This window comes from Blautia luti, assembly GCF_013304735.1.
Classification (GTDB): Bacteria; Bacillota; Clostridia; order Lachnospirales; family Lachnospiraceae; genus Blautia_A.
On sequence record NZ_JAAITI010000001.1, the window covers coordinates 1 to 115,343 of the forward strand.

General features: G+C 43.9%; 100 protein-coding genes and 2 pseudogenes (1 of these 102 running past the window's edge). 77 read left to right on the forward strand and 25 right to left on the reverse strand.

What is annotated here, in order from left to right; genetic code table 11:
* Positions 1–522: hypothetical protein (locus G5B06_RS00005; RefSeq protein ID WP_173771079.1), on the forward strand; the 522-nt coding region annotated here is incomplete at its 5' end.
* Positions 523–627: 105 nt separating this feature from the next.
* On the opposite strand, the pseudogene G5B06_RS19540 reads toward G5B06_RS00005, so the two are convergent.
* The 3 genes and pseudogenes from G5B06_RS19540 to G5B06_RS00015 form a co-directional block, all read right to left on the reverse strand.
* Positions 628–744: pseudogene (locus tag G5B06_RS19540) on the reverse strand (lactate utilization protein); the annotation flags it as partial.
* A gap of 25 nt (positions 745–769) precedes the next feature.
* Entirely contained in the window at positions 770–2,827 is a 2,058-nt protein-coding gene (locus G5B06_RS00010; protein WP_173762684.1) for a hypothetical protein, read from the reverse strand.
* Positions 2,828–2,853: 26 nt separating this feature from the next.
* Entirely contained in the window at positions 2,854–3,231 is a 378-nt protein-coding gene (locus tag G5B06_RS00015) for a response regulator (protein WP_294411316.1), read from the reverse strand.
* A gap of 225 nt (positions 3,232–3,456) precedes the next feature.
* Here G5B06_RS00015 and G5B06_RS00020 point away from each other — a divergent pair, with 225 nt between their 5' ends.
* Positions 3,457–4,164, forward strand: a complete 708-nt coding sequence (locus tag G5B06_RS00020; protein WP_148445086.1) for a LytR/AlgR family response regulator transcription factor — start codon at positions 3,457–3,459, stop codon at positions 4,162–4,164.
* An 11-nt stretch (positions 4,165–4,175) separates the two neighbouring features.
* On the forward strand, positions 4,176–5,495 hold the full coding sequence (locus tag G5B06_RS00025; protein WP_148445085.1) for a sensor histidine kinase: 1,320 nt from the start codon (positions 4,176–4,178) through the stop codon (positions 5,493–5,495).
* Positions 5,496–5,553: 58 nt separating this feature from the next.
* Here the strand turns inward: G5B06_RS00025 and G5B06_RS19545 are convergent, their stop codons facing one another.
* The 5 genes from G5B06_RS19545 to G5B06_RS00050 all read right to left on the reverse strand — a co-directional run bounded on the left by G5B06_RS19545 (position 5,554) and on the right by G5B06_RS00050 (position 9,202).
* A complete protein-coding gene (locus tag G5B06_RS19545) occupies positions 5,554–5,772 on the reverse strand; it encodes an ATP-binding protein (protein WP_243111665.1) in 219 nt (72 codons plus the stop codon).
* A gap of 129 nt (positions 5,773–5,901) precedes the next feature.
* Positions 5,902–6,411 carry a nucleoside-triphosphatase gene (locus tag G5B06_RS00035; RefSeq protein WP_227190589.1) on the reverse strand — a complete coding sequence of 170 codons (510 nt, stop codon included), beginning with the start codon at positions 6,409–6,411 and terminating at the stop codon, positions 5,902–5,904.
* Between the two features lie 34 nt (positions 6,412–6,445).
* On the reverse strand, positions 6,446–7,345 hold the full coding sequence (locus G5B06_RS00040) for a class I SAM-dependent methyltransferase (RefSeq protein ID WP_173762686.1): 900 nt from the start codon (positions 7,343–7,345) through the stop codon (positions 6,446–6,448).
* A 24-nt stretch (positions 7,346–7,369) separates the two neighbouring features.
* Positions 7,370–8,155 carry an ABC transporter ATP-binding protein gene (locus G5B06_RS00045; RefSeq protein WP_118699498.1) on the reverse strand — a complete coding sequence of 262 codons (786 nt, stop codon included), beginning with the start codon at positions 8,153–8,155 and terminating at the stop codon, positions 7,370–7,372.
* A gap of 3 nt (positions 8,156–8,158) precedes the next feature.
* Positions 8,159–9,202 carry a FecCD family ABC transporter permease gene (locus tag G5B06_RS00050; RefSeq protein ID WP_148445083.1) on the reverse strand — a complete coding sequence of 348 codons (1,044 nt, stop codon included), beginning with the start codon at positions 9,200–9,202 and terminating at the stop codon, positions 8,159–8,161.
* A gap of 171 nt (positions 9,203–9,373) precedes the next feature.
* Between G5B06_RS00050 and G5B06_RS00055 the strand changes: the two genes are divergently transcribed.
* Positions 9,374–10,501 carry an ABC transporter substrate-binding protein gene (locus G5B06_RS00055; RefSeq protein WP_148445082.1) on the forward strand — a complete coding sequence of 376 codons (1,128 nt, stop codon included), beginning with the start codon at positions 9,374–9,376 and terminating at the stop codon, positions 10,499–10,501.
* A gap of 90 nt (positions 10,502–10,591) precedes the next feature.
* Here the strand turns inward: G5B06_RS00055 and G5B06_RS00060 are convergent, their stop codons facing one another.
* Genes G5B06_RS00060 through G5B06_RS00075 form a run of 4 tightly spaced genes read right to left on the reverse strand, consistent with a single transcriptional unit; the run spans position 10,592 to position 14,497 of the window.
* Positions 10,592–11,452 (reverse strand): TylF/MycF/NovP-related O-methyltransferase, encoded by an 861-nt coding sequence (locus tag G5B06_RS00060; protein ID WP_118699501.1) that lies wholly within the window; start codon positions 11,450–11,452, stop codon positions 10,592–10,594.
* Complete coding sequence (locus G5B06_RS00065; protein ID WP_118699502.1) at positions 11,449–12,474, reverse strand: XdhC family protein; 1,026 nt, start codon at positions 12,472–12,474, stop codon at positions 11,449–11,451. Before G5B06_RS00065 ends, G5B06_RS00060 begins: the two co-directional genes overlap by 4 nt.
* A gap of 27 nt (positions 12,475–12,501) precedes the next feature.
* Positions 12,502–13,575 (reverse strand): histidine phosphatase family protein, encoded by a 1,074-nt coding sequence (locus G5B06_RS00070; protein WP_148445079.1) that lies wholly within the window; start codon positions 13,573–13,575, stop codon positions 12,502–12,504.
* Positions 13,568–14,497 (reverse strand): NTP transferase domain-containing protein, encoded by a 930-nt coding sequence (locus G5B06_RS00075; protein WP_173762688.1) that lies wholly within the window; start codon positions 14,495–14,497, stop codon positions 13,568–13,570. The genes G5B06_RS00070 and G5B06_RS00075 overlap by 8 nt, the downstream gene beginning before the upstream one ends.
* Before the next feature lie 166 nt (positions 14,498–14,663).
* On the opposite strand from G5B06_RS00075, the gene G5B06_RS00080 reads away from it, so the two are divergent.
* The 8 genes from G5B06_RS00080 (at position 14,664) to G5B06_RS00115 (ending at position 23,848) form a co-directional block, all read left to right on the forward strand.
* Positions 14,664–14,924 carry a hypothetical protein gene (locus G5B06_RS00080; protein WP_173762689.1) on the forward strand — a complete coding sequence of 87 codons (261 nt, stop codon included), beginning with the start codon at positions 14,664–14,666 and terminating at the stop codon, positions 14,922–14,924.
* 37 nt (positions 14,925–14,961) lie between these two features.
* Positions 14,962–17,724, forward strand: coding sequence for a molybdopterin-dependent aldehyde oxidoreductase (locus G5B06_RS00085; RefSeq protein WP_118699506.1), 2,763 nt, complete (start codon positions 14,962–14,964; stop codon positions 17,722–17,724).
* 115 nt (positions 17,725–17,839) lie between these two features.
* On the forward strand, positions 17,840–20,131 hold the full coding sequence (locus tag G5B06_RS00090; RefSeq protein ID WP_148445078.1) for a pyridine nucleotide-disulfide oxidoreductase/dicluster-binding protein: 2,292 nt from the start codon (positions 17,840–17,842) through the stop codon (positions 20,129–20,131).
* Positions 20,131–20,352 carry a DVU_1557 family redox protein gene (locus tag G5B06_RS00095; RefSeq protein WP_148445077.1) on the forward strand — a complete coding sequence of 74 codons (222 nt, stop codon included), beginning with the start codon at positions 20,131–20,133 and terminating at the stop codon, positions 20,350–20,352. Before G5B06_RS00090 ends, G5B06_RS00095 begins: the two co-directional genes overlap by 1 nt.
* Positions 20,353–20,886 carry a class I SAM-dependent methyltransferase gene (locus G5B06_RS00100; protein WP_118699509.1) on the forward strand — a complete coding sequence of 178 codons (534 nt, stop codon included), beginning with the start codon at positions 20,353–20,355 and terminating at the stop codon, positions 20,884–20,886.
* 3 nt (positions 20,887–20,889) lie between these two features.
* Complete coding sequence (locus tag G5B06_RS00105) at positions 20,890–21,321, forward strand: DVU_1555 family C-GCAxxG-C-C protein (protein ID WP_173762690.1); 432 nt, start codon at positions 20,890–20,892, stop codon at positions 21,319–21,321.
* Positions 21,318–22,643: a radical SAM (seleno)protein TrsS gene (gene trsS / locus G5B06_RS00110; RefSeq protein ID WP_118699511.1), complete on the forward strand. Its 1,326-nt coding sequence runs from the start codon at positions 21,318–21,320 to the stop codon at positions 22,641–22,643. The genes G5B06_RS00105 and trsS overlap by 4 nt, the downstream gene beginning before the upstream one ends.
* Entirely contained in the window at positions 22,640–23,848 is a 1,209-nt protein-coding gene (locus tag G5B06_RS00115) for a DVU_1553 family AMP-dependent CoA ligase (RefSeq protein WP_294411302.1), read from the forward strand. Before trsS ends, G5B06_RS00115 begins: the two co-directional genes overlap by 4 nt.
* A 105-nt stretch (positions 23,849–23,953) precedes the next feature.
* Here G5B06_RS00115 and G5B06_RS00120 read toward each other — a convergent pair.
* Positions 23,954–24,292 (reverse strand): annotated as a pseudogene (locus tag G5B06_RS00120) (glucose PTS transporter subunit EIIB); the annotation flags it as partial.
* A gap of 39 nt (positions 24,293–24,331) precedes the next feature.
* Between G5B06_RS00120 and G5B06_RS00125 the strand changes: the two are divergent.
* Entirely contained in the window at positions 24,332–24,754 is a 423-nt protein-coding gene (locus G5B06_RS00125) for an RNA-guided endonuclease InsQ/TnpB family protein (protein WP_117592155.1), read from the forward strand.
* A gap of 112 nt (positions 24,755–24,866) precedes the next feature.
* Here G5B06_RS00125 and G5B06_RS00130 read toward each other — a convergent pair whose 3' ends face one another.
* A complete protein-coding gene (locus tag G5B06_RS00130; RefSeq protein WP_173771080.1) occupies positions 24,867–26,033 on the reverse strand; it encodes a hypothetical protein in 1,167 nt (388 codons plus the stop codon).
* Positions 26,034–26,364: 331 nt separating this feature from the next.
* Here G5B06_RS00130 and G5B06_RS00135 point away from each other — a divergent pair, with 331 nt between their 5' ends.
* The 9 genes from G5B06_RS00135 to G5B06_RS00175 all read left to right on the forward strand — a co-directional run bounded on the left by G5B06_RS00135 (position 26,365) and on the right by G5B06_RS00175 (position 33,559).
* On the forward strand, positions 26,365–27,666 hold the full coding sequence (locus G5B06_RS00135) for a PBECR4 domain-containing protein (RefSeq protein ID WP_148445075.1): 1,302 nt from the start codon (positions 26,365–26,367) through the stop codon (positions 27,664–27,666).
* 310 nt (positions 27,667–27,976) lie between these two features.
* Positions 27,977–28,330: a TatD family hydrolase gene (locus G5B06_RS00140; RefSeq protein WP_173762693.1), complete on the forward strand. Its 354-nt coding sequence runs from the start codon at positions 27,977–27,979 to the stop codon at positions 28,328–28,330.
* Between the two features lie 26 nt (positions 28,331–28,356).
* Positions 28,357–28,911 (forward strand): Type 1 glutamine amidotransferase-like domain-containing protein, encoded by a 555-nt coding sequence (locus G5B06_RS00145; RefSeq protein ID WP_173771082.1) that lies wholly within the window; start codon positions 28,357–28,359, stop codon positions 28,909–28,911.
* A gap of 286 nt (positions 28,912–29,197) precedes the next feature.
* Positions 29,198–29,428 (forward strand): purine biosynthesis protein PurH, encoded by a 231-nt coding sequence (locus G5B06_RS00150; RefSeq protein ID WP_118062052.1) that lies wholly within the window; start codon positions 29,198–29,200, stop codon positions 29,426–29,428.
* A gap of 21 nt (positions 29,429–29,449) precedes the next feature.
* Positions 29,450–30,052 (forward strand): class I SAM-dependent methyltransferase, encoded by a 603-nt coding sequence (locus tag G5B06_RS00155; RefSeq protein ID WP_118062076.1) that lies wholly within the window; start codon positions 29,450–29,452, stop codon positions 30,050–30,052.
* Positions 30,053–30,059: 7 nt separating this feature from the next.
* A complete protein-coding gene (locus tag G5B06_RS00160; RefSeq protein ID WP_173771084.1) occupies positions 30,060–30,869 on the forward strand; it encodes a Cof-type HAD-IIB family hydrolase in 810 nt (269 codons plus the stop codon).
* 340 nt (positions 30,870–31,209) lie between these two features.
* Positions 31,210–32,217 (forward strand): calcium/sodium antiporter, encoded by a 1,008-nt coding sequence (locus G5B06_RS00165; RefSeq protein WP_173771086.1) that lies wholly within the window; start codon positions 31,210–31,212, stop codon positions 32,215–32,217.
* Between the two features lie 204 nt (positions 32,218–32,421).
* Positions 32,422–32,634, forward strand: coding sequence for a hypothetical protein (locus tag G5B06_RS00170; protein WP_148445070.1), 213 nt, complete (start codon positions 32,422–32,424; stop codon positions 32,632–32,634).
* A 181-nt stretch (positions 32,635–32,815) separates the two neighbouring features.
* Positions 32,816–33,559 carry a copper homeostasis protein CutC gene (locus G5B06_RS00175; protein ID WP_173771088.1) on the forward strand — a complete coding sequence of 248 codons (744 nt, stop codon included), beginning with the start codon at positions 32,816–32,818 and terminating at the stop codon, positions 33,557–33,559.
* Positions 33,560–33,571: 12 nt separating this feature from the next.
* On the opposite strand, the gene G5B06_RS00180 is transcribed toward G5B06_RS00175, so the two are convergent.
* Entirely contained in the window at positions 33,572–34,627 is a 1,056-nt protein-coding gene (locus G5B06_RS00180) for an AraC family transcriptional regulator (protein WP_173771090.1), read from the reverse strand.
* A gap of 216 nt (positions 34,628–34,843) precedes the next feature.
* On the opposite strand from G5B06_RS00180, the gene G5B06_RS00185 reads away from it, so the two are divergent.
* A complete protein-coding gene (locus G5B06_RS00185) occupies positions 34,844–36,409 on the forward strand; it encodes a cellobiose phosphorylase (protein ID WP_173771092.1) in 1,566 nt (521 codons plus the stop codon).
* An 86-nt stretch (positions 36,410–36,495) separates the two neighbouring features.
* Here the strand turns inward: G5B06_RS00185 and G5B06_RS00190 are convergent, their stop codons facing one another.
* Together G5B06_RS00190 and G5B06_RS00195 are read right to left on the reverse strand one after the other, a co-directional pair.
* Positions 36,496–36,942, reverse strand: a complete 447-nt coding sequence (locus tag G5B06_RS00190) for a phosphate-starvation-inducible PsiE family protein (RefSeq protein WP_173771094.1) — start codon at positions 36,940–36,942, stop codon at positions 36,496–36,498.
* A 6-nt stretch (positions 36,943–36,948) separates the two neighbouring features.
* The gene (locus G5B06_RS00195; RefSeq protein WP_173771096.1) at positions 36,949–38,028 is read right to left on the reverse strand and encodes an acyltransferase family protein; all 1,080 of its coding nucleotides are present in this window, start codon (positions 38,026–38,028) and stop codon (positions 36,949–36,951) included.
* Between the two features lie 176 nt (positions 38,029–38,204).
* Here G5B06_RS00195 and crcB point away from each other — a divergent pair, with 176 nt between their 5' ends.
* The gene (gene crcB / locus G5B06_RS00200) at positions 38,205–38,570 is read left to right on the forward strand and encodes a fluoride efflux transporter CrcB (protein WP_148445064.1); all 366 of its coding nucleotides are present in this window, start codon (positions 38,205–38,207) and stop codon (positions 38,568–38,570) included.
* A 47-nt stretch (positions 38,571–38,617) separates the two neighbouring features.
* Complete coding sequence (locus G5B06_RS00205; protein ID WP_173771097.1) at positions 38,618–39,181, forward strand: prolyl-tRNA synthetase associated domain-containing protein; 564 nt, start codon at positions 38,618–38,620, stop codon at positions 39,179–39,181.
* A 6-nt stretch (positions 39,182–39,187) separates the two neighbouring features.
* Here G5B06_RS00205 and G5B06_RS00210 read toward each other — a convergent pair whose 3' ends face one another.
* Complete coding sequence (locus G5B06_RS00210) at positions 39,188–40,129, reverse strand: glycosyltransferase family 2 protein (protein ID WP_173771098.1); 942 nt, start codon at positions 40,127–40,129, stop codon at positions 39,188–39,190.
* Positions 40,130–40,346: 217 nt separating this feature from the next.
* Here G5B06_RS00210 and G5B06_RS00215 point away from each other — a divergent pair, with 217 nt between their 5' ends.
* The 5 genes from G5B06_RS00215 to xylB all read left to right on the forward strand — a co-directional run bounded on the left by G5B06_RS00215 (position 40,347) and on the right by xylB (position 46,021).
* Positions 40,347–41,327, forward strand: coding sequence for a bile acid:sodium symporter family protein (locus G5B06_RS00215; protein WP_173771099.1), 981 nt, complete (start codon positions 40,347–40,349; stop codon positions 41,325–41,327).
* Positions 41,311–42,177, forward strand: a complete 867-nt coding sequence (locus G5B06_RS00220; RefSeq protein WP_173771100.1) for an AraC family transcriptional regulator — start codon at positions 41,311–41,313, stop codon at positions 42,175–42,177. Before G5B06_RS00215 ends, G5B06_RS00220 begins: the two co-directional genes overlap by 17 nt.
* Before the next feature lie 133 nt (positions 42,178–42,310).
* A complete protein-coding gene (locus G5B06_RS00225; protein WP_173771101.1) occupies positions 42,311–42,928 on the forward strand; it encodes a DUF4867 family protein in 618 nt (205 codons plus the stop codon).
* A gap of 34 nt (positions 42,929–42,962) precedes the next feature.
* Positions 42,963–44,447, forward strand: a complete 1,485-nt coding sequence (locus tag G5B06_RS00230; protein ID WP_173762703.1) for an L-fucose/L-arabinose isomerase family protein — start codon at positions 42,963–42,965, stop codon at positions 44,445–44,447.
* Between the two features lie 116 nt (positions 44,448–44,563).
* On the forward strand, positions 44,564–46,021 hold the full coding sequence (gene xylB / locus G5B06_RS00235) for a xylulokinase (protein WP_173762704.1): 1,458 nt from the start codon (positions 44,564–44,566) through the stop codon (positions 46,019–46,021).
* A 49-nt stretch (positions 46,022–46,070) separates the two neighbouring features.
* Here the strand turns inward: xylB and G5B06_RS00240 are convergent, their stop codons facing one another.
* Complete coding sequence (locus tag G5B06_RS00240) at positions 46,071–46,961, reverse strand: helix-turn-helix domain-containing protein (protein WP_173762705.1); 891 nt, start codon at positions 46,959–46,961, stop codon at positions 46,071–46,073.
* A 164-nt stretch (positions 46,962–47,125) separates the two neighbouring features.
* Here G5B06_RS00240 and G5B06_RS00245 point away from each other — a divergent pair, with 164 nt between their 5' ends.
* The 14 genes from G5B06_RS00245 to glpK all read left to right on the forward strand — a co-directional run bounded on the left by G5B06_RS00245 (position 47,126) and on the right by glpK (position 64,141).
* Positions 47,126–49,087 (forward strand): amylo-alpha-1,6-glucosidase, encoded by a 1,962-nt coding sequence (locus G5B06_RS00245; RefSeq protein WP_173762706.1) that lies wholly within the window; start codon positions 47,126–47,128, stop codon positions 49,085–49,087.
* 116 nt (positions 49,088–49,203) lie between these two features.
* Positions 49,204–50,448 carry a galactokinase gene (locus G5B06_RS00250; protein WP_173762707.1) on the forward strand — a complete coding sequence of 415 codons (1,245 nt, stop codon included), beginning with the start codon at positions 49,204–49,206 and terminating at the stop codon, positions 50,446–50,448.
* Positions 50,449–50,731: 283 nt separating this feature from the next.
* Positions 50,732–51,196 carry a DUF1700 domain-containing protein gene (locus G5B06_RS00255; protein ID WP_148445054.1) on the forward strand — a complete coding sequence of 155 codons (465 nt, stop codon included), beginning with the start codon at positions 50,732–50,734 and terminating at the stop codon, positions 51,194–51,196.
* A gap of 670 nt (positions 51,197–51,866) precedes the next feature.
* Complete coding sequence (locus G5B06_RS00260) at positions 51,867–52,733, forward strand: carbohydrate ABC transporter permease (protein ID WP_243278886.1); 867 nt, start codon at positions 51,867–51,869, stop codon at positions 52,731–52,733.
* The gene (locus tag G5B06_RS00265) at positions 52,733–53,551 is read left to right on the forward strand and encodes a carbohydrate ABC transporter permease (RefSeq protein WP_243278885.1); all 819 of its coding nucleotides are present in this window, start codon (positions 52,733–52,735) and stop codon (positions 53,549–53,551) included. Before G5B06_RS00260 ends, G5B06_RS00265 begins: the two co-directional genes overlap by 1 nt.
* A gap of 89 nt (positions 53,552–53,640) precedes the next feature.
* Positions 53,641–54,963: an ABC transporter substrate-binding protein gene (locus G5B06_RS00270; RefSeq protein WP_148445053.1), complete on the forward strand. Its 1,323-nt coding sequence runs from the start codon at positions 53,641–53,643 to the stop codon at positions 54,961–54,963.
* Positions 54,964–55,083: 120 nt separating this feature from the next.
* The gene (locus tag G5B06_RS00275; protein ID WP_148445052.1) at positions 55,084–55,965 is read left to right on the forward strand and encodes an MgtC/SapB family protein; all 882 of its coding nucleotides are present in this window, start codon (positions 55,084–55,086) and stop codon (positions 55,963–55,965) included.
* A 457-nt stretch (positions 55,966–56,422) separates the two neighbouring features.
* Positions 56,423–57,880 carry an NAD(P)/FAD-dependent oxidoreductase gene (locus tag G5B06_RS00280; protein ID WP_173762708.1) on the forward strand — a complete coding sequence of 486 codons (1,458 nt, stop codon included), beginning with the start codon at positions 56,423–56,425 and terminating at the stop codon, positions 57,878–57,880.
* Positions 57,881–57,887: 7 nt separating this feature from the next.
* On the forward strand, positions 57,888–59,174 hold the full coding sequence (locus G5B06_RS00285) for an NAD(P)/FAD-dependent oxidoreductase (RefSeq protein ID WP_173762712.1): 1,287 nt from the start codon (positions 57,888–57,890) through the stop codon (positions 59,172–59,174).
* A gap of 5 nt (positions 59,175–59,179) precedes the next feature.
* Positions 59,180–59,551, forward strand: coding sequence for a DUF1667 domain-containing protein (locus G5B06_RS00290; RefSeq protein WP_148445050.1), 372 nt, complete (start codon positions 59,180–59,182; stop codon positions 59,549–59,551).
* 298 nt (positions 59,552–59,849) lie between these two features.
* Positions 59,850–60,581: a glycerophosphodiester phosphodiesterase gene (locus G5B06_RS00295; protein ID WP_148445049.1), complete on the forward strand. Its 732-nt coding sequence runs from the start codon at positions 59,850–59,852 to the stop codon at positions 60,579–60,581.
* Between the two features lie 142 nt (positions 60,582–60,723).
* The gene (locus tag G5B06_RS00300; RefSeq protein ID WP_021976754.1) at positions 60,724–61,842 is read left to right on the forward strand and encodes an Ldh family oxidoreductase; all 1,119 of its coding nucleotides are present in this window, start codon (positions 60,724–60,726) and stop codon (positions 61,840–61,842) included.
* A 172-nt stretch (positions 61,843–62,014) separates the two neighbouring features.
* A complete protein-coding gene (locus G5B06_RS00305) occupies positions 62,015–62,590 on the forward strand; it encodes a glycerol-3-phosphate responsive antiterminator (RefSeq protein WP_148445048.1) in 576 nt (191 codons plus the stop codon).
* 51 nt (positions 62,591–62,641) lie between these two features.
* Positions 62,642–64,141 (forward strand): glycerol kinase GlpK, encoded by a 1,500-nt coding sequence (gene glpK, locus G5B06_RS00310; RefSeq protein WP_148445047.1) that lies wholly within the window; start codon positions 62,642–62,644, stop codon positions 64,139–64,141.
* 129 nt (positions 64,142–64,270) lie between these two features.
* Here the strand turns inward: glpK and G5B06_RS00315 are convergent, their stop codons facing one another.
* A complete protein-coding gene (locus tag G5B06_RS00315; RefSeq protein WP_148445046.1) occupies positions 64,271–64,681 on the reverse strand; it encodes a DUF6465 family protein in 411 nt (136 codons plus the stop codon).
* 201 nt (positions 64,682–64,882) lie between these two features.
* Between G5B06_RS00315 and holA the strand changes: the two genes are divergently transcribed.
* Positions 64,883–65,878, forward strand: coding sequence for a DNA polymerase III subunit delta (gene holA, locus G5B06_RS00320; protein ID WP_148445045.1), 996 nt, complete (start codon positions 64,883–64,885; stop codon positions 65,876–65,878).
* 38 nt (positions 65,879–65,916) lie between these two features.
* Here holA and G5B06_RS00325 read toward each other — a convergent pair whose 3' ends face one another.
* The gene (locus G5B06_RS00325; protein WP_148445044.1) at positions 65,917–66,483 is read right to left on the reverse strand and encodes a M48 family metallopeptidase; all 567 of its coding nucleotides are present in this window, start codon (positions 66,481–66,483) and stop codon (positions 65,917–65,919) included.
* A 114-nt stretch (positions 66,484–66,597) separates the two neighbouring features.
* Complete coding sequence (rpsT, locus tag G5B06_RS00330) at positions 66,598–66,861, reverse strand: 30S ribosomal protein S20 (RefSeq protein ID WP_022426951.1); 264 nt, start codon at positions 66,859–66,861, stop codon at positions 66,598–66,600.
* 299 nt (positions 66,862–67,160) lie between these two features.
* Between rpsT and gpr the strand changes: the two genes are divergently transcribed.
* The 16 genes from gpr to G5B06_RS00410 all read left to right on the forward strand — a co-directional run bounded on the left by gpr (position 67,161) and on the right by G5B06_RS00410 (position 88,653).
* Positions 67,161–68,090: a GPR endopeptidase gene (gene gpr, locus G5B06_RS00335; RefSeq protein WP_148445043.1), complete on the forward strand. Its 930-nt coding sequence runs from the start codon at positions 67,161–67,163 to the stop codon at positions 68,088–68,090.
* 23 nt (positions 68,091–68,113) lie between these two features.
* Complete coding sequence (locus G5B06_RS00340) at positions 68,114–69,409, forward strand: stage II sporulation protein P (protein WP_303009270.1); 1,296 nt, start codon at positions 68,114–68,116, stop codon at positions 69,407–69,409.
* Positions 69,410–69,491: 82 nt separating this feature from the next.
* On the forward strand, positions 69,492–71,300 hold the full coding sequence (lepA, locus tag G5B06_RS00345; protein ID WP_173761770.1) for a translation elongation factor 4: 1,809 nt from the start codon (positions 69,492–69,494) through the stop codon (positions 71,298–71,300).
* Between the two features lie 11 nt (positions 71,301–71,311).
* Complete coding sequence (locus G5B06_RS00350; RefSeq protein WP_148445041.1) at positions 71,312–71,668, forward strand: hypothetical protein; 357 nt, start codon at positions 71,312–71,314, stop codon at positions 71,666–71,668.
* Entirely contained in the window at positions 71,658–72,794 is a 1,137-nt protein-coding gene (gene hemW, locus G5B06_RS00355) for a radical SAM family heme chaperone HemW (protein WP_148445040.1), read from the forward strand. The genes G5B06_RS00350 and hemW overlap by 11 nt, the downstream gene beginning before the upstream one ends.
* Positions 72,795–72,951: 157 nt before the next feature.
* Positions 72,952–75,801, forward strand: coding sequence for an excinuclease ABC subunit UvrA (gene uvrA / locus G5B06_RS00360; protein WP_173771102.1), 2,850 nt, complete (start codon positions 72,952–72,954; stop codon positions 75,799–75,801).
* Between the two features lie 174 nt (positions 75,802–75,975).
* Positions 75,976–76,959, forward strand: a complete 984-nt coding sequence (locus tag G5B06_RS00365) for a rod shape-determining protein (protein WP_148445038.1) — start codon at positions 75,976–75,978, stop codon at positions 76,957–76,959.
* A gap of 50 nt (positions 76,960–77,009) precedes the next feature.
* A complete protein-coding gene (locus G5B06_RS00370) occupies positions 77,010–79,250 on the forward strand; it encodes an ATP-dependent RecD-like DNA helicase (RefSeq protein WP_173771103.1) in 2,241 nt (746 codons plus the stop codon).
* A gap of 33 nt (positions 79,251–79,283) precedes the next feature.
* Complete coding sequence (locus G5B06_RS00375; protein ID WP_244092610.1) at positions 79,284–79,991, forward strand: ComF family protein; 708 nt, start codon at positions 79,284–79,286, stop codon at positions 79,989–79,991.
* A 90-nt stretch (positions 79,992–80,081) separates the two neighbouring features.
* On the forward strand, positions 80,082–80,516 hold the full coding sequence (locus tag G5B06_RS00380; RefSeq protein ID WP_173771104.1) for a hypothetical protein: 435 nt from the start codon (positions 80,082–80,084) through the stop codon (positions 80,514–80,516).
* The gene (locus G5B06_RS00385) at positions 80,513–81,619 is read left to right on the forward strand and encodes a hypothetical protein (RefSeq protein ID WP_173771106.1); all 1,107 of its coding nucleotides are present in this window, start codon (positions 80,513–80,515) and stop codon (positions 81,617–81,619) included. The genes G5B06_RS00380 and G5B06_RS00385 overlap by 4 nt, the downstream gene beginning before the upstream one ends.
* A 36-nt stretch (positions 81,620–81,655) precedes the next feature.
* Positions 81,656–82,540 carry a diadenylate cyclase CdaA gene (cdaA, locus tag G5B06_RS00390; protein ID WP_148445034.1) on the forward strand — a complete coding sequence of 295 codons (885 nt, stop codon included), beginning with the start codon at positions 81,656–81,658 and terminating at the stop codon, positions 82,538–82,540.
* Positions 82,521–83,825 carry a YbbR-like domain-containing protein gene (locus tag G5B06_RS00395; RefSeq protein WP_173771108.1) on the forward strand — a complete coding sequence of 435 codons (1,305 nt, stop codon included), beginning with the start codon at positions 82,521–82,523 and terminating at the stop codon, positions 83,823–83,825. Before cdaA ends, G5B06_RS00395 begins: the two co-directional genes overlap by 20 nt.
* A gap of 35 nt (positions 83,826–83,860) precedes the next feature.
* Positions 83,861–84,124, forward strand: a complete 264-nt coding sequence (locus G5B06_RS00400) for an HPr family phosphocarrier protein (protein WP_148445032.1) — start codon at positions 83,861–83,863, stop codon at positions 84,122–84,124.
* Between the two features lie 50 nt (positions 84,125–84,174).
* On the forward strand, positions 84,175–86,952 hold the full coding sequence (locus tag G5B06_RS19295; protein WP_173771110.1) for a L,D-transpeptidase family protein: 2,778 nt from the start codon (positions 84,175–84,177) through the stop codon (positions 86,950–86,952).
* Positions 86,953–87,123: 171 nt separating this feature from the next.
* Positions 87,124–88,653 (forward strand): GH25 family lysozyme, encoded by a 1,530-nt coding sequence (locus G5B06_RS00410; RefSeq protein ID WP_173771113.1) that lies wholly within the window; start codon positions 87,124–87,126, stop codon positions 88,651–88,653.
* A 65-nt stretch (positions 88,654–88,718) separates the two neighbouring features.
* On the opposite strand, the gene G5B06_RS00415 is transcribed toward G5B06_RS00410, so the two are convergent.
* The gene (locus G5B06_RS00415) at positions 88,719–89,057 is read right to left on the reverse strand and encodes an EamA family transporter (protein ID WP_173771115.1); all 339 of its coding nucleotides are present in this window, start codon (positions 89,055–89,057) and stop codon (positions 88,719–88,721) included.
* Positions 89,050–89,400: an EamA-like transporter family protein gene (locus G5B06_RS00420; protein WP_148445028.1), complete on the reverse strand. Its 351-nt coding sequence runs from the start codon at positions 89,398–89,400 to the stop codon at positions 89,050–89,052. Before G5B06_RS00420 ends, G5B06_RS00415 begins: the two co-directional genes overlap by 8 nt.
* Before the next feature lie 171 nt (positions 89,401–89,571).
* Here G5B06_RS00420 and G5B06_RS00425 point away from each other — a divergent pair, with 171 nt between their 5' ends.
* From G5B06_RS00425 to G5B06_RS00475, 11 genes are all read left to right on the forward strand, one after another.
* Positions 89,572–90,504 (forward strand): glycosyltransferase family 2 protein, encoded by a 933-nt coding sequence (locus G5B06_RS00425; protein ID WP_148445027.1) that lies wholly within the window; start codon positions 89,572–89,574, stop codon positions 90,502–90,504.
* The gene (locus G5B06_RS00430; RefSeq protein WP_173771117.1) at positions 90,504–91,475 is read left to right on the forward strand and encodes a hypothetical protein; all 972 of its coding nucleotides are present in this window, start codon (positions 90,504–90,506) and stop codon (positions 91,473–91,475) included. Before G5B06_RS00425 ends, G5B06_RS00430 begins: the two co-directional genes overlap by 1 nt.
* Positions 91,472–92,764, forward strand: a complete 1,293-nt coding sequence (locus tag G5B06_RS00435; protein WP_173771119.1) for an ATP-grasp domain-containing protein — start codon at positions 91,472–91,474, stop codon at positions 92,762–92,764. Before G5B06_RS00430 ends, G5B06_RS00435 begins: the two co-directional genes overlap by 4 nt.
* A gap of 78 nt (positions 92,765–92,842) precedes the next feature.
* A complete protein-coding gene (gene rffA, locus G5B06_RS00440) occupies positions 92,843–93,973 on the forward strand; it encodes a dTDP-4-amino-4,6-dideoxygalactose transaminase (protein WP_148445025.1) in 1,131 nt (376 codons plus the stop codon).
* A gap of 18 nt (positions 93,974–93,991) precedes the next feature.
* A complete protein-coding gene (locus tag G5B06_RS00445; RefSeq protein ID WP_148445024.1) occupies positions 93,992–95,302 on the forward strand; it encodes a D-alanyl-D-alanine carboxypeptidase family protein in 1,311 nt (436 codons plus the stop codon).
* Between the two features lie 16 nt (positions 95,303–95,318).
* Positions 95,319–95,876 carry a dTDP-4-dehydrorhamnose 3,5-epimerase gene (gene rfbC, locus G5B06_RS00450; protein WP_148445023.1) on the forward strand — a complete coding sequence of 186 codons (558 nt, stop codon included), beginning with the start codon at positions 95,319–95,321 and terminating at the stop codon, positions 95,874–95,876.
* An 11-nt stretch (positions 95,877–95,887) separates the two neighbouring features.
* Positions 95,888–96,694: an ABC transporter permease gene (locus G5B06_RS00455; RefSeq protein WP_021976723.1), complete on the forward strand. Its 807-nt coding sequence runs from the start codon at positions 95,888–95,890 to the stop codon at positions 96,692–96,694.
* 105 nt (positions 96,695–96,799) lie between these two features.
* Complete coding sequence (locus G5B06_RS00460; protein WP_021976722.1) at positions 96,800–98,128, forward strand: ABC transporter ATP-binding protein; 1,329 nt, start codon at positions 96,800–96,802, stop codon at positions 98,126–98,128.
* Between the two features lie 14 nt (positions 98,129–98,142).
* Complete coding sequence (locus G5B06_RS00465; protein WP_173761781.1) at positions 98,143–103,782, forward strand: glycosyltransferase; 5,640 nt, start codon at positions 98,143–98,145, stop codon at positions 103,780–103,782.
* The gene (locus tag G5B06_RS00470; RefSeq protein WP_148445019.1) at positions 103,758–106,205 is read left to right on the forward strand and encodes a glycosyltransferase family 2 protein; all 2,448 of its coding nucleotides are present in this window, start codon (positions 103,758–103,760) and stop codon (positions 106,203–106,205) included. Before G5B06_RS00465 ends, G5B06_RS00470 begins: the two co-directional genes overlap by 25 nt.
* An 18-nt stretch (positions 106,206–106,223) precedes the next feature.
* On the forward strand, positions 106,224–107,657 hold the full coding sequence (locus G5B06_RS00475; protein WP_243278889.1) for an ArnT family glycosyltransferase: 1,434 nt from the start codon (positions 106,224–106,226) through the stop codon (positions 107,655–107,657).
* A 150-nt stretch (positions 107,658–107,807) separates the two neighbouring features.
* Here the strand turns inward: G5B06_RS00475 and G5B06_RS00480 are convergent, their stop codons facing one another.
* Positions 107,808–109,058 carry a D-alanyl-D-alanine carboxypeptidase family protein gene (locus G5B06_RS00480; RefSeq protein WP_173761782.1) on the reverse strand — a complete coding sequence of 417 codons (1,251 nt, stop codon included), beginning with the start codon at positions 109,056–109,058 and terminating at the stop codon, positions 107,808–107,810.
* 146 nt (positions 109,059–109,204) lie between these two features.
* Between G5B06_RS00480 and G5B06_RS00485 the strand changes: the two genes are divergently transcribed.
* The 5 genes from G5B06_RS00485 to G5B06_RS00505 form a co-directional block, all read left to right on the forward strand.
* Positions 109,205–111,064 carry a glycosyltransferase family 2 protein gene (locus tag G5B06_RS00485; protein WP_173761783.1) on the forward strand — a complete coding sequence of 620 codons (1,860 nt, stop codon included), beginning with the start codon at positions 109,205–109,207 and terminating at the stop codon, positions 111,062–111,064.
* A 4-nt stretch (positions 111,065–111,068) separates the two neighbouring features.
* Positions 111,069–112,025, forward strand: coding sequence for a glycosyltransferase family 2 protein (locus G5B06_RS00490; protein WP_148445016.1), 957 nt, complete (start codon positions 111,069–111,071; stop codon positions 112,023–112,025).
* A gap of 108 nt (positions 112,026–112,133) precedes the next feature.
* Positions 112,134–113,537: an undecaprenyl-phosphate glucose phosphotransferase gene (locus G5B06_RS00495; protein WP_173761784.1), complete on the forward strand. Its 1,404-nt coding sequence runs from the start codon at positions 112,134–112,136 to the stop codon at positions 113,535–113,537.
* Positions 113,538–113,555: 18 nt separating this feature from the next.
* The gene (locus G5B06_RS00500) at positions 113,556–114,932 is read left to right on the forward strand and encodes an LCP family protein (protein WP_173761785.1); all 1,377 of its coding nucleotides are present in this window, start codon (positions 113,556–113,558) and stop codon (positions 114,930–114,932) included.
* A gap of 68 nt (positions 114,933–115,000) precedes the next feature.
* Positions 115,001–115,343 carry the 5' portion of a glycosyltransferase family 2 protein gene (locus tag G5B06_RS00505; RefSeq protein WP_148445013.1) on the forward strand. Its footprint extends 587 nt past the window's final position, so 343 of the gene's 930 nt are visible here — the first part of the coding sequence; the start codon lies at positions 115,001–115,003; the stop codon falls past the right edge of the window.

Below are 115,343 nucleotides of genomic sequence, written 5' to 3' on the forward strand. Positions count from 1 at the left end.
TATGATCTGAGTAATAAAACAGTAGAAATCACATTAAAGAATCTTACGGAGGAAGAAGATTATGATAAGACAGTCATTACAGATGGAACATGGGACTTTAAATGGACCTTGGGTGCAGTAAAGCCTCAGACAACTCTGGAAGTGAACCGGAAATGTGATTTTGGAGGTTATGAAATCACAGTGAAAAAAATGGAAGTAACGCCCCTTTTATGGTCATTATATCTTGATTATGATGAAGCTATGAAGGTGTATGAAGATGAAAAAAACAAATTTGAGTACGCAGGTACGGACTATGGCATGGATCTTTATGCCAGAACTAGTATTGACCAGGTGCGTTATAAAGATGGAACGGTTTTAACACTTGATAGGACCATGGGAGGCATCGCTGGCGGTGGAGAAAAACAGGATAAGGAAAATGGTGTCCTGATCATCAGAAACAGCTTTCCGCAACTGGTTGATGTAGATAACCTGCAGGCGGTACATTTTGGGAACATTGACCAGTGGCTTGAAGTGCGGGAATAGGAATGTGCTGATAACCACTGAAATTTAAGGAGTCAACAACATATGATAAGAAGCCGGAAAATCAGTTTTTCATTACTGATTTTCCGGCTTCTTGTAGTTGTCAAATCAATATCCAAGTGTGTCGTTAACGAGGATCACGTGGATTCTGTCAGTGTGTCTGGAGAATCTGGTAATCAGGAACTGGCAGCAGATAGTATCCATGGATTTGCAGTCAAAGCATTTGGGATACTCCCGATACAAGTTTTGTTTATGCGTTTCCAAGTACAGCTGAGATTTTAATTTCTTTTTCCTCTTCGCAAAGATCAAACGCTTCATTATCCTGTACGGTAAAGTGAACTTCGTATAATATATTGTCAGATAAAGTATCTGGTGTTTCACCAGCTTCTGTCTGAATATGCCACAATTCTGCAGGGACCTCTTTTAAAGAACCATCTGTTTCATAGGAATAAAGTTTAAGACTTCCAGTTTCTCCGGATATACCCTTCATACGCAGAGCAACCGTAGTATTTGGATGAACATTTTCAACTGTGACAGTATTCAGCCATCCTGTTACAGTTCCCTGTCCGCCATCAGCCTCAAACTTATCCTGACTTAAAACGTTTCGGTTAGCCTTGTCCAGATTGACTTTACGATAAGGCATTTCCGGAAGATATACAAATCGATCCTGTAATCTCAGAAGTTCAAGATATCCGGTTGGACAATAGAGGGCATTTCCACTGTTTCCTGCATACATGCCAATCGCCATGTTATTATATCCAGGTTTATTTGATACATTCATCGTGAACACAGTTTTACCGGTCTCAAAATCAAGCATAATATACTGCCACATGCTGGTTTCCATATCCTGAACATAACCGTAAATGTATCCGGTCGCGGTAGAAAGCTTCAGCATAGAAGTGTCAGAGAGATCACTTCTGCACCAGATGCTCTTCATTTCATAACCATCATCTGTTTTTATTGTATCTACGCGTTCCACACCAGGAGCAATCATGCTGTTTCCCTGTCTTAACCAGTTTACATCATAAATATTTTCATAGCTCTGTATGGATGAGTCGCTGTCTTCTTTCCCAAGGTTGGCACTTCCAGCACCAAACCAGTTGCACACGATCGTACTTACTGTTCCGGATCCGTTATCGTATACGATTGCTGAGTTTTCAACAGATACCTGTACATCCTCAGGAAGTTCATCGATGACTGGCATGGTTGCCATTGTTTCACCGGTTTTCATGTCCAGTGCAAGCAGATTTACCGGGTTCTGGTTGTCTGTAAACATAACAAGATCCTTTGTCAAAGATGGGGAACATCCACTTCCCCATGCAAGACAGCCACCGGTTGTAGAATCTCCTTCTTTGCTCTCTTTGGCACCGACACTTTCATAAGCAGTCTGCCATACTTTATTTATTCCATTATCTGCCTGGAACAGATAACAGTTTGTATTTGTAAGGATTACAGCGCCATCTTTTGAAGCAGAAATTCCGTTTTCTGCACCTTCACCAGGAGTTAATTCGTATACAAATACGGCATCTGACAGGTTTATTTCTTCACCGTTCAGAATAGAATCAATGGCCGCCCGGGAAATATAACCAACTGCCCCTTGCTGTTTTCGATCAGGATAAATACGGAATCCACCTGTTGCAAACCACAGATTTCCATCATAATCAAATACGACAGAAAGAAGATTCTGATCCAGTGTTTTTCCAAGTTTTTCTTCGGCAGCTGCTTTTATATCAATATCAAGTACCTTTTCAAATTCAGGAAGGACATTACCTTCGTCATCAGTTGCCTTCAGCATAAGAACATGATTGTTGCTGGTAGGACATACCAGACGGTTGCTCTCATCGACAAAGGAATAGGAACTCTGGATCATATAACCACCACCATCATGCTGTTTTGGAGAAAAGCAGCCCAGTGTCTGAGTTTCATCAGCATTGATGTCGCGAATGGCGAGTCCGCCAAGGAACGGAACTACGGCATGTCCGTAAGTGTCAAAAAAGATTGCAGGAGAAGCATTTGGATTTGTCTTCTCATAAGAAACATTGATTTCTGAATAGATATCAACAGGAAGCACTTCATCTGTAGAGTCAGTATTGTAGCAGTCATGGTGAATATTGGAATCACTTTTTGCCATATAAGGATTTTCATCCACTATTTTGGCTGTCAGAGATTTTATTGGTAATTCTGTTGATTCAGAGGTTTCGGCTGCTTCTGTTGGTATTTCATCGGCATATACGGCAGTCAGGCTGCCTCCAGATGTCATAGTGATCATTAATGCTGTCATTGCAAGGAATAAAGTTCTTTTCTTCATTCATTTTCCTCCTGAAATTATATTGTTTAAATGATTGTTTTTTTCAATCTGAACCAGGCTCTGAGACCTTCCTGGATTTCATCGTCCCTCACTGGTTCCAGAAAAAAGTATTCTACACGAAGCCTGAAAGCATGAAGTGAAAAATCTAAATTGCTGCACCAGATAATTCCACAGCCAGGAAATAAGGAGCGCAGATGTTCTGCCGCATTGAGTCCATCTATTCCAGGTAGTACAAGAAGTACAATATCTGGTACATGTGTTTGTATCTCTTTAAAAAAAACTTCCTGATTCTGATAAGTTTCAAGTAATGGAAAAAGCTTTTGATTTATGCAGTAATCATTAATTACTTTTGCGTAATGTTCCCCTTCATGTTTTAAATCAGTTAATACTGCAATACGATACACAAATCTCCTCCTTTCACCTATATTTAAAAGCATATTTAGTGGAATCAAGTAAGTTATTGTGAGGGATATTCGTTTGTTTTATTATATGAAAAGTAAGAAGAATTTCAAGAATTCTGTCACGAAACAGCAGAAAATGGCACGAATTGCAAAAACACTTTCATGGATTGGATAAAAAAATTATGCTATACTCTTTATATGTTTCAGAAACATGAAGGGGGAGCGACTATGAGAATTGCGATTGTCGATGATATAAAAGAAGAGCGTGCGGTATTGTATGGATGGCTTAGTAACCAGCTTTCAAAAAGGAATATTCCTGGTGATTTCGTTGAGTTTGAATCAGGAGAAGAATTTCTGGCGGCAGCAAAAGAACGCCCTTTTACCGTAGTGTTTTTGGATATTTATATGAATGGCGCAAATGGAATTGAAATTGCAAGAGAACTTAGAATGTCAGATTCAGATTGTTTCCTGATTTTCACTACCACATCCACAGATCATGCATTGGAAGGATTCAGAGTCAGGGCACTGCATTATCTTGTAAAACCATATAACGAAAAAGAAATTTCAACACTGCTTGATGAAATACTCTCCAGAATTCCAGATTCTGGAAAGTACATTGATGTAAAAGTGAATGGAAGTAACATACAGATCCCTTTTAAAAATATTATTTACGCAGAACATTTTTCACACATGATCCATATACACACTACGGGTGGAAAGGAGATGCTCACCCGTCAGTCTTTTGAGGCATTTACGGCTTCGCTGAAAATGGATTCTCGCTTTTATTCATGCAATAGAGGGATTGTTATCAATTTGGAGCATGCGGTTGATTTTGATGGAAGTATGTTTCTTATGGATGATGATAATAATATTCCTGTCAGTCGTAAGCTGCTTAAAAATGCAAGGCAGACTTTTATGGAATTTTTGTTTCAGTGAGGAAAATAAAAATGAGTGAAATAATGCGTCCGATATTGGAAATTGCTGTAATTATTCCGGGTATGCTTCTTGCATATCTGCCGGTAAAGGCCTGCCTGAGGCAGGCTCCTTTTAAACTTGGATTATGGATGTTTCCGCTGCTTTTGGGAATCAGCCTGTCAGGAGGTATTGTCTGTTATTATTTTCAGATTATGACTACTTTGTTTTTGATTCCTGTATTGCTGTTTCTCATGCTGCTTTATCATAAAACTCTTCAGATCTCCATTTGGAAATCCAGTAGTATTTTTCTGGCAGTCTGTGCTGTTTTTGCGTGCGTAAAAAGTCTGTCCAGGGCAGTAAATGCTATTATGATCTTTGAACCTGATATCGCAGAAAAACAATTATGGTTATGTGTGAAAGCAGGGATTTTTTATAATCTCATCTGTCTGAGCTTTGTATTGATTGCATGGTATCCTGCCACGCATATGGTACGGATTCTGATAGCAGATGAAAATTTCGCTCAGACGTGGTATATATTCTGGATCCTGCCGTTGATTTTTATCGGATTAAATCAATTCATGGTCCCAAAATATCAGAGTACTTTATATACAGGGCAGATTTTACAGATTTACATAGTAGTCAGTATTGTTCTTTTAATAATTCTGACTCTCTTTTATGCGATATTTCTTATGATGGCATTAAGTCTGAATAAAAATGCAAGGCTTCAGCAGGAAAATCATTTCCTTTCTCTGCAGCGCTCCAGATATGACAATCTTTGTGCGGCTATTGAAGAGACAAGACAGGTACGTCACGATATCCGGCATCATTATCTTCAGCTGGCTGCATTGGCAGAAAAAGGTGATATGGAAAAAATTAAAGAATATCTTTCCAGTGCCGACAGAAAAATGCCAAGTTTTGATTTCCATTTCTGCGATAATCAGGCCGTAGACAGTATACTTGGATATTATTCGGATCATGCAAAACAAGAAGGTATTCCTTTTCTGGCACAGATTGATATTCCAGAGAATTTTGCCGGGGATGAGATGGATATATGTCTGGTGCTCTCAAACCTTCTGGAAAACGCAATAGAGGCAAGTCTGAAGACAGAAGATTCCAGAAGAAAGATTGTTATAAAGATGTATTTGCATCATACACATATTCTTCTGATTCAGGCTGAAAATAATTTCGATGCAAAGATACTGGAAAAGAATGGTGTTTTTCAGTCTACAAAACATTCGGGAAATGGAATAGGAATTCAATCCATACGCCATATCACAGAAAGAAATGGTGGTGCCAGCAGCTTTACATATAAGGATGGTGAATTTATGGCAAAAATCATGATCCGAATATAAAAGAAAGATTATCGATTGGATTGAGTTTGTGAGTAATGCAAAAAACACAGGAATATATTCATTCTGTTTCACGCATATTTATACCGTTCATCTCTAGACGACACATATGGTGCTTATTGGTGATACATGTAAGGCACGCATCAGCGTAGGTGTTATCGGCAAACATATCGAACCATGTACTGGCTGGAAATTGCGAGATACCTACAGTTGATTTCCTGCCATCCCTGGTATCAAGGACTTCAAAGAGATCCCGGTATTTATCAAGATCGAGTTCCATAAGACCGAAATCATCAATCACAAGCAGCTCCAGTTTGGTCAGAACACTTTCGCATGATGCTCTGCTTATTCTGCTGGATGAACCGACCAGTAATCTGGACAGCCTGAATGAAACAGTGATCCTGAAGGCTCAAAAATCCGACAGAATATGCTCACACAAAGAGGAATTATTTCGGTTGCTTTCGGAAAGTGTAATTATCTCGACATTTGGATGATTTACTATTTCAGGCCAGCAGGCTTCTGCAGGTTCCTGTAAGACGCCAAGAACAGGAATCTGTCCATCAAGAAGATGTAAGATTTCCTCACGGAATAAAGCAGCTTTTGCCTCATGTGGACCAAGCTCATCCATAATGAGCAGGGAACAGTCAGAACACATGGAAAGAATCCTGCAACCAAGACAATTGAAAGTATCTGCAGTATGCTCATTGGCTTTTCCGCACACAAACAGAAGATTCTGTTCATTTGGATCTCTGGATTCTGTCAGATGATACATATGGACAGAATACTGATCTCCCAGATATTCTTTTGTCCGTACGGTCAGAAATCCGTCTGCAGTTCCCTGGTAATTCTTTAATATTTTTTGAAGCAACGTAGATTTACCAATCTGTTTTTTTCCGGTTAAAAATATATGTCGAGCCATATCAGAATTCCTTTTTATTTTGTAGTAATACCGATTATTTTGCCATGCTATCATTTATGACAGTTCTGTAATCAGGTCGAACTGTTTTGTTTCGAACATCCCAGAGAATTCTTCCATAAGCGGAATGTGTGACTTCTTTGATTTGTCCGTCTTCATTTAAATGGGTGTGAATCCAGTCGGTGATCTTATGTACATTTTCCAGTGTGTGTTCCTCAGATGGAAGCATGTGTTCCATAAGAAAGTCAATGTATTGTTCGTCCGGAGTTACCCAGGTTTCGCGGTGAGATTTTTCATAGCTTGTTTCAGGATCATAGCCAAGTAAAAATAATATATTAAAAAGAGAGAAAAACCATCGACCATTCCACTGAGGCGTTAGTTGTCGGCCAAATACATCCTGCATGATCTGTTCCCGGAGTAAGTTCCGTCTTTCAAGATGTGTGGTGTTACAGCACCATGCCCGGCTCATTTCAATGGACTTCATCAGTCCGTTCATACCATGGAGTGCGGGGGTCATTGAACTGAATACAAGATCAAAGGCATGTTTATAACCTGCTTTTTCGATATCTAATTTTTGAAAGTCACATACATAAAGACAGGCATTACTTAATCCTTCTTTTTGAATATGTTCCATTCCGTGTGAGATCATTTTGTCGGAGATATCAAGTCCGACTACTTTATGTACGTGCCTGGCAAAGGCAGCAACAAAACGGCCGGGTCCGCATCCGATATCTGCCACATCATAATTTTTGTCAAGAAGTCCCTTTTGTTCGAGATAATTTATTGCACTGACAACACGTTCATTTCCTTTTTGATTCTTTTTGCGTGCATTTTCCCAAAATTCTGCACGTCTGTTCCACATTTCTACCGACTGCTCATTCATATCTGCAGACTGAGATTCCTGCAGAGAAATAAAGTAATCCAATACAGAATTCATTTAAGCTCCTCCCTGAAAACTGCTTCATGAATTATTTACAGGTAAACAGATGGTCCGTTCACATCCGTAACGGTCATGTGCTGTTATAACATCCATTTCAATATCATATACGGATTGTAGTGTTTCAGATGTAATGACCTCCTTGGGAGTGCCGAATCCAACGACTTTTCCTGTTTTCATGAGGAGAACCTTAGTACCGACAGAAAAAGGGTGCTCAGGGCTGTGTGTCGACATGATAATGCAGTATCCCTGACGGGCAAGTCCTGAAATTACATTCATGAGAAGCTGATGATTTGCATAATCCAGATTTGCTGCCGGCTCATCCATGATAAAGATTTTTGCAGACTGACAGATGGCCCGGGCAATTAAAACCAATTGTCGCTGTCCGCCACTTAAAGATGTATATTTCTTGTTGGCAAGATGCAGTGCATTTACTTTTTCCAATGCAGAGAAAGCAGCCTCACGGTCAGGTTCTTTTGGGGTTTCAAAAGCCGAAAAATGGGAAGCACGTCCCATAATTACGACATCAAGAACGGTATAGGCAAATACGGGGGAATGGTATTGAGGAATATAGGCGATCATATTTGCCAGTGCCTTCGTTGTAAAGTCATGAATGTTTTTTCCGTCAATGGCTATTTTTCCATCAGTAACAGGAAGGGTTCCCAGCATCATGCGGAAGAGAGTTGTTTTTCCGCAGCCATTAGGGCCAAGCAGGCAAAGTACATCACCATAGTCGGCATTGCAGCTGATACCTTTTAAAACATCTCCATTTCCGTAACCGCCAAAAACATTTTCTATTGTCAGAAGCATAAACTATGCACGCTCCCTTCGTTTGATAATAAGATAGATAAAAAATGGAGCACCCATGATGCTTGTAACAACACCAAGTGGAAGTTCCATGGATAAAATGGAGCGGGCAATGTCATCAACCAGTATCAGATATCCGCCGCCAAGCATAGCGCTTGCAGGTATCAGTCGGTTATAATCCACGCCTACCAGTGCGCGTGCCAGATGTGGAATCATTAATCCCACCCATCCGATCAGGCCGCCAAGGCAAACAGCTGCAGCACTGAGTAGGGTTGAAGCAATGATAAAAATCAGACGATATTTACGAATATTTATTCCAAGACTTCTGGCTTCTTCTTCATCTAAAGTGAGCAGATTGATCTGCCAGCGAAAAATAAAGATCATACTTAGTCCAATGATCATTGGAATGACACTCCATACAAAAGAATTCATAGTAGTCTTGGTCAGACTGCCCATGAGCCAGAAGGTGATCTGTTGAAGAACGTCATTGGGATCTGCAATGTATTTGATCATGGTTACGCCCGCATTGCAGAGTGACATGATCATAGTTCCTGTCAGTACAAGACTGAGTGTGTGAGAGTGTGCAGACTTTCGGCTGATGAGGTAGGATGCGGCAACTGCAATCACACCGCCTGCAAAAGCAGAAAGCTGAATCACCCAGTTTGAAGCTCCGTTTAAAATAGCAAAAGCAGCACCAAGACTGGCACCGGATGAAACACCAAGGATGTCCGGAGATACCAGCGGATTGCGAAACATTCCCTGATAAGTGGAACCTGCTACTGAAAGGGAAACTCCAATAAATAAAGCGGAGAGGATACGCGGCAGACGGATATTCCAGAATATGGTAGCTGCCTGCGGCAAAATATCTCCCTTATAACCAAATTTTGATAAAAATGCTTTCAGTACCTGAGAAGGCGTAAGCGGATAATATCCGACTCCAAAGGAAAGTATTATAATTATAAATAAAATTACCAGCATAACTGTCAGTAACAGACGATGATGTTTTCGCTGGGTGGTATTTATTTCTTTAGCGTTATCTGTCAAATTCATGATCACTCACCTTGTGTAACTTGACTAACTGAGTTTATGGCGCTATACTCAGAAAAAAGCGAATTGCTTTTGAAAACTATTCGCATATATATTATAATGCGAAAAAGTTGTATAGTCAATTTAATAAACGTCAAATCTGACTGAATATGGAGAAAAGAAGGGAGAGAATTTATGAACAAAAAGCACAGACATCTTTTGGCGTTGCTGTTATGCTTCGTGATGACAGTCAGCCTTTTTGCAGGTTATTCGGAAACAAAAGCGGCTTCGGAAGAGACAACACAGAGTGAGGAGCAGACTGAAACACAGGAAACCGGGGAAACACGTGAGATCACAGATATGGCTGGAAGAAAGGTTACTGTCCCGGCAGCAGAAGATATAGAATCTGTTTTTTCGACAGGCCCGGTTGCTGCAATTTTTATGTATATGGTTGCACCTGATAAACTTCTGGGATGGAATTATGAATTAAATGACGTTGAGAAGTCAATTATTCTGGAAAAATATCATGATCTTCCGAATTTTGGAATGGGAGATGCGATCAATTATGAAGCTGTAATTGCTGCTAATCCTACAATTGCACTTAATTGTGGCAAAATCAATGATGCAATGGTTTCTGACTGTGATACGTTATCGAAAAGTCTGGGAATCCCGGTTATTGCAGTGGATAACGAACTCAATAATTCGGCAGAGGCGTTTCGATTTATGGGTGAACTTCTTGGCGTAGAGGATCATGCAGAAGAGCTTGCTGAGTATTCAGAGAAGATATTTACAGATATTGCTTCACTTGCGGATATCCCGGAAGACGAGAAGGTCAGTGTATATTTTGGCAATGGAGAGGATTCTCTGGAAACTGCACCTAGAGGATCTCAGCATGCACAGATCCTTGATGCGGTCAATGTAACCAATGTTGCAGATCTGGAACTTGGAGACGGATCTCGCGTTCAGATTTCAGCTGAACAGCTTCTTGCGTGGAATCCAGATGTGATCGTTGTAAATGGTGAACCAAAAGCAGACAAAAGCGGAAACTCTGCAGCAGAAGATATTCTGAGCAATCCAGACTACGCTTCGTTAAAAGCGGTACAGGATAACAAAGTTTATGGAACTCCAAATGCACCGTTCAGCTGGGTGGATCGTCCGGCCGGACCCAATCGTCTGATTGGTATGCGTTGGCTCTCCGCAGTGGTTTATCCAGAATACATCAAATGTGATGTTAATGAAGAAATACGTGAGTTTTTTAATCTTTTCTATCATGTTGATCTATCTGATGAACAGTTGGAAAATGTTCTTAAAGGAACTTTATAAATGTCAGGCAGAGACGTGGAATAAGACTATACAATGAGATAAAAATCTCCGGTTCAGAGTGAACCGGAGATTTTGGCATATTAAGAAAAGTCATATCTTACGAAGTATTGCACTTCCATGCAGATCACATACAGGATCTGCGAAGAGATGGTTTTTCTGACAGAATTCATCAACAGCTTTTTTGCAGCCGGAGAACTGTGTGCTGTACACATCATGGATCAGGAGAACTCCGCCTGTAGAAAGGCGTTCATAAAACAGTGGAAGCGCAGCGGCAGTCGGAGCGTAGAGATCAGCATCCAGAGATACGAAACAGAAATCTGCATCTGTAATATCGGCAAAAGTATCCGGAAACCATCCTTTATGGATTACAGTCCGTGCAGGATCAGGCATAATGCGAAGAACAGAGTCAACATCAGTAGAAGAGAAATCACCTGTTCTGGCACGGGACAGATTACAGGAGGTCTCTATTGCCACATCTTTTTCTGAAAATCCCTCAAAAGTATCAAAAAGATGGATTTTGCGATCTGGAAAGGCAGCACTGATCAGGGAAGAAAATTCACCCTGAAAAACACCGAGTTCGGCAACATCTCCCGAAATATTTAACTGATAGATCTGCTCTGATAAGAGACGCATAACAGCAATCCGTGCATCGAACATGCGAAGGGCAGATGGATCACAAAATGGTCCGTGATAACCTAAGCTTTCCATCTGTTTTCTCATAGAGTTACGTCGTTCTTCATCTAATACACCCAGGATGATCAGATCCGGAAGAAGTGCAGCTGCATCATCTGGCGAACAGACAGGAACATGGCCAATATGCTGTCCATGCTTCCGGGAATCATTATCGGCAAAGCACAAAAGTTTACAGGAACTGCCAAGTAGTCTTGCAGTCATCTGTCCAATCTGTCCGGCACCAAAGATTACAGTTCGATATACAGGTTTTGTCATCATTTTGCGGCAGCCTTTCTGTCGGCACGAACCTCGATCATCTGTCCTGTGATGGAGATTGCTATTTCAGCCGGTGTTTCTGCTTTAATCTCAAGTCCTACAGGAGAGACAATCCGTTCCAGTTCTTGTTCAGTAACATCGTACTCTTCCACAAGCTTGCGGAAAACAGCAGCTTTTTTTGCACGGCTTCCGATAACCCCGATATAACATGCTGGTGTGGCAAGAAGCTGTGCCTGTACGATTGTGTCATAAGCATGCCCACGTGTCATCACGCAGCAGTAATCTGCATCTGTGACAGAGATACTCTGGTCCAGATGATTAAAATCACAAAGTATCGTTTCAACTGCATCCGGGAAAAGCACAGGATCAATAAATTCCGGGCGGTCGTCCAGAACGACACAGCGGAAATCAACACTTGCTAATATTGGTACAAGCTTTTGCGAAACATGTCCACCACCAAATACATAGACAGTTCCGGATGTGCCTATTTGTTCTGAAAACAAATCATAATCATCACCGCGATAACGGCATGGCTGTGCAGATAAGGACGATAATATGGATGAAGGAACAGCGGCATTTCCGATCAGGCCATAAGAAGGGCTGTAAAGACTCATGCCGGAGGTTGTCTTAAGATCACAGATCAGCCAGAAATCCTTTCGTTCCTCGTATGATTTTGCGGCAGTTTCTGTAATCTCTGAAATAACCGGATCATTATGATCAAGATACTGGAAAAAGACGGTAACATCACCACCACAGATCATACCGATATTCTCAACATCCTTACGGTTCAGTCGGAATTCATGTTCGCAGGATTCTTTTTTCTCAAGAATATCCTGAGCCATAAGTTCAGCACGATACTCGACAGCGCCGCCGCCGATAGTGCCTGCAATTCTACCGCTTTTTCCGATCAGCATGCGGGATCCGGCACCTCGTGGAGTCGATCCTGATGATGCTGTGATGGAAGCAAGCACAAGGTCATTTCCCTCCAGAAATTGCTGTTTTATTGTCTGAAATAATGTTCTCATATAAAAAACCTCCGGTAATTTTGTATGTTAAAGTGTTATGTAACAGATGGATTGTATCATATCCTGCAGCGCGCGAGCCTGCTTTAACTGGCGTTCGTGTGATTTCATCGCTTCCGGACTTTTGCATTTATGCAGATTGTCAGCAAATCTTTTTTCGATAGATACACGCTGTGTTTCCTCAATCAGTTTATCAGCCAGAAAAACAATAGCCGTTTCATCCAGTTTTGTTTCTTTTAAACCATGATGCTGTGAAATGATCTGGCTGATTTCGGGATAACCTAATTGTAAGAAAAGGTCACCGCCTGTTTTTGTGTGATGTTTCTGAAGTCTTGCAATATCATGCAGAAGCGCACCGGAGCGGATGAGCTGCTGATCAAAAAGATATCCATGAACTTTAAGTATATCACATAAACGGCAGGCCAGTTCCGTAACGGCATCGCTGTGAGCCTGTACATGCTGCGGGAGATCAACAGAATTCCTGAGCATCCGACATAATTCATCATTCAAAACAGGATGCGGCAATATGTAATGTGAATCAGATAAGGCAGCATTTCCCTCTGCATCTACTCTTAGATGATAATAAGAGCCGCATGGAAGCCGGAACTTCTGTATGTCAGATATTTCCGGATAAAGCATCCATAAATAAAAAGAGATCACATCCGTATGAGCGACAACCGCAATATTACTGTCCGAAGAATGAAGAATCCTGGAAATCGCCTGTGAAAAGCGTGTACCGGATTCCAGAGGAGTCTCTGCTCCTGGAATCGGACATTCCGGATTTTTGCCACGTGCCTCATAAATCGCCGGCCATTTTTGACGTATTTTATCAAAAGAAAGGCCGTCCCACGATCCAAGATTTCGTTCTGACAGTTCGGAAACAGTCAGATGTGGAAGGGCAGGTGCTATATGACTGGCTGTATCGACAGCCCTTGATAAAGGACTGCAGTATATTGCAGAGATCTTATCGGACAGTTCCTCGTGCAAAAGGACTGCCTGTAAGTGTCCAAGCATGGATAAAGGCAGGTCAGTCTGTCCGATACAATAAGAATGTTCATCCGGATATTGTGGCTTTCCGTGTCGTATCAGATAAAGATCACGCATTAAAAAATCCTCTGAAACAATTTTCAAATATTTTTTCTGAACAGTTTCGTGTTTCTTCTGAAAAACGCGCATATCGTTTCAGAAACTCTTCACCGTATGGTGTCAGTTCACTGTGACTTCCGTTTACACCGCCCTGGCTTCTGCTGATCAATGGTTCGTGAAGTTGCGATTCCAATGTACGGATCAGATTCCAGCTGGTGGAATAGGAAATGTGCATATGCTCACAGGCATCGCGGACAGAGCCTGTTTCATGGATCAGCGTCAGAAGCGAATAAAGCTGTTCATCAAAGAATACTTTTTCGCGAGCCAGCTGAATGTGGATTTCTGAACGGATCAGACTCTGGTTGTGTGCATGGAGAAGCTCGGCATAATCCTCTGGTGTGTCGGCATCGTGAATGATTCCGGGATCCTCCACATTCAGAAAATACATGGGTGTGCCGCAGTGCTCTACAGCACCTTCAAGACCTGAATTGCCGTCATCTTTCAGGATGGAATCAATAAGTGAGGAACGGAGCAGGATCGGGTGACCGGGTTTACCCTCACAGACCGGAGTTACAAGAGGATGGTCTGCGGAGAGCATTTGAGTGACAGTCCGGGCTGTAAACAGTGGAACGTCCACAGGGGTAAAGAGCACTGTATCAACCTTGTCTTTCAGATACTCCAGTCCGATCCGGACAGAATCAAACATATGAGTTGTTGCATAGTCTTCGTTTCGAAGAAAGATTACATTATTGGAGGCAAGATGGCGCTCCAGCACATCTGCCTTATATCCTGTTACCACAACTACTTTAGAAATCCCGGCCTGCCGGAAATTATTGATCACTCGCTGGGCAATGGAAATGGATCCAAGCTGAAGCATGGGTTTAAAGTCTCCCATTCGTGATGATTTTCCGGCAGCAACAATCAAGGCACCTGTCTGCATGATAGTCACCTCCTTAAAGGCATTGTATAAAATTGATACTATTATATCATAAAAAAAGAAAATTGTGTGAAAATAGCCAAATTTTATTTAATTGTAATTTGCAATATTGTAAAAAAGCATGATAGAATGAATATATACATAATGATGTGGACAGGAGAACTTTTTCATGGATAAGATTTTTGAAATTACCGCAAAAGAAGTTACCATACAGGTAAAAGATGAGCGTACGGGAGTTGAATACAGCCGGACACTTCCGATGGATTATTACGAAAATGCAAATGTATTAAAACTCAGCGGTGAGAATCTGGATGGAAGCAGTTCTTCCATTGTTTTCTATTCTGCCAGAGGAATGGAAAGACTCAAAGATCTGACGGGCAAGGGTGCGGATCATGATACATGCGGAACACATAAGCCGGAAGATCAGTAACATAATAGGGACATTTTTTTAACAGGAGGGATCCAAGATGATCAAAAAGACATTGAAGATCAATGGTGTTGAGAGAATCCTTATTCTTGATAAGGATGAAACACTGGCACAGGTTCTCCGTAATCATCTTCTTCTTACGGGATGTAAGATTGGCTGCGGTGAGGGCCATTGTGGAGCTTGTAACGTAATTATGAACGGAAAAGTTACAAGATCCTGTATCTATAAGATGAGTCGTGTTCCGGATAATGCAGAGATTACAACCATTGAAGGTGTGGGAACAATTTCTGATATGCATCCGATCCAGGTTGCCTGGATGGCATACGGATGTGCACAGTGTGGTTTCTGTTCTCCAGGTTTCATTATCTCAGCGAAGGTTCTTCTTGACAATAATCCAAGCCCGACTCGAGAAGAAGTAAGAGAATGGTTTAACAAACAGCGTAACCTTTGTCGCTGTACCGGTTACAAGCCGCTCATCGATGCAACTATGGCAGCAGCAAAAGTTATGCGTGGCGAGATGACAAAAGAGGATCTTGTTTTTAAACAGACCGGTGATTCTATTGTTGGTACAAATTATATTCGTCCATCAGCAGCACAGAAGGTAACAGGTACCTGGGATTTTGGTGCAGATGATGCCTTAAAGATGCCGGAGGGAACTCTTCGTCTGGCACTTACACAGGCAAAAGTTTCTCATGCGAACATCCTCAGCATTGATACAACAGAAGCAGAAGGCATGCCGGGGGTTTTCCGTGTTATCACTGCAAAAGACATTAAAGCAGCCGGCGGAACAAACAAGATTAATGGTCTTGTAATGCTTCCGAAACACAATAAGACAGATGGATTTGAACGTCCGGTACTCTGCGATGAGAAGATTTTCCAGTTTGGTGATGCGATTGCAATCGTAGCAGCTGATACAGAAGAACATGCACGTGCAGCGGCAGATGCAGTTAAAGTTGAGATTGAAGAACTTCCTGCATATATGAATGCAATGGATGCGATCGCACCGGATGCGGCAGAAATCCATCCAGGTGTTCCAAATGCATTCTTTGAGACAAACTGTATCAAGGGACCTGATTTTGACTGGGACAGCATTCCGGATTCACAGCAGGTAGAGATCGAATCCTACTGTTCACGTCAGCCACATCTCCATCTTGAACCGGACTGTGGTTATGGCTACATTGATGAAGATGGTATGATAACAGTGCATTCCAAATCTATCGGTATTCATCTCCATATGCCGATGATCGCTGATGGTATCGGCGTTCCGATGGAGAATTTAAGAATTGTTCAGAACCATGCGGGAGGAACCTTTGGTTACAAGTTCTCTCCGACAAATGAAGCCCTGATCGGTGCAGCTGTAAAAATTCTTGAGCGTCCTGTATCTCTGGTATTCAATCAGTTCCAGAACATTACTTATACAGGAAAGAGATCTCCTGCATTTATGAATATTAAACTTGCGGCAGATGAAAATGGTAAACTCCTTGCTCTCTGGGGCAACAATTATGTGGATCATGGTCCATATTCAGAATTTGGTGATCTGCTTACCATGAGACTTTCTCAGTTCACAGGCGCTGGTTATGGAATCAATTCTATCCGTAACAAATCTACAACAGTATTTACTAACCATGCATGGGGATCTGCTTTCCGTGCTTACGGTTCTCCGCAGTCCTATATGGGATCTGAGATCGCAATTGATGTTCTGGCAGCAAAGATGGGAATCGATCCGTTTGATATGCGTGAAATGAACTGTTACAAGGAATCTGAAGGAACCACGATCCCGACAGGTTATCCGCCGGAAGTATATTGTGAGGAAGCACTGTTCAAGACTGCACGTCCGTTGTATGAAGCAGCTAAGAAACGTGTTGCCGAGAAGAATGCAGCTTCTGATGGCAAGATAAAATATGGTATCGGTGTATCTCTTGGTGTTTATGGCTGCGGACTTGATGGTGTTGATACATCCAATGCTTTTGCAGAACTGAATCCGGATGGAACTGTTACAATGTATGCTGCATGGGAAGATCATGGACAGGGTGCGGATATGGGCGTTCTTGTATCATCTCATGAAACACTTCGTCAGGCCGGAATCAGACCTGAGCAGATCAAACTTGTTATGAATGATACTAAGACATGTCCGAATGCAGGTCCGGCAGGTGGTTCTCGTTCACAGGTTATGTCAGGCAATGCATGCCGTCTGGCAGCAGAAAACCTTGTTGCAGCAATGAAGAAAGAAGATGGAACGTTCCGTACTTATGACGAAATGGTAGCGGAAGGTCTTGAAACAAAATATGAAGGTAACTGGGTAACAACCTTCTGTGCAGATCATCCGATCGATCAGGATACGGCACAGGGTGATCCGTTTGCAACTTATATGTACACGATTTTCCTTCCGGAAGTTGCAGTTAATACAGAAACCGGCAAGGTTACTGTTGAGAAATTTACATGTGTTGCCGATGTAGGTACGATCATGAACAGACTTCTTGTAGAAGGCAACTTCTATGGTGGCCTTGTACAGGGTGTGGGTCTTGCTCTGACAGAAGACTTTGAAGATTTGAACCACGATACCACTCTGAAAAATTGTGGTATCCCATACCCGAAGGATGCGCCGGATGATATTGAACTTCATTTCAATGAAACCTATCGTCCAAGTGGCCCTTATGGCGCTGCCGGCTGTGGTGAGGCTCCACTGGATGCTCCGCATCCTGCAATCCTGAATGCAATCTACAACGCGACAGGTGCACGTATTACACGTGTTCCTGCCCGTCCGGAAAGAGTTCTTGCAGCATTGAAGGAACTTGAGAAATAAATCATAAATCTGATTTTATCATGTGATATAATGAGGGGAGACGGTAAACTGTCTCCCCTTTAGAGACGAAAGAATTGTATTGATCCGGTTCACAGCAACGAAAGGAGTGCAGGCTATGACATATATACAGGAAAGAGGTTCTACTCATGTGTATCATGTAAATCGAATGTCAAAGGAAGAGATGGATCATATGATCAGTCTCTGCGTCCATGATCAGCCGGCGTACTGTGTTGCGGCCTGTCCCTTCAAAGTAGATACAAAAGAGATGCTGTTTTATGCTGCAAAAGGAAATTTTAAGAAGGCTCTGGCAATCTATGAAAAGATCACTCCATTTCCGATGATTCTCTGCGACGGATGCACGGCTCCCTGTGAAGAGAAATGTAAGCTTTGTGAAATTGGCGACGGTGTATCCATACGTGAAGTAGAGCGCGCAATTGTCCGATATGGGGAATCCGGAAAACGGAGCAGTGTTTTTCGTATAAGAAAAAAGAAAAAGGCAGTAATTTTCGGGTCAGGATTATTTCCACTGTTTCTGGCAGGGGAACTGGAGCGGAAAATGTATCCTACAACTATTTACTGTCAGGAAGAAAATTATGAAGAGTATATTGCAGCAGCTGCACATCTGTCGGAATCTGATTGTCGGAATGAAGCGAAACGTCTGAAATCCATGGATCTTGTTTTTGAATTCGGATGCAGTCTTGATCCTGTATTTATCAGAGAAAAGATGGAACTGGCAGATGTGGTTTGTGCATCAGAAGAGATTGCACAAAAGCTGGCACCACAGGAAGAAGCAGATATAGAAATCATGCTGAGAGAACAGGCCAGGATCGTCAGCGGATCAACACAATCAGTGATGGATGCTGCTTTTTCTGCAAAGAGAGCCGCCCTGACGGTAGATCTTCTCGTGCAGAATCTTTCTCCGTACAGCAACAGAGGCAGTGAAGGAGCAGTTACTACCAGGCTTTATACGAATATAGAAGGCATCAAAGGGTCAGAAAGAATCCCCTGTGGTGCAGAGGGATATTCGAAAGAAGAGGCTGTTGAGGAAGCAAAGAGATGCATACAGTGTCATTGTGATGAGTGTATAAAAAGCTGTGTTTACTTAAGTGAATATAAAAAGCATCCGGGGCTTCTGGCCCGTGAAATTTATAATAATACCCAGATTATTATGGGAGATCATCCAATGAATAAAGCGATGAATTCCTGTTCACTCTGCGGACAGTGTACGGTGACATGTCCGAACGGATTTGATATGAGTCAGGTTTGCAGATCTGCAAGAGAAAACATGGTATCCACGGATAAGATGCCATTGGCGCCGCATGAGTTTGCGTTGATGGACATGTTGTTTTCAAATTCAGAAGCTTTTTTATGTAAACCTCAGCCTGGATTTGATATCTGCAGATATGTGTTTTTTCCAGGATGTCAGGCCGGAGCGATTGCGCCGGATGTAGTCATGGATGTATATGAAGACCTGTGCAGAAGAGTTGAAGGCGGGGTTGCACTGATTCTGGGGTGCTGTGGTGCAATCAGTGAATGGGCAGGTCGTTATGAAATGACAGAAAAAGTAAATGAGCAGCTGAAACAGGAGCTTGCAAAGCTTGGCGATCCTGCAATCATAGCAGGTTGTCCGAGCTGTATGAAACAGTTAAAAGAGAGTACTGGTGCAGTGGTCACAGGAGTCTGGGAAATTCTGAAGGAAATCGGACTTCCCGAGACGGCCAGGGGACTGGAAGTACCGGTTGCAATACATGATGCCTGCGGTGCCAGAGGAGATGTACATACACAGGATACGATAAGAGAGCTTCTGACCGAAATGGGATGTACAGTTGAAAATACAGAATATTCCAGAGATCTGTCTCCCTGTTGTGGGTATGGCGGCCTGACGGCATATGCGAATAAGGATATGGCAGCCAAAATGGCAGCAAAATGTCTGGAACGTTCAGATGCACCATATGTGACATATTGCATGGCATGCAGAGATCGATTTGTCAGAGAAGGAAGAGAGTCCAGACATATTCTGGAACTACTGTATGGAGATCATGCCTGCAGTATGCCGGATATCAGCGAGAAACGATACAACAGGCTTATGCTGAAAGAAAAACTTCTGAAAAATATCTGGAATGAGGAACTGATGATGGAAAAAAAAGATTATACCGTGACCTATACAGAAGATGCGATCCGAATGATGGATGAACGTATGATCCTTAAGAGTGACGTTGAGAGAGTGCTGGCAGATTACCGAGAAAGTCAGGAAGCAGTCCTTGATGAAGAAACAAAAGAACTGGTAGCAAGAAGTCGACTTGGAAATGTAACATTCTGGGTGCGTTTTATAGAAACAGAAGAAGGGTATCTGGTACGCAGAGCATACAGTCATCGAATGAATATTATGAAAAGGGTGGGACAATAATGGCAGTTGAGAGAAACTATTATACGATTGATCCGGAAGGAAAGCTGACCTGCAACAAATGCAAGGTTCCACTGGTAAAAGGAAAAGCAAAATTCATGTATCTGGAAAACGGTTTTCCGGTTGAGATGCCGGTCTGTCCAAAGTGTGGTTTTGTCTATGTTCCGGAGGAACTGGCTCTTGGAAAAGTTCTGGCAGTGGAACGTGCACTGGAGGACAAATAAATGAACAGACATCCGGGTGGTGAGGCACAGACACTCCATCTTCTGGAATATGTCAAATTCAGGAAAGGAATGGAAGCCCTTGATCTTGGAGCGGGTGAAGGTGAGACCGTGCGAATCCTGAAATCCCTGGGAATAAATGCACATGGAGTGGATCTTTCACCACGGAGCAGGGATGTACAGAAAGGAGATTTTCTGAACCTTGACTACACAGCAGAGAGTATGGATCTTTGCATCAGCCAGTGTGCATTTTTTGTCAGCGGAGATCAGCAAAAAGCTGTTTCAGAATGTTGGCGTGTATTGAAAAAAGGCGGATTACTCGTGTTGTCAGATCTGGATCAGGGAAATCTTGTAGAGGTTGTTAAATGTACAGGATTCTGCATTCTTCACCAGGAAGACCAGACGGCTCTCTGGAGGGAATATTATCTGGAAGCAATCTGGAATGATTCATTCTGCTGCGAGGAGTATAAGCTTCTGCAGAAGCAGTATAAAGGAAAAAAGCTAAGTTATACGGCAGTGATTGGCAGAAAGGAGTAGCATATGGACCTTTATGAAAGAATAGCGGAACTTGGGAGCATGGGATATCATTGTTCGCAGATGATGATGATCATGACGCTGGAAACCATAGGTGAAGAAAATCCACAGCTTGTAAAAGCTCTGGGTGGTCTTGGCGGAGGAATCGGTTATTGTGGAGATATATGCGGATGTCTGACAGGAGGTGCCTGTGCGATAGGATATTTCCTTGGCAACCTGGCACCGGAGGAGAAAGAAGATGTTCAGATGAAACCGGCTGTGCAGGAACTGTATCAGTGGTTCCGTGAAAAGACGGAAGAAGAATTCGGAGTGTTTTATTGTAAAGATATCACACATCTGGACTGGGGAGTGATCATGGAGAGATGTCCTGCACTCATCGCAGAGACATACATGAAAGTTATGGAAATACTGACAGAACGGGGGATAATTGAAGTTTGATTACAATTGGTAAAACGAAAAGCGTCTGTCCGGTATGTATGAAGGTACTTCCGGCTAAAAAATGTATAGGTGAAGAGGGGATTTATCTGACAAAGGAATGTGATCTTCATGGGAAATTCCGGACACTGATCTGGGAGGGAAGTGTAGCAGATTACCTCTCCTGGGGAAGAGAAAATCTGTCTGCTGAGACTCCTGTAAATCCAAAGAGTAAAGAAAAGGCCTGTCCGAATAATTGCGGGCTCTGCGAGGAACATGAACGAAAAGGCTGCTGTATGGTTCTGGAAGTTACAAAGCGCTGCAATCTTCATTGTCCGGTCTGTTTTGCTTCGGCAGGTGAAAGTCAGGAGAAAGGAGATCCTTCTATCTGTGAAATAGAAAAACAGTTTGATTTTCTGATGGAGCATGGAGGTCCGTTTAATATACAGCTTTCAGGCGGTGAGCCGACGATGAGAGATGATCTTCCTGAAATCATACGTATGGGAAGAGAAAAAGGTTTTACATTTTTTCAGCTGAATACTAATGGGATCCGCCTTGCAGAGGAAGAGGAATATGCCAGAAAACTGAAAAAAGCGGGACTGAACACGGTGTTTCTTCAGTTTGACGGAGTGAGTGATGATGTTTATCGGACGCTTCGTGGACAGGATATGATGGAAGTGAAGAAGAAAGCTGTCCGGAACTGTTCCGAGGCGGAGCTTGGAATTGCTCTGGTACCGGTCATTGCCCCCGGAGTGAATGATATGCAGGCAGGGGATATCCTGAAGTTTGCTCTGGATCATATGCCATTCGTACGAGGGGTACATTTTCAGCCAATCAGTTATTTTGGCAGGTGTTCACAGGAACGCCCGCAAAATCCGATCACGATACCGAGGATGTTGAAGCTGATCGAGGAACAGACAGAGGGACTCATGAAAGCAGAGGATTTTGCCGGAGGCGGAGCTGAGAATCCATACTGTTCTTTTCATGCGAGTTATCTGAGAAAAGGTGAGAGAAAATTAAAGCTTCTTGAAAAGAAATCCGGAAAAGGATGTTGTTGTACAACCAGTGATGATTCCAGACAGTATGTTGAGAACCAGTGGAGCTACAGTACAAAAACTTATGATGAGGGTGAGATGACGCAGACAGACGCACTGGATGAGTTTCTGAATCGGGTTCATAATGAGACCTTTGCAGTATCAGGAATGCTTTTTCAGGATGCCTGGAATCTGGAACTTGACCGTCTGAAACGCTGCTATATCTGTGAAGTGGATTCGGAATATGGTATGGTACCGTTTTGTGCCTACAACCTGACTAATTCGAAAGGAACATATTTATACAGAAAGTGAAACGAACCAATATTGATGAAATGATCTGTAAGCAGGAAGGTATTGTAGAAGTTACGAGAGAAGCACTAAATAAAATACAGCTTGCTAAACTGAATGCTGTTCTGAAAAGAGAAAAAGAACGAGAGGGATTTTACAGGAATCTGCCGGAAAAACTGGAAAATCTGGATGCTTTGAAAACATTTCCGTTTACGACAGAGTCGGAGCTGGCGAAAAACAGTGGAAGGATGCTTCTGTGTTCACAGGGAGAAGTCCAGAGAGTAATCTCAGAACAGACGAGTGGAACAACCGGTGCCGGTAAACGTGTATTTTACACAGAAAGAGACTGTGAACATACGATAGAGCTTTTTATGGCGGGACTTGGTGAGTTTATTTATCCTGGAAGTACGACTATGGTTGCCATGCCGTTTTCCGGTCCCTTCGGTCTTGGAGAACTGATCGCGGAGGCCATCAGGCGTATAGGCGCAAAACCTCTCCTGACCGGAACTGGCAGAACTTACGGCGAACTAAAAACAATTCTGGAAAAAGAGCAGCCGGATACTTATGTCGGTATGCCGGTGGCACTGCTTTCCATGCTCAGAATGTGTGGAAAAGGCAGTATAAAAAGAGCTCTGGTATCTGGCGATGCCTGTCCGGAAACAGTGATGAATGCGATAGAAAAAATTCTGGAAACACAGCTCTGGCCGCATTATGGTTCCAGAGAGATGGGGCTTGGCGGAGCCATTTGCTGTGCTGCTCATGATGGCATGCATATGCGGGAAAATCATTGTATTATGGAAATCATAGATGAAAAGGGAAACGTACTTCCTGATGGAGAATGGGGAGAACTGGTGATCACAACCATTGGAATGGAGGCACAGCCTCTGATCCGGTACCGGACCGGAGACTGTACACGTATTATTCCGGGAAGATGTATCTGTGGAAGTGAAGTAAAGCGCCTGGATTTTGTGAAGCGGATCAGTCAGCCCGGAACGATCAGAGAGATGGATGATGTGTTGTTTCAGATTCCGGAACTGGTAGATTACAGTGTCAGGATCACAGAAGACAAAAAAGAAATTACAGCACTTCTCACATCAGACAAAGGAATGGAATCACTCAGGAATGTTCTGACAGACGGAGATACCATATCTCTGAATTGCAGAAAAGCAGAATGGAAAGATACAGCCTTATATTCTGCAAAACGCGTGATACTCTATTATACCGGATAATATGGACCACCACAACAGGAATTATTTGTATGCTCCATCATCTTACCTCCCAAGGAAAAAATACCGGGCTATCCATCAGGACAGTCCGGTATTTTTAAATTCTAATTATTCACAAAGTTTGGAAAATTCGTCAGCTACAAACTGAACTTTTGGTCCAATGATTACCTGTACGGAAGTTTTGCCAGGTTTGATAACACCAGCAACACCAGCAGATTTGATTACTTTATCACTGACTGCAGTAATATCTTTTACTTCAAGTCTTAATCTTGTGATGCAGTTGTCAATGCTTGTGATGTTTTCTTTTCCGCCACAGCCTTCGAGGATTTTTGCTGCGATTGCTGTGTAATCGTTGCTTCCTAATTCAACTTTTTTCTCTGCTTCAAGATCGTCGTCATCTTCTCTACCAGGAGTTTTCAGATCGAATTTCTTGATTGCAAACTGGAAGGAAAATATTTGAAACTGCCTAAGATGACGGCTGTCAGAATGAAGCTTCACCGTCCGATATCAGAAAAATGGAAACTGAAATCTGTGACAGTCAGCAGGGAGCCATCCGGAAAATACTTTGCCAGTCTTGCTGAGAGCTTCGATGCAGTATGCGTGGAAGATCTGAATCTGAAAGGGATGGCAGGAGGACTTCATCTTGGAAAAGGTGTACATGATAATGGATATGGCCTGTTTCTGTCTATGCTGGAATATAAACTGGAGGAACGAGGAAAATATCTGATCAAAGTAGACCGTTATTTTGCATCCAGTAAGATTTGCAGTGTATGCGGAAATAAAAAAGAAGAATTGTCTTTATCTGATAGGATTTATTACTGTGAATGCGGTAACAGAATGGACCGCGATGCAAATGCAGCAGTTAATATCATGAATGAGGGAAAAAGAATCTTTGCAGAATGTGCATGACAGCACAATAAGAAGTCCGTAACCGGACTAATAAAAATCGCGGGGCACGCGAGGATAGCTTGTAGATACTTGGCTCTGTAGAGCCATTGAGCAAGAAGCCCCCACTTCAAAATCAGAGATTTAAGTGGTGGGAGCATGTCACTAAGCCCTTCAGATGATTTTGTTTTAGCTTAATTTTATCCAAGTTATGCTTATATTTAATTACGACTTTTCCAGTCTCGATAGACAGAATGTCAAGAAACTTGAAAAGAAAATAGTCATTGGCATATTCATTGATATGAGAGTATACATGGTCCTTTATAGAACGTAATTGCCCAACTTCTATATCATCGTCCTTAAATATATAAATTAATCTATTATTTGATAAAGTGGCATCATATCGTCCCGATCTGTTATTGGAAAAAAACATTTTGTGTCGTTTATCAATGAATTGTCCCTGATAAGCAGATATACCTATAGATTCCCAAAAGAATTCATTATTGTCATGATAATCAATGTCAGTACGATATACTTCGATTCTTGGAGGAAGTATTTCTTTATTATGGAGTACTAGCGGAAAATAGTGGCTTAATTCTTGTAAGAATTCCCATTCTATTTTACTTATAAATTCATATATTTTGTCTGCCTTTAGATAGTTATCGTTATAATGCGTTATTGAATAATTTTTGTAAGCACCGGAGGCGTTACTTTTTTTTGTTAAAGATTGAACAGCGAATCCACGTTTGTCTTTATAATTACATGAGATTAAAGAATTAAGTTCTTTCATTTTGAGCTCTGACAAATAAATATTAAATTGTAGAGACAAATAGCCTGAATTAATATTACATATTTTCAATGTAAAATAATCTATGCTTTTTTCGAGAGGGTGATTTTGGAATTCAAAAATACCACAATCAGTAGTTTCGTACCAACATAATAATGTTGAATCCATTTGATCTATTTTTTTACATAGTTCTTCTAATCCATTTGGGACAGTCAAAAAACGGTTTGATGTTCTATTTTTTAAAAGATATTTTACACCAGATTGCAATTTGTGAATATCTTCTCTTCTAATCAAATCTGAAATAGTGACAAAATATAAATTGAACATTTTATTTTGTGGTATTGAATTATCGTGTTTATCCAGGTTATGATAATTTTTAAAAACATAATCAAAATATTGTTTTTGAAATTTCCCTTTCTTTCCGGGGAATAAAGATAATAATTTAGCTCTGCTATATGCATAAAAATAGGTATATTTTTCTATTTGTTCTTTGTGTTTTAAGCCATAGTATCTCAAAGAAAAAGTCACTCCTGATATGTACATGTTTTTTATTCATATTATAGCTTTTAAGGGGAATATTATCTATAAAAAATGATATGTTTTTTCAAAATTCTTGACATATATAAAGTGTTTTGCTAATATAATAATATAAATGTTTTGTGGTGAAACATTATTCCCAAGACGCTTGTTATATCAGGTATGCAAGAAGAGGCGTAAAGCGGGGATTTATTCAGGAAGTCTGCACCTGTACCTGAGAGTGAAAACGAAAAAGAACGTAGTCAATAAAAGAAGATATTATGGAAAGGTCTGAGGATATTACCTTAGACCTTTTCTCATATGAGGAGTTATGCCAAAAAATGAAAAATATTTGCGGTTAGCCAAAAGTAGAAAAAATAAGCCGCTTGATATTGATCTACAGAAAATTGCAAAAGAGTATGAAAAACTTCTGCATAAAAAATTCTCTTATTTATTTCAGGGAAATTTGAAAGTGGATTTCCAATTTAAGAAAGAAAATTTTTATCATTTACTTGGGTTTCATAAATTAACAGATGTGACAGTAGTGAGAATGGTGGAAACTCATCAAATGAAAAGAGAAACTTTTTTTGAATATGTACTATCTGGAAGAATCGGTTTAGATAAGACCGATAAGAATATTGTAGATAGTGATATTATAGTTAATATTTGTGATACCAAAAAGAAATCAGACTTAGGAGAGATAAAAGCAAATCGTCTTGCCGTTTTTAGTGAAAAAAATATATTAGAATTGCTGTTAAGTGATCCAGTAATAGACTTTGAAGATTCAGATAAAATTTTCTTTAAATTACATAAAGAAAAAATGCGAAACTTAAATTTATTCGTGGGCTTTGATGCACAGAAAAATCAGCATTTTATTTCTACATTCTTTCTTGAAATGATAGCTGACAAATTTAAGATAAAAAAGGATGGAACTCCACAATCAGTTATATATATATTATCCAGAAGAATAATTAATACGACGAACAATGAAACTGAAGATTTTATGATTAAATGGGAGAATGTCCGAAAAGAATTGCTTGAGTTACCATGTTATCGAGCACAACGTCGTTTAAAAACCTGGATTAATAGTCCTCATATTCAAACAATAGATGTAGAATATAATATAGATGAGCAGCAGAAAATGTTGAAGAAATATGATAAAGAAAAGAAGAAATTACAGCGCTTATATCACATATTAGAATTGATAAAAGATTTAAATGGAAAGGATACAAAAGAACATGCAATTTTAGAATTAATGGAATATGACATAGATGCAGAAGTTGAAGAAGAAATTGTTGAGTATATAGAGAAAGATGCAGGCAAAGTAAAAGAACAATTGGATAGAATTGAACATAAAGCCTCCTCATTGGAGAATAAAATGTCTAAATTTAAGCAGTTTCTTCCAGAATTACGATTGCTTGAATTCGAAGAAGTTAAATATATATATCAACAATATTTACCAGAATTTAAGATAGAGTATGAGATTGTATCTCAAATGATTAGAGACGAGAAAATATATCAGAAAACCTTGAATCCAGAAAAGTTTAAAGAATATTATAATAATTACAAAGATGGGATGGAAATAGTCTATGAAGAAATTGCAGCAAGTGTAAATCCTGAAGAATCTTTTTGATGACTACATAAGCAATAAAATAGAAAAATTAGAACCTGATACGTATTTGTTTTTTATTAGACGTGAAAAAACCTGTGACTTACCTGTGACAAGGGAAAAAACGGTAGCGGAAACCTCCTTTCTATGCGGGTTCAGGGGCAGGGGTGAAAGTTCGAATCCTCTAACGCACGCTATGTCGAAAGGCTGGAAACCTTGAAAAATCAATGGTTTCCGGCCTTTTTTGTGCTTGTTAATTTAAGTTCGAACCTGTGATTTCCTTATCTGAAGTGATTTTAGTAACCAAAAGTGTATTGCAGTTGGCAAAACAGGATTGGATTACAGTTATCCGAAGTTTGGTGCTGTATATCATTGTTTTTGCGGAGATGTTGAAACAATAAAAAGGTATTGTGATGTTGGAGTAAAATATTTTGGAATTGGTGGGAAAATATTTTATGAAAATGAGCTGAAAGAGACAGTTCGTTTTATGCCGGAAGATAGCCTTGTACTTGAGACGGATGCTCCGTATATCAGGATTCCAGATATGAAAGGACCAAATACATCGCTTTCATTATGGGATATTGCAGAGCGGATAGCGCTTGTTCGAGGAACTACAACAGAAAAAATAATTGAACTGACGACAAGGAATGCAGAGCGATTATTTGATACTGGATATGGTGATGTGTAATGTGATGAGAAGAGAGAGGATAAGTTATGGGAGACAGAGAAAACAAAAAGATTTTGCTTGTGGACATAAAGAAATGTAGAATTACTGAGAAACTAAAAGATGCATGTATATCAATGGGGTTTGAAAAAAGTAACATATTTGTGACTTCAGAGGCTGAAGCAGAAGATTTTTCGGATTTTTTCGAGTATTACTATGTTACAGCAGGAAATACATTTGAAATTTTAAAGGAGATAAGGATTAAAAAACTTTCAGGTTTAATAAAAAGAAGTATGTTAGAAAATAATGCAACTTATATCGGCAGCAGCGCCGGTGCAATGCTTGCCAGAATCGATGTTCGCCTGGCATTGGATTTTGACAGAGATACGGAGGATCTTGATGATTATAGGGCATTGTCCTTATTTAATGGGACAGTTATTCCTCATTATTCAAAAGCAGATCTCAGACGTTACATTAAAAATACAGATTCTGATGTTCTTGCAGGATATGACAAAATATATTCAGTGAATGATAATGAAGCTCTGATTGGTGAATTTGAAAAAAATAGAAATGTTGATTTTCAGAGATTTTCTATTACCAGATGATCTATTATTAAATAACTGTGGAACTTTTAAATGCAGCTCCACAGTTTATTGGCGAAAACGGCCGATTTTTTAAATACGGGTTTTGAGGTGGTTTTTTATCTTCGGAAATAGGCGAAAAATTGTATTGACACTGGTAGTGGGCCAGAGTAGAATAAAAAAACAGAAAAGAAAAATTTTTGTAAAGCTGTTTGTTTGATACAAGCAGCTTTTTTCAAAAGAAAAAGTGAACAATAACAAAAATATAGAATACCTGAAACACAGGTGAACCTATCAGGAGGAAAAAACAATGCCAGGATATCTGATCAAAGATACAACAAAAGAGGAACGTAAACAGATCGTGGAGGAATCTCTTGGAAATATTTCTGCGAACTGTGATGGATGTATGGCCAGACTTGCGGATATGTACCAGGATTATATTGACGGGAAGAAGGAAATCCGTGAGATCAATATGGAATTCAATGCCAGATATGTCCGTGGAGATATGGACAAAGAGGAGAAAAAAAGCTGCCCGATGTAGGAAATGGAGATTGACAGTACCATGGACCAAAATGAAGTAAAATATGATAAGCTGCTGAAAATCAAAACTACCGGCCGTGACGATTCCAGGTCGGATCAGTACTGTTATCCATATGAACCAACGCCATACTGTGTACTGGAACGGCTTGCGTATTGTGGGTATCTGGGGAAAAAGAATCATCTGATCGACTATGGATGTGGAAAAGGCAGGGTGGATTTTTTTCTGGCATGGCAGGTCAGGTGCCGGACTACAGGTGTAGAGTACGATGAACGCATGATAAAAGCCGCAGAAGAAAACAGGCAGCGGGCTGTTTCCGGGGCAAAAACCACTTTTATACTGGAAAATGCAGCCCTTTTTCAGGTGCCGGAATCTGCTGACAGATTTTATTTTTTTAATCCGTTTTCTGTGGAAATACTGAGAAGTGTCATCGGACGCATCCGGGAATCCTGGTATGAAAAAACAAGAGAAATGCTGCTGTTTTTCTATTATCCATCTGACGAATATATTTCCTATCTGATGACTGTGGATGAACTGGAATTCCTGGACGAGATCGACTGCCAGGATCTTTTTGACGGAAAAAATCCCAGGGAGAGGATATTGGTATTTCAGATGGGAGAGGAGTAAAAACAACATGATAAAACTGATCGCAACAGACGTAGACGGAACTCTTGTAAAAGACGGGACCATGACTATCAATCCGGAATATATGACAGTAATCCGGAAGCTGACTGAGCTGGGAATCACCTTTGTGGTGTGTTCCGGGCGGCAGTATGACAGTGAGAGGAAGCTATTTGAGCCGGTGAAGGATCTGGTGTATTTTGTGTCAGATGGCGGTACGGTGATCCGGAAGAATGATAAGATCCTGAAGGTACATACACTTCCGGATGAGGTTTGGAAACGCATGCATCATATGGTAAAAGAAAAAATGCCGGAATGTGACTGCTTTATTGCCACACCGGAGTGCTGTTATGCGGAGAATGAAAATGGAAGGATGTTCCGATGGCTCAGGGATTCCTATGGTTATGATATGAGAAAAGTGGACGATCTTTCTTCTCTTGAGGGAAAACAGGTGCTGAAATTCTCTGTCTATCACCCGGAACGGTGCGAGGAGCTTTGTGCCCTGTATTTTACACCGGCATGGAGGGATAAGGTAACGCTGGCGGCTGCCGGAAAAGAATGGATGGACAGTACACCGCCGGAGGGCGAAAAAAGTACAGCTGTCGAATTTATCCAGCAACAGTTAGGAATTTCTCCGGAGGAAACCTGTACATTCGGAGATAACCTCAACGATATTGCCATGCTTCAGAAAGCGGGAAGGAGTTATGCGGTAGCTAACGCCAGAGCGGAAGTGCAGGCAGCAGCCAGGGAAGTATGTCCGTCATACAGTGAAGATGGAGTTTTACAGATCCTGAAAGGGATTGTTTCTGAAAGCGGAAAATAATAAAGATACATAAAATATGTGCTTTCGATAAAGAAAAGTCACCGGCCAGGGGTTGACTTTTAAAAACAATTCTGTTAAATTGAAAAAAATTGAAAATTTTAATTCCATGAGGGAGTAGTTCGCACGTAAGTGTGATTTGTCAACAGACCCGGTTTTTTCTGAAAAACCTGGCAAATCTTAAAGAATGAGACTCATGTATGCTTTGTTATATTTTATTGCAGCAGGGCATACATGGGTCTTTTTTATGTAACAAAAGAATGCCGGAAAGAATTTTTTCAGCAGGGCGTGCGACAATGAATCTCCAGGTTGTGGGAAATAAAAACAGAAAGTGAGAAGAAAAATGGAAAATCTGGTAAACAGTTCACCACTGATCCTTGTGTTAATCTTTCTTGTGATCGGCTTTGCTTTCTTGATGAAGGGTGCGGATTTCTTTGTGGAAGGAAGCTCCAGTATCGCAAAAAGGCTGAAGGTGCCGCCGATCATCATCGGTCTTACTATTGTGGCAATGGGAACATCTCTTCCGGAAACCGCAGTCAGCGTTACAGCGTCACTGGTCAATAACAATGAGCTTGCGGTCAGCAATGTGGTAGGTTCCAATATTTTTAACCTGATGGTGGTTGTTGGAGTCTGTTCCATCCTGACACCGATCCTGGTACAGAAGGAAACCATCCGGAGGGATATTCCGTTTTCCATGATCTGTGCGCTCCTTCTTCTGGGGCTTGGGATCCTGGCAGCAGGAGATACGATCGGAATGAGACTTGGTCATCTGGATGGAATGATCCTGCTGGGATTTTTTGCAGGCTATATTGTGGTAATGATCCAAAGTGCCATGAAGGCCAGGGCAGCAGGAAAAAATGTGGACATGGAAGGAATGGAAGAACTGGAAGAAGAAATCGGCATCCTTTCCTGGCCGAAGAGCATCCTCTTTATTGTGGGAGGCGCACTTGCCATTGCCTTTGGCGGAGATCTTACGGTGGATGCTGCCAGCCGCATTGCCATTGATCTTGGAATGAGCCAGACACTGGTGGGACTGACCATTGTTTCTATCGGAACTTCCCTTCCGGAGCTGGTGACTTCCGTGGTTGCAGCCAGAAAGAACGAAGTGGATATGGCTGTGGGAAATGCGGTAGGCTCCAATATTTTTAATATCCTGATGGTTCTCGGAGTTGCATCTGCCATCAATCCGGTGGCACTGATCCGGGAAAATATTATTGATATTGTCATACTTATCGTGTTCTCGCTGATCGTGTGGATCTATGCGGCCACAAAGCAGAGAATCAGCCGGAAAGAGGGAATTTCCATGGTGTGTATGTACCTGATCTATGCGGGGTATATTATCTGGAGATAAAATACCGGAACGAGGATAAGAGAGAAAGACTGTACGGGAATTTTATAGAGGGTACAGAAGATAAGAATACACAAAATATAGAAAATACAGAAAAAGGAAGCTCTTTTTATCCGGAAGAGCTTCCTTTTTTGCGGGTATATTTATTTAATAGGAAGTCCATGCAAAGTGTTATATGTGGAAGATGCGGTATAAAGGAGAACTTTTATGTGGAAAGTAACAGGTTATACAAAAACAGGAGAACGAAATCGAAAGAGCGGACTTAAGTGTCAGGACTGTGCGTGCTACATGGAAAATGAGGAGGAAGGAATCCATGTGATCACAACGATCCAGGGGGAACTTTACGATCTGTGTGAGAAATACAATGTAGGACTTGAAAAGCTCCATTCCACACTTATGGGACTTGCAGTAGATGCATAATTTTCTGCCAGGGTTTGAGGTCATTATTTATAACGGGACAAGTTACAGATGGGCGATGCATCTGTGTATCATTAATATACTGAAAGAAGGGATGGGAGATCAATATGATTGACGGGTATGAATTTCTATGTCAGAATAAGTAAAAAAAGCAGAGAGTACGATTTGGAAAAGGGGTACTGAAATGAAACAAAAAATCCTGGAAGTTTGTGTGGATTCTGTGGAGTCTGCACTTGCGGCAGAAAGAGGCGGAGCAGACAGGCTGGAACTTTGTCAGAATCTGGTGATCGGAGGAACAACACCCAGCCCGAAATTATTCGAAACAATCCGGAGATACAGTAAAATTCCAATTCATGTTCTGCTGCGGCCACGTTTCGGAGATTTCTGTTATACACAATATGAATTTGAAATGCTCCGTGAGGAAGTTACCATGTACCGTAAACTGGGAGCGGAAGGTGTGGTAATCGGCATGCTTTTGCCGGAGGGAACCCTTGATATCCGGCGCATGGAAAAACTGATGGAAGCGGCAGAGGGAATGCCAGTTACTCTTCATCGGGCATTTGATGTGTGCAAAGATCCGAAAGCAGCTCTTAAGCAGGCCACGGAACTTGGAATTCAGACCATTCTTACATCCGGACAGCAAAACAGTGCGTTAAAAGGTGCGCCCTTGTTAAAAGAACTGAAAGAGCAGGCAACCGGAAGAATTCAGATCCAGGCAGGCGGAGGAATCTGTGCGGAAGTAATCGAAAAACTTTATCCGCTCTGTGGAGTAACTGCATATCATATGTCCGGAAAAACAGAACTGGACAGCAAAATGGAGTATCGGAAAGAGGGAGTCAACATGGGGTTGCCGTCTCTCAGTGAATATACCATTTACAGAACCAGTGAAGCGGCTGTGCGGGCAGCAAGAAATGTTTTGGACAGATAATTTTGGGCAAAATCATTTCCCTCTGTGTTCCTTCCGGTATTCTCCGGGTGTTATACTATAAGTTTTCTTAAACAATCGCATAAAATGTTCCGGATTTTCGTATCCGGTCAGTTCGCAGATGGAGTTGATACTGAGCGAGGTCTCCCGCAGTGCGCGGCTGGCCTGGCTTAGTTTCAGCTCTTTTATGATGGTAAGGAAAGTACGGCCGGTGCCTTCCTTAATCAAGGTGCTGAAGTGAGAGGTACTGTATCCGAAATGGGCAGCGGTATCATGAAGGGTAGCGGTACGGTAATTCTGACTGAGATAATTCAGGATTTCCGGAATACTGCTGTTGCCTGCGGTTTTGGTGAGGATGGATTCGATATCATTCTCGTGATAACGGAGCAGCTGTGCCCAGAGCATCATCAGTTCCGCATTGAGAAAGGCGGAACGATACCTGGCATGAAGCATATATTCAATGTAGAGATCCTCCAGGGTGGAAAGAATCCGTTCATCTTCACCGGCATGAAAGATCAGGAAATTTCCTTCTGTTTTCTGATACAGCACATGGGAGAAAAATTTCGCCAGGGCACTGTCTGCGGCCATTGACTGAAAGAAAGTACTCTGGAAAGTGGAAGACCGGACAATAATATTAAAGGCCAGGCTGTCATCAAAAACGCCCAGGCTGTGGCGGGTATTTGGAGGGATAATACAGATATCTCCGGTGTGCAGGGTATGATGGATTCCCTGAATCTGATTGCTGACAGTTCCGTCATAGACACAGAGAATCTCAAAAAAGTCATGTTTATGTGTAAACTCCGGTGTGTAGCGGAAATGTTTGCTGATCACGATATTTTCCGGAATATTGGCAAAAACATCGTTTTCTCCCATAGATGGAAACCAGGGCTCCTCCTGGAGTTCCGGCACATACAGACGCCGGTCCTGAATATAAGCAGGATCCAGACTCTTCAGATACTCCCGGAATGTTTCCGGATGTTCTGTTCTTTGAAGGTATGTATTTCTGTAAAAAATTTCATCTTCCGTATATTCTGAGAGATATCGATGAAAATCTTTTTTGGAGATCTGCATAAAGTTTTCCTTTCCAGTTAAAAAGTCTTTTGTTCAGTATATCATATCCAAATCCTGAGAACGAAAAAAATGTCAGTATTTTTCCGTAAAAATGACACTTGAAGAACAGGTGTCCGAAACGTTAAGATAAAAAGCAGAAAGAAACAAAGGCCCGGTAACAGGGGGCTGAAAGAAATAGAAAACAGCAGATTATCAATGTGTGAGAGGAGAAAAAACATGGCAGAAGTAAGTATCGATTTAAATATGGTACGTGTTTCCAATGAAGAGTTTCTGAAAAAAGCAGCAGACTGTGCGCCACAGTTAAAAGAAACTCTGGTACGCCCGGTTGAAATTGTGGATATCCGTGAGACTGACGGTGTATATCCGGAGGTGCTTCACAGAGATTCTGTGGATAACCTGAAAAATTATCATATGAAAAAAGGCGATAAGCTTTGCCTGGATTTTGGAGATCATCAGGTTGGATATGTGACACTGAAACTTGCCTCTGTGGGAAGTCCGCAGGATGCACCGGCATTTTTCAAACTGAAATTCGGCGAAATCGCAAAAGAGATGACTGAGAAATCCGAGGATTATGATGGATGGATCAGCCGTGGATGGATTCAGGAGGAATGGTTCCACATTGATGTACTTCCTGCAACACTGGTACTTCCAAGAAGATATGCTTTCCGTTATCTGGAGATTGAAACCATTGATACTTCCATGAAATGGCAGCTGGTAGTGGAGGACGTTGTATGCCGCAGCGTTTCCTCCGTAAGCATGTCTGATGTAAAACCGGTTGAGACTGAGGATGAGATGGTGAAGAAACTGGACCGTGTCAGTCTTCGTACCCTTCATAACTGCATGCAGGATGTTTTTGAGGACGGACCGAAGAGAGACCGCCGTCTGTGGCTTGGAGATCTGAGACTGCAGGCTCTGGCAAACTATGAAACATTCAAAAATTATGACCTTGTAAAACGCTGCCTGTATCTGTTTGCAGGTCAGACAAAAGATAACGGACAGGTAAGTGCCTGCCTGTTTACGGAGCCGGAAGTCATTGCGGATGATACGTTCCTTCTGGATTATTCCATGTTTTTCGGAGCGACTCTGTATGACTATTATCAGGCATCCAAAGATATGGAAACTCTGAAAGAACTCAGCAGATGTGCGTATCGTCAGATGGAAGTTGCAGCAGAGCAGTTTGACGAGAATCACATTCTGAAAGAGCAGGATGGCTTCTGGGGATTCATTGACTGGACAGAAGGACTGGACAAACAGTGTGGAGTTCAGGGCGTTTATATTTACTGTGCAAAACGTGTAAAGAAAATTGCCGAGGTCCTTGGAGATGAGGAAGAGGTATCCAGACTTTCCGAGGAAATCCGTCTGAAAACAGAAGCTTCCTGGAAGTATCTCTATGATGAGAAACAGGGACTTTTTGTAAGCGGAAAAGAGCGCCAGGTCAACTATGCAAATCAGGTATGGATGATCCTTGCCGAGGTTGCGGATGTGGATACATGCAGTGAAATTCTGGACAGAGTTATTGCGCTGAAGCCGGAAAAAGGCATGGTTTCTCCGTATATGAACCATCATTTTGTAGAAGCGCTTCTTTTTACAGGAAAGAAAGAACAGGCAATGGATTACATGAAATATTACTGGGGAGGAATGATCGGTCACGGTGCGGATACATTCTGGGAACTTTACAATCCGGAAAATCCGGCAGAGTCCCCATATGGTTCCAGCATTGTAAACAGTTACTGCCATGCATGGAGCTGTACACCGACTTATCTTCTGAGAAAATATTTCTGAGAACGAATCGTACCATAAATATATAGAAATAAAAAAGAAAGAAGTCCGTACCGGAACATCAGTGAAATGTCTGGTACGAACTTCTTTTATTTTTCTGAATTATCTGTGGAATGGTGTTTCGGGGACATATCATCGCTGTCTGTCATGAGATATTTCCGGACTGCAAAAAGAATGGCAATACCGAGAATACCGATCAGGGTCTGGGTAGGCTGAAGATGTTCTACTACCATCTGTCTTGCCGTGGCGAAAAGGAGAACTTCCACAACTGTCTGGGCGGAATGGCGGCAGAGCATTTTTACAAACTCAACACCGACTACAAGGGACAGTGCCTGGGCAAGAAAGTTTGTAAAAAAATCGGTGTCCATATGCATGACAGAAGTGCCGGCGGTTGTGAGAATCAGCCGGAGACAGGACAGGGCGATAACAATAAGAATTACAATGGACAAAACAACCTCAGTGTAACGAGCTACGTTATAGATCAGTTCATTAAAATGTTTGCGGATTTTATGGTTGACTGCGGATCGGTTATTCATGTGAGATTATCCTTTCTTTGGATGGTCGATAAAACGGGTTGAAAAATAGCCAAATGTACAGGCGATCACAAGCATACAGGGCAGGAACAGCCAGAAGCGCTGCTGACTTAAGGCATTGAACCATGGAGAACCAGCCTGAAGAGTCATGATAACGGGCATATGCCACAGATAGATTCCATACTGGTTTCTGGCCACAAAATACAGTGGACGGAAAAACGGAAAGTCCATTTCCGGAAGTATGGAAAACCCGACAAGCAGAACAGAAAGGAGAACCGCCAGGATGGAATGGGAGGGATATCCCACTGCACTGGCACCATAAAGCCTGTGATTGCTGTAGTAAAAAATCCATATCAGAATCAGCACGATGCTGATAATGGAAGTAGGAAGACCAAGCTTCAGACGGTGTTCCTGGATCTTTTTTCCGGCATGCTTCCAAAATGCGGCAGCAGCCATTCCCAGGACAAAATTATCCAGAGAGGAGAATACCTGCCGTTCGTATACAAAATATATGGAAGTATCAGAAATCCCTCCTGCGCGGAGATACCGGACAATTAAGATTCTGCAGAAAACGGTAAACAGAATCGCCGCAATGGAAGAGATAAGCCAGTTTTTTTTGACTGCACGGTAGAGAAGCGGGGCAATCAGGTAAAACTGGAAGATTACGCCCATAGTCCATAGGGCACCGTTAATGGAACCATGTGTAACCGGGGAGAGATTTTCTGTAAAAGTATAGTAGGCAAAGAGATGCCGGAATCCATCACTGCCAATCAGACGGGTTGACATAAAGATCAGCAGCACGGTAACACAGACGTAATACTGGGGCATAATGCGGCGGCATCTTTTTTTCATAAAAGAACCCCAGTTTGGGAGGTGCCCTCTTTCCTCGGCAGAAGCCAGGGAAAGATAGATTCCATATCCACTGAGAAGGAAAAACAGAGTTACACCAACTTCTCCGCCAAAGGAAAGAAATGTATGGATGGCAGTGTGTGCATGCCAGGGCTTCCCGGACAGCGTATAACAGTGATACAGCATAATGTAGAGAATTGCTCCGGCCCGAAGCAGATCAATATTTTTGATTCGTTTCATGGTAATTCCTTTCAAAATAAATACGTCTGCCCCGCAATCTGACAGGACAGACAGAGATAAATTCAGTATATCATGAACCGGTGGGAATGCAAAGGGAAAACACCGGGTGGAAAGCAATTACGGCAAGGTTGCGGATATTTTTTTGGACTGATATAATCAGGTGGGAGGAAAAAACAATGATAAACTGTTTATTTGTGGGAATGGGAGGCTTTATAGGTTCTGTATGCAGATATCTTCTGGGATTACTGCCAGTGGAAAACAGTCAGGGCTTTCCGGTAAAAACATTGATTATAAATGTAACAGGCGCATTTGTAATTGGGATTATCGCTGCATCTGCGGCAAAAAATACATCGCTGAATCCAGGGCTTGTACTGTTTCTTAAAGTAGGAATCTGTGGCGGGTTTACCACATTTTCTACTTTTGCATATGAGACAGGGGCGATGATGGAAAAAGGCCAGATTGGATTGGCACTTCTTTATGTGATTTTAAGTGCTGTTTTCGGTGTGCTGGCTGTTTTTGCCGGACAGATGCTTGTGAGATAAGGATAAGATAAAAGTGTGAAATGAAAGATCAGTAGGAAAGGGAAAATATGGGAGAACCAAGAATTGACAAAACTATCTATACAGGAAGACCGGAAAATCCAGCGGGCCGTCTGGAGAAGGAGATCGCAGTGTACGATTTTCTGGACAGTCTGGGAGTGGAATATAAAAGGGCGGATCATGAGGCATTGATGACAATGGAGGCATGTGAGGCTGTGGATCAGCTTCTGGGAGCTCAGATATGCAAAAATCTGTTTCTCTGTAACCGTCAGAAAACGGATTTTTATCTTCTGCTGATGCCGGGGGAGAAACCGTTTAAAACGAAATTTCTGTCCAAGCAGATTGGAACAGCCAGGCTTTCCTTTGCAGAGGGAGAACAGATGGAGGACTATCTGAATATTACGCCAGGATCCTTAAGTCTGATGGGACTGATCTTTGACAAAGATAAGAAAGTACATCTGGTGATCGACAGAGAAGTTCTGGATGAAGAATACTTCGGATGCCATCCGTGTATCAATACTTCCACTTTGTTAATGAAAACCAGTGATGTAAAAGAAAAAATTCTGCCGGCGCTGGGCCACGAATATCAGGTGGTAGAGCTGCCGACAGAGTAAATAAAATTAACGGATGGGATTAAAGTCCTTTTTATTGGACTCTGATATAATGTAATGGGGACGGTGCTTGACTTCCATATAGGTTTTTGCTATGTACTGTCCCATGATGCCAAGGCAGAAAAGCTGCAGGCCGCCGATGAAAATAATCACGCAGATAGTGGAGGCCCATCCGTCGACCGGATCATCAAAGATCAGCTTACGCAGTACGATAACGATCAGGACCAGGAAGGAAACACCAGTCATGCTGGTTCCAAACCAGGAAGCAATGGTCAGTGGAGCCTGGGAGAAATTAATGATTCCGCTGATGGCATATTTAAACAGCTTCCAGAAATTCCACTTGGTTTCACCGGCAACACGTTCGATGTTTTTGTAGGGAAGCCAGAGGGTTTTGAAACCGATCCATCCGAAGATTCCCTTGGAGAAACGGTTGTATTCGCTCATAGAGATGATAGCGTCTACCATACTGCGTTTCATCAGACGGAAATCTCTGGCTCCGTCTACGATATCCGCATCGGAAATTCTGTTAATCAGTTGGTAAAATTTCCGGGCAAAAAAGCTGCGGATGGGAGGCTCCCCATCACGGCTGACACGTCTGGTGGCAACACTGTCATATTCTCCGGATTCCAGTTTCTGAAGCATTTCCGGAAGAAGGGCCGGCGGGTCCTGAAGATCAGCATCCATGACCGCAACATAGTCACCACGGGCATTACAGAAACCGGCATACATGGCTGCTTCCTTTCCGAAATTTCTGGAAAAGGAAAGATAGATCACGTGGGGATCTTTTTCTGAAAGTTCTTTTAAAATTTCAAGGGTTCTGTCTCTGGAACCGTCATTGACAAAAATCAGCTCATAATCGCAGTTCATTTCCTGGAGGACAGAAGTAACTTCCGGATAAAAAAGTGGAAGGGATTCTTCCTCATTGAAGCATGGTATAATTAAAGAAATCATTTTTTACCTCGTTTTCTAAGTACACGGTCATAAAGAGGACCGTTCAGGCAGAGAAGAGATTCTGCCTTGTCTTTATGTTACCTAAGGATGGGTATTACCCTATCATATCATATCTGACGGAAATCGGCTATAAAACCGCTTATATTTTTCTTGCAAGGGAAATTTTTTGTGTTAAACTGATAGAAAGAATTGAAAAAAGAAGGATAAGAGGTGGAATATGCTGGGGAAATTTAACAGTTTTATTGAAAAATGGATGGCGTTTGTAACGCCTGCCTGCCTCCTTATGGGTGTACTGTTTCCGGATATCGCAAAACATGGCGTGCCTTATGTAACTTATGCGTTTGCTTTTATGACCTTTATAGGTGCGCTGAAATCCAGGTTCCGGGATGTTGCGGACGTATTTAAGAAGCCGCTTCCGCTGATTCTGATGCTGCTGGTTCTCCATGTACTGGTGCCGGTGATTGCCTGTGGTCTGGGACATCTTTTATTTCCACAGAATATGAATTATGTCACAGGGATGGTTCTGGAATTTTCTGTGCCTACCGCAGTGATCAGCCTGATGTGGGTGTCTATTTATAATGGAAACAGCCCACTGTCGCTTTCACTGGTTGTCATCGATACAATTCTGGCTCCGTTTCTGATTCCGGTGGCTCTGAAAATTCTGGTTGGTTCCAGCGTGAAGATGGATACCATGGGAATGATGAAAGAACTGGTTTTTATGATTGCACTTCCGGCAGTTCTGGCGATGTGTCTTAATGAGTTCAGTCATGGAAAAGTGATGGAGACCTGGCCAAAAAAACTCGCACCTTTTTCAAAGATATGTCTGATTTTCGTGGTGACCTCCAATTCTTCCAAGGTTTCTCCCTATATGAAACATCTTAACGGGGAGCGGCTGGAAGTAGCTGCGGTAATTTTGCTTCTGGCAGCAGGGGGATATGCCATTGGCTGGGGAATTGCCATTCTTACAAAGCAGAATAAGGAGGCTACGGTTTCCATGATTTACGGATCGGGAATGCGTAATATCAGTGCAGGAGCCGTAATTGCAGGAGCATATTTTCCGGCGGAGGTATTGTTTCCGGTTATGATCGGAACTTTGTTCCAGCAGATTCTGGCAGCTTTTTACGGCAGTATGGTCCGTCGTGTGCAGACGGCTCAGAGAAAGAGAGAAGAGGAGGAAAAATATGGAGTTTCAGCATGAACTGATCATTCCAAATGAGGGACTTCCTTTCAAACTTTTTCTCTTTGAAGGAAGAAACGGGAATTATGTCAGGGAAAAACACTGGCATACGTCTATAGAGATCTTTACGGTAATGGAAGGAAGCCTTTTCTTCTATATTGATGAGGTAGAGTATCCTTTGAAGGCAGGAGAGTTTCTGATTATCAATTCCAATGAAGTTCATTCCATTCAGGCACCTGTGCGGAATGAGACTATTGTCTTACAGATCCCTCTGAAACAGTTTACAGATTATTTTACCGCACAGCGGTTTATCCGGTTTCACAGCAGAAATGTAAGGCATAGGGAAGACGTTTATGCTCCTGTGGCGTCAGAACCATCAGAAACTGATAAAAGAATGGTTTCTCTGATTCAGGATTTGTACAGGATCTATCTGTCGAAGGAGACTGGTTATGAATTTCGTATCCGGGCTGTGTTTTATGAGATACTTTATCTTATGGTTTCCACATACCGTGAGACGGAAGTGGAGGAGAGCGAACTGAAAAACAGCCGTAGACTGGATGCTTTGTCAAAAATCACCACTTATATGAGGGAACATTACAGGGAGGATCTGAAGCTTTCCGGTCTTGCAGCCATGTTTGGATATTCGGACGCTTATCTGTCCAGAATGTTCCGGAAATACGCAAAGGTCAATTTTAAGACATATTTACAGGATATCCGCATGGCCTACGCCTACAGGGAACTTCTGAATACAGACCATACCATCAGTTCCATTGCCCTTGATAACGGGTTTGCAAGCAGCAGGGCTTTTTCCAAGGAATTTGTGAAACGATATGGCATCCTTCCGGGGAAAGTAGAACGGCAGATAAAATAAAATGTCAAAAAAGTGCTATGAATGAGACAAGAAAAACGGCGAAAAGCATACCACGATGTGGTATGCTTTTTTCAGTTCAAAACGAAGAAGTGAAGAAACTGTGGAACAGTAATTCTGTAAGGAGGTTTGAAACGTGAAAATTCAGAAAGTAACAGATCCGGCATTCCGAAAATACGGAAAAGTCCTGGAGGGATACAATTTCGGGCCGCTTCTGAAAGAAATGAAGCACACACCGGTTCCCGAAAATGTGGTATATGTTCCGTCTGTTGAGGAACTTGAAGCCCTTGATGTGGAAAAAGATCTGAAAAACAAAGCGTTCGGTGGATTGCCAATTGAGATCGGATACTGCAATGGTCATAATAAGAAACTGAATGCTGTGGAGTATCACCGCAATTCCGAGATCAATGTGGCTGTGACAGATCTGGTTCTGCTCATTGGACATCAGCAGGATATTGAAGCCGATTTTACATACGACACAGCGAATATCGAAGCATTCCTTGTACCGGCAGGAACAGGAATTGAGGTTTATGCAACAACGCTTCACTATGCACCATGCCATGTGAATGAGAGCGGATTCCAGTGTGTGGTTGTTCTTCCAAGAGGAACCAATACAGAGATTGATTTCCCGATGCCAAAAGACGGCGAGAATGGATTAATGACAGCCCAAAATAAATGGCTCATCGCTCATGAGGATGCAAAGATCGAGGGCGCATTCAATGGTCTGAAAGGTGAGAACATTACACTTGACTGAGAAACATTCAGAGATGAGAAAGGAGAATAAGATTATGAACAACATGCCAGAAGTTAAAGTCGGAATCGTTGCAGTCAGCAGAGACTGTTTCCCGGAAAGCCTTTCTGTAAACAGAAGAAAAGCGCTTGTAGAGGCTTACACAAAGAAATACGATGCAAAAGACATCTACGAGTGTCCGGTCTGTATCGTAGAGAGCGAGATCCATATGGTCCAGGCTCTTGAAGATATCAAAAAAGCAGGATGTAACGCACTTTGTGTATATCTTGGAAACTTCGGACCGGAGATTTCCGAGACTCTTCTTGCAAAACATTTCGAGGGACCGAAGATGTTCATCGCAGCAGCTGAGGAGACACAGGATAACCTCTGCCAGGGACGTGGAGATGCTTACTGTGGTATGCTGAATGCAAGCTATAACCTGCAGCTTCGCAACGTAAAAGCTTATATTCCGGAGTATCCGGTAGGTGACGCGGAGGACTGTGCGGATATGATCCATAACTTCCTTCCGATCGCAAGAGCAATCGAGGGCTTAAGCAATCTGAAGATTATCAGCTTCGGACCACGTCCGACAAACTTCCTTGCCTGCAACGCACCGATCAAACAGCTTTACAATCTTGGGGTAGAGATCGAGGAGAACTCCGAGCTGGATCTTTTTGAGGCATTCAACAAACATGAAGGCGATGAGAGAATTCCGGCAATCGTAAAAGAGATGGAAGAAGAGCTTGGCGCCGGAAATAAGAAACCGGAGATCCTTCCGAAACTTGCACAGTATGAGCTGACTTTGAAAGACTGGATCAGAGATCACAGAGGATATCGCAAATATGTAACACTGACAGGAAAATGCTGGCCTGCATTCCAGACACAGTTCGGATTTGTTCCATGTTATGTAAACAGCCGTCTGACAGCACAGGGCATTCCGGTATCCTGTGAGGTAGATATCTACGGTACATTAAGTGAGTTTATCGGACAGGTAGTAAGCGATGATATCGTTACACTGCTGGATATCAACAACTCCGTACCGAAGGATATGTACAAAGAGTCCATCGAGGGCAAATTCAACTACACACTGAAAGATACTTTCATGGGATTCCACTGTGGAAACACAGCATCCAGCAAGCTGTCCTTCTGTGAGATGAAATACCAGATGATCATGGCAAGATCCCTTCCAATCGAAGTTACAAACGGAACTCTTGAGGGAGATATCAAACCAGGAGATATCACATTCTACCGTCTGCAGAGTACCGCGGACAACAAACTTCGTGCATACATCGCACACGGTGAAGTTCTTCCGGTTGCAACACGTTCCTTCGGAGCCATTGGTGTATTCGCAATTCCGGAAATGGGACGTTTTTACCGTCACGTGCTGATCGAGGGAGGATTCCCGCATCATGGTGCAGTAGCGTTCGGACATCACGGAAAAGCTCTCTTCGAGGTATTTAAATATATCGGTGTACCGGTTGAGGAGATCGGCTACAACCAGCCAGCAGGCGTAAGATATCCGACTGAGAATCCGTGGGGATGATTCGGTAACAGGTAAATAAATATGATTTGGAAACCGCGAGCTCTCAGGCGTGCAGACGCTGCGAACTGAGAGCCGCGGTTTTCCCGTTTACAGACATTTACAGGAGGAAAATTATTATGTATTATATTGGCGTTGATCTTGGAACTTCCGCTGTAAAACTTCTTCTTATGGAAGAATCCGGAAAGATCTGCAACATCGTATCCAAAGAATATCCGCTGTTCTTCCCCCATCCGGGCTGGTCTGAGCAGAACCCGGAAGACTGGTTTACTAAAAGCATGGAAGGCATCAAAGAACTCACAGAGGGAATCGACCGCAAGGAAGTAGCTGGAATCGGTTTTGGCGGCCAGATGCACGGCCTTGTAACCCTGGACAAAGATGATAACGTGATCCGTCCAGCGATCCTCTGGAATGACGGACGTACCGGTGAGGAGACGGAATATCTCAACACAGTTATCGGAAAAGACAAACTTTCTCAGTATACTGCAAACATCGCATTTGCAGGATTCACGGCACCGAAGATCCTCTGGATGCAGAAAAATGAGCCTGAGAATTTCAAAAAAGTTGTAAAGATCATGCTCCCGAAAGATTATCTTGCTTATCGCTTAAGCGGATCTTTCTGCACGGATGTATCCGATGCTTCCGGTATGCTTCTTCTGGATGTGAAGAACCGCTGCTGGTCAAAAGAAATGCTTGAAATCTGCCATATTACAGAAGAGCAGCTTCCGAAGCTGTATGAGAGCTGGCAGGTGGTCGGAACTCTGAAACCGGAGGTGGCAAAAGAGCTTGGTTTCTCAGAGGATGTGAAAGTTGTGGCTGGTGCAGGTGACAATGCGGCAGCAGCTGTGGGAACCGGAACCGTTGGTGACGGACAGTGCAACATTTCCCTTGGAACATCCGGTACGATCTTTATTTCCAGCAAAGATTTCGGAGTAGATGAAAACAATGCACTGCATTCTTTCGACCATGCAGATGGAAGCTATCACCTGATGGGATGCATGTTAAGCGCTGCTTCCTGCAACAAATGGTGGTCAGAAGAGATCCTTCAGACAAAAGATTTCGTGGCAGAGCAGGCGCCGATCCAGAAACTTGGTGAAAATCAGGTATTCTTCCTTCCGTATCTGATGGGAGAAAGATCTCCGCACAACAATCCGGATGCAAGAGGTGTATTCTTCGGAATGTCTATGGATACCACAAGAGCAGATATGACACAGGCAGTTCTGGAGGGTGTTGCTTTTGGTCTGCGTGATTCCCTGGAGGTTGCAAGAAGCCTTGGAATCAGTATTGAGCGCACCAAGATCTGCGGCGGCGGTGCCAAGAGCCCTCTCTGGAAAAAGATCATTGCCAATGTAATGAACCTGAAAGTGGATGTACCGGAGAACGAAGAAGGCCCGTCCATGGGTGGTGCCATGCTGGCAGCCGTAGGATGCGGTGCATATCCGGATGTGGAGACCATCTGCAAAAAAATGGTTAAAGTCGTAGATACCGTAGAACCGGATCCGGAGCTGGTTGCAAAATATGAAGAGAAGTATCAGAAATTCCGTAAGCTGTATCCGACGATGAAAGAGCTGTTCTGAATTTTATGAAATAAGAGTGATATTAAAAACAGGGGCATGTGAGAAAAAATCACAGCTCCTGTTTTTTTCTGTATTGTCTGGGCGTACAGCCTTTTATTTTTGTGAAAACTTTTGTGTAATAATTAGAGTCCGAAAAACCGGATAGTAATCCTGCTTCTGTAATGGAACAGGAAGAATTTTCCAGATAATCCAGACTTCTCTCGATCCGGTATTCCTGAATGTAGCCGAACAGTGTAATATTCATGCACTTTTTGAAAAGACGGCTGCATTCGCTGGGACTTAAGTGAATCAGGTTCGCAATGTCATCCAGGAGGATTTTTTCGGAATAATGATCTGCAATATAGGACATAATCCGGCGAATTCTGCGGTAATTTTCTTCATCCTGTACAGAAGGGGCAGCTGCCTGAGCAAGCGTATTGGAGCACAAAACTTTCCAGAAATGCTGCAGGCGGGCGATGATTTCAAATTCATACATAGGAGGATGCTGGCTGTCCAGACGGATCATCTGCCGGATATCTTCCACAGCGTCCTGGTGCCAGTCACAGGAAAAATCCAGGGGTACGGCAGAGAGAGAAAAACTGCGGAGTATGGGTTCCGTGTATTTCTGGAAGAGGGCACTTCCGGAAAACCCGTAGATCAGCTTCGGGTCAAAGGTTACGGGAATGTACTGGCAGTCCTGATTCTGGTACATATAACCTGCATGAAGGGCATTGGCATTGCCAAAAAGCGCCTGGCCTTCTTTCAGGTGAAAGGTGTTCTGATTGACCTTGTAAAGCATTTCGCCTTTTTTTACATAGGTAAGTTCGATTTCGGGATGCCAGTGCCACAGAAAGGAGCCGGTTTCATAGCCGGAAAGACGTTCATAACTTACCAGAAAAGGAAAGGCGTTGTCTCCGTGCTTTTTCAGTTCTTTGCCTGCGTTGTTGGTAATAATCTGCATGAAATATCTCCTTTCTTCCTTTTGAAATTTATTTTACCAGAAAGTGATTCATAAATCCATGCAGTGTGATGATTTGTGCATGGACAGTCGATGATAAATGGGATAAGATGATCCACGGTAAGAACAAAAAACAATATATGAGAATCATAATAAAGGAGAAATATATGAATCGATCACATTGGATCTGGTATCCTGGAGATTTTGAAATTTATCATGGAATGATGCAGAACTTCAGCAGAGAAGAGAGAGGCTTTATCTGGCCGGCTTATTACCATCTGGATGACTGCAGAAAACATGTACGTTTTACAAGAGAATATAATCTGGAAAAAGAAGAGACGGTTACGGTGTATGCCAACTGCCTTGGTTATTACCGCATCAATGATGTAAAAAAACGTTTCGGGGAACCAGTTGTGTGCGGACCTGGAAAACAGAAATTTGAGATTTACGCAGGGATGCCGTCCGGTGTACCATCTGTGCGGATTGAAGGAGAAACCATCACTTCCAATCGGGGATGGCTTGCAGATGATTTTGTCAGCGATCCGGTACCGGTGGGATACAATGAGATCTACACAGCAAGGGAACAGGATCCGTCCATATGGGTATACGATGAAAAAGAATATTTTCCATCTGAGATCCGTGAGGATGAATCCGGAGTCCTGTTTGTATTTGAGACAGAGCTTACAGCTATTCTGAAGGCAGAATTTCCAAAAGGATTCCGTGAAATGACACTGTGCTATGGTGAGTCTGAGACAGAAGCCAGAGATACGGTGAACTGTTATTACAGCCAGACGCTGCATACGCCGGAAGATGAGATTATCCGCAGGGCGTTTCGCTATGTGTTCATACCGGGCGTACATAAAGATGAGATCAGCATAAAGGCAGTTCACCAGTATGTGGATATTCCGGTTCGGGCGTCCTTTTCTTCTTCCGATGAGCTGGTGAATAAGATCTGGGACGTGGCAGTATGGACTTTCCAACTCTGCAGCGGAATCTTCTTTATTGATGGTGTGAAACGTGACCGCTGGATCTGGTCCGGGGATGCATATCAGAGTTATTTTGTGAATCAGTATCTGATGTTTGATGAGGATATCAACCGCAGAACGCTCTGGGCTCTGATCGGAAACAGCCCGATCCGCCAGCATATCAATACCATTGTGGATTATTCCATGTACTGGGTGATCGGAATCCTGAACCATTACCGCATGACCGGCGATGAGGAATTTGTAAAAGCGATTTATCCGAGAATGACTGCAATGATGGAGTTTCTGGGCGGACAGCTGGATGAGAACGGATTTATCGTAGGGCGCGAAGGCGACTGGATCTTTGTAGACTGGGCAGATATGGATAAAGAAGGAGCGATCTGTGCAGAGCAGATGCTTCTTGCCATGTGTTATCAGACGATGGCCCAGGCAGATGAGCTGGTTCTGGGAGATGGTTCTGCATGGGAGAAAAAATATCAGGCTCTTGCTTCTAAGATTGAGAAATTCTACTGGAATGAGGAGAAAGGTGCCTATATCGACAGCTTTTCATCCGGCAAAAACAATGTGACACGTCATGCCAATATTTTTGCCATTCTCTTTGGATTTGCGGATGATGCGAGAAAAGAACTTCTTATGAAGAATGTGATTGAAAATGACAAAATTCCACAGATCACAACGCCATACTTCAAATTTTATGAGCTTGAGGCCATGTGTGCAATGGGCCGGTTTGAGGATGTGAAAAAAATGATGGAAAGTTACTGGGGTGGCATGCTCTCCCAGGGTGCGGTAACATTCTGGGAGGAATTTGATCCGGAGAAAAAACCGGAAGAACAGTACGAAATGTACGGAGATCCCTTTGGAAAGAGTTTCTGCCATGCGTGGGCTGCAAGCCCGATTTATCTTCTTGGAAGATATTTTGCGGGAATTCAGCTTACAGATACTGCATATAAGAGTTTTACTGTGAAACCAGAGACAGATACTTTTGAGTCTGTGGACTGTACATTCCCGGTAAAAGGCGGAATGGTTCATGTAAAATGGGATGAAAAAATTCTGTCCGTAGAAAGTTCTGTTTCCGGCGGAACGCTGATCTACTGTGGAAAAGAATATCTCCTGGAGCCAGGAAAAACTGTGACGACCACAAAATAATACTGTTTTTACGCAAAATCTTTATGGACAGAAAAAAAAGGGCTGTTATAATAAAATTAAAGGATCAAGCATCCAGAAAATGTACGGAAATTTTGCAAAAACAGGAGGAAATGAAAATGGGAACAATTAAAATTCCGGCAGCAGATGTGCTGAAAAAAATCTACGGTGAGACAGAGGAGAGCAGTGCACGTTATACCAATCTTGCAGTAAATTTTGAGAAGAAATATCATCATGACAAGGCAGAGTTCTTTACCGCTCCGGGACGTACCGAAATTATCGGTAATCATGTTGACCATAACGGCGGACAGATTATTGCTGCAAGTATCGATCTGGACACCATCGGTGCAGCTTACCCAAACGGCACCAATGTGATTCATATGATCAGTGAGGGCTACAGACAGGAAGTGGTTGTAGATCTCGACAAGCTGAGTACAGAGACCTATACCAAGGGTACCGATGCTCTTGTGGCAGGTATCATGGAATATATGAAGAAAAAAGGCTATGCAACTGGCGGTTTTGATGCCTATGTTTCTACCAAGGTTATTGCGGCAGCCGGTGTAAGTTCTTCTGCTTCTTTTGAGATGCTTGTATGTGCGATCACCAATTACTTCTTTAATGAAGGAAAACTGGAGTACGGCGAGTATGCAAGAGCAGGACAGTACGCAGAGAATGTATATTGGAAAAAAGCTTCCGGCCTGATGGACCAGATGGCATGTGCTGCCGGCGGCCCGATCCTTCTGGATTTCTCTGATAAAGAGAATATCAGCTGTGAAAAGATTGCATTTTCCTTTGAAGAGATGGGATGCAGACTTGTGATTGTAAACACTGGCAAGGGCCATGCTGATCTCAGTGAAGAATATTCTTCCATTCCTATGGAGATGCGTGAGGCTGCAAAAGCTATGGGCGTGGAGCTTCTCTGTGAGTCCAATATGGAGAACCTTCTTGCTCATGTTAAGGATATCCCAAATGACCGTGCGGTTCTTCGTGCAATGCATTTCTATGAAGAAAACAGACGTGTTGCGGATGCTGTGAAGGCTGTTGAGAATAAAGACGGTGAGGGATTCCTGCGTCTTCTTGAGGAGTCCGGTAATTCTTCTTGGGAGTGGCTGCAGAACTGTTATTCTCTGCAGAATTGCAAGGAGCAGAAGATCACGTTGAGTCTGGCGCTTACCAAGCTGTTTCTGAATAAGATCGGTGCTGGTATCTGCAGAGTTCATGGTGGTGGTTTTGCAGGCGTTATCATGTGCGTGCTTCCGATCGAGAATGCAGATGCGTATGTGGACTATATGGCTCAGTATGTTGGAAGGGAAAATGTCTATCCGATGAATATCAGGAGTACAGGGGCTGTTCATGTTGAGTGATTTTTGACGGCATAACGAACGTCATGGAGGGCGATTCGTTTCCGAATGCGGCTGTGGCGGCATCCGGAAATGAACCGCCCTTTGCGCTGTACTATGATTTTTTATTTTTTAATCAAAATTTTATGATTTGTTTCTGATTTAAATTTATGGGTTATGGTATAATGAGAAAAATTTTAAGAGAGTAATAAAAAAGAATTTGCAGAAGTTTTCAAGGTGAGGTTTCTGGAGTTGTTTTGAGTTTTGTTTTTTTCATTATATTTCATAAGAAAGGTTTGACATATTTATGAGCAGAAGAGAGTTTCTTGAGGTTTTACGGGGGCAGCTGTCCGGACAGATGACCCATGGGAGAGCTGCGGCTCATGTGCGGTATTATGAGGATTACATTCAGTCTCAGGTCCGGAACGGCCGAAGTGAATCAGATGTCCTGGCAGAACTGGGGGATCCCAGGCTGATCGCCAAGACTTTGATCGATACAGATGACAGTGCAGCTGTTTATGATGAGTCCGGTTATTCTGAAGAGAGCTACGGTGCAGATGATTATGCGGATAATGGGACGGAGAGCAGTGCCGGAAAGGCAAGAAGCTTTAAACTGGATCTGAGCACATGGTATGGAAAGGCAATCGTGATCGCCATTGCAGCGTTAATTGTGATACTTTTAACAACTGTTTTGGTGGCAGTTGCTCCATTTTTGATAATTTTTGGTATAGTTTTGTATTTAATATCCTGGTACAGGAAGAAAAAAGTATAATTGTTCTACAATGGCTGTGAAATAAAGACAATTTCTGTGTAATGAAATGACTTGCTTGTGAAAAAAGTATTTATAAGATTTGCATAAAAAATATGTGTTTAGCCTTGATTTATAGTGGATTTTACTGTATAATCTGGGTTAACAAGTTGAGATTGTGTCTGTTTTGTATAAAAACAGATGATGCCATTGAGAAGAGAGAACGGCAGAAGATATACATCGAAGGATGTGTTATTTTCTGCCGATTTTTTTATCTGTTTTTTAGAAAAGGTGATCAGAATGGATTGCCTTATTGAAGTACGATAAATTGTATAAAATAGATAAAAAAATAATTACTATCAAATAATAATTGTTCAAAATAAATAAAGAAATATTGAAAAATAGGGAAATAACTGTTGATTATATGAAAGAAATGTGTTATCATTTGGTAAAAAGTTGGTAAAGATAACAAACACGCAAATACAAAGGAGGGTAGTGAGAGGGCATTTTGACAGCAGAACGTAAATGAGAGTTTTGCTTAATGTATTGGGGTAATTGCTGGAATATATAACGGAAATGTTTTTCAGCAGAATGTGTAATGAGCAACATGATCAGCACTGTCAGGGGGACAGAGATATCGTGATGATGCAGCTGATCGGTAGTACGTAAATTTATGAAAAGCAGGTGATATACAATGAAAAGTAAAAAATCTTTTTTCAGGACAGTGGAGCCTTATCTCTATCTGGTTCCTGTAATGATCCTTTTTATACTGTTTGTATTCTGGCCGTTCGTTAAGACGATCCAGCTGAGCTTTGCCAGAACCACACCTCTTGGTCAGGTGGCACAGTATGTAGGACTTGACAACTATACGAATATTTTCACAGACGGAACGTTCCTTAACAGCTTGGTGACAACACTGAAGTTCTCTGTTATGCGAGTTATCCTTTCTATTGTGATCGGCTTTATACTGGCGATCATCAGTACAGAGAAGATCAGGGCGAAGGGATTTTTCCGTACTGTATATGCACTTCCGATGGCTATTTCCGCAGCAGCGGCATCTGTAGTGTTCATGTTTATTTTCCACAGCTCTCTGGGTATCCTGAACAAGGTTCTCGGAACTCATATCGGATGGCTGACAGATAAGAAATATGCACTGATCGCAGTTACGATCGTTAGTGTATGGATGGCGATCGGTATGAATTTCATTTACCTTACTGCAGCGATCCAGAGTGTACCGTCTGAGCTTTATGAGAGTGTTGCCCTGGATGGAGCGAATTTCTTCCAGAAGCACCGCCATGTAACGATTCCGTCAATCTCTCCGACACTGTTCTTCCTTCTCATCATCAATGTTATCAACTCCGTACAGGCATACGCAGAGTTCAAGATGATGACCCAGGGTGGACCGGCAGAGAGTACCAACGTTATCGTGTATGAGATTTACCAGGAGGCATTTATCAACAGCCGTTTCGGTGTGGCCTGTTCAGAATCCGTAATTCTGTTTGTTATTTTGATCATCCTGACTGCACTGCAGTTTAGACTGGAAAAGAAGGTGACCTACTGATGAAAGAAAAACCATATGTAAAAGTGGCGATGTATGCGCTGAATATTATTTTTGCAATTATTATTATCGTTCCTGTTGTATACTGCTTCAATGTTAGTATGATGGATCTGAAGGAAATCTACGGCGGAAAGTTCTGGCCGTCTCATCTGACCCTTGAGAACTACACAAGAGCATTCCAGCTGGCACCGTTCTTTACTTTCATTAAGAACTCACTGATCGTATCCGGTGTTATCACATTTGCTCAGGTTGTCACAGGTGCTCTTGCAGCTTATGCTTTTGCAATGATGGAATTCAAGGGCAAAAAAGTCCTGTTCTATATCATGCTGGCAACCATGATGATCCCAAGCCAGGCGATCATCATTGCAAACTACCTGACAATCGCTGACTGGGGTATCCGTAATACATACGCAGCGCTGATTCTTCCGAACGCAGCAGCAGCTTTTGCGGTATTCAACATGCGTCAGGCATTCCTGACACTGCCGAAAGAGATTCATGAGGCAGCTGAAATTGACGGATGTACAAACTTCAAGTTCTTATATACCATCGGTGTTCCGCTTATCAAACCATCACTTGGTGCTCTGATCATCTATGTATTCCTTCAGAGCTGGAACTACTATCTGTGGCCACTGCTTGTAACAGACAGTGTAAATATGAGAACTGTTCAGATCGGTCTTGGTATGCTCCAGGGTGCTGAGGCAACAGACTTCCGACCGGTTATGGCTGGTGCCATGGTCATCCTGATTCCTTCAATCCTTGTATTCATCATTGGTCAGAAACAGATGATCAGTGGTCTGACAGCTGGTGCTGTTAAGGGTTGATCCAATTACATAAGAGCAAGTAGTAAAAACGTTAATTTATCCGGCCTGTATTGGGGCAGGCCGGACCATTATAAAAGGAGGGTTTCTATATGAAAAACAAAAAATGGATGGCGATTCTTTTAGGAGGAATCATGGCTGCATCTCTGGCAGCTCCGTGCTCAGTAAGTGCAGCTGAGAAAACAACACTTACATTCTGGCATGCAATGGGCGGCACAAACGGTGAGGTGCTTCAGCAGATCGTGGATGATTTCAACGCATCCCAGGATGAGATCGAGGTTAAAGCTGAGTATCAGGGAACCTATGATGATACCATCACAAAACTGAAAGCTGCTATGCAGAGTGATTCCGGTCTTCCGGATGTCTGCCAGATGTATGACGTAGGAACAAAGTTCATGTATGATAGTGGTGCTGTCATCCCTGTAGAAGACAAATTTGAGAGCACAGGCTATGACAAGAGCTCTGTTATGGACGTTATCAGCAGCTACTATACCGTAGACGGCAAGCAGTATGCAATGCCATTTAACGTATCCACACCTATGCTGTATTACAACAAAGACGTATTTGAGGCAGCAGGACTTGATCCGGAAACTCCTCCGACAACTTATGATGAGGTTCTTGAGGATGCCAAGAAGATCGTAGAGAGCGGAGCAGCTCCGGTTGGTTATTCACAGGCTATTTACGGATGGTTCTTTGAGCAGCAGCTTGCAGGACTTGGTGTAACATACGGAAATAATGACAATGGACGTACAGAGGCAGTTACAGCTGTTGATTTTGATTCCAACGGCGGCGGCCTGAAAGTATTTGATATGTGGAAAAAGCTGTATGATTCCGGATATTTCGAAGATTACGGAACAACAACAGCAGATACCCAGACAGCGTTCTTCTCCGGACAGGTTGGTATGATCATCGAGTCTACTGCTATCCTGAAAAACGCAGTTGATTCTTCTCCGTTCGAAGTTGGTACAGGATATCTTCCGAGGATCGAGCAGAATGATGAAGGCGGCGTTATCATCGGTGGTGGATCCCTGTGGCTTACAGATACAGGCAACGAAGCTAACGAAGATGCAGCATGGAAATTCATCGAGTACATCACAACTCCGGATGTACAGGCTAAATGGTCCATGGGTACAGGATACTTTGCGATCAACGAGAAAGCTTATGAGACAGATGATATGAAGGCTTACCTTGAAGAGAACCCGAACTTCGAGACAGCTATCAACCAGCTGAAGGATTCTCCTGTAAACTGCAATACAGCAGGTGTTCTCTCCGGCGTACAGACAGAAGCCCGTCTTACATTCAACGAGATCATGCCGCAGGTATATGATGGCAAGCTCACAACTCAGGACGCTGTTGATCAGCTTGCAGCTTCTGTAAACAAAGCGATCGAGAACTATAACGAGTCTATTAAATAATCAGAATGCCCTCTGATCAGTAGATAGAGCAACAGATAGGGATACCGACGCCTGGCGGCGGTATCCCTGCTGTTTTACATGCTGTGAGGTTACGGGTAATATATCCGGGCACAGGATCATATGAAAAACTGCGTAGTGAGACGGACGGAGCGAGTCCGGCTGACTAGACAGCTTTCAAGTGCAGGGAGTGTGGCCTGCGGCGTTTATGCAGGGCAAAATGAAGTGATGCGCTGTTGGCGTTATCACCGGCAGAAAATAATGATACAACAGGAAAGGGGCAGATTTATGGGCGGAATTCTCGGAGCATGTAATGCAATATCGGATTATTTGCACACGTTAAATATGGGATCGACGCTGTTTCGGCTGATCCTTGCGATGTTTCTTGGATGTCTGATCGGTATTGACCGTGGAATGAAGAAACGGGTGGCAGGTGTAAAAACACATATGATCGTCTGTATGGGGGCAACTCTGGTTATGATGACGGGCGATTTTATCCATGTATATTCTAATGGGGCAGGAATCGGAGATACTGCACGACTTGGCGCACAGGTTGTCAGCGGAATCGGTTTTCTTGGAGTGGGAACCATCATCGTGACAGGACAGAGACATGTATCCGGTCTTACGACAGCAGCCAGTCTTTGGACTTCCGCGTGTATCGGACTTGCTGTGGGGATCGGCTTTTACAGCGGTGCGATCTTTACCACGCTGGGGCTTATTCTGGTGTTCAAATATGCGAAATATATAGAGGTTTATGTGGAAGAGCATTCCAATACCTATGACGTATATATGGAGTTTGAAAATGAAGACAAGATGAGTATGGTCATAAAGAAGCTCCGGGAAGAGGACATCCTGATCTCCAACGTAGTTATCATCAAAAAGAGATCCAAAACACAGAGTGTGGTGATCCAGGCAACAATGGAGGCTGCCAAATGGAAAGCACGCCATACTGTATTTCGTGAGGTAAGACAGCAGGAAGGAGTTATTTCTGTGGAGGAAATATGATCGGGAATACAATGAAATTTATCAGGCTTTTGGTGAAGTTAAGAGCATGTTAAAGAAAAAACGATGTATTTTACGAAAAATGCACTTGAAATATGAAGAATAGTCTGATACAATGAATACAAAGTGAAGAAGGAATCTGATTCAGCTTGCTGAATACAGAGAATGCCATTGAGAACAGAGACCGGCATGAAGACACATGGATAAGTGTGTTTTTATGCCGGCTATTTTTATGCACAAATGTTAATGTTTCAAAAGGATTACAAGGGTTACAAGGGTTACGGCATAAAAATAATGGCATATTCGCTTGAAAGATTGCTGTTCGTAAGCAGTACTCCTCGCAGAATATTTACCTGCGGACGGCAATGCTTGTGTTGCAACGGATATTCTGCTGTTTCCGGCGCAGAGAAAGCCGGGGACAGTTCAGAAGATCCGCAAACAGGAAAGGAGAAACAGATCTATGTATGATGTGATCATTATCGGAGCAGGAGTTTCCGGAGCGGCAGCGGCGAGAGAGCTTTCAAGATATCGGCTGAAAATCTGCGTTCTGGAGCGAGAAGAGGATGTATGCTGTGGAACTTCCAAGGCAAACAGCGGAATCGCTCATTCCGGTTATGATGCAGAACCGGGAAGCCTTATGGCGGAACTGAATGTGAAGGGCAGCAATATGATGGGACAGCTTTCGAAGGAACTGGATTTTCCTTTTAAACAGACTGGTTCGCTGACTGTCTGTACAACTGAGAATGGAATTGCCATGCTGCATAAGCTGCGTGAAAGAGGACTGAAAAACGGAGTAGAGGGACTGAGGATCCTTGACAGAGAAGAGGCACTTGCCATGGAGCCGAATCTGTCTGATCAGGTGCTGGCAGCACTGTATGCACCGACAGCCGGAATTGTCTGTCCCTTTGAGCTGAACATTGCAATGGCAGAGAACGCATATAACAATGGCGTGGAATTTAAATTTGACACAGAAGTAAAGAACATCCGAAAACAGGAAAATGGTTTTGTTGTGGAAACCTCAAAGGGTGATTTTGAGACAGGCTGTATCGTCAATGCTGCCGGTGTCTATGCGGATGTTTTTCATAATATGGTAAGTGAGAAAAAACTGCATATCACTCCTCGTAAGGGTGAGTATATGCTTCTTGATAAAAGTGCAGGAGCACATGTGAATCATACGATCTTTGCACTTCCAAATAAGAGCGGAAAAGGAGTTCTGATAACACAGACTGTTCACGGTAATCTTCTTGTCGGCCCTACTGCTACGGATCTGGAGGACCGGGAGGGAACAGCCACTACTGCAGAGGGTCTGGAGGCTGTAAGCGTCAAATCCGGCAGAACAGTAAAGGATATTCCTCTGCGGAAGGTGATCACAAGCTTTGCGGGACTTCGTGCTATCGAGGACGGTATGGATTTTGTGATCGAAGAGGTGGAGGATGCACCCGGATTTATTGATTGTGCAGGAATCGCATCACCGGGACTTACCAGCTCGCCGGCAATCGGCTGTATGGTCGCTGACATCGTAAAAGAAAAATTACATCCGGAAGTAAATCCGGATTTTGATCCGGTGAGAAAAGGGATCCTGGATCCGTCAGAGCTTTCTCTGGAAGAAAGAAATGAGCTGATCAAAAGATCACCGGAATATGGAAATATCATCTGCAGATGTGAGATGATCTCGGAGGGAGAGATCCTGGATGCGATCCGAAGACCTCTGGGAGCGAAATCCCTGGACGGAGTAAAGCGCCGTACAAGAGCGGGAATGGGAAGATGCCAGTCAGGTTTCTGTTCTCCAAGAACAATGGAGATCCTCAGCCGAGAGCTTGGTATTTCCATGGAGGAGATCACAAAAACAGGCGGAGCTTCCAGACTGATCGAAGGAACCAACAAGAAAATTGCAGAGGAGGGCGAGAACCATGAATGATAAGATTATGGTGAAGAGAGATATCGTGATCATAGGCGGAGGCCCTGCAGGACTGGCAGCAGCCCTGGCTGCAAAGAAAGAGGGAGCAGAGAGTATCCTGATCCTGGAACGTGACAAGGAACTGGGTGGGATCCTGAATCAGTGTATCCATAATGGATTTGGCCTTCATACATTTCAGGAGGAACTGACAGGACCGGAATATGCGGCACGCTTTATCCGGATGGTAAAAGAACAGCGGATCGAGTACCGGCTGAATACCATGGTCATGGATATCAGCCAGGATAAGGTGATCACTGCCATGAGCCGTCAGGATGGAATGTATCAGATCCGGGCGAAAGCCGTGATCCTTGCCATGGGCTGCAGAGAGAGACCGCGAGGCGCACTGAACATTCCTGGATATCGACCGGCAGGCATTTATTCAGCAGGAACAGCACAGCGCCTTGTAAACATGGAAGGCTTTATGCCGGGAAAAAAGGTAGTGATCCTGGGATCCGGTGATATCGGACTGATCATGGCCAGACGTATGACTTTGGAAGGTGCGGAGGTTAAGGCTGTGGCAGAGCTGATGCCATATTCCGGAGGCCTGAAGCGAAATATCGTGCAGTGCCTGGATGATTTCGGGATCCCGTTGAAGCTTAGCCATACAGTGGTTGACATAAAAGGAAAAGAGCGTGTGGAAGGAATCACTCTTGCAGAGGTAGATGAAAACAGACGTCCGATTCCTGGTACAGAGGAATTTTTTGAATGCGATACGCTTCTCCTTTCTGTTGGCCTGATCCCGGAGAATGAGCTTTCCGGACAGGCAGGTGTGAAGCTGAGCAATGTGACTTCCGGACCGGTGGTAAACGAAAGTCTGGAGACAAACATAGAGGGTATTTTTGCCTGCGGAAATGTTCTTCATGTTCATGATCTGGTGGATTTTGTTTCAGAGGAAGCAGGTAATGCAGGAAGAAATGCGGCTCTCTATATACACAACAATGGCGAGGAAGAAATACCGGAAGAGATAAAGATCACACTTTCGCCTAAAAACGGAGTCCGCTATACAGTGCCGTCTGAGATCCGTATCGGTCATATGGCGGAGGAGCAGCTGGTCCGCTTCCGTGTGGGAAATGTATATAAAAATTGTTACATCCGTGCATATCTGGATGGAGAACGGATCTTTTCCAGAAAAAAACAGGTGGCAGCACCCGGAGAGATGGAACAGATCAAACTGAAAAAAGAGCAGCTTCTTTCCATTCTGGAAGGAAAACAGAAACAGGATAAACATGAACTTGTGATCCAGGTGGAGGAGTGATGAAAATGGAAAAAAGGAATCTTACTTGTATCGGATGTCCTATGGGATGCGCCCTTCTGGTGGAAATGAATGGAAAAGAAATCATTTCCGTCACAGGAAATACCTGTAAAAAAGGTGCGGAATATGCAGTGAAGGAAGTGACAAATCCGACCAGGATCGTGACAACGACCGTTCGTGTGAAGAATGGAAGTATGCCGGTGGTGTCAGTAAAGACAGCACAGGATATTCCGAAAGAAAAGATTTTTGACTGTGTGGAAGCGCTGCGGGATGTATGTGTGGAAGCGCCGGTTCAGATCGGAGATGTGATCCTGGAGAATGCAGCAGGTACAGGCGTGGATATCGTGGCTACAGGAAATGTGAAGCAGATCATACAGTGATCTGCAAAGGAGATATATGGCGATCTGTATGCTTATAATATGTCAGCCCTCCGGCAGACAAAGCGAATAAAATAAACCTGAAAAGGCTTTTTTATCGCTTTGTTTGCTATGAAATAAAATATACAAAATGCACAAAAAATAATAACGAGAAAAAGAATAATTAATTAAAAATAACAAAAAAATATAAAAAATACAGACGAAAAATGTTGAAAATAAATAAAAGCTATGATATAATCTGAAATATAAATTAGCAAAAATGCTCACAACGATGTAACGCATTGAATGGAGGATGATTAGAATGAAAGTATTTGGACATCGTGGTTTCAGCGGAGAATATCCGGAGAATACAATGCTGGCGTTTCAGAAAGCCGTGGAGGCTGGATGCGAGGGAATTGAGCTTGATGTACAGCTGACCAAGGATCTGGTTCCGGTGATCATGCACGATGAGAAGGTTGACCGTACCACGGATGGAAGCGGATATATCTATGATCTTACATATGATGAGCTGTGTAAACTGGATTGCAGCTATCCGGATAAATTTGCCGGAAAATTCGGCAGACTTCAGATCCCGACTCTGAGAGAGTATTTGGAATGGATGGCTGAGGAAGAAGATCTGATCACTAACATTGAACTGAAGAACAGTGTTTATTATTATGGTGGTATGGAAGAGAAAGTGATCGACATGATCTGTGAATACGGACTGGAGGATCGGATAATTCTTTCTTCCTTTAATAATGCTTCCATCGTACTGTGCAGACAGAGCGATGAAACCATTGCAGGTGGTTTTCTGGTAGATAAATATGTGGACAATGCAGGCGTTTATGCAAGAACCTGTGATGTGCAGTATTATCATCCGAATCTGGAATACCTGAAGGAAGAACATGTACGCAGCTGTTCCCAGAACGGGATCGGGGTGAATGTCTGGACTGTAAACGAGGAAGAGGATATGAGAAGGATGAAGAAATGGGGAGTAAACTCCATCATCACCAATTATCCGGACAGAGGAAGAGCAGTGGCAGACGCGGATTGACACTGCGATGTAAAGACGCTTTCTGTGAGGTGCATACAGGAGGCAGGCTAAATTTAAAATCTCCGGCAGGAGGGGGTCCTGCTGCAGATCTATATAAGTAAAATAAAAAAAACTATAATAATGTATATGGAGGATTTTTACAATGGAGAAAGAAACAAGACCTTTTATTCCCTGGCAGCTCGCAGATGATTTTATGACAGCTGTATTTGAAAAAGTAGGAGTTCCGGAAGCAGACGCAAGACTTTGCTCTGATGTACTTCTTGAGAGTGACAGACGTGGAATTGAGAGCCATGGTTGCAACCGTTTCAAACCGATCTACATTGATCGTATCAAAGCCGGAATCTTAAACCCGGTAACCAAGATCGATATTATCAAAGAGACACCAACAACTGCAGTTATTGATGCCAACGATGGTATGGGAATGGTAGCCAGCAAGAAAGCTATGGATATGTGTATTGAGAAAGCACATAAGTATGGCATGGGTATGGTTGCAGTTCGTAATTCTTCTCACTATGGAATCGCAGGATACTGGACAGGTCTCGCAACAAAAGAGAACATGATCGGTATCAGTGGTACAAACGCAAGACCGTCCGTTGCACCTACATTTGGTGTTGAGAATATGCTCGGAACAAACCCGCTGACATTCAGCATGCCTACAGATGAGCCATTCCCGTTCATGCTGGACTGTGCAACATCTGTTATCCAGAACGGCAAGATCGAATACTACGCACGTATCGGACACGATACTCCTAAAGGTCTTGTTATTTCCAGAGAAGGTGAGGAGCTTACAGACAGCGTTGAGATCCTCAAGAAGATCCGCAGCAAACAGGCTGCACTTGCTCCTCTCGGCGGATTTGGCGAGACAAACGGAGGATATAAAGGATATGGATACTCCACAGTTGTTGAGATCCTTTCCGCAGCACTTCAGTCCGGTATCTTCTTAAGAGCACTGGAAGGAAAGAATGAGGATGGAAGCATCCGTCCATATCATCTTGGACATTTCTTCATCGCAATCGATACAGAAGCATTCATGGGTGCTGAAGCATTCAAGAAAACATGTGGCGATATCTTAAGAGACCTGAGAGGATCTGAGAAAGCTCCTGGACAGGAACGTATCTATACAGCAGGCGAGAAAGAGTACGATGTATGGATGTATCGTAAAGACAAGGGAGTTCCGGTAACAGAGGCAGTTCAGAAAGAGTTTATCGGACTTCGTGATGAATTCGGACTTACACAGTTCAAATTCCCATTTGAAAAATAATATTGCTGAGTCAGGCAAGTCGTTAAGACTTGCCTGATTTTGGTGAAAATATCGACATATCTTACAAATCTGTCTGGCCTTTGCAGTAAGAAACTGTTACAATAGAGTTAATGTCTTCGGATAATATGAGAAGATATGACTATATTGTGCGAATATTGCGGAGGAAAAGCAGATGAACAGAGAATTTCTGGATGCGATCGAGGCAAACCCGATCATAGCGGCGGTGAAAGACGAGCAGGGACTCTCCAACTGCCTGAGCAGAGAAGAACTTACGGTGATTTTTATTCTGTATGGCGATATTCGTTCTATCGGGGAAATCGTGGAACGGATTCATCAGGCAGGAAAGATTGCTATGGTACATATTGATCTTGTGACAGGCCTGAGTTCAAAAGAGGTTTCTGTCGATTATATTTGCAAAGATATTCATGCAGATGGAATTATTTCCACAAAAGCATCAATGATCAGCAGGGCAAAAAAGCTCGGGATGTATACTGTCCTGCGCTTTTTTCTCATTGATTCCATGGCGATTAAAAATATTGAAAATCTGGGAAATCAGCATGAGCAGCTGCCGGATGTGGTGGAAGTGCTGCCTGGTCTGATGCCGAAGATTCTCAAGAAAATATGTAAAACAAGCAGAGTACCAGTGATTGCAGGGGGACTGATCTCTGATAAAGAGGACGTAATGGGAGCGCTGGGGGCGGGGGCTGCGGCGGTTTCCACTACGAATCAGGAGGTATGGGAGCTTTAAAACTGCATAGATACAGCTATGTGGTTAAGTAATGTATTGGAGGATTTTTATATGGCAAAATATGTTATGGCGCTGGATTCCGGAACAACCAGCAACCGTTGTATTCTTTTCGATGAAAACGGAAGGATCCGCAGTGTGGCGCAGAAGGAGTTTATCCAGCATTTTCCGAAACCGGGATGGGTAGAGCATGATGCAGGTGAGATCTGGTCCACACAGCTTTCTGTTGCCAGAGAGGCTATGAACCAGATTGAGGCAACGGCAGAGGATATTGCAGCGATCGGTATCACCAATCAGAGAGAGACCACTATTGTCTGGGATAAGAATACGGGACAGCCGGTTTATCATGCCATCGTATGGCAGTGCAGAAGAACTTCAGAATACTGCGACAGCCTGAAAGCGAGGGGACTGGAAGAGAAAATTCGTCAGAAAACAGGTCTTGTTATTGATGCGTATTTTTCCGCAACCAAGGTAAAATGGATTCTGGATAATGTGGAAGGTGCCCGTGAAAGAGCTGAGAAAGGTGAGCTTCTGTTCGGTACGGTGGAAACCTGGCTGATCTGGAAACTGACCAAGGGTGCTGTCCATGTAACCGATTATTCCAATGCATCCAGAACCATGATGTTCAATATCAACACATTGGAGTGGGATGATGAAATTCTGGAGGAGCTTAATATTCCGAAGTGTATGCTTCCACAGGTAAAAGAGTCCAGCGAAATCTATGGGGAAACCGATCCATCCTTCTTTGGTGGAAGGATTCCGGTGGCCGGTGCAGCCGGTGACCAGCAGGCAGCATTGTTCGGACAGGCCTGCTTTGAGAAAGGGGAAACCAAGAATACATATGGAACCGGTGGTTTCCTTCTGATGAATGCAGGAGATAAACCGGTATTTTCAAACAACGGACTTGTCACCACTATCGGATGGGGCCTCAATGGAAAAGTTACCTACGTTCTGGAAGGATCCGTATTCGTTGCCGGTGCCGCAATCCAGTGGCTCCGTGATGAACTTCATCTGGTGGATTCCGCTTCAGATACGGAATATTTTGCGGGAAAAGTGCCGGATGCAAACGGATGTTATGTAGTGCCTGCATTTACGGGACTTGGAGCTCCTTACTGGGATCAGTATGCACGTGGTACAATTGTAGGACTGACCCGTGGTGTGAATAAATATCATATTATACGTGCGACTCTGGAATCTCTTGCATATCAGGTCAATGACGTGCTGGAGGTTATGAAAGCAGATGCCGGAAGTGATCTTGCAGTTCTCCGTGTAGACGGCGGAGCAAGTGCCAACAACCTTCTTCTGCAGATTCAGTCCAATATCAGTAATGTGGCTGTAGAACGTCCGGAATGTATTGAGACAACTGCTCTTGGTGCCGCATATCTTGCAGGTCTCGCTGTAGGATTCTGGGAAAGCAAGGAAGCAGTACTGGAAAGCCGCAGCGTGGAGCGTATTTTCCGTACAGAGATTGATGATGAGAAGCGCAGTGCGATGGTAAAAGGATGGAGAGCGGCAGTAGGCTGTTCCAGAGACTGGATTAAAAAAATCCAGTAAAAGATAAAAAAGAAAAGTCATGCAGCGGGACGAAAATGAAAATGTCCTGTGCATGGCTTTTTTGCGCTTCCGGAACTGCCATGGGCAGACCGGCGTAGTATTTCGGTTGCGGAACTGATCCGTCCGAACTTACAGAGTGGTCAGATCGATCTTGTAATCGTCGGAACCTTCTCCGTCAGCAGTGTAGTAAGCTGCTCTTTCTTCTGCATTTACATAGATGTGGAGCTCTTTGCCCTTAAGGCCTTTCGCCTCTGCATCTTTCTTAACAGCTGCTTCAAGGTCTGCAACTGTGATGGATGTCTCAAAAATTTCAAGTGTGATGCCGCTGATCTTATGATTTTTTACAGTGTTTTTAACTTCTTCTACTACTTCTGGTGCCTTGGCTGCTACAGTCTCTGTTGCTTTTTTTACTGCTTTTACAGTTTTCTCAGCTGCAGGTGTTTTCTCGATTTTTTCTACAGTTGATTTCACAGTAGCCTTGGCTTTTGTGGTTGCGCTCTTCAGGTTACTTGTTGCTTTACTAGTTCTTTTTTTCTCCATAATGGAACACTCCCTTCCACATATTTCGCTGGCAGAACGGCTCTGCCGGAATATGTACCCGTCTACAGTATCATGAATTTGCCGGAAAGTCAAATTTTTACCGGAGTATGTTGCATTTCCGGCGGTTGTCGTATAAACTGAGATACAGAGAAAAAGTCCCCGGGTGATTGCGGGAATACGATTCAGACAGGAGTACAGATATTGAAAAATATTCAGGAAGACATCAAATCAGGAAAATTTAAGCAGGCATATCTGCTCTACGGAGAAGAAGCGTATCTGAAACAGCAGTATAAGAGAAATCTGGTGAAAGCGTTGAATCCGGATGATGATACGATGAATTTTGCCAGATATGAGGGAAAAGGAATCGATGTGAGAGAACTTCTGAGCCTTTTTGATACGATGCCCTTTTTTGCGGAGCGCAGGGTGGTTCTTCTGGAGGATACCGGATTTTTTAAGAATAAATGTGAGGAACTGGCAGATTATATGAAAAATCTTCCGGATTATCTGTATCTGGTATTCTGTGAATCCGAGGTAGATAAACGAAGCCGTATGTATAAGGCAGTGAAAGCCTGTGGAAGTATCGGAGAATTTAAACAGCAGGATGAAAAAACGCTGATGCGGTGGGCGGCAGGAATTCTCGGGAAAAACGGGCGTAAGATTACCCAGCGGGATGTGGAGCTGCTTCTGTCCATGACGGGGACAGATATGGGAAATTTAAGGATGGAGCTGGAAAAACTGATTTCCTATACAGAAGGCAGAGAGGTTGTGACTGGAGAAGATATCCGTGCTGTCTGTACCACACAGACAACCAACAAAATTTTTGATATGGTCCGCGCCGTGACAGAGAAAAATCAGAAACGTGCACTGGATCTGTATTACGATCTTCTGACGCTGCGGGAGCCACCGATGAGAATTCTGTTTCTCCTTGCAAAGCAGTTCCGGCAGATCTGTCTTACGAAGAAATTATCAGAGGAGGGACTTTCCCAGACAGAGATTGCATCCAAACTTGGCGTGCCATCCTTTGTTGTGCGAAATCTGGAATCCTGCGCCAGGGCTTACACAGTAGAAGAACTTGAAAATGCGGTGCGAGACTTTGTGGATGCGGAAGAAGCTGTGAAGACAGGTACGTTAGGGGATGTGCTCAGCGTGGAACTTCTGATTGTGAAATACAGTTCGGCGCGGAAGAGGAGCGCATAGGAAAGAATCGTGAAATATCTGCCTAAAAGCCTGGAAATTCAGGGATTCTGCCACAGAGTCTTTCCGTTATCCCGGAGCCATTTTTCGTAAATTTTATATTCCGGCATCACAGACGCCACCACTGCGTAGAAGGCAGGAGAATGGTTCATTTCCTTCCGGTGGGCAAGTTCGTGGACAACAACATAATCGAGAACCTTTTCCGGTGCGAAAATCAGCCGCCAGTTGAAGTTTAAGTTTCCCTCACTGGTGCAGCTTCCCCAGCGTGTTTTCTGTTCCCGGATAGTGATACGGCCGTAAGTTACGCTCATTTTTTTGGCGTAGGCTGCGGTTTTTCTTTTGAATATTTTTCGGGCAGATTCCATATAATAACTGCGGCGGAAATCGGAGAGCGGGCGGTTTTCTCCAGGAGACGGAACCGGTTCGGATGCAGCGTGGGAGAGGTGCTTCAGAATCCAGCTTTCTTTTTGCGTGAGGAAATTTTCGATGGTGGTATCTGACATTGTGCGTGGAGCACGGACAGTCACCTGGCCGGAAGCGCTGACCTGGATTGCCAGTGTTTTCCGGTTACTGCGAATGAGACGATAAGGGAATGGATGAGTGCCCATAGAAAACTCCTTTCTTGTAAAAGTGAGAGCAGAATATAAAAAAAGACAGTCGCTGACGGTTCGACTGTCTTTCCTTTTACTTATAAGCTTATAACTAAAATATTCCGTGGTCTATTACGCAATGCTGTTGACAGCTTTGGAAAGACGGGAAATTTTTCTGGCGCAGTTATTTTTGTGGTAAACGCCCTTGGATGTAGCTTTGCTGATTGTGGAGATTGCGTCCTTAAGAGCAACCTCTGCAGCTGCCTTATCCTTATTCTCAACTGCTGTCTCAACTTTCTTGATGGAAGTCTTAACTGCAGAACGGATTGCTTTGTTTCTTGCAGCCTTAGTGCTGTTAACTAAGATTCTCTTCTTTGCGGATTTAATGTTAGCCAATTCGTACACCTCCGATTCCTAAAAAATATAATATAAATTACATTCACAGGAACAGACACGGGCGCTCCTATGAAACATGCTTATATATATTATTATACATGGAGTGTAATGTCAAGATGTTTTTCGGAAAAATTCCAAAAAAATATGCAAAAACTACCAGATGCTGTGGATGAAAGGGGAAATGGTACATATTTATGGGAAAATGGGGAATAATGAAAGGGAAAACATCGGAAAAGCTGTTTTCATGTGGATGACAGAGGAAAATGGCTGGCAATTTTACAGAAAAAGAGGATGAGAGTATGGCTGGAAGGAGCAGAATCAGAACTGACCTGGCGCTGGAGGCAACGGAACGCTTTCAGGAGGAAAATGTAGAAGTACATGGAGTGGAGATCAGGGAAAAATACGATGAGGAAAAAGACGTGCGGACTACCGTAGTACGGATCACAACAGAAAACGGGGCCAGGACCATGGGAAAACCGCAGGGAACCTACATTACCATTGAGGCGCCGGACCTTTCCGTTCCGGATGAAGATTATCACAGGGAAATCTCGGAAGAAGTGGCGCATCATTTAAGGGAGCTGATTGATCTTGGACGGCAGCAGTCGATCCTGGTGGTAGGACTTGGAAATCAGGAGATCACTGCGGATTCCCTTGGCCCCCGTGCGGTTTCCGGTCTTCATATGACAAGGCATGTAATCCGGGAATACGGGCTGAAGGCAAACACACATATGAAAATGCATCAGATCAGTGGGATTGCGCCTGGGGTAATGGCTCAGACCGGAATGGAAACCCTGGAAATTATTCAGGGTATTGTTTCTGAGACAAAGCCGGATGTGGTAATTGCCATTGATGCGCTGGCAGCCAGGAATACAGCAAGGTTGAACCGTACCATTCAGATTACAGATACCGGGATCAATCCGGGGTCCGGTGTGGGAAACCACAGGGAAGGGCTCAATGAAGAGAATCTTTCCGTGCGGGTGATCGGAATCGGTGTGCCTACAGTGGTAGATGCCGCAACCATTGTCCATGATTCCATGGCAAGCCTGCTGGATGCACTGGAGGAAGAAGAGCAGAAAGAGTTTCTGGAAGAAATGATTTCACCCAAACTTTATACCATGTTTGTAACACCGAAAGATGTGGATGAAACTGTGCGGTATTTAAGCTTTACGATTTCCGAGGGGCTTAATCTGGCATTTTCCGATAGTCTAATCGAAGAGGACAGGTCATAAAATACCATAAGAGGTGATCGTGGGTGACGAATATCCAGAGGGCATTCTGCGTGTTTTTGAGTCTGATCTTTCTGTGCGTTGTGGCTGCGCTTACGGGAGATTTTTTTAAGCATGGTGAGATATACAGACAGCTGCCGCTGTATTGCTTTCTGGAAAAGAAAGCTCTGCAGGAAGAGACTGGAAGGGACCGGGAAACGGAGATGCTTTTGAAGGAAAAAAATGAGGAGCATCTGGGCGAGGAAGTGGAAGCGGAGAACCGGAAAGAGCAGGAGGCACTATTGATGGCTGAGGTGGAAGAGGCAGAGAAGAAAGAAGAAAAGCAAAAAAAGGAAGTGCAGAAGTCAGAGGAGAAATCTGCTGACAGTACAGAAAATAAGAAGGATACCGGTGTGGAAAATAAAGAACCGGAAATTACGAAACCGGAAATTACCCAGATGGAGATCACTCCGGCGGGCTCTGATGCGGCAGAAAAGAAAGCTTCCGTCGAAAAAACGGTGAAAGAACAGGAAACAGTGGCAGTTCCGCATCCGCAGATTGACTTATCTCCTGCAAAACTGGCAGATTTTGATTATGTGATGAATCAGTTTTTTATTCTGGATTCCAATACGGAGACCAATGCACAGCAGATCAGCGGAACACGATTTCTGGGGGAAGATCTGTCCATAAAACAGGACAGTAAAGTACCGCAGATTTTGATTTACCATACCCATTCCCAGGAAACATTTGTGGATTCCAGGGAAGGAAAGGAGGAGGATACCATTGTGGGAGTGGGAAATTACCTTACGGACCTTCTGGAGGAAAAATATGGTTATCAGGTAATTCATGTGACGGATGCTTTTGATATGATGGGTGGAACCCTGGATCGGAGCAAAGCTTATGATTATGCGAGGATATCCATAGAAAAAGTTCTGGAAGAAAATCCCACCGTCGAAGTTGTGATTGACCTTCACAGGGACGGAGTGCCGGATGACCGCCGTCTGGTAACAGAGGTCAACGGGAAATCTACCGCCCAGTTGCTTTTTTATAATGGATTAAGCTATACCGTTAATCAGGGGGCAGTAAGCTATCTGCCCAATCCTTACATAGAAGAAAATCTGGCATTTTCCTTCCAGCTGGAATACCAGGCAGCACAATATTATCCGGATCTTTACCGGGGAATTTATCTAGCAGGTCTTCGCTATAATCTGCATCTTAAACCCCGTGCGTTGCTTCTGGAAGCCGGAGCACAGACCAATACCGTGGAGGAAGTCCGAAATGCAATGGAACCTTTTGCAGATATCTTAAACAGAGTCCTGAAAGGCAGTGACAAAGAAGACTAAAATATGATATGATAAAGAGCAGTATGGATAAATATGCGTTCCCAACGCTTTATACGAGAGAAATTTAAGGAGGACTTCCTGAATGATAGACCAGAGTAAAATTCGAAATTTTTGTATCATTGCACATATTGACCACGGTAAATCAACACTTGCTGACCGTATTATTGAGATGACGGGACTTCTCACAGAAAGAGAAATGCAGGCCCAGGTTCTGGATAACATGGAACTTGAGAGAGAGAGGGGAATTACTATTAAATCCCAGGCCGTTCGTATTGTATACAAAGCCAAGGATGGAAATGAGTATATTTTTAACCTGATTGATACCCCCGGACATGTAGACTTTAACTATGAGGTTTCTCGAAGCCTTGCGGCCTGTGACGGAGCCATTCTTGTTGTGGATGCTGCCCAGGGAATTGAGGCGCAGACGCTTGCCAATGTATACATGGCACTGGATCATGACCTGGATGTGGTTCCGGTGATCAACAAGATCGACCTTCCAAGTGCGGATCCGGAGCGTGTTATTAATGAAATTGAGGATGTAATCGGAATTGAAGCCCAGGATGCACCACAGATTTCCGCAAAAACAGGACTGAACGTAGACCAGGTTCTGGAGCAGATCGTCAATAAGGTTCCGGCTCCGGAAGGAGATGTGGACGCACCGCTGAAAGCCCTGATTTTTGACTCCGTTTATGATCCTTATAAGGGCGTTATCGTATTTTGCAGAGTGAAAGACGGCCGTGTAAAAAAAGGCACGAAAATCCATATGATGGCGACCGGATTTACCACAGAAGTTGTAGAAGTGGGATATTTTGGTGCAGGTCAGTTTATTCCGTGTGATGAGCTGACCGCGGGTATGGTTGGATATATCACAGCCAGTATCAAGAATGTCCGTGATACCCGTGTGGGTGATACGGTAACGGATGCGGACAATCCCTGTGCGGAGGCACTTCCGGGATATAAGAAAGTTAATCCTATGGTTTACTGTGGACTTTATCCGGCAGATGGAGCCAAGTATGGCGATCTCCGTGATGCACTGGAGAAACTTCAGCTCAATGATGCTTCTCTTTATTATGAACCGGAGACATCGGTTGCCCTTGGATTTGGATTCCGCTGCGGATTCCTGGGACTTCTTCATCTGGAGATCATTCAGGAGCGTCTGGAGAGAGAATATAACCTGGATCTTGTAACCACAGCACCAAGTGTTATCTATAAAGTTTACAAAACCAATGGCGAGATCATTGAGCTGACCAATCCGACCAATCTTCCGGATCCTTCTGAGATCGAGTACATGGAAGAGCCAATGGTGAAGGCTGAGATTATGGTAACCACCGAGTTCATCGGTGCGATTATGGATCTCTGTCAGGAGAGACGAGGCCAGTACGAAGGCATGGAATATATGGAAGAAACCCGTGCACTTCTGAAATACAGATTGCCCCTCAACGAGATCATCTACGATTTCTTTGATGCGCTGAAATCACGTTCCAGAGGTTATGCATCTCTGGATTATGAGCTGGACGGATATGAGAGAAGTGAGCTTGTGAAGCTGGATATCCTTGTAAATAAGGAAGAAGTGGATGCACTTTCCTTTATTGTCCATGCGGACACTGCATATGAGCGCGGCAGAAAGATGTGCGAGAAGCTGAAAGATGAAATCCCGAGACAGCTCTTTGAGATCCCGATCCAGGCAGCCATCGGAAGCAAGGTTATTGCCAGAGAGACCGTAAGAGCTATGCGTAAAGACGTTCTTGCCAAGTGTTACGGTGGTGATATTTCCCGTAAGAAGAAACTTCTGGAGAAACAGAAGGAAGGTAAGAAGCGTATGCGCCAGGTAGGTAATGTGGAGATTCCGCAGAAGGCCTTTATGAGTGTTCTGAAGCTGGATGATAAATAGGAGATGACTTTTTGAAAAAAAATATAAAACGGCTGTTTCTGGCAGCAGGACTTCTGACGATGACAGGAGTTCTGCTTACCGGATGTGGCTCAAAGAAGAAAAATGCGGAAGATGAGAGCGTGATCAAAATCAGTACAGTGCCGGAGCCTACTGTTACGGTGGCGCCCCAGGAGATAGATCCGTCTGCGGTAACTACCAATGGAAGTCTTAAGATGGTAAATGAATATCTTGCAGAGAATGGCGGGGAGGCGCTTGGCATAACTGATGTGACGCCAACACCGGCAGCTTCTGACGGAAGTGCAGACAGTACAGGTGATTCCGGTTCAGATACTTCCGATAATGGGGAAGGAGCAGCAGATGGAGAATAAGGCAAAAAAGCCCCTGGAACTCTATGTTCATATTCCTTTCTGTGTGAAAAAATGCGATTACTGTGATTTCCTTTCGGGACCTGCAGGAAAAGAGCGGCAGGCGGAATATTTTCGTGCTCTTGAAAAAGAAGTGGCGGCTGTTTCGGATTTTCCGGATCGGGAGATTACCACAGTTTTTATCGGAGGAGGAACGCCCTCCGTACCGGAACCTGCGTTTATTGCAGGTTTAATGGATCAGATCAGAAATAAGTTTTTTATGGCCCCGGATGCTGAGATTACCATCGAAGCGAATCCGGGGACTTTATATAAGGAAAAACTTCAGGAGTATCTGGAGCACGGAATTAACCGGCTGAGCCTGGGTCTGCAGTCACCACAGAACCGGGAGTTGAAGATTCTGGGACGGATTCATACCTGGGAAGAATTTCTGGAAAGTTTTTTCATGGCAGAAGAAGCAGGATTTACGAACATCAATATAGATCTCATGAGTGCGATTCCGGAGCAGACATATGAAGCCTGGGAAAAAAATCTCCGCACAGTGGCAGAACTTTCACCGGAGCATATTTCCGCATATAGCCTGATTGTGGAGGAGGGAACGCCTTTCTGGGAACGGGAGCTGAAACTTCCGGATGAGGACACCGAATATCGCATGTATGAGGATACTGCCGCAATTCTGGGGGAATACGGATTTCATCAGTATGAAATTTCCAATTATGCAAAAAAAGGCCGGGAATGCAGGCACAATAAGGGATACTGGCAGAGAACCGATTATCTGGGATTTGGACTTGGCGCATCTTCACTTCTGAATCATGTGCGTTTTTCCAACACAGATAATATGGAAGAATATCTCAGAAACAGCGCATTTCCGGAAAAAATTCGCCGGAATGTGGAAGCCCTCACCAGGGAAGATGAGATGGCAGAATTTATGTTTCTGGGGCTTCGTATGACAGAAGGGGTATCACTGCGTGGATTCAAGGAATATTTCGGGGAAAATATGGAGAATATTTACGGCGAGGTTCTGAAAAAGCACCGGAATCTTGGTCTGCTGGAACAAAAAGACGGCAGGATCTTTCTGACCAGACGGGGAATTCACGTGAGCAACGGGGTGATGGCAGATTTTCTCCTGTAGCGGATTTTGTCGATTTTTTCACCTTGACGAACGAATGTTCTGATTGTATACTGTAAAAAACAAACAGAAATTTTACAGCAGAATGAGAGACAGATATTCTGCTATAGAAGAAAATACCGGAAGATTTTTATATGGCCGGGCAGAGTAGGAGGCTTTCATGTCAGCAGAAGTGAACGATAAGAAGCGTTTTATCAGAATACGTGGAGCGAATGAGAATAATCTTAAGAATCTCAGCGTGGATATTCCCAGAGACCAGTTTGTGGTACTTACCGGGCTCAGTGGATCCGGTAAGTCATCCCTTGCGTTTGATACGATCTATGCGGAAGGACAGAGGCGTTATATGGAATCTCTTTCTTCCTATGCAAGACAGTTCCTTGGACAGATGGAGAAACCGGATGTGGAGAGCATCGAGGGACTGCCTCCTGCGATTTCCATTGATCAGAAGTCAACGAACCGGAATCCCCGTTCTACTGTGGGAACTGTAACGGAGATCTATGATTATTTCCGTCTTCTGTATGCCCGTGTGGGAATTCCACACTGCCCGAAATGTGGAAGAGAGATCCGCAAGCAGACCGTAGACCAGATGGTAGATCAGATTATGATGCTTCCGGAGCGGCAGAAGATTCAGCTTCTTGCACCGGTAGTCCGTGGTCGGAAGGGAACACATGCCAAGCTTCTGGATCAGGCCAGAAGAAGCGGATATGTAAGAGTACAGATTGATGGAAGTCTGTATGAACTTTCAGAAGAGATCAAGCTGGATAAGAACATTAAGCATAATATTGAGATTGTTGTGGACCGTCTCATTGTGAAACCAGGAATTGAGAAACGTCTTTCCGATTCCATTGAGACAGTACTGGAACTGGCAGACGGCCTTCTCGTAGTAGATACCATGGACGGGAAACTTCTGAACTTCAGCCAGAGTTTTTCCTGCCCGGACTGCGGAATCAGCATTGATGAGATCGAACCGAGGAGCTTTTCTTTCAATAATCCCTTCGGTGCCTGCCCGCAATGTCTGGGACTTGGTTATAAGATGGAATTTGATATTGACCTGATGATTCCGGATAAGAAGCTGAGCATCAATGAGGGAGCAATTGCAGTTCTCGGATGGCAGTCCTGTACAACACAGGGAAGTTTTTCCAGGGCGATTCTGGATGCCCTTGCCAGAGAATATGATTTTTCCCTGGATACACCGTTCTGTGAATACCCGAAGAAAATTCAGGATATTCTCATCAACGGTACCGGTGGCCATTCGGTGAAAGTTTATTATAAAGGCCAGCGTGGGGAAGGAGTCTATGATGTGGCATTTCCGGGACTGATCCGGAACGTGGAACAGAGATACCGGGAGACCGGTTCTGAGACCATGAAGCAGGAATATGAGAGTTTTATGCGTATCACTCCATGTAATGCCTGCAAGGGCCAGCGACTGAAAAAGGAATCTCTGGCAGTGACTGTGGCAGATAAGAATATCTATGAAGTGACCAATATGCCGGTGGAGAAACTACAGGGCTTTCTCCATGACCTGAAGCTTTCCAGCCAGCAGGAGCTGATCGGGAAGCAGATCCTGAAGGAAATCCGTGCCAGAGTAGGATTTCTGGCAGAAGTTGGGCTGGAATATCTTTCTCTTGGAAGGGCTACCGGAACCCTTTCCGGAGGCGAGGCGCAGAGAATCCGTCTTGCAACACAGATTGGTTCCGGCCTTGTGGGAGTTGCCTATATTCTGGATGAGCCAAGCATCGGACTTCATCAGAGAGATAATGACAAGCTTCTCGGAGCACTGATGAGGCTTCGGGATCTTGGTAACAGTCTGATTGTGGTGGAACATGATGAAGATACCATGCGTGCGGCGGACTGTGTGATTGACATTGGCCCGGGTGCCGGAGAACATGGCGGACAGCTGGTTGCCATGGGTACGGCCGAGGATCTGATGAAGAATGAGAATTCTGTAACCGGTGCCTATTTAAGTGGAAGACGGAAGATCCCGGTACCGGAAGTGCGGAAGGAACCAACCGGATTTCTGACAATCAAAGGAGCGTCCGAGAACAACCTGAAGCACATTGATGTGGATATTCCACTGGGAGTCATGACCTGTATCACCGGTGTTTCCGGGTCCGGTAAGAGTTCCCTGATTAATGAAATCCTCTATAAGAGACTGGCGAGAGATCTGAACCGTGCCAGGGTGATTCCCGGAAAGCATGATGATATCCTGGGAATTGATCAGCTGGATAAGGTAATTGATATTGATCAGTCTCCGATTGGAAGAACACCACGTTCCAACCCTGCAACTTACACCGGCGTTTTTGACCAGATCCGTGATCTTTTTGCGGCAACTGCAGATGCCAAGGCCAAGGGTTACAAGAAAGGACGTTTCAGCTTTAATGTCAAGGGTGGACGGTGCGAAGCCTGCAGTGGAGACGGAATCATCAAGATTGAGATGCATTTTCTGCCGGATGTGTATGTGCCTTGTGAAGTCTGCAAGGGAAAGCGTTATAACCGCGAGACACTGGAAGTGAAATATAAGGGCAAGAGTATTTATGATGTGCTGAATATGACGGTGGAAGAGGCGCTGACATTTTTTGAAAATGTTCCTTCGATCCGCAGAAAGATTGAGACGCTGTACGATGTCGGCCTTTCGTATATCCGTCTGGGACAGCCGTCCACAACTCTTTCCGGAGGTGAGGCACAGCGTATCAAGCTTGCCACGGAGCTCAGTAAGCGAAGTACAGGAAAAACAATCTATATTCTGGATGAGCCGACTACAGGGCTGCATTTTGCAGATGTGCACAAACTGATTGAGATTCTGCGCCGCCTGTCCGAAGGTGGAAATACGGTTGTGGTTATTGAACATAATCTGGATGTGATCAAGACGGCTGATTATATTATTGATATCGGCCCGGAGGGCGGTGACAGAGGCGGAACGGTAATTGCCAGAGGAACACCGGAAGAAGTGGCGGCAAGCCCGGTTTCCTACACCGGTAAATATGTGAAAAAATACCTGGAGCAGAAATAACCGGTAAAAGTCCTTTTCAATTCCGATGGTTTTGTATATAATGAAGTGCGGGAACTTTCCGGCAGATGCTGTGAGATTATGCAATATCTGCGGGAGAAAGATATAGAAGAGAGAACAGAACAAGTCAGAAGATGCGTTGGCAGAAGAACAGTGCAGACGCAGGCGGGAGGATTTATGCCGGCAAAAGATATCGGAATCGATCTGGGAACCAGAAACAGTCTGGTGTTTTCCACAGGCAGGGGAATCGTTTTGAGAGAGCCTTCTGTGGTTATTTATGATAAAGATACAGAGAAAATCAGAGCTATCGGAGAAGAGGCCAGACAGATGGCAGGACATCTGTCATCCAACATGGAAGTCATATGGCCGATCCGCAGAGGCGTGATTGTAGATTATAATGTAATGGAAAAGATGCTGAAATATTTTATTTCTCAGGCCATGGGACGGAGAGCTTTTCGGAAACCGAGGGTCAGCATCAGCGTGCCAAGCGGCATTACGGAAATTGAGCGTAAGGCTATGGAAGAAGCTGCATATCAGTCCGGAGCCAGGGAGGTTTTTCTTGTGGAAGAACCGATTGCTGCCGCAATTGGAGCAGGTGTGGATATCACCAAACCTTTTGGAAATCTGATTGTGGATATTGGTGCGGGAACTACGGATGTTGCGGTTATATCTGTAGGAGGCGTGGTAGTTTCTGCATCTGTGAAGGTTGCGGGAGATAATTTTAACCACGCAATTATGAATTATGTAAGAGAGAAGCACAGCCTTTTTATCGGAGAGGATGCTGCGGAGAACATTAAAATCAAAATCGGGACGGCCAGCGAAGAGGCAGATCTTAGGACTATGGAAGTAAAAGGCAGAAACATTATCACAGGACTTCCCAAAGTTGCCACACTGACTTCGGAAGAAATCCGTACTGCCCTGCGGGAAGCTACCGGACAGATTGTGGAGGCAGTTCATGGTGTCCTCGAAAAGACACCACCAGAACTGGCTGCAGATATTATGGACAGAGGAATTGTTCTTACAGGTGGTGGAGCTATGCTTCATGGCATGGATGCACTGATTGAACAGAAGACAGGTGTAAGCACGCTGACTGTGCAGGATGCCATGCTTGTGGTGGCTGCCGGAACAGGGAAATATGCGGAAATCATGTCGAGAATGTAAAGGTTAAGGCGCTGCAGCAGCAGTGCCTTTTGCTTATAAAGGAGAAGAAAATGAGCGAAACAGTTACAGGATATATAGATCATGTGATTTTCCGGAATGATGATAATGGATATACGGTTATGGTGCTGAAGGGGCTGGAAGAGGAAAAGGAGCTTACCTGTGTGGGAACATTTCCTGCAATTACGCAGGGAGCGTCCATTGAGGCGATGGGAAATTATATCACCCATCCGGTATATGGCAAGCAGTTTCAGATTTCCTCCTATGTAGAAAAAATGCCGGAAGATGCGCTGGCAATGGAGCGATATCTGGGGTCCGGAGCAATCAAGGGAATTGGTGCGGCACTTGCGGCAAGGATCGTGCGGCGTTTCGGGAATGACACCATGCGGATTGTGGAAGAAGAACCGGAGCGTCTGGCAGAGATTAAAGGTATCAGTGAAAAGAAAGCACTGGAGATTGCGGAACAGATGACAGAAAAGGCAGATATGCGCCGGGCCATGGTTTTTCTGCAGAAATATGGAATATCACTGAATCTGGGAGCGAAGATTTACCAGAAATACGGGCAGTCTGTATATGGAGTTCTTCAGGAAAATCCATATCGCCTTGCAGAGGATATCAGTGGGGTAGGATTTCGAATTGCAGATGAGATTGCTTCCAGAATCGGCATCCATACAGATTCAGATTACAGAATCCGAAGTGGAATGTTGTATACTCTCCTACAGGCTTCCGGGGAAGGACATATTTACCTTCCAAAAGAGGAACTTTTTTCCAGGGCATCCAGGCTTCTGGGTGTGGATGTTTCCTACATGGAAAAACATCTCATGGATATGGTTGTGGACCGGAAACTGATTCTGAAGGAAACAGAAGAAGGGACAGTGGTTTATCCTACACATTATTATTATCTGGAACTAAATTCTGCAAAAATGTTATGTGAACTGAACATTCTCTGCCCAGAGGATGAGCAGATGATGAAAAAACGGATCTCCAGAATTGAAAAAGAGACAGGGACAGAGCTGGATGAGATGCAGAGACAGGCAATGGCAGCTGCCGCCCAGCATGGATTATTTATTCTTACGGGAGGTCCTGGAACCGGAAAAACAACCACAATCAACGCAATTATCCGGTATTTTGAAGAAGAAGGGGCAGAGCTGCGTCTTGCGGCACCTACCGGCCGTGCTGCAAAAAGAATGACAGAAGCCACCGGCTATGAGGCGCAGACCATTCACCGACTTCTGGAACTGAATGGACTTCCGGAAGGAGAACAGGATGGAAGAGCGGTTCATTTTGATCGTAATTCTGAGAATCCACTGGAAGCAGATGTTATTATTATTGACGAAATGTCCATGGTGGATATTTCTCTGATGTATTCACTTCTTCTTGCGGTAACTGCAGGGACCAGGTTGATTCTGGTAGGGGATGAGAATCAGCTGCCAAGCGTTGGACCGGGAAATGTGCTGAGGGATATTATTCGCAGTGGATGTTTTCCGGTGGTTGAGCTGAAGAAGATTTTCCGGCAGGCGTCAGAGAGTGATATCGTAGTAAATGCCCACAAAATTAACCGCGGTGAACAGGTCACTATCAACAACAAAAGCCGGGATTTCTTTTTCCTGAAACGGTATGACGCAGACATTATTATCCGGGTAGTGATTGCCCTGATTCAGGAAAAACTTCCACGCTATGTGGATGCCAAACCTTACGAAATTCAGGTTCTGACCCCTATGCGGAAGGGCCTTCTGGGAGTGGAAAGACTGAATCAGATTCTTCAGAGATATCTGAATCCGCCGGATGAGAAGAAAAAAGAAAAAGAAATCGGGCAGCGCCTTTTCCGCGAAGGTGACAAGGTAATGCAGGTGAAGAACAACTATCAGCTGGAATGGGAGATTCTTGGAAGATATAAGATACCGGTTGACAAAGGCGCCGGGGTATTTAACGGAGATACCGGTATCATGACAGAAATCAATGAGTTTGCGGAAACCGCAACTGTGGAATTTGAGGATGGACGTCAGGCGCAGTATTCATTCAAGCAGCTGGAAGAGCTGGAACTTGCCTATGCGGTTACCATACATAAGTCCCAGGGTTCGGAATATCCGGCAGTGATTATTCCGATACTTTCCGGACCGAGAATGCTGATGAACAGGAACCTTCTGTATACAGCAGTAACCAGAGCGCGGAGATGTGTTACTGTGGTTGGAAGTGAGAATACCTTTGCGGAGATGATCCGTAACGAGAAACAGCAGCAGAGATACAGTTCCCTGGATAAGAGAATCCGGGAACTGGACGAATTGGAAGCTTAAGCAGGAGAGCGCCATCGGGGAGAAAGGACTTTCTTGAAAAAAACAACAGAAATTCTACTGGATATGCTTTATCCGAAAAAGTGTCCTCTGTGTCATCAGATACTGAAAGAAAAGAACAGTTTGGTCTGCCCAGACTGTTTCCAAAAAGCCATGCCAATGAAAGAGCCCCTGTGCATGAAATGCGGAAGACCGGTAAGGATGGAAGAAGAATACTGCCAGGATTGCAGAAGCGGAGTTCATCATTTTACAGAAGGAAGAAGTATTTTTCCCTATGGAGAAATCTGGCGTCAGTCACTGGTACGGTTCAAGTATTATGGATGTCGGGAATACGGAGACTTCTACGCAAAAGCCATAAGTATTTATGGAAGACAATATCTGGAACGCTGGAAACCGCAGATGGTTGTGCCTGTACCTCTGCATTCCAGAAAGAAACGGATGAGAGGGTTCAACCAGGCGGCATATCTTGCAGAGAGGGTCAGCTGTTTTACGGGAATTCCGTGGAGTGACAATCTGGTAATTAAGATCCGGAACACGAAATCCCAGAAAAAACTTAATGCGTCCCAGAGGAAGAAAAACCTCAGAAACGCATATCTGGTAACCCGGAAAATTACCGGTTTCTCTGTACTGGTGGTGGATGATGTTTATACAACAGGAAGCACAATGGATGCCATGGCAATGTGTCTTCAGGAGGCAGGAGCAAAGGATGTTTATTTCCTTACAGTATGCGCTGGAAAGGCGTGAAAGAGCCGAAAAAACACTTTTCATAGGTAGGGAACTATGCTACAATAAATTTGATTGCAGTTAAATAAGAAAGCTTATGAGGAGTTATTTATGGTAAATGAAGAAAAGGTGAAGATCATGAATCGTCTTGCCATGTATGAGCATGGAGAAGGCAGGAAATATCTTCCGGTAAGCAGGTTTTACCGGAGTGATTATATTGGTCTTGCACTGATCAAAAATTTCTTTCTGGTAACCATCGGTTATGCGCTGCTGCTTGCCGGAATTGCTGCGTATTTCAGTGAATATCTTATGGACAATGTGAATAAGATTAATCTGGTTGCAGTAGGAATTTATGTCATAGTCGGTTACCTGATCGTACTTATTGCGTATTCAGTACTGACCTACATCCAGTATTCTGTAAAATATTACCGTGCCAAGAAGAGCGTAAAGGAATATTATCAGGATCTTACCAGACTGGAAAAAATCTACGGACGGGAAGAGAAAAGAACTCCTGCCCGGAGAAATGCAGGAGGACACAGAAAATGACAGCTTTACTTGAAATGAAACAGAATATCAAGAGATTTTATGGACAATATGAAGTATATATATTGCCGGTTCTGAAGTTTGCCCTGGCGTTTGTCTATTTTCTCTGGATTAACAGCAATATGGGCTATATGAAACAGCTGGATAATATTTTTGTAATCCTGATTCTGGCACTGGTTTGTTCAATCCTTCCTACATCTGTAATGATGTTTATCGGATTTGCGATGATGATCGGACACTGTTATGCAGTAGGTGTTGAAGTTGCGGGATTTATGCTTGTGCTGATTCTTTTTATGATGATTTTGTTCCTGAGATTCAGCAAATCACAGAATCTGGTGCTGATTCTGACACCACTTTCCTTTGGGTTCAGCGTTCCGGCCCTTCTTCCGTTAAGTGCGGGTCTGCTTGGCAGCGCTGTTTCAGCACTTCCGGCAGGATGTGGAGTGGTGATTTATTATTTTATCCGTTTTGTTCATGCACAGTCTGCGGCGCTTAGTGATCAGGGAACGGAGATTGCAGAGAAACTGAAACTGCTTTCTGACGGACTTGTCCAGAACTGGGCGATGTGGATTACCGTAATAGCATTTGTTGTAGTCGTTCTGCTGGTGAATCTTCTCAGAACGAGAGCTTTTGACTATGCATGGAGAATAGCAATCATTGTAGGGGGCGTGACATATATTCTGATTATCCTTGCCGGAGATTTTTGCCTTGATGTGACCGTATCCATGATACCGATGATTTTTTCCACCGTGGCTTCGGTTCTTGTTGGATTTGTGCTGGAATTTTTTGTATTTGGCGGAGATTACAGCAGAACAGAACGGCTGGAATATGAAGATGACGAATATTATTACTACGTAAAGGCTGTTCCGAAGGCTTCCGTATCAACTTCTGAGAGGAGTATCAAGAAGATTAACGCAGAGCCTGTACGAGAAGAAAAGAAGAAAGAAGACAGGGTGGTTTTCCGGGATGAGGATTTTTCAGAACGTAAAGATCCCAGAAACGTATCAAGAATGGAAAATTTTGAAAATACAGTAAGTGAGAAACCCCAGGAAATTGATGAGATTGATTTCGAAAAACAGCTGGAAGAATCACTGAAAGACCTTTAAAAATTTTAGGAAGATCAGAAAGAAAGGAGGAGACTTATGCAGAATACACTGTCAGTTCTGGCCGGATATCTTGGGAAAATTTCACTTCCGGGGCTTGGTGTGATTGATATTATTGAGATTGGACTGATTTCTTTCTTTGTATATCAGTTTATGGCCTGGATTAAATTTACACGGGCATATACGCTTCTTAAGGGTATTCTGATAGTCCTTGGTTTTATTCTGATCGCCTACATTTTCAAAATGAATACAATCCTGTGGATTTTCCGGAACCTGGCCAATGTGCTGGTGATTGGTGTAATTGTAATTTTTCAGCCGGAGCTGCGGCGTGCCCTGGAACAGCTGGGACAGAAAAAAATTGTTTCCACAATTATTCCCTTTGATACCGGAAAAGAAGTACAGGAACGTTTTAACGATAAGACCATTAACGAGCTGGTTAAGGCATGCTTTGATATGGGTGAAGTTAAGACCGGTGCACTGATTGTTATTGAGGAAGAAATACGTCTGGATGAATATGTGCGTACAGGTATTAATATTGACGGTATTCTTACCAGTCAGCTTCTGATCAATATTTTTGAGCATAATACTCCGCTTCACGATGGTGCCGTAATTGTCCGTGGCAACCGTGTGGTTGCGGCAACCTGTTATCTGCCTCTTTCTGATAATATGGAACTGAGTAAACAGCTGGGAACAAGACACAGAGCTGGTGTGGGAATCAGTGAGGCTACAGATTCCCTTACAATCATTGTTTCAGAGGAAACCGGACAGGTTTCCGTTGCACAGGGAGGAGAACTCTCCAGGGGGCTTAACAGCAAACAGCTTCGTGAAGTTCTGGTTGCAGCTCAGAATAAGAAAGTGGTTGACAACAGCAAACTGCGAAATCTGCTGAAAGGGAGAGTGAAACATGAAGAAAAATCTGACTAAAAACATCCCTTTGAAAATTATGTCCGTCATTGTGGGCATTCTTGTATGGCTGATCGTGGTAAATGTTGATGATCCTATTGTTACAAAAGGTTTTGTGATTTCCGACGTACAGATTATCAATGAGGCTTATGTAGATCAGCTTGGTGAAATGGTTATGCAGGATGACAGCGAAAATACCGTACGTGTATATATTACGGGATCCCGTAAGACTGTAAACCGTATTACCTCAAGTGATATTAAGGCAGTTGCAGATCTGCAGCAGGCACAGTCTACAGATACCGATCCGGTGATGATTCCCATTACAGCCACCTGTTCCGGAATTCTTGCGGAAAATATCCGGGTGTCACCACAGAATCTCAGCGTACATCTCGAAAAAAAGGTGACCAAGGAGTTTGCGATCAATGTAAGCAGTGGAGACAGTAAGCCGGCACAGGGACTGGAAATTGCTTCACTTACAGCCAACCCGGAAAAAGTCAGGGTTACAGGACCGGAGTCACTTGTTGGTAAAATAGATAGTGTGAGCGTAGACGTGAGCTCCAAAGTTGATGGAATTGATCAGGATACAACGATCACCAACGCGGAGCTGACGATTACGGATAAGAATCAGGATACCCTTTCATCCAATTCCATGAGTTATCTGAAATTTGACAACAACGGAAAAGTGAATGTCACCGCAAAACTTTGGAAGGTGCGTTCCGATATTCGCATCAGTGCAGGATATACCGGAGAACCGGCAGAAGGTTATGTGGTGGACAGTGTTACGACTGTGCCGGAGACGTTCAGCGTAGCCGGAAGCGAGGATGCTCTGAATAATCTGAAACTTCAGGGAAATACCATCTATCTCGACAGCGAGAATGTGGATATTTCAGGAAAAAGTAATGATGTAGAGAAAAAAGTTAATCTGTCAGAGCTCCTTCCGGATGGACTGAAGCTGACATCTGGCTCCAGCGCAGATCTCTGGATTACCGTGAATATCCTGCCGGAAGGCAGTAAGATATACAGTTTCCCGACGGAGGATATTAAAGTAAAAGGTCTGCCGGATAATCTTCAGCTGGCGTTTGAAGTCGCGGATATAGAGCTGAAGGTTCAGGCAGAAGACGGAGATCTGTCGAAGTTTGATCTGAAATCGGTGGGTGCGGTTCTTTCCATGGACGACTGGGAAGAAGGAAGCTATGAAGTGCCGATTAAGATCAGTCTTCCGGATGGATATAAGCTTCTGGAAGATGTAACCGCAGAGATCAAGATCTCCAAAGTTTCCAATGTGGACAGTGGAAACAGTCAGTAACAGATAAGAAACACTATACAAGGGAGACATTCGTAATGTTAAGTTATCAGGTAACGGTCAGAAACCCATCAGGGCTTCATCTCCGCCCCGCAGGGCTCTTATGCGGCGAGGCAATAAAATATAAATCTTCCATAACATTTCAGCATGACGGTGGCACGGCGAATGCCAAGAGTGTGCTGAGTGTACTGGGAGCCTGTGTAAAAAGGGGAGATGAGATTACCTTGATCTGCGATGGTGAGGATGAGCAGGCGGCGCTTGATGCGCTTGTGGCTCTTATTGAGAGCGGATTGGGCGAATGATACGGTAACAATATCAATCATTAACAGCAGCATGAGCAGGAGGGATTATTGTGAAGAGAAGAGTTGTGGCAATCGTACTCAGCCTTACGTTGTGCATGGGTGGTACACTGGAAGCCGGAGCTGCAGCTTTGGGCAGCGCACAGGTGCAGGCAGCAGAGACCGGCACAGACGTGACAGCGGACAGTTTTGGTGATGAAGCAGAAACTGTACAACAGCCTCAGACAGAAGAGGAACAGACAGATACGGCAGAGGAAGATGGAACTGTAGATATATCAGGGGACACAGTAGAGACCCCGGATATTACAGAGACTCCGGATGTGACAGAAACACCGGATATCACAGAGACACCGGATATCACAGAAACACCGGAAGCAGATACAACAACTCCGGCGGATGAATTCAGTGCAGGAGAAGTGCAGGAACTGGAAGATCCGTCTGTAAAAGATACAAAAACACAGAATACCGATGACGGAGCTACAGCGGCAGTCGTTTCGGAGGGTGCAGAGCTTGTAGATGGTGTGGTTATTGCCAAGAGCAGTGACTGGGAATCTGACAGCATGGGATTCAGACTTCTCAAAAAGACAGCTTCTGATGAGGTGGTGCCGGCAACAGAATCCGGAAATCAGACAGAAGAACAGACGGACAGCAGCACGGAAGAAACTCCGGCAGCCGTTTCCGAGGATGCAGCTGACAGCAGTGATACAACAGATTCAGCAGAAACAACAGAAACAGAAAATACACAGGAGGCTGTACAGCCGGAAGTTTCAACAGAAACAGCTGAAGAGACCGAAAATGCTTCAGTTGAAAATCTGGCTCTGGATAATGGTGAAACAACAGAGGCAGCAGAATCTGATTCAACCGTTGCAACTACGGAAAAGAGTTATTTTACATCCGCAGATGGTCTTCTGAAAATCAATACCGATGGCCATGTCGGATATTATCTTTTCAATGAAAAAGGATATCTGATGACAGGACGTGTAACACGTGAGCCAGGCGTAGATGGTTATACCGGAACCAAGAAAGTGGAATGGTACCTTCTTGAGAAGGATAAAGCAACTCTGTATACAGGATGTGAAGGCCAGGAAATCACACCGTGGACTTCCAATCTTGGACAGCAGCAGAGAAAATACTGGCTGTGGACAGGAACAACTTTCCGCTATTACAGCTCAGCCGGCAATTATATGACGGTAGAAGAATGTAATATTTACGGAAAAGTCTATAAAATTGGAAGTGCCTATTATACACTTGCAAAAAATGGTGCACCACGTGTTGGTATCATTAAACTGACAACCGGTTCCACGACTTATGAATATTACTTTAAACCGGCATCCAAGAGTGGAGAGATCCCAGGAAAACTTTTCTACGGCGGATGGACCTATGTGCTGAACAGTAAGAAGGAAAAACGTTTCATTTACTGCAGTCCGAAGTCATCCACACGTGGACAGATCATGAAACATGGTGTTTATGTATCCAAGGTAATGTCCAAGAAATATCTGTATATGCTGAATTCCAGCGGCTATGTTATGAAGAGCACAATGGCAAAGGCCGCAAACAAGAATAATGCATATTATATTACAGACAGCAAAGGCCGTGTAATCAAACAGAAACTCGTCAAATATAAAAATGGATACAGATATTACTTCGGAAGTGATGGAAAGAGAGTTACCTGGAAAAACTGCTGGCACAGCTGTCCGGGAGCTTCCAACAAGATTTATTATTTTGGAAGTACTCCGGGAAGAGTTGTTGAAAAGCACGGATGGCAGAAAGTGACTGATACAAAGGGTAAATTCTTCGGCTGGTTCTACTTTGACAGCAAGGGAAATCATTATAAGAGCCAGATGCTGACAGCAAAGAGCTCCGGAAAGAGCTATTACTTTAACAGCACAGGACAGCTGGTAGGTGGTAAAACCAAAATTGGCAGCAAATATTACTTCTTTGCTACTTCAGATTCCAAGAACCATCGTGGATGGATGTACAAGAATACACTGATCCGTTATCAGAATAAGTGGTACTATGCAGACAAGAACGGTGTCCTGAAAAAGAGCGGATGGCAGAAATCCGGAAAATACTGGTATTATTTCAGTAATTATACAGCAGTAACCAATAAATCCATGAAGCGTGGTTCTGTAAACGGTTATCTGGACAGTCAGGGACGTTTTTCAACAGGATGGGTAATTTTCAGCGATTACTATGATCAGGTAAAATATATCGATCCGGATACAGGTTCCAAATATCTGACCAATACAAAACGCTGGATTGACGGTAAACTCTATTACTTCGATAAGAATGGATACCGTCGTAACGACCTTACTTCTATTTATAAAGGACCGTATTATCTGGAAGTAGATAAGACCAATGGTGTTATGACTGTTTATACAGATTCCAGTAAGAAGATTCCGGTTAAGACAATCCGTGTTTCCGTAGGTCTTGCCGCAACACCGACTTGGGATGGTACATACAGACTGAGCCGCAGTCTGAGATGGCAGCCGCTAATGGGACCGTCCTGGGGACAGTACGGAACACATGTTGACGGATGCGGACAGGGTGGTATTTTCATTCATTCTGTAGCTGGTGCAACAAAGAGTGTTTACAATCTTCCGGCAGGAGAATATCTGAAACTTGGTCAGCCGGCATCTCATGGATGCATCCGTACCTGTGTTGCAGATGCAAAATGGGTATATGAGAACTGCAATGGTTCTACAATCCATATTTACAGCAGTGGTAAATACAGCAGCAACGAATCCTTCAAGGGACCGTTAGGCCGCAGACCACTTGCCACATTCCGCGGAGATGGAAGTTTTGACCCGACCGACCCGGAAGTGCCGTGATTTTGAATATCTATTAAGTAAATAACAGAAGGCCGGTGATCAGCCAGTGAGTTGACACCGGCCTTCTTTATGCCATCAGAAAATACTTGGCAATAAGTCTTTACTTTCCATTTTATGGCGGTATAATAAATTCATCTGACAACTGATTATGATGATGGGAAAGGAACGAAGATGAAAAACTGGAAAAGATGGCTGGCAGCAGGGTGTATGGCAGCATTGTTAGGGATCGGAACAATGGGGACTACAGCGATGGCAATGGGTGGCGGTGGAGTGGACCGCAGTGATACCGTTGCTGAGGAAGAACGAATTGAGAAAGTTCCCAGTGGAAAAGCAACACAGAATTCCACAACCAGTTCCAAAGCATGGAAGAAAATCAACGGTGTTTGCTATAATGGAAGCGGGCAGAAGCTGGAAGGAGCAATTACAAGAGGCATCGATGTTTCCGAATGGCAGGACACCATTAACTGGAGTAAGGTAAAAAATGATAATGTGGACTTTGCGTTTGTAAGGATTTCCTACGGATTAAATCATCTGGATAAGACCTACGATTATAATATGAAACAGACAGAAAAAGTAGGGCTTCCAGTGGGAACTTATGTATATAGCCTTGCAACTACCACACAGCAGGCGATGAAGGAAGCACAGCTTGCGATTAAAAAAATGGACGGATATAAAGTTTCTTATCCGGTAGTGTTTGATATTGAGTATGAAAAAATGCGAAGCCTTTCTGCATCCCAGATTGCAAGTATTGCCAGAGCATTTTGCAATGAGATCAAAAAAGCAGGATATTATCCGATGATCTACTGCAACACAGACTGGTATGACAATAAGCTTGATTGGAGTAAAATGACCGGTTATGATGTCTGGCTTGCGAGATATGGCGACAAGATTCTTGCACCAGACAAGAAAAAATACAAATATACAATCTGGCAGTCAACGGATGGTGATGGTGGCGGATATCTGAAGACAACCAAGGGACTGATCAGTGGAATTCCAAGTTATTCTACGGTAGATGTTGATTTCGGATATGTGGATTACACAAAAAAAATTACTCCAAGATGGCATGCACAGAGCAGCTATAAAGCCTCTACAAAACCGGATACTTCCTCCGGAAAAACCGGATGGTACACAGAAAACGGAAAAAAATTCTATTATCTGAACGGTGTTAAGAAAACCGGCTGGGTTACCGTAAGTGAAAAAAACTATTATATCGATAAAACAAATGGAATGTACAAAAGTAAAAAAATTACGGATTCCAAAAATGTGGTGAGATATGTAGACAAATACGGTGTGATGGTAAAGAGCAGGTGGATAACCGTAAGTGGTAAGAAATACTACTTTGACAAAACCGGAAAAGCGTTAAAAGGCATGAAAAAAGTAGGCAAGAATTACTATTATTTCCAGACAAAATATGGTTATATGATGAAATATGTAAGGTATATGAACAGCAATGATGATGTCTATTATTTTGGTGGGGATGGCATCATGGTTAAGAGTGTATTTTATACATGGAGCGGAAATAATGAAAAACATACTTATTATTTCATGTCGGATGGAAAAATGTGCAGATCCTGGTTGACACTTAATGGAAAGAAATATTATTTTGATCCGGATACAGGAATTATGTATAGAGACTGTACTCTGAAGATAAAAGGCAAGAACTATACCTTCAATTCCAAAGGTGTATGCACAACGAAATAAAAAACAGCAGTAAAAAAAATGGCAGTGTAATCCGCAACTGCCATTTTTTTGTCTGTCATGGAAAATTATAAGGTATAAATCAGAATTCCTACAATAATAATCAGATTTCCGATGATTTTTCCGCGGGTGATTTTTTCCTTCAGGATGCTCCAGGAAAAAATCAGTACAAAGACATAAGTGGCCGTATCAATCACAGGCCCGAACTTCATATCGACTCTGGTATAACACCAGGTATTTAAGAGAAGGACTCCGAAAAAGATACCATAGGCCAGGATGACTCTCCAGTTCAGGTATTCCCTGAGAGGATTTTTGTAAGTGATATTGGCGCTCTGTTTCAGAAGAACCTGTGAAATTGCGGAAAAAAAGGTTCCTGCCAACATAATCAGCATAAAAGTTCTATTCATATTTCTGCACCGTCCAGACTCCGATTAGAACAATCAGGATACCGATAATGTTCTGAATCGACAGATTTTCGTGAAAAATGATCACAGCCCATACCTGGGACCACAGAAGATAGACGCTTTTGTTTGCGTAGGCTGTGGAAAGGGAAAATTTTTTGATTACCTGCTGCCATGCAATGGCGTAAATTCCACAGTTTGCGATCATAAGAAAAAGAAATACATAGAGAAGTGGGCTGGTAAGCCCTTCTTTATTATAATAAACCGATGCAAATTTGGAAAAAACGCTGGTAAGAGAAAACAGCAGGATATTCAGATGAAGCTGAATGTAATCTTTGAGTTTTGTCATGTTTCCTCCATATAAAATAAGTTTTGGAATGCGATAGCTGATAATCAATATAGCGCATTCGTCTGCTTTATGCAAGAAAATGTTTGAGCAATGTAACGGTTTACAACAGGAATTGAAAATGATAAGATTAAACGATAAGTGTCAACTGATACAAAAGAGAGGGAAAAAACTATGTGTCTATATTCAGTGGTTGTTCCTGTATACAATTCAGAACATACGCTGCAGGAACTGTACACTCGCCTGGAAAAAGTTTTCCGGGAAACAATAAAAGAAGAATTTGAACTGATTCTGGTAGATGACGGATCAAAGGACCGTTCTTTTGAGGTGATGAAAGAACTTCGTGATAAGGATTCCCGTGTGAAAATCATCCAGATGGCAAGAAATTTCGGCCAGCATCCGGCGCTTCTGTGCGGATTTGCTCATGCAAAAGGGGAATTCATTGTGACCATGGATGATGACCTTCAGCATCAGCCGGAAGAACTTCCGAAGATGATCAATGTCATGAACGAGCGGGATGATGTGGATGTGATTATTGCAAGTTATGAAGGCCGGAAACATAACCTGATTCGTAAGCTGGGAACCAAATTATCTGTCTGGGCTACTTCCAAAATGCTTGGAAAAGACCCGGATCTTCAGATCACCAGTTACCGTCTGATCCGCCGCTTTCTGGTAGAAGCCATGCTGAAGACCAATACATATCTTCCGCAGATCGGCAATCTTCTGGTTTTAAGTTCCAATCGAATTATCAATGTGCCGGTACAGCATGCAGCCCGTGCCTATGGAAAAAGCGGATATTCTTTTCGCCGTCTTGTGAAAGACCTGATCTATGATATCACAGCACATACGGCATTTCCGCTTCTTATGGTGCGGAATATCGGAATCGCAAGTTTTCTGGTAAGCCTTTGCCTGGCGATTTACTATCTGGTCCGCTATTTTATGTTCGGAATCTCTGTGGAAGGATGGACATCCCTGATGCTGGTAATGCTGGCATTCTTTGGGCTGACGCTGCTTTCCATTGGAATTATCGGAATTTATCTTATGAATATCCTCAATGAGGCGAAGAAGATGCCACATTATGTGATCCGTCAGGAGGAAACAGACTGATGAAAAAAGAAATCGGCGGTTACCTGGAGCTGGAGGAATCCACAGGCCGGGGATATTATCCGGAACTTTTTGGGGTAAACCTTGGAAGAACCGCACTTCTCTGGCTGATGGAAGCCCGAAACTGCAAAAAAATTTATCTTCCCACGTATCTTTGTGATTCTGTAACCGGAGCCTGTGAGAAAACAGAAGCGGAAATTGAATTTTATCATATGGATGAAAAATTACGTCCGCTTTTTCCAGAAAAGAAGCTTCCGGAGGGCGAATATCTCTACCTTGTAAATTACTACGGACAGCTGACTGATGACAGAATCCTGGAATATAAGGGGATTTACGGAAACATTATTGTGGATCATACCCATGCGTTTTTTCAGAGACCGCTGCCTGGCGTGGATACTTTGTATTCCTGCCGGAAATTTCTGGGTGTCAGTGACGGGGCGTATCTGTCAACAGATGCAAGACTGAATCCGGAAGCGAAACCGCTGGATCATTCCATGGGAAGGCTTGAGCACATTCTGGGCCGATATGAATATGATGCCGGTACTTTTTACCAGAAGATGCTGGACAATGCGGCAGACTATCATGAAATGGAAATCCGCCGCATGTCACGACTGACCGGAAATCTTCTCCATTCCATGGATTATCCTTATATAAAAGCAAAAAGAGAAGAAAATTATCATTTGCTGGCAGAACTTCTTCCGTCAGAAAGTATTTTTAATGAAGTGGTTCCGGAAGGGCCTTTTGCCTATCCCTATTATCATAAGGACGGACTGGCACTTCGAAAATGGCTGGCCGGCCGGAAGATTTTTGTGCCGACTTACTGGCGGAATATTATTGATCATTTTGGTGAAGATACCATGGAATATGACTGGGCCGCCAATGTCCTTCCGCTGCCCTGCGACCAGAGATACGGAGAGGAAGAAATGCGTTACATTGCAGATTCCATAAGAGAATGGGAGGAAACAAAAGCATGAAACACCGACTGCTGATACTGGGAACTCTGGGTGAGTTTGTACAGCTTGTATGTAAAGCCAGGGAAAAAGGATACTACACCATTGTCTGTGATGGATATCCGGATGGCCCGGCAAGAGAATTTGCGGACGAAGCGTATCAGATTCCGGTAACAGACACGGAAAAAATTGCAGAACTTTGCCGGGAAAAAAAGATTGACGGGATCATTACGTCTTTTTCTGACCTGCTTCTGGAATGTATGGTAAAAATTGCAGACAGGGCAGGGATTCCCTGCTATCTGAAACCGGAACAGCTTCCATGGTACCGTGATAAATCCCGGACAAGGGAACTTCTTCAGGAACTGGGACTGCCAACCCCCGGATTTCAGAAAATCCCCACAGCAGTGCTGAAAGATCCGGATAGAAAGTTAAGGCTTAAGGAGCTGCTTAAGGGGCTTCGCTACCCGGTAGTCAGCAAGCCTCTTGATAAATACGGTTCCCGTGGAATCTATATATCTGAAAATCTGGAAGAACTTATAAAAGCAGCAGAAAAAACAGCGGAATTTTCTGATATGCCGGAGATTCTTGTGGAAGAATATAATGATGGTTATGAATTTAATATGATGACCTGGGTCAGAAATGGAAAGGTGCATGTAATCAGCATTGCAGACCGCGAAAAAACATCTGTCGCAAAAGGGGAAATTCCTGTCAGTACAAGAAACGTTTATCCGTCCAGACTGATGTCAGAAGTGGAAAAACCTGCAACGGAACTTCTTCAGGCATATGTGAAAAAAACAGGCCAGAAAGAAGGCGCACTTTCCATGCAGTTTTTCTGGAAACTGGGAGAGGGGATTCAGGTCTGTGAGATTGCGGCCCGTTTTTTCGGATACGAACATGAACTTACTGATATGGTATACGGATTTAATATGGAAGAATTTCTTCTGGCTTCGCTGTATGACCAGGAAAAACTTGACCGTATACTGGCAGAACATGATATTCATAAGCCGCAATGCTGTGGCGCTGTGATCTATTTTCAGGGAAGGCTGCTGACAATCGCAGATCAGTCTGCGGCTGTCCGGCTCGGCCAGAAAAAAGAAGTACAGAAGCCGTGGATTTTTTATGAAGAAGGGGAAACCGTGATTGAGCATGGCCCCAACCCATATCTGGCTCTGTACTATGTAAAAACAGAAAACAGACAGGAAATGGACCGTCTGACACAGGAATTTTACCGGGATATGCATATTTTGGATTCTTACGGAAAAGAAGTTGCATATCAGAACCAGATTCCCGATTATACACCGGCAGAAAAATAGGCATTGAATTTGCAACATGAGTGTGAGAAAATGGAATGTACAGTTAATGTAGAAAAATAGAAAATAAAGAGGAAATACATGATTGATTTTAACAGACCTGCGTTTACAGGCAAGGAATTCGAGTATATCCAGGATGCGGTGAACCGAGGAATGCTCTGCGGTGACGGAATCTATACCAAGAAATGTTCCGCATGGATGGAAGAACGTTTTCATGTGGGTCATGTGATGCTTACGACCTCCTGTACCCATGCACTGGAAATGGCGGCGTTTCTTGCGGACATCCATCCGGGAGATGAAGTAATCATGCCGTCTTACACTTTTGTGTCAACAGCAGATGCTTTTGTACTGCGCGGAGCGAAGATTGTGTTTGTGGATATCCGTCCGGATACTATGAACATTGATGAAAAACTGATCGAACAGGCGATCACAGAAAAAACCAGGGCAATTGTTCCGGTTCACTATGCGGGAGTTGCCTGTGAAATGGATACAATTATGGATATTGCCAGACGGCATAATCTGAAAGTTGTGGAAGATGCAGCTCAGGGTGTGGATGCCTACTATAAAGGAAAAGCACTGGGAACCATCGGAGATTTTGGCTGCTACAGTTTCCATGAAACGAAGAATTACACAATGGGAGAGGGTGGCGCAATTCTGTTCAATGGGGATCAGTATCAGGAAAAAGCTGAGATTCTCAGAGAAAAAGGAACAGACCGCAGCAAATTTTTCCGCGGGCAGGTGGATAAATACCGCTGGATGGATTATGGGTCTTCGTATCTGCCCAGTGAACTGAATGCTGCATATCTTTATGCTCAGCTGGAACAGCACAAAAAAATCAGTGACAAGAGAATGCAGATTTATAACTTCTATAATGAAAATCTGAAATTTCTTGCGGAAGAAGGCAAGATCGAACAGCCCTACGTTCCGGAAGAATGCACGCACAATGCACATATGTATTATATTAAAGTTCATGATATCAAGGTGCGTACCAGACTTCTGAAATATCTCCGTGAAAAAGAAATCTGCAGCGTGTTCCATTATGTGCCCCTTCATTCCGCACCTGCGGGAAAAAAATTTGGAAGATTTTCCGGGGAGGATGTTTATACAACAAAAGAAAGTGAACGTCTGATGCGCCTTCCCATGTTCTATAACCTGGATATGGAGGATGCGAAGAAAGTCGTTGATGCCATTGCTTCTTTTGATGGCTTCTGATAAGAGAAGGGATAAATTATGAAAAAAATAAAAAAACTGTTTGTGGTTCTGGCAGCAGGGATGGCGTTGATGCTGCCGGTACAGGCCATGGCTGCGGTAGATCTCAATGCAAAATATGAGATCAGTACCAACCAGATTCAGGGATGGCCTGCAGGACCGGAAATTATTTCAGATACCGGTATTCTGATGGATGCAGATACCGGAGTGGTTCTTTACAACAAAGGTGCGGATGAGCAGAGATATCCGGCAAGTATTACCAAGATTATGACATTGCTGGTGGCAGTAGAGAATTCCACCATGGACGAGCAGGTGACCTTTACAGAAACCGGAGTGCGTAACGTAAATGCGGATTCCAGCAATATCGGTACGCAGGTGGGAGAGATTCTTTCCATGAAGGATTGTCTGTATGCACTGATTATCCAGTCTGCCAATGATGTTGCCGCACAGATTGCGGAACATATCGGCGGCACAGAGCAGGCGTTTATTGATATGATGAATCAGCGCGCACAGGAGATCGGATGTACCAATACGCATTTTGCCAACTCCAGCGGACTTCCGGATGACAACCATTATTCTTCCGCAAAGGATATGGCACTGATTATGCGAGAAGGCCTCAAAAATGAGGATTTCCGTACGGTAATCGGCACTGCAGATTATGTTATCGAACCCACCAATATGAATACCCAGCAGAGAATTCTGCATACCCATCATCCGATGTTTGCTCCGGAAAGCGGATTTTATTATGATGGCTGTATCGGAGGAAAGACGGGAACTACGGTTGCGGCCGGACATACACTTGTCACTGCGGCAAAAAAAGACAATACCACGTATATTGCGGTAACCATGCGTGCCGCAGATCTGGCGAATTCCTGTATGGATACTACGGCCATGTTTAACTACGGTTTTGAGAACTTTACAAAAACAGAAGTGGATGGCGGAAGTGTACTTCTTCCAAAGGGAACAGAACTTGCTTCCCTGACCACGAAGGCGGAGAATATTGACGGAAAAACAGAAACCAGTTATTATTTTGGAGATTATCTGATTGGAAGTGCCAGTGTGGCGCAGGCGACACCGTCACCAACACCGGAGCCGACTACTGAGGCAGAAGACAGTACAGAAGCCGACAGTACCGGAACAGATATTTCGACAGAGGATGAAAGCGGACAGACGGAAGCAGAGAATACGACGGAAAAAAAAAGCGTGCCTGCCATGCGTAAAATCCTTCTTATGATTATGGGTGCTATGATTCTGATTCTGATAGCCCTTCTTGCGGCTCTCGGAGTGAAAGAAAAGAAACATAAAAAGAAACACAAAAACAAACATAAATAGAAAAGGAGAAAGAAAAATGGGAAAAATAAAAGTAACACAGTGCGGAGATATTGAAGGACTGAAAGTGATCGAGCCAACTGTTTTTGGGGATTCCAGAGGATATTTCATGGAAACTTACAATTACAACGATTTCAAGGAAGCCGGAATTGATGTGGAGTTTGTTCAGGATAACCAGTCCAGCTCCCGTTACGGTGTTCTCCGCGGACTTCATTTCCAGATCAACTATCCGCAGGACAAACTGGTACGTGTGGTAAACGGAGAAGTGTTTGACGTTGCAGTTGACCTTCGTGAGGGTTCCAAGACTTTCGGAAAATGGTACGGCGTTGTTCTTTCTGCTGAGAACAAGAAACAGTTCTTTATCCCGAAGGGATTTGCTCATGGATTCCTGGTACTTTCTGAGAATGCGGAGTTCACCTACAAATGCTCTGATTTCTATCATCCAAACGATGAGGGCGGACTGATCTGGAATGACAAGGACATCAATGTAGAGTGGCCGATCCCGGAAGGCATGGAGCTTATTTTCTCCGACAAGGATCAGAAGTGGGGAAGCTTCCAGGAATATAAGAATCGATAAGGAATTACAGAATGAAGAAAATATTAGCTTTGCCGGCAGAGCTGTACCAGAATCGAAAGCTGGTTTTAAGCCTTGCAAAAAATGATTTCAAAACAAAATATGCAGGATCCTATCTTGGCATTGTCTGGGCATTCATCCAGCCTATCGTGACGATCCTGGTCTACTGGTTTGTATTTTCCGTGGGACTGAAAGCCGGAACTGTATCGGATTATCCTTTTGTACTCTATCTGGTATCCGGTATCGTGCCGTGGTTTTTCTTCCAGGATGCGTTAAACGGTGGAACCAATGCACTGATTGAGTATAATTACCTTGTAAAAAAGGTTGTATTTAAGATCAGTATTCTTCCCATCGTGAAGATCATTTCCGCACTTTTTGTGCATGTGTTTTTTGTAGTGTTCGCACTTATTTTGTGCGCATGTTATGGATATACACCAAGTTTATATACACTGCAGATCATTTATTATTCCATCTGTACCTTCCTTTTGGTACTGGGGCTTGTGTATGCCACAAGTGCAATCGTCATTTTTTTCCGTGACCTGACCCAGATCATCAGCATTTTTCTCCAGGTTGGCGTATGGCTTACACCGATCATGTGGGATATCAATATGCTGTCTTCACATCCATGGCTGATCAAGCTGTTCAAGCTGAATCCGATGTACTATGTAGTTACGGGTTATCGTGATTCCATGCTTGGTCATGTCGGAATCTGGAACCATGCTTCATGGACGATCTATTTCTGGGTGGTTACGATCCTGCTTTTCGGACTGGGATCTGTAATATTCAAACGTCTGAAACCGCATTTTGCAGACGTTCTTTGATCGAATCAGGGAAGTCTCCTGCGGAAACTTGCTCAGTACGCAGAAAAACAGCAAAACGGCGACAGATTGTGAGAGTGAACGATTTACACAAAAGTGAGGTTAAAAATGGCAGAAGATATTGCGATTTCAGTAAATGATGTCAGTAAAATGTATAAACTTTACGATAATCCCATGGACCGTCTTAAAGAGTCTCTGGGATTATCCAGAAAAAAGAAATATAAAGAGCACTATGCTCTGAACCACGTATCTTTTCAGGTGCATAAAGGGGAAACAGTAGGAATCATCGGAACCAATGGATCTGGTAAATCTACGATCCTGAAGATCATCACAGGCGTACTTTCTCCTACAGGTGGAGAAGTTTCCGTAAATGGAAGGATTTCCGCTCTTCTGGAGCTTGGAGCAGGATTTAACGGAGAATATTCCGGACTTGAGAATGTATATCTCAACGGAAGTATGATCGGTTTTTCCAGAGAGGAGATTGATGCCAAGCTGCAGTCTATCCTGGATTTTGCAGATATTGGAGAGTTTATCCATCAGCCGGTAAAAACATACTCCAGTGGTATGTTCGTGCGTCTGGCTTTTGCGGTGGCCATCAATATCGATCCGGAGATCCTGATCGTTGATGAGGCGCTTTCCGTAGGTGATGTATTTTTCCAGGCAAAATGTTACCGGAAATTCGAGGAGTTCAAGGAAATGGGTAAGACCATTTTGTTCGTAAGCCACGACCTGAGCAGTATCGGAAAATACTGCGATCGGGTTGTTCTTCTCAACAAAGGAGAAAAGCTTGCGGAAGGTGGCGCCAAGGAGATGGTCAATCTCTACCGTCGTGTGCTGGTGAATCAGTATGATGATGCAGATCTGGAGGAAGGTGCAGAGAATGCAGAAGCAGGGCAGGATGGTCAGCTGACAGATGGCACAGCTGGAGAAAATGTGTCGAAAAAAGAGCATGCCGGAGGCGGCAGGGCTATGAAAGACAGCCTGAATCTGAATCCGAAGGTTCTTGAGTATGGCAGTAAGCTTGGAGAGATCGTGGATTTTGCGATCCGGGATGATACCGGAATGATTACAAATGTGATCGAAAAAGGTAAAGAATTTTCTGTTCAGATGAAGGTACGCTTTCAGGCAGATGTCAATGACCCGATTTTTGCATTCACACTGAAAGATCTGAAAGGTACGGAAATCACAGGAACAAACACCATGTATGAACACACTCCTGTGAAACCGCAGAAAGCCGGTGATGTGCGGGAGATTACTTTTAAACAGATAATGCCGCTGGAGGCAGGAGAATATATGCTTTGTCTGGGCTGCACAGGATATAAAGACGGCGATTTTACCGTATTTCACCGGCTTTATGATGTGTGCAATCTGACGGTGATCACAGATAAAAAAGCAGTGGGATATTTTGACATGTTTTCCAAAGTATCTGTGAAATAAGTGGAGGAACTACTATGGCGGAGTTGAATTTAGATTATTATACGGCGAAGGATCATTATTCCGATGGGGATATCGAGGAAACACTTCTGAAAATGGCACAGGAAGGGAAATCGTTTGAGGACCTGCCGGAGGATGAAGTGAGTTTTCCCATTGTCTATCATTTTTCCGGACTGCGGGAGAATATTTTAAGCTGGTACCCTCTGAAAGAGACGGATTCCGTTCTTGAGATCGGAGCCGGATGCGGAGCTATTACCGGAATGCTTTGCCGCAAGGCCGGGCATGTGACTTCAGTGGAGCTTTCCAAGCGTCGTGCAGACATAAATTATGCAAGAAACAATGATAAAGAAAATCTCACGATCATGGTTGGAAATCTCAACGACATGACTTTTCCGGAGAAATTCGACTATGTGGTAGTAAACGGTGTTCTGGAGTATGCCATGAGTTTTACGGAAGGAAAAACTCCTTACGAGACATTTCTTCAGCGTATGGGTGCATACCTGAAACCGGAGGGAAGACTTCTGATCGCCATCGAGAACCGACTGGGACTGAAGTACTTTGCCGGAGCACCGGAGGATCACACAGATCTTCACTTTTTCGGAATCAACGGATATCCGGGAAATCAGTCTGTGCGCACCTTTTCCAAGAATGAACTGGGAGAGCTGCTGGAAAACAGCGGCTTTCCTTTTCTGCACTTTTATTACCCGTACCCGGATTACAAATTTCCTACAGAAATTTTTACAGATGAGAGCCTTTATACCAATTCCTATGGAAGAAACTATCCGGTGTACACAGATAAGACAGCGGATCTTTTCTCAGAACATGCAGGGGTAAAAGCTTTTGAAAAAGAGAAGATCCTGAGCAGTTTTGTGAATTCTTTCCTTGTGGAGGCCGGAAGAACAGAAAGACAGGAGAAGGAAGAAATTCTCTATGTAAAACTGAATCAGGAACGAAAGGAAAAGTTTCGGCTTCTGACAAAGATCGTTCGTGAGAACGGAGAGGTCCGTGCAGAAAAAGAGGCCATGGTGCCTGAGGCAGAGTGGTTCCTGAAGACCCTGGAAAAGCTTGGAGCGGAAAAAACAGGCTCTGATAAATATAAAAATCTTCCATGCAAGGCAGAAAACGGAAAAGTCAGCTATCCGCTTCTTACCGGAAAAACTCTTCATCAGGAAATCGCTGAACTTGCTCATGAAGGAAAAACCGGGGAGCTCAAAGGACTTCTTAAGAATTTCCATCGGGATTTTTTCCAGTCCCGCAGGATCATGGATTACAGAACGAAAGAGTTCTGTGAGGTATTTGGAAAATATCCCGGAAGAACAGATTATGAATGTGTCTGCCCTGCCAATGTGGATCTGATCTGCAGTAATATTTTCATGGGTGAAAGCCAAAATCAGATCATTGATTATGAATGGATGTTTGATTTTCCTGTACCGGTGAATTTCATTATGTGGCGTCTGATCCATGAACTGTATACTCATATTCCGGAGCTGCCACAGCTGATACATGAAGATGATATGATGGCAGAATTTGAAATCGGTTACACAGATTATGAGATCTTCATGAAATGGACCATGCATTTTGTTTATGAGTATGTTGGATGTGGATCCCTGCTTCCGTTTGAACAGAAAAAAGTACCGGTTTCCGTAACAGAGCTGGTGAACAGAGAAAGAGAAAAACACCAGATGCACAGTAAGATTTACTATGATCTTGGTGAGGGCTTCTGTGAAGAACATACGCTTTATGCAGAGGGAAAACTTACAGGAAACCGTTTTCGGGTGGATTTTGATCTTTCCGAAATTGAGGGGATAAAGAATCTCCGATGGAATCCGGCAAACGGTCATTTCCTGAAAGTAAAAGTAGAGCGCCTGGACTGCGGATGCAGTGCAGAACTTGTGCCGCAGGGTGTTCATATGAAGGTGGACAACAGTATAACCGCATTTTTTACAACCGATGGTTTTTATCTTATTCACGTTACACACCCGGAAAATGTAGATAAGATCGTAATTGAGGGAAAACTTGACTGTCTGGAGCTTCCGGATGTGGAAAAGCTTCTGGCATTTGAAAAAGAACGGGAAGTACGCAGGGAACAGGAAAGAGTTAAAAAAGAGGCCGAACGTGCAGCAAAACAGGCGGCGGAAGAGGCAGCCCGTATGCAGGAAGAGGCACTGCGTCATCCTGGCAAAAAAGCTCAGGTGAAAAGGCTGGTCAAAAAAGTTCTCCATTATCATACAGAGCCAGCAACTGTGATGGGAGTGGAGGCAACTCCTACCTGTATGGGAAGTGTTGATTTTTTCCATTATGAAAATGGTACTTTAAATGCCATTGGCTGGGCATTTGATCCTACATTTGCTTCCATGGGACAGCCAAGGATCGTATTTTATCAGGGAACACAGAAGCTTCAGGAAGCTTCCTGTACTACGATCTACCGTACGGATGTAGCCAATGCCATTGGAAAGCCGGAGGCGGAAAGTGCGGGATTTTCTTTCCTGGCAACGGTTCTTGCGCCGGCAGAGATTTCTGTTTTTCTGGAATACGGAACAGCAGCAGATACCGGAAGATTCCTCATTGGAAAGATTCCCGGAACCAGAGATCAGAAGGAACTTCTGGTATATGCCATTGAAGATCCGAAGAGTATCGGAAATCTCCGCCACTTCAAACAGCGTTATGTCCGCAGTGTGAGAAAAGATTATCCACAGGCTGTTTATCAGCAGAAGGTGGATGTGATCGTGCCGGTTTATAATGGTCTGGAGTATTTTGACGCCCTGTTTTCCGGAATTGAGAAGACAAAGGTTCCGTATCGCCTGATCATTGTAAATGACAAGAGCCCGGACTTGGAAGTAGGAAAATATCTGGAAAAATATGCCGCAGAGCATGACAATGTGGTACTTCTTAACAATGAGACCAATATGGGCTTCCTTCCGTCTGTAAACCGTGCGTTAAAGATGGCGGAAAATCACGTTGCCCTTGTAAATACAGATGTGGAGGTTCCGGAAGAATGGTTGGAGCGCCTGATGCTTCCGATCTTCGCAAAGGAAAAGATCGCCACCACCACACCGTTTACCACCTGCGGAACCATCTGCAGTTTCCCGGATTTCTGCCGGGATAACAAACTGTTTGAGGGAATGCCGCTGTGGGAGATCGATGATGAATTCCGCATGATCCGCCCGCAGTATCCATCCATGCCTACAGGTGTGGGATTCTGCATGGGTATGAACCTGAAAGCCATCAGAGAAGTCGGACTTCTGGATGAGGAGAACTTCGGAAAAGGCTACGGAGAGGAAAACGACTGGTGCCAGCGTGCCATAGCTGCAGGTTATGAGAACGTACATGTGGATAACCTGTTCGTATATCACAAACACGGTGGAAGCTTCCCGTCCGAGGAGAAACAACGCCTTCTGAAAGAGCACAGCGACGCACTGCTCCGCAAACATCCGGATTACAACAAGGATACCGCAGACTACTGCAGAAGAGATCCGCTCCGTCCGGTAAGACTTTATGTGGAGATGAAACTTCTCAATAAGAAGCTGGATGTGCCTACCATTGTGGCCTTTGACCATGATCTGGGCGGCGGAGCTACGGCTTATCTTGTGGAGAAAAGGCGTCTGGCACTGCGGGAAGGATACCGTTTTGTGACCATCCGCTATAATATCGTAAGCAATCGTTTTTACTTTACTTATCAGTATAAGCAGTACGAGATGGAATTTTTTGCCAATGATCTGGAAACTGCACTTGACGAGCTGATGCGTGTGGACGAGATCTGGATCAACGAGCTTGTAACTTACCAGAATCTCTACGAAACCCTGGAGCGTATCCTGCGTCTTAAGAGAGAGCAGGGGGCGAAGATCCTCATGCTTCTTCATGACTTTTTCGCCCTTTGTCCGGCAGTGAACCTGATCGATGCCAGGGGAAAATACTGCGGCGTGCCATCCTGTGAGGTCTGCGACAAATGCGTTCCGGACAACCGCAGCAATGCCTGCACAGAGTACGGAAGTGGAACTCTCTGGCGTACAAAATTCCGTGAATTCTTACTGAACTGTGACGAGATCCGTGCGTTTTCCGATGATACGGCGAAGCTGTTCAAGCGTGCTTATCCGGATGTATACAATCTCCATGTGATTCCGCATGCACCACATTATCTTCCGGCAGTGAAGAAAACCAGAAAGACCACAGAGACCTTTAACATTGGCCTCATCGGTGTGCTCTGCTATAAAAAAGGCCTGGAAGTTGTGAAGGCGCTTGTAAAATATATCGAAGAGAATGATCTGAACATCCGTCTGAGACTGATCGGTACTTCCGACGAAGAGATCGAAAGCCCGGTATTTTCCCAGACTGGAAGATATACAAGAGAAGAGATCCCGAGACTTACCCTGGAGCAGGATATTGACATGTTCCTGATCCCGTCCGTATGGCCGGAGACTTTCTCCTACACAACTTCCGAGATCATCTCCATGGGCTTCCCGGTAGCCGTACTTCCGGTAGGTGCACCTGTGGAACGTGTGAAACGTTATGAGAAAGGCCTTGTCCTTAAGAATGAGCAGCCGGAAAATATTGTGGAAGAGATGATTTCCCTGTGGAAAACTCTCGGCGAAAATGAATTTCCTGTGGAAAACCGCAAGATTCTTTTCGTCGGGGAGGAAATCTCCTTTGCATCCAGATATCGTGTGGAACATTTCCGGGAACAGCTGATCCTTAACGGATATGCATCGAAATTTATCCAGATGGATCAGACAGAGCAGGAGAACATCGAGGAATATACGGCAGTTGTGATGTACCGCTGTAGCAAACTTATGGAAGCGGAGATGCTGGTCAACCGGGCGAAAGCAGCCGGAATCCCTGTTTACTATGATGTGGATGACCTGGTATTTGATTACGAAAAAATCTCCGGGCTGCATTTCCTGAAGGGAAGCGAGTACAGCGATTTCCGCACAACCACAGACCGTATCCACGGATGTATGGAATTCTGCGACGGATATTTCACATCCACGGAAACCCTGGCTGGTGAGATCCGGGAAGAATTTCCGGGAAAACCGGTGGTCATCAACCGTAACTGCATGAGCATGGAGATGGAGGTTCTGTCCCACGAAGCAGTGGAGCAGACAGACAAAGATAAAGACCGGATCTATATAGGATATTTAAGCGGTTCCAAGACCCATGACCAGGATTTTGCCCAGGTGGAAGCCGCACTTCTGGAAGTGATGCAGCGCCACCCGGAGGTTTATCTGAAACTGGTGGGCGTGCTGGATGAATCCGGAATGGAGCCGGTACAGAACCGTATTGAGAAACTTCCGTTTATGGACTGGAGACAGCTGCCTGGCGTGATCGCAGGGCTGGACATCAATTTGATGCCGCTGGAGAACAGCCTGTTCCACTGTTGCAAGTCCGAAAACAAGTGGACGGAGGCAGCACTTGTAAAAGTTCCAAGTGTCATGAGCCGCAACCGTGAGATGGAATATGTGATCGAAAACGGAAAAGACGGCTGGATGTGCGCCACGAAAGAAGAATGGGTCAGTGCCCTGGAATCTCTGGTAACGGATGAGAAGGCCAGAAAAGCCATGGGAGAGGCGGCACATGAGAAAGTCATGGAACATTACCTGACAGAGAATACCGGAAAGGACGCAATGGAGGAATTGTTATGCAGCGAGAGCTATACGAAGTAGAAAAAGACAGGTTTGACCTGAAGGACAGTTCCCTGTATCACCTTCAGGGAACCTGGCCGAAAGACCATAAGCCGGAAGCCGTTCTTGACGGGGAAAAACTTCCGGCAGCCATCAGTGCCCAGGAGCGTGTCAGCGCCCTGGAGCGCTTTAAAGATCTGGATCTGGTAAACGGAGAGCGTGTACAGATGGAGATCTGTCTGCCGGATCTGGAAGGCAAAAAGAAGCTTGTTGTTTATGCAGTAAAAGGCGGAAAACGCATCCAGTGGTTTTCTGTTTCTGCAGCGCAGCTTTACAAAAAGCAGGGAAAACCGCAGTACTTTATCGAAAGTATTGAGGTGGAATCCGGGGAAAAAATCTGCCGTGTCCGTGGATGGGCAGCTTTTAACCGCCCCTTGACCATCCGCCTGGAAGATCGCAGCCGGAAGGAGATCCCCTGCGAGATCACCAGACTGAAACGTGTGGACGTGCAGAACCAGTACCAGGAAACAGAAATTGATGAGAAGAGCGGATTTTTCTTTGAATTCCATTATGACAGTGTGAAGGAATTCTATATTGTATTTGAGGCCGGCAATGTGCGGACACTTCGTCTGGTACATCTGCAGCCACAGAAGCGCCTTGCGGAGAAAGCTGCCGTATATTTCCGGAAAGGAAGCCGCTACATGAAACTTCACGGGGCAGCAGCCCTCACCGGAAAAGTTTTCGGAAAAGTGATGAACCGGAAAAATCGTCCTGTGGATTATTCCAAATGGATCGTGAAGCACCTGCCGGATAAGGCTGAACTTGCGGAAGAAAGAAAAACAAAATTTTCCTGGAATCCAAAGTTCAGCATTGTGATCCCGCTTTATAAGACTCCGGAGAAATATCTCCAGCAGCTGGTGGACTCTATTGAGGCTCAGACTTACGGAAACTGGGAGCTTTGTCTTTCCGACGGAAGTGGGGCAGACTCCCCTCTTACCGATTATCTCGCCGGACTGGAAAAAAGCGATGAGAGAATCCGTGTGATCCGTAATGAACAGGCACTTCAGATCGCAGAGAATACCAATGCGGCTATGGAAGCGGCAACCGGAGATTTTATCGTATTTGCAGATCATGATGATGAGATGACACCGGACGCCCTGTTCCAGTGTGTGAAAGCACTGAATGAGAATCCGGAGATCGAGGTTTTGTATTCCGACGAAGATAAGATGTCCATGGATGGTCATAAATTCTTCCAGCCTCATTTCAAACCGGACTTCAATATCGACCTTCTGTGTACAGTAAACTACATCTGTCACCTTTTTGTTGTGAAAAAAGAGATCGTGGATCAGATCGGAATGCTGAAAAAAGAATTCGACGGTGCACAGGATTACGATTTTGTATTCCGCTGTGTGGAAGCTGCGGGAAGAGAGAAGATCCATCATATCCCCAGGATCCTTTACCACTGGAGATGCCATGAGGATTCCACAGCCGAGAATCCGGAGAGCAAGATGTACGCTTTTGATGCAGGCGCACGTGCCATTAAGGCTCATTATGACAGGATCGGCGTTCCGGTAGAGATCAAAAAGGGCGAATATCTTGGTCTTTACCGCACGAAATTCCTATGGGAAGAAAAACCGCTGATATCCATCATCATTCCTAATAAAGATCATATTGATGATCTGAAAAGATGTATTGATTCCATTGAAGAAAAGGCGACTTACCGCAATTATGAGTATGTGATCGTGGAAAATAACAGTACGGAAGAGGAGACTTTTGCTTATTATAAAGAGCTGGAAGCCTCCAATCCGAAGGCTCATGTGGTGTACTGGGATGGTATTTTCAACTATTCTGCTATCAACAATTTCGGTGCGGCCCATGCCAAAGGTGAGTACCTGCTTCTTCTCAACAACGACACGGAGATCATCAGTCCGGACTGTCTGGAACAGCTGCTGGGATACTGTATGAGACCAGATGTGGGAGCTGTGGGAGCACGTCTCTATTATGAGGATGATACTGTGCAGCATGCAGGTGTAGTCATTGGTTTCGGCGGCATTGCCGGACACTGCTTTGTGCAGCAGAAGAGGGATGCTACCGGATACTGCCACAGAATCATCTGTGCCCAGGACTACAGTGCAGTAACAGCAGCCTGCATGATGGTAAAACGTGAGGCTTTTGAAAAGGTTCATGGATTAAGCGAAGAATTCCAGGTTGCCTTTAATGACATTGATTTCTGTCTCCGCCTTGGAAAAGCCGGATATCTGGTTGTATACAATCCTTACGCGGAGCTTTATCACTATGAGTCCAAATCCAGAGGTCTTGAGGATACACCGGAGAAGGTGGCAAGATTTAACCGTGAGATTGCTTCCTTCGAAAAACACTGGCCGGAAATCCTCCGTGACGGAGATCCTTACTATAACCCGAACCTTACACTGGAGAGCCAGGATTTCTCTCTGAAGCGGATATAGGAGGAGCTGATCTTGGAAATGAAAAAAATCTGGAAAGAAGAACGGTTTCAGGTGCTGGTCCTTGTCCTGGCGGCATTTGCGCTTCTGACTGCATGGGCGTTCATGCAGCCGCTGGGAGCGGGCCCTGATGAAAAAATGCGCTACATGGTGGCACAGTATCTTCATAAACATCCGGGCAAACTGCCTCTTGGAGATGAGCCAACCATCCGTGATGCTACCTGGGGAATTTCCTATGCTTATTATCCCATTCTTTCCTATATGGTATCTGCTGTATTTATGGGGATCGCAGGACTGTTCCATGCCTCTGCCGACGGACTTCTCCATGCGGCGAGAATGGCAGATGTGCTTTTTGTGACGGGATCTGTGTATTTCGTTGTGAAAGCTTCCGGAAAGCTTTTTCCGAAAGAGGGAAGATGGCTGTTTGCGGCGCTGGCAGGTTTTATGCCGCAGGCACTGTTCCTGGGAACTTATGTAAATACAGATTCCCTGGCCCTTTTATCCATGGGAATCATTCTGTATTCCTGGTCCTGCTATCTGGAAGAAGGAGACTGGAGTCTCAAAAATTCGATCCTGCTGGCTGTTGGAATGGCGGTCTGTGCACTGTCCTACTATAATGCTTACGGCTGGATCTTATGCAGCTTCCTGTTTTTCTGCCTGACAGTCCTTCTGTGCAGGGAAGAACCGGTGAAACAGAGGATTGCCTTTCTATTTCGAAGGGGAATCGTGATCGCAGTCGTAACCATTGCCTTATGTGGATGGTGGTTTGTGCGAAATGCCATTCTTTATGACGGAGATTTTATCGGAAGAAAAGCCTGCGCCGAATGTGCGGAGAAATATGCAGCCATTGATTACCGGCCGTCCAGGTATCCCACACCGGAGAAACTGAAATGGACATGGAAAGATATCCTTCTTTATCAGGACCCGGGCTGGCAGCATAACTGGCTTCTCACAGTTCTGGTGAGTTTTATCGGAACTTTCGGACTGATGCAGATTTATATGCCTTATGGTGTGAGCAAGGTGTATTTTCTGTTCTTCGGACTTGGTGGAGTTGGGATTTTGTCCATGCTGGGAATGTTTTATCCGAAGAAGCGTACCGTTGTAAAAGAACGAAAAACATCGGGCAGTGAAAAACTGAAGATAAAAACAGTAACTGTGTCCGATAAATGGGACAGAAAAGGAATCTTCCATCTGTTGATGATCCTTCTGATCCTGATTCCTGTGGGACTATTTATGTATTATGTATATTACAGTGATAACCAGGCACAGGGACGTTATATTATCCCTGCTCTGTATCCGGCTATGTATTTTGTGACAGTCGGCTGGAAACGTCTGCTGGAACGTTTTGTAAAAAAAGAAAAGATCAGAATGTGGATCTACCGGGTTTTGAGTGTACTTCTGGTGGCTTCACCGTTTCTGTGCTATATTTTTCTGGTGGTTCCGTTTTATCACTAAGTTTCTGACAGGAAAATTGAGTAAAAAAAGATCCCTTCTATGTATCTGAAAATGATCGATACATAGGAGGGATTTTTTTACGGAATGTGAATTTCGAATATCCGTTGGATTTCTGTAAGACTGCAAAACAAAATCCAACGTAAAGCGAGATCAGGCGCGGATAATCTTTATCATACGCCACAGAAGCAGGAGCAGAAGCAGAACGCCAACGCCACCGATTACAAAATAAGGAATGGGGGAGCGGGATTCGGAATAAGCTTTTGCTGCATCCATGTTGTCGTCATTTTCCTGAACCTCTGTGGTGGTACTTTCTTCGGAAGTATCTTCCACTACGGCAGTTCCAACCTGAGCTCCGCCAAAGGAATAGGTGCGGAGAAGCTGTCCATCGGATGGCGTATCTTCTGTAGTCAGGTCATCGGAAGTTGCACCGGCCGGAACCATTACAGTACCTCCGGACAGGATGTGGAAATCTTCTTCTGCAAGATCCAGAAGCTGGAAGTTGGCGAAGCCGTAGTCCATCAGAGTGATGGCTTCATTGGCTGTCTGTCCGGTTGCACCGTTCATAACAACACAGATCAGAGTAGTGCTGTTACGCTCGGCAGCAGTTACAAGGACGCTTCCGGAAGCTGTGGTAGTACTCTCACGTCCGCCGATACAGCCCTGATAATAAGTGGCGGAAGTCGGAGTTGTCATGGAAAAGGAACTGGTAAGGTTTCTGGCACCGCCGGAAACATTGGTAGCCGGTATCGTATAGGAAGTGGCACCGGAAATTGTGCGGAAACTGTCATTGCTGATAGCTGCCTTCATAATCAGGGCCAGGTCATGGGCGGTGGTGTGCTGATTATCGTCCGGAAGACCGGTAGGATTGGTAAATACGGTATTGGTACATCCAAGTTCCTGGGCGCGGTCATTCATTTTCTGGACAAAAGCATCTACAGAGCCGCCGATCTGTTCCGCAACCTGAAGGGCAATATCATTGGCAGAAGCCAGCATGATTGCATAGAGGCACTGCTCCATGGTAAAAACTTCTCCAAGCTGTGAAGAAATATGGGCGCCGCCATCTGTGACACCGGAAACACCGGTTTCTGTCATGGTAACCTGATCGGTTAACTGGCTGTTCTCCAGAGCCAGAAGGCAGGTCATAATTTTAACTGCACCGGCAGGGGAGAGAGCGGTATCCATATCTTTGGCGTAGAGAACGGTATTGGAAGAATCTTCCATGACTACGGCAGATGCGGAAGTGATCTCAGGCCCCTGTGGCCATCCGCTGATGAAGTTGGTTGTAATACCGGATGATACAGCAACAGCGGTTTCTTCTGTGGCGAAAACTGGAGTCTGGAACACCATGGAAGCTGAGATTCCAAAGGCCAGAAGCGCCGCGGTTATTCTTGATTTTTTCATAATATATGGTACTCCTGTATAAAAAATAATTCTTATGTAAGCAATACATACGTAAGCTCAGTATAACACACTTTCTCTCTTCCTTGCAAAAAAAATGCGGTAATGTTAAAATACGTTTATCAAATTGAGTAATACGGAGAAAATATATGAGTAAAGATGATTCCACAGGAAAGATTCAATGGGACAGGCTTTTGAAGAAGCTTTCTCCCTATACAGTACAGAAAGGCCTGAGATATCTGAAACATTACGGTCTGAAAGAATTCTGGATCAGGCTTCATGAGCGTTTTGAGCCGGAAGAAGTTCCCTACGGACCCTGGTATGAGGCATACAGGCCAACGGAGGAGAAACTGGAGAAGCAGCGAAAGAGGAAGTTTCGTAACGGTCCGCTGATCAGTATTGTAGTGCCGGCATATCTGACGCCGGAGCGGTTCTTAAGACAGATGCTGGATTCCCTGCTTGCCCAGACTTATCAGAACTGGGAACTCTGTCTCGCAAATGGAAGCCCGGAAGATCCGGATATGCAGACCGTGCTGAAATCCTACGCAGAGATGGATAAGAGGATCCGCTATGAAGATCTGAAGGAAAATCTGGGCATTGCCGAGAATACCAATGCAGCTTTTGCCATGGCGAAAGGGGATTTTATTGCACTTCTGGATCATGATGATCTGCTTGCTCCAAATGCGCTGTATGAGATTGCAATTGCACTGGAGGAACATCCGGAGGCAGATGTGATCTATACAGATGAAGACAAGGTCACAACAGATCTGTCCGAGCATTTTCAGCCTCATCTGAAACCGGATTTTAACCTGGATCTCTTAAGATCCAACAATTATATCTGTCATTTTCTGGTTGTGAGACGTTCGGTTGTACAGAAAGCCGGAGGTTTCCGCAGAGAATTTGACGGAGCGCAGGACTATGATTTTATTTTCCGCTGTGTGGAACAGGCACGTGAGGTCATTCATGTACCGGAGATTCTTTATCACTGGAGAACCCACAAATCATCCACAGCAGATAATCCGGCAAGTAAAATGTATGCTTTCGAAGCAGGAAAGCGTGCCATTGAGGGAAACCTTGCACGTACCGGAACCCCGGGAACTGTGGAGCATACCCCGGATTTCGGATTTTACCGTGTGAAATATCCGGTGCAGGGAGAACCGCTGGTGTCTATTATCATCCCCAACCGGGAAGAAAAAGAGACCCTTCAGGCCTGTGTGGAATCTATTTTTGAAAAAACTACCTATAAGAATTATGAGATCATTATTGTGGAGAACAACAGCAGTTCCGAGGAGATATTCCGTTACTACCGGAAACTTTCCCAAGACCCGAGAATCCGTCTGCTTCGCTGGAAAAAGGAATTCAATTATTCCGCAATCAATAATTTTGGAGTACGTCATGCGAAAGGAGATTATCTCTTTTTCCTGAATAATGATGTAAAAGTAATCAATCCGGACTGGCTTTCGGAAATGCTTGGCGTCTGCCAGCGGCCGGAGGTGGGAGCCGTCGGTGCCAAATTAATTTATCCGGACAACACTATCCAGCATGCGGGATGTGTCATCGGAATGGGCGGCATTGCGGGACATATGTTTGTAAATATGCCGGCGGAACGTACCGGATATCTGCATAAGGCATCCCTTCTGCAGGATATGAGCTGTGTGACAGCGGCCTGCATGATGATGAAGAAAAATGTTTTTCTGGAAGCCGGCGGCTTTACAGAAGAACTTGCGGTGGCGTTTAATGATGTGGATCTCTGCCTGAAGGTGAGAAGTCATGGACATCTGATTGTTTATGATCCGTACGTGAAACTTTACCATTACGAGTCCAAATCCAGAGGAGCAGAGGACAGTGAGGAAAAAGTCCGCCGCTTCCAGTCGGAAATCGAATATATCCGTTCTCACTGGATGGAGATCCTAAAAAACGGAGATCCGTACTATAACAAAAATCTTTCTCTGTCAAAATGGAATTATTCCCTGAAGCCTCTTCCGGGAATGGGAAAGAAGAAGGGATGAACCAATGCAGGAAGTATCAGTAGTCATACCGAATTTTAACGGAATGGCATATCTGGATGGCGTACTCTCAAGCCTTGAGAGGCAGACCATCCGCAATTTTGAAGTTATACTGGTGGACAATGGCTCCACAGATGGCAGCTGTGCTTTTGTTTCCGCGGAATATCCGTGGGTTCACATGATCCAGCTTCCGGAAAACTACGGATTCAGCAGAGCTGTGAATGAGGGAATTCATGCGGCACGTTCACCGTATGTTCTGCTTTTGAATAATGATACGGAAGCAGAACCGGATTTTCTGGAAGAAATGGTAGCGGCTCTCAGAAGACATAAAAAAGCTTTTTCCTGCCAGGCAAAAATGATCCAGCTTCACGACCATGACAAGATGGATGATGCGGGTAATTATTATTGTGCGCTGGGATGGGCGTTTGCCAGAGGAAAAGACAAGGACATTAACCATTACGATAAAGAGCAGAAGATTTTTTCCGCCTGTGCGGGAGCTGCCATTTACAGAAAAAAAATCATCGACCGGATCGGGGATTTTGATGAAGAGCATTTTGCCTATCTGGAGGATCTGGATATCGGATACCGCGCCCGGATTTTTGGGTACCAGAACTGGTATGCTCCAAAAGCGAAAGTTTATCATGTGGGAAGCGGAACGAGCGGTTCCAGATACAATCAGTTTAAGATCCGGTATTCGTCCAGAAATAATATTTACCTTATTTACAAGAACATGCCGTTCCTTCAGATCATACTGAATCTTCCGCTTCTGATTGTCGGATTTGGGGCAAAAATTCTGTTCTTTGCGTCAAAAGGTTTTGGACGGGAGTATCTGGCGGGAATCAAAAATGGTTTCCAGATCAGCCGAAAAGGAAAAAAAGTGAAGTTTTCCATGAGAAATTTTCCACGTTATATCCAGCTTCAGATTGAGCTCTGGATCAACATTTTTAGGCGTTTTGCCGGTTAAAACACCATATTTTCACAGAAATTTTATATTTCAGAGGGAAGATTTTGTTGCTTTTGGGATTCATCTATTATAAGATAAAGGCAATGAACTTAAATGAGGTGGCGGAAATTGATTAAAGATAACCAGAAAAATTTCAGTCGTCTCCATATGCTGATCGATGTATTTGTGATTGCGGCCTCCTATGCGCTGGCATGGCTGATCCGTTTTCAGGGAATTTTTGAGCATTCTGCGGTTCAGTCCAAGACTGTCCAGGAATATATGTTCATGCTGATTTTTATTATTCCGGGCTACGTGCTTCTTTACCAGGCTTTTGATCTTTATACACCGATGCGAATGCAGGGGCGTCGTCTCGTGCTTGCCGGAATTGTGAAGGCAAACGCGTTAGGGCTCCTTATCATCATGTTTGCACTTTATAATTTTAAAGAGTTGGATTATTCCCGTCTTACACTGGTTTCTTTCTGTGTGATCAACATTGTTCTGGAATGGTGTGTGCGTATGTTCATATTCTACATTCTCCGGGACATGCGAAAAAAGGGAATGAATCAGAAGCAGGTGCTGCTGGTAGGATACAGCCGCGCTGCCGAGGAATATGTAGACAGGATCCTGCAGAATCCGCAATGGGGATACGTGATCAGGGGTATACTGGATGACAATGTGCCGGCAGGCACTACCTACAAAGGGGTTAAGGTAATCGGCAGAATCGCCAATCTTATGATCATCCTTCCATCCAGCCGTCTGGATGAGATAGCCATTACCCTGGGCTTAAGTGAGTATTATCGTCTGGAAGAGATCGTTGCACTCTGTGAGAAATCCGGTGTGCACACGAAATTTATTCCGGATTATAATAATATTATTCCGACCAAACCATATACAGAAGATATTCTCGGGCTTCCGGTGATCAATATCCGGTACGTGCCGCTGAGTAACACGTTTAATGCACTGATAAAAAGGACGATGGATATTATCGGTTCTTCGATTGCGATCATTGCTTCATCACCGGTGATGCTGATTCTGTGCATTCTGATCAAGCTTACCTCTCCAGGACCGCTGATCTATAAACAGGAACGTGTCGGACTGCATAATCAGACTTTCCGAATGTATAAATTCCGTTCCATGGAAATTCAGAAGGAGTCTGAAGAAAAAAAAGCATGGACTGTAAAAAACGATCCAAGAGTTACCGGTATCGGGAAGTTCATGCGTCATACCAGTCTTGATGAACTTCCACAGCTTTTTAACATCCTGAAAGGGGAAATGAGTCTTGTGGGGCCAAGACCGGAGCGGCCGTTTTTTGTAGAAAAGTTTCGGGAGGAAATACCACGGTATATGGTAAAACATCAGGTGCGTCCGGGCCTTACCGGATGGGCACAGGTAAATGGTTACCGTGGTGACACTTCTATCAGGAAGAGGATCGAATGTGATCTGTACTATATCGAAAACTGGTCTGTAGGATTCGATATCAAGATCATGTTCCTCACCATATTCAAGGGCTTTATCAACAAGAATGCATACTAAAAAGGGGAAAAGGAAAAGATGTCAAAACCTCGGAAAAAAAGGAAAAAAGTTCTGTTTATCCTGGAAATTATCGTACTGCTCCTGTTTATAGGCGGTCTGTACGTTTATGGACAGATTTCAGCCAAACTGGATAAGATTGATATTCAGGAGACAGATCTTCAGGAGCAGGATATCGTAACCAATGATCAGGCACCGCAGATGACAGGATATACCACATATGCACTGTTCGGACTGGATCACAGAAGCAAAAATGAGAAGCTGAATACAGAGAACAGTGATACCATCATCATTGCGAGTATCAACAATGACACAAAAGCAGTCAAGCTTGTGTCTGTCTATCGAGATACACTTCTGAATGTGAAAGATGATACCTATTCCAAAGCAAACGCAGCCTATGCGCTGGGCGGCCCGACACAGGCTGTCAATATGCTGAATACCAATCTGGATCTGAATATTACAGATTATGTGTCAATTGACTTCGACGCTCTGGTAACGGTAATAGACTGTCTTGGAGGTCTGGATATCCCGCTGTCCTATGCAGAGATTGTGCATATGAATAACTACTGTGTGGAAACTTCTGAAGAGACAGGCAAGAGTTACACCCCTGTTGAACTGCCGGATCCGAAACCGGAAGATCAGGAAGCAATTGTGGGAACTTACCATCTGAATGGTGTACAGGCTACTTCTTACTGCCGTATCCGTTATACCGCAAGTCTGGATATGGGACGTACAGAAAGACAGAGAAGAGTAATCCAGATGATTGTAGATAAGGCAAAAAAAGCCGGACTTTCCACAATCTTTGATATTATGGATCAGGTATTCCCGATGGTTAAGACTTCTGTTTCCAAAACAGAAATCCTGAAAATGATTCCGGCAATGATCGGATATGGAATCGATGAAACCACAGGATTCCCGCAGGATTACAAATTTTCTACGGTTAAGGGCAGTGTTATTGTACCGACAACTTTGGAATCCAATGTTCTCAAAATGCACCAGTTCCTGTATGGAAATACAAATTATACACCGACAGAAGATGTACTGAACAAGAGTGCACAGATTACCACAATAGCAGGTGGCGGTGAGGCACAGAGTACATCTCCGGCAGCAACGGAGGCTCCGAGTGCCACAACGGATGATTCCTATACATGGCAGGGGGATACGGATACTTCATATTCCTATGATTATAGCAGTGACGACAGTGATTATAGCGACAATACGGATTACAGCGGCGGTGATAATACCGATTACTCCGGTGGTGGGGACGACACAGACTATTCCGGCGGTGGAGACGACACAGACTATTCCGGCGGTGGAGATGATGCTGGAAGTGATTATTCCGCAGAAGATTCCGGTGGCGATTCCGGCGGCGGTGAGGATCTTTCAGACGGAGAATAAAAAAGAAATAATCAATTAGAAGAAGGACCATCCAGTAACGGGTGGTCCTTTCTGGACAGGAGAAAATTATGAATACAGTGAAAACAGATGTAATCATTCCGGCATACCGTCCGGGGGAGGAATTTGAGAAACTTCTGGAACGTCTCAGTGCTCAGAAATATCCGGTTAACAGAATTATTGTTATGAATACAGAAGAAAAATTCTGGAAAAAAACATGGGAGGAAAAATATCCTCTTGTGGAAGTGCATCATCTTACAAAGGAAGAGTTTGATCACGGGGCAACAAGAAGACGGGGCGCAGAGCTGTCCGATGCAGAAATTCTGGTTTTTATGACACAGGATGCCCTGCCGGCAGACAGGAAACTGATCGGCAGTCTTGTTACAGCGATACAGGAAAATGAGAAGGTCGGTG

What these genes read in the sequence shown, in the direction of transcription:
- G5B06_RS00080 (WP_173762689.1), top strand. Translation starts at nt 14,664, where the DNA reads ATGGATAAGATTTTTGAAATTACCGCAAAAGAAGTTACCATACAGGTA.
- G5B06_RS00370 (WP_173771103.1), top strand. Translation starts at nt 77,010, where the DNA reads ATGAGCGAAACAGTTACAGGATATATAGATCATGTGATTTTCCGGAAT.
- G5B06_RS00250 (WP_173762707.1), top strand. Translation starts at nt 49,204, where the DNA reads ATGGGAACAATTAAAATTCCGGCAGCAGATGTGCTGAAAAAAATCTAC.
- G5B06_RS00280 (WP_173762708.1), top strand. Translation starts at nt 56,423, where the DNA reads ATGTATGATGTGATCATTATCGGAGCAGGAGTTTCCGGAGCGGCAGCG.
- G5B06_RS00055 (WP_148445082.1), top strand. Translation starts at nt 9,374, where the DNA reads ATGAACAAAAAGCACAGACATCTTTTGGCGTTGCTGTTATGCTTCGTG.
- G5B06_RS00045 (WP_118699498.1), bottom strand. Translation starts at nt 8,155, where the DNA reads ATGCTTCTGACAATAGAAAATGTTTTTGGCGGTTACGGAAATGGAGAT.
- G5B06_RS00165 (WP_173771086.1), top strand. Translation starts at nt 31,210, where the DNA reads ATGGAAAATCTGGTAAACAGTTCACCACTGATCCTTGTGTTAATCTTT.
- G5B06_RS00075 (WP_173762688.1), bottom strand. Translation starts at nt 14,497, where the DNA reads ATGCAGACAGGTGCCTTGATTGTTGCTGCCGGAAAATCATCACGAATG.
- G5B06_RS00500 (WP_173761785.1), top strand. Translation starts at nt 113,556, where the DNA reads ATGTCAAAACCTCGGAAAAAAAGGAAAAAAGTTCTGTTTATCCTGGAA.
- G5B06_RS00400 (WP_148445032.1), top strand. Translation starts at nt 83,861, where the DNA reads ATGTTAAGTTATCAGGTAACGGTCAGAAACCCATCAGGGCTTCATCTC.
- G5B06_RS00180 (WP_173771090.1), bottom strand. Translation starts at nt 34,627, where the DNA reads ATGCAGATCTCCAAAAAAGATTTTCATCGATATCTCTCAGAATATACG.
- rffA (WP_148445025.1), top strand. Translation starts at nt 92,843, where the DNA reads ATGATTGATTTTAACAGACCTGCGTTTACAGGCAAGGAATTCGAGTAT.
- G5B06_RS00260 (WP_243278886.1), top strand. Translation starts at nt 51,867, where the DNA reads ATGAAAAGTAAAAAATCTTTTTTCAGGACAGTGGAGCCTTATCTCTAT.
- G5B06_RS00240 (WP_173762705.1), bottom strand. Translation starts at nt 46,961, where the DNA reads ATGCAGATTATTACCAACAACGCAGGCAAAGAACTGAAAAAGCACGGA.
- G5B06_RS00285 (WP_173762712.1), top strand. Translation starts at nt 57,888, where the DNA reads ATGGTGAAGAGAGATATCGTGATCATAGGCGGAGGCCCTGCAGGACTG.
- glpK (WP_148445047.1), top strand. Translation starts at nt 62,642, where the DNA reads ATGGCAAAATATGTTATGGCGCTGGATTCCGGAACAACCAGCAACCGT.
- G5B06_RS00380 (WP_173771104.1), top strand. Translation starts at nt 80,082, where the DNA reads ATGGTAAATGAAGAAAAGGTGAAGATCATGAATCGTCTTGCCATGTAT.
- G5B06_RS00205 (WP_173771097.1), top strand. Translation starts at nt 38,618, where the DNA reads ATGGGAGAACCAAGAATTGACAAAACTATCTATACAGGAAGACCGGAA.
- gpr (WP_148445043.1), top strand. Translation starts at nt 67,161, where the DNA reads ATGGCTGGAAGGAGCAGAATCAGAACTGACCTGGCGCTGGAGGCAACG.
- G5B06_RS00255 (WP_148445054.1), top strand. Translation starts at nt 50,732, where the DNA reads ATGAGCAGAAGAGAGTTTCTTGAGGTTTTACGGGGGCAGCTGTCCGGA.
- G5B06_RS00365 (WP_148445038.1), top strand. Translation starts at nt 75,976, where the DNA reads ATGCCGGCAAAAGATATCGGAATCGATCTGGGAACCAGAAACAGTCTG.
- G5B06_RS00270 (WP_148445053.1), top strand. Translation starts at nt 53,641, where the DNA reads ATGAAAAACAAAAAATGGATGGCGATTCTTTTAGGAGGAATCATGGCT.
- G5B06_RS00425 (WP_148445027.1), top strand. Translation starts at nt 89,572, where the DNA reads ATGTGTCTATATTCAGTGGTTGTTCCTGTATACAATTCAGAACATACG.
- G5B06_RS00040 (WP_173762686.1), bottom strand. Translation starts at nt 7,345, where the DNA reads ATGAATTCTGTATTGGATTACTTTATTTCTCTGCAGGAATCTCAGTCT.
- lepA (WP_173761770.1), top strand. Translation starts at nt 69,492, where the DNA reads ATGATAGACCAGAGTAAAATTCGAAATTTTTGTATCATTGCACATATT.
- G5B06_RS00010 (WP_173762684.1), bottom strand. Translation starts at nt 2,827, where the DNA reads ATGAAGAAAAGAACTTTATTCCTTGCAATGACAGCATTAATGATCACT.
- G5B06_RS00445 (WP_148445024.1), top strand. Translation starts at nt 93,992, where the DNA reads ATGAAAAAAATAAAAAAACTGTTTGTGGTTCTGGCAGCAGGGATGGCG.
- G5B06_RS00210 (WP_173771098.1), bottom strand. Translation starts at nt 40,129, where the DNA reads ATGATTTCTTTAATTATACCATGCTTCAATGAGGAAGAATCCCTTCCA.
- G5B06_RS00145 (WP_173771082.1), top strand. Translation starts at nt 28,357, where the DNA reads ATGGGAGACAGAGAAAACAAAAAGATTTTGCTTGTGGACATAAAGAAA.
- G5B06_RS00020 (WP_148445086.1), top strand. Translation starts at nt 3,457, where the DNA reads ATGAGAATTGCGATTGTCGATGATATAAAAGAAGAGCGTGCGGTATTG.
- G5B06_RS00150 (WP_118062052.1), top strand. Translation starts at nt 29,198, where the DNA reads ATGCCAGGATATCTGATCAAAGATACAACAAAAGAGGAACGTAAACAG.
- G5B06_RS00275 (WP_148445052.1), top strand. Translation starts at nt 55,084, where the DNA reads ATGAAAAACTGCGTAGTGAGACGGACGGAGCGAGTCCGGCTGACTAGA.
- G5B06_RS00100 (WP_118699509.1), top strand. Translation starts at nt 20,353, where the DNA reads ATGAACAGACATCCGGGTGGTGAGGCACAGACACTCCATCTTCTGGAA.
- G5B06_RS00265 (WP_243278885.1), top strand. Translation starts at nt 52,733, where the DNA reads ATGAAAGAAAAACCATATGTAAAAGTGGCGATGTATGCGCTGAATATT.
- G5B06_RS00175 (WP_173771088.1), top strand. Translation starts at nt 32,816, where the DNA reads ATGAAACAAAAAATCCTGGAAGTTTGTGTGGATTCTGTGGAGTCTGCA.
- G5B06_RS00295 (WP_148445049.1), top strand. Translation starts at nt 59,850, where the DNA reads ATGAAAGTATTTGGACATCGTGGTTTCAGCGGAGAATATCCGGAGAAT.
- G5B06_RS00480 (WP_173761782.1), bottom strand. Translation starts at nt 109,058, where the DNA reads ATGAAAAAATCAAGAATAACCGCGGCGCTTCTGGCCTTTGGAATCTCA.
- G5B06_RS00125 (WP_117592155.1), top strand. Translation starts at nt 24,332, where the DNA reads ATGAAGCTTCACCGTCCGATATCAGAAAAATGGAAACTGAAATCTGTG.
- G5B06_RS00105 (WP_173762690.1), top strand. Translation starts at nt 20,890, where the DNA reads ATGGACCTTTATGAAAGAATAGCGGAACTTGGGAGCATGGGATATCAT.
- G5B06_RS19545 (WP_243111665.1), bottom strand. Translation starts at nt 5,772, where the DNA reads ATGGAACTCGATCTTGATAAATACCGGGATCTCTTTGAAGTCCTTGAT.
- hemW (WP_148445040.1), top strand. Translation starts at nt 71,658, where the DNA reads ATGGAGAATAAGGCAAAAAAGCCCCTGGAACTCTATGTTCATATTCCT.
- uvrA (WP_173771102.1), top strand. Translation starts at nt 72,952, where the DNA reads ATGTCAGCAGAAGTGAACGATAAGAAGCGTTTTATCAGAATACGTGGA.
- G5B06_RS00050 (WP_148445083.1), bottom strand. Translation starts at nt 9,202, where the DNA reads ATGAATTTGACAGATAACGCTAAAGAAATAAATACCACCCAGCGAAAA.
- G5B06_RS00415 (WP_173771115.1), bottom strand. Translation starts at nt 89,057, where the DNA reads ATGAATAGAACTTTTATGCTGATTATGTTGGCAGGAACCTTTTTTTCC.
- cdaA (WP_148445034.1), top strand. Translation starts at nt 81,656, where the DNA reads ATGCAGAATACACTGTCAGTTCTGGCCGGATATCTTGGGAAAATTTCA.
- G5B06_RS00215 (WP_173771099.1), top strand. Translation starts at nt 40,347, where the DNA reads ATGCTGGGGAAATTTAACAGTTTTATTGAAAAATGGATGGCGTTTGTA.
- G5B06_RS00385 (WP_173771106.1), top strand. Translation starts at nt 80,513, where the DNA reads ATGACAGCTTTACTTGAAATGAAACAGAATATCAAGAGATTTTATGGA.
- G5B06_RS00290 (WP_148445050.1), top strand. Translation starts at nt 59,180, where the DNA reads ATGGAAAAAAGGAATCTTACTTGTATCGGATGTCCTATGGGATGCGCC.
- G5B06_RS00185 (WP_173771092.1), top strand. Translation starts at nt 34,844, where the DNA reads ATGGCAGAAGTAAGTATCGATTTAAATATGGTACGTGTTTCCAATGAA.
- xylB (WP_173762704.1), top strand. Translation starts at nt 44,564, where the DNA reads ATGTATTATATTGGCGTTGATCTTGGAACTTCCGCTGTAAAACTTCTT.
- G5B06_RS00035 (WP_227190589.1), bottom strand. Translation starts at nt 6,411, where the DNA reads ATGGCTCGACATATATTTTTAACCGGAAAAAAACAGATTGGTAAATCT.
- G5B06_RS00230 (WP_173762703.1), top strand. Translation starts at nt 42,963, where the DNA reads ATGAACAACATGCCAGAAGTTAAAGTCGGAATCGTTGCAGTCAGCAGA.
- G5B06_RS00465 (WP_173761781.1), top strand. Translation starts at nt 98,143, where the DNA reads ATGGCGGAGTTGAATTTAGATTATTATACGGCGAAGGATCATTATTCC.
- G5B06_RS00090 (WP_148445078.1), top strand. Translation starts at nt 17,840, where the DNA reads ATGACATATATACAGGAAAGAGGTTCTACTCATGTGTATCATGTAAAT.
- G5B06_RS00475 (WP_243278889.1), top strand. Translation starts at nt 106,224, where the DNA reads ATGAAAAAAATCTGGAAAGAAGAACGGTTTCAGGTGCTGGTCCTTGTC.
- G5B06_RS00220 (WP_173771100.1), top strand. Translation starts at nt 41,311, where the DNA reads ATGGAGTTTCAGCATGAACTGATCATTCCAAATGAGGGACTTCCTTTC.
- G5B06_RS00490 (WP_148445016.1), top strand. Translation starts at nt 111,069, where the DNA reads ATGCAGGAAGTATCAGTAGTCATACCGAATTTTAACGGAATGGCATAT.
- G5B06_RS00325 (WP_148445044.1), bottom strand. Translation starts at nt 66,483, where the DNA reads ATGGGCACTCATCCATTCCCTTATCGTCTCATTCGCAGTAACCGGAAA.
- G5B06_RS00190 (WP_173771094.1), bottom strand. Translation starts at nt 36,942, where the DNA reads ATGAATAACCGATCCGCAGTCAACCATAAAATCCGCAAACATTTTAAT.
- G5B06_RS00395 (WP_173771108.1), top strand. Translation starts at nt 82,521, where the DNA reads ATGAAGAAAAATCTGACTAAAAACATCCCTTTGAAAATTATGTCCGTC.
- G5B06_RS00485 (WP_173761783.1), top strand. Translation starts at nt 109,205, where the DNA reads ATGAGTAAAGATGATTCCACAGGAAAGATTCAATGGGACAGGCTTTTG.
- G5B06_RS00305 (WP_148445048.1), top strand. Translation starts at nt 62,015, where the DNA reads ATGAACAGAGAATTTCTGGATGCGATCGAGGCAAACCCGATCATAGCG.
- G5B06_RS00430 (WP_173771117.1), top strand. Translation starts at nt 90,504, where the DNA reads ATGAAAAAAGAAATCGGCGGTTACCTGGAGCTGGAGGAATCCACAGGC.
- G5B06_RS00085 (WP_118699506.1), top strand. Translation starts at nt 14,962, where the DNA reads ATGATCAAAAAGACATTGAAGATCAATGGTGTTGAGAGAATCCTTATT.
- G5B06_RS00070 (WP_148445079.1), bottom strand. Translation starts at nt 13,575, where the DNA reads ATGCGTGATCTTTATCTGATACGACACGGAAAGCCACAATATCCGGAT.
- G5B06_RS00435 (WP_173771119.1), top strand. Translation starts at nt 91,472, where the DNA reads ATGAAACACCGACTGCTGATACTGGGAACTCTGGGTGAGTTTGTACAG.
- G5B06_RS00065 (WP_118699502.1), bottom strand. Translation starts at nt 12,474, where the DNA reads ATGAGAACATTATTTCAGACAATAAAACAGCAATTTCTGGAGGGAAAT.
- rfbC (WP_148445023.1), top strand. Translation starts at nt 95,319, where the DNA reads ATGGGAAAAATAAAAGTAACACAGTGCGGAGATATTGAAGGACTGAAA.
- G5B06_RS00420 (WP_148445028.1), bottom strand. Translation starts at nt 89,400, where the DNA reads ATGACAAAACTCAAAGATTACATTCAGCTTCATCTGAATATCCTGCTG.
- G5B06_RS00195 (WP_173771096.1), bottom strand. Translation starts at nt 38,028, where the DNA reads ATGAAACGAATCAAAAATATTGATCTGCTTCGGGCCGGAGCAATTCTC.
- G5B06_RS00160 (WP_173771084.1), top strand. Translation starts at nt 30,060, where the DNA reads ATGATAAAACTGATCGCAACAGACGTAGACGGAACTCTTGTAAAAGAC.
- G5B06_RS00460 (WP_021976722.1), top strand. Translation starts at nt 96,800, where the DNA reads ATGGCAGAAGATATTGCGATTTCAGTAAATGATGTCAGTAAAATGTAT.
- G5B06_RS00025 (WP_148445085.1), top strand. Translation starts at nt 4,176, where the DNA reads ATGAGTGAAATAATGCGTCCGATATTGGAAATTGCTGTAATTATTCCG.
- G5B06_RS00470 (WP_148445019.1), top strand. Translation starts at nt 103,758, where the DNA reads ATGCAGCGAGAGCTATACGAAGTAGAAAAAGACAGGTTTGACCTGAAG.
- G5B06_RS00060 (WP_118699501.1), bottom strand. Translation starts at nt 11,452, where the DNA reads ATGATGACAAAACCTGTATATCGAACTGTAATCTTTGGTGCCGGACAG.
- G5B06_RS00410 (WP_173771113.1), top strand. Translation starts at nt 87,124, where the DNA reads ATGAAAAACTGGAAAAGATGGCTGGCAGCAGGGTGTATGGCAGCATTG.
- crcB (WP_148445064.1), top strand. Translation starts at nt 38,205, where the DNA reads ATGATAAACTGTTTATTTGTGGGAATGGGAGGCTTTATAGGTTCTGTA.
- G5B06_RS00455 (WP_021976723.1), top strand. Translation starts at nt 95,888, where the DNA reads ATGAAGAAAATATTAGCTTTGCCGGCAGAGCTGTACCAGAATCGAAAG.
- G5B06_RS00135 (WP_148445075.1), top strand. Translation starts at nt 26,365, where the DNA reads ATGCCAAAAAATGAAAAATATTTGCGGTTAGCCAAAAGTAGAAAAAAT.
- G5B06_RS00300 (WP_021976754.1), top strand. Translation starts at nt 60,724, where the DNA reads ATGGAGAAAGAAACAAGACCTTTTATTCCCTGGCAGCTCGCAGATGAT.
- G5B06_RS00170 (WP_148445070.1), top strand. Translation starts at nt 32,422, where the DNA reads ATGTGGAAAGTAACAGGTTATACAAAAACAGGAGAACGAAATCGAAAG.
- G5B06_RS00245 (WP_173762706.1), top strand. Translation starts at nt 47,126, where the DNA reads ATGAATCGATCACATTGGATCTGGTATCCTGGAGATTTTGAAATTTAT.
- G5B06_RS00155 (WP_118062076.1), top strand. Translation starts at nt 29,450, where the DNA reads ATGGACCAAAATGAAGTAAAATATGATAAGCTGCTGAAAATCAAAACT.
- G5B06_RS00095 (WP_148445077.1), top strand. Translation starts at nt 20,131, where the DNA reads ATGGCAGTTGAGAGAAACTATTATACGATTGATCCGGAAGGAAAGCTG.
- G5B06_RS00315 (WP_148445046.1), bottom strand. Translation starts at nt 64,681, where the DNA reads ATGGAGAAAAAAAGAACTAGTAAAGCAACAAGTAACCTGAAGAGCGCA.